Source organism: Shinella sp. SUS2 (assembly GCF_001262505.1).
Taxonomy (GTDB): Bacteria; Pseudomonadota; Alphaproteobacteria; order Rhizobiales; family Rhizobiaceae; genus Shinella.
The window spans coordinates 278,229-360,356 of the sequence record NZ_KQ410726.1 but is presented as its reverse complement, the minus strand read 5'-3'; the positions used below and the strand labels follow the sequence as shown (position 1 = coordinate 360,356).

Genomic DNA, 82,128 nt, shown 5'->3' with positions numbered 1-82,128 from the left:
GACAGTTTCGGCACCGACTGGTAGCCGCCCTCGGTGATGGCGCGCGCGCCATAGGAAAGCCGCTTGCCGCCCTCGAAGGTGCCGCGGATCGCCGGATGCGTCTTGAAGCGCTGGAACTCCTCGAAGGGGAAGAGATAGGGGTTCTTGTAGTTGAGATGCACCACGAAGCCGACGGCGACCATGTTGTCCTCCAGATGATAGAGGAACGAACCGCCGCCGGTCTTCATGCCGAGCGGCCAGCCGAAGGAGTGCTGCACGAGACCGGGCTTGTGGTTCTCCGGCTTGACCTGCCAGAGTTCCTTCAGGCCGATGCCGAACTTCTGGGGCTCGCGATCCTTCTGGAGGTCAAACTTCGAAATCAGCTGCTTGGCGAGCGAACCGCGCACGCCCTCGGAAATGAGCGTGTACTTGCCGAGAAGGGCCATGCCGCGGGTGTAGTTCGGGCCGGGCTCGCCGGTGCGCTCGATGCCCATGTCGCCGGTGGCGACGCCGATGACGGCACCCTCGTCATTGTAGAGCACCTCTGTGGCGGCAAAGCCGGGATAGATCTCGACGCCGAGCTCTTCCGCCTTGGTCGCCAGCCAGCGACAGACATTGCCGAGCGAGACGATGTAGTTGCCGTGGTTGTTCATCAGGGGCGGCATGGCAAAGTTCGGCAGGCGCACCGAGCCGGCCGGGCCGAGCAGCAGGAAATGGTCGTCCGTCACCGCGGTCTTGAAGGGATGGTCGGCGTCCTCGCGCCAATCGGGCAGGAGGCGGTCGATGCCGATGGGATCGACGACGGCGCCGGAGAGGATATGCGCGCCGACTTCCGAGCCCTTTTCGAGCACGACGACGGTGAGATCCGGATTGACCTGCTTCAGCCGGATCGCCGCAGACAGCCCCGCAGGACCAGCCCCCACGATCACAACGTCGAATTCCATGCTCTCGCGTTCGGGGAGTTCCATTTCTTCGCTCATTCGTCTCTCCACCCCGCAACCCCTCAAAAGCCGCGGCAATTCCCTCGGGTCGGCCTGTCATGACAAATGCCGAAAGCCTTGTCGAGCCGTTCTGCGACAGACTTTCCCTGCATTTGCGCATGACATCATGACAGGGTCGAAAGTTTATTGACTTTCACGTAAACGTCAATCGAATGCTGCCCGTATCATCCGTTGTCCGCTTGATTCCGCCTCTCCGCCGCACTACGCATTCCAGCCGGCCCATCGGCAGAGGAAACGGGAACATGTCCGAGATTATCCGATCGCTCGAACGCGACTTGAACGATTTCGGCGATGATCTCCACCTTGTCGGAAGCGACCGGCTGGCGAACCGGCACCCCGGTGAACATGCCGGCAATTTCGGCGCGGGCGCCATGGCCGAGCCGGCGACGCCCGAGGCCGCGGCCGCCGTGGTGCGCTGGTGCTCCGAAAACGACGTGCCCGTCGTGCCGCAGGGCGGACGCACCGGCCTTGTCGGCGGCGGCATCAGCCGGCCGGGCGAGCTCATCCTTTCCACCGCCCGTCTCAACCGGATCGAGGCGATCGATCCCCTCGCCCGCACCGTCACCGTCGGCGCCGGCGTCACGCTACAGGCCCTGCAGGAGGCAACCGCCGAAGTCGGCCTCATTCCCGGCATCGACCTTGCCGCCCGCGGCAGCGCCACCATCGGCGGCATGATCGCGACCAATGCCGGCGGCATCCTCGCCTTCCGCAACGGCGTGATGCGCCACCAGGTACTCGGCATCGAGGCGGTGATGCCGGACGGCAGCCTCGTCAGCGACCTGACGCGTGTGTTGAAAGTCAGCGCCGGGCCCGACATCAAGCAGCTTCTCATCGGCTCGGAAGGCGCTTACGGCTTCGTCACCCGTGCCGTGCTGAAACTCGAAAGCTTCAACCCGATGCGCGCCACCGCGCTTGTCGGCGTGCCCGACGCCACGGCCGCCCTCTCGCTGATCGCCCATTTCCGCAGCCAGCCGGCCCTGCAGCTGGAAGGCGCGGAACTGATGTGGCAGCGTTGTCTGCGCGACAGCGCTGCGGACAAGGGCTTCGACCTCGGCTGGCTGGAGACCGATACCCCCGCGATCCTCCTGATGGAAGTGTCCGCCGGCAGCGAGGCGGAGGCGCGCGAGGCGCTGGAAGAGGGTCTTGCCGCCCTCTGGGAGGAACACGGGCTGACCAGCGGCATCGTCGCCGCCTCGCTCGACCAGGCCCGGCGCTTCTGGGCACTGCGCGAGGACGGCGACTTCATGTACCGGCATTTCCCGGCCGCCCCCTCCTTCGACGTCTCCGTGCCGCCGGGCGCGCTCGACGGATATGTCGATGGCCTACGGCAGCGGCTGAGGGCGATCGATCCGGGTTTCGACGCCTATGTCTACGGCCACATTGCGGACGGCAACCTGCATATCTCCGTCATCGGCAACGGCGTAGCGGCCCCGGGCGCGAAAGAGCCGATCGAGGATGCCGTCTATACCGGCGTCGCCGAACTCGGCGGCAGCTTTTCCGCCGAGCACGGGGTGGGAACGGAGAAGCGCCGCGCCTATCTCAGCTATGGCAATGCATCGCGCCGCGCTGTGGCGCAGGCGATCAAGGCCGCGCTCGACCCGAAAAACCTCTTCAATCCGGGCAAGGTGCCCTACCGCACCGACACGTCCCGCGCATAGGACACATCACGATGGATCTCGGAATTGCCGGCAAACGCGCCCTCGTCCTCGCCTCCTCCCGCGGCCTCGGCAAAGGCATTGCCGAAGCGCTCGCCCGCGAGGGCGCGCATGTCCTCCTGTGTGGGCGCAGCGCCGAGACACTGGCGGCCAATTGCGAGGCCATCAATGCGGAAGGCACCGGCCGGGCCGACTGGGTGCAGGCGGATCTCGGCGACGAGGACGTCGTCGAGACGCTTGTGAAGGCGACCCGGGAAAAGCTCGGCGGCGTGGATATTCTCGTCAACAATTCCGGCGGGCCGACGCCCGGCTCCACCGAGGACATGAGCGCGGAAAAGCTGGCGACCTACTTCCAGTCCATGGTGCTGCGGATCATCACCCTGACCAACCAGCTGCTGCCGGTCATGAAGGAGCAGCGCTGGGGCCGCATCCTGACGGTCGCATCCTCCGGCGTCATCGAGCCGATTCCCGGCCTGGCGCTGTCCAACACGCTGCGCCCGGCACTGGCCGGCTGGTCGAAGACGCTGGCAAGCGAGGTCGCCGAGTACGGCGTGACCAGCAACATGCTGCTGCCCGGCAGCATCATGACGGACCGGCTGAAGAGCCTCGACACCGCTGCCGCCGAGCGCAGCGGCAAGAGCGTCGCCGAGGTGCGCGCCGCCTCGGAACGGGCCATCCCGGCCCGGCGCTACGGCGCCGTAGAGGAGTTCGCGGCGACCGCCGCCTTCCTGTGCAGCGCACCGGCAAGTTACGTTACCGGCAGCCTCATCCGCTGCGACGGCGGGGCGGCGCGGTCGGTCTGAGGCACAGGGGATAGCCCCTCATTCGCCTGCCGGCACCTTCTCCCCGTAAACGGGGAGAAGGAAATATGCCGCGCCAATTTCTCCAACCAACACCCGTTCGTGTGGCAGGTCCCCTCTCCCTGCCTGCGGGGAGAGGGTTAGGGTGAGGGGCAATCATACCTTCCCCCTTGCCTTCCCCGCCCGCCTGTGCGATCTGGCGCGCTCTCCAATTTCCGGGCGCGCCGATGCGCCTTTCGCGCGGGGCTTTCGCTCCGCTTCAACACATTTTTGACGATCGAAGGGGCACGGCGATGGCACGGGCACTCGGGCTTGATTTTGGCACGACGAACACGGTTCTGGCGCTTTCCGAAGACGCCGGGGCGACACAGTCCATGACCTTCACCAGCAGCGTCGGCGTCACCGACACGATGCGCACGGCGCTCTCCTTCATGAAGGATCCGGTCGTCGGCGCGCAGGCGCTGAAGGTGGAGGCCGGACAGGCGGCGATCCGCCAGTTCATCGACAATCCCGGCGACTGCCGTTTCCTGCAGTCGATCAAGACCTTTGCTGCGAGCGCCCTTTTCCAGGGTACTCTGGTCTTTGCCCGCCGCCATGCCTTCGACGACCTGATGGAGGTGTTCCTGCGCCGGTTGAAGGCCTATGCGGGCGATGGGTGGCCGGCGGACGTCTCACGCGTCATCACCGGCCGGCCGGTGCAGTTCGCCGGTGCAAGCCCCGACCCGGCGCTCGCCCTCGAACGCTACAACGCGGCGCTGACGCGGCTCGGTTTCCCGGAAATCCACTATGTCTACGAGCCCGTTGCGGCGGCCTACTACTTCGCCCAGACGCTGAAGAGCGACGCCACCGTGCTGGTCGCCGATTTCGGCGGCGGCACGACGGACTATTCGCTGATCCGCTTCGAACGGCAGGCCGGCCGGCTGACGGCAAAGCCGATCGGCCATTCGGGCGTCGGCATCGCGGGGGACCATTTCGATTCCCGCATGATCGAGCGCCTCGTCGCGCCGGAAATCGGCAAGGGCAGCTTCTTCAAGAGCTTCGACAAGGTCCTGGAGGTGCCGTCGGGCTACTATGCGAACTTCGCCCGCTGGAACCAGCTGTCGATCTTCAAGACGACGCGCGAATTTTCCGACCTCAAGTCGCTGGTGCGTGCCTCGCTCGAGCCGGAAAAGCTCGAGCTCTTCATCGATCTCGTCGAGCACGACGAGGGTTACCCGCTCTACCAGGCGATCTCGGCCACCAAGATGGCGCTGTCGGCGGCAGACGAGGCGGAGTTCCATTTCGCCCCGCTCGGCGCGGCCGGCCGCAAGACGGTCAAGCGCAGTGATTTCGAGGACTGGATCGCGCCGGACCTCGCCCGCATCGAGGGCGCGCTGGACGAGGTGCTGGAGAAGACCGGCACCGCGCCTGGCGCCATCGACAAGGTGTTCCTGACCGGCGGCACCTCCTTCGTGCCGGCCGTCCGGCGCATCTTCACCCGTCGCTTCGACGCCGACCGCATCGAGAGCGGCGGCGAACTGCTCTCGATCGCCCACGGCCTTGCGTTGATCGGCGAAAGCGACGACGTGGCGCAATGGGCGGCATGAAGATGGTGGCGGCGCTTTCCTCCGCGAAGCCGCTTCGCTAAGGTGCAGCCATGAACGCCGCGAACGACCTCGACCCCGCACAGCTTCGATCGCTTCTGCATTTCTATGCGGATGCCGGCGTCGAATGGCTGCTGGAGGAAGAGGCCGTCGACCGTATCGCTGAGTTCGAGGCGATGCGCGCGGCGCGCGGCGTGCAGGCGCCGCGGGAGACTGCCCCCTCCCCGCAGCAGGCCGCCCGGCCGGCGCCGGCCCGGCAGGAGCCATCACGCGCGGCGGCCTCTGCGCCTCAGCAGAATATCCTGCCCAATGTCGCGATACCGGACAGCCAGGCGGTTGCGGAAGCCGAGCTTGCGGCAAGCGGCGCCCGCACGCTGGACGAACTGCGCGCAGCGATGGAGGCCTTCAATGGCTGCAACCTGAAGACCAGCGCCCGCTGCCTCGTCTTTGCCGAAGGCAATGCGAAGCCCGACGTCATGGTGATCGGCGCCATGCCGAATGCCGACGACGATCGGGACGGCCAGCCCTTTTCCGGCCGGCAGGGCGCGATGCTCGATCGCATGCTCGCCGGCATCGGGCTCGACCGGGCCGGTATCCTCTTGAGCAATGTCGTGCCTTGGCGCCCGCCGGGCAACCGCCCGCCCTCACAGCGCGAAGCCGATATCTGCCGACCCTTCATCGAGCGGCAGATCGCGCTTGCCGAGCCGGGCCACCTGCTGATTCTCGGCAATTTTGCCGCCCGATTCCTGCTGCGCTCCAACGACACGATCCACCAGTTGCGAGGAGAATGGCGGGATATTGCGATTTCCGGCCGCACCATCCCGACTTTTGCGACGCTTCATCCGCAGGATCTGGTAACGGCGCCGGTCAGCAAGCGTCTCGCCTGGCAGGATCTGCTTGCTTTTCGTGCAGGGCTCAAAGGCTGATCGGCAGGACCACTTTCATATTTTTCAATGACTTGCCGTTGGAGGCCTGTGGCTCATCTGCAGAGGCTGCCGAAAATCTGCCGCAAGCATGAACAAAATGTTTCGCCAGTCATGCGATTTGCACATACCTGCCGGGCAGAATGTCGCATTGCAAAATCGATGCTGCGGCGCAATATATCACCACGGGAGGGACAGGATTTAAGGAATCGACCCATGACCGCCCGCTTTCGGCCCATCCATTCGAGCTTCGAGACGCTCCGCCATTCCGGTCTGCGCACCGGTCGCGGCTTCGGCGGCATCGCTGCCCCGGCCAACGAGCAGCTCACCGCCTCCGGCTTTGCCCGCATCAACCGCCCGGTCCAGCTCTTCGCCGAGTTCATCCAGCGCTAAGCCGATGCAAGGCGCCGACCGACGCCTTCCGATACAGACCCGACCCCAGGAGCACGCCATGGCCGCCCTTCGTAAGCTGATGTCCGATATCGCCGATATCCGCGCCGCCGTGAACGCTGCCCGGGAATATTCCGTGCTGGCCTCTCTGCCGCGCGATGCCGCGCAGCGCCGCGACCCGCTCAAGGCCTTCCTGCCGAACTGAGCCCGGCCGCGGCTTTGAAGCCGGCCGGCGCTGTGCTATTGTCTTCATCGTGAGGAGGTGAGACGCCTTTTCCTCCGGTGGAGACCGGGCCGAAGCCCGATCCCCGTTTTCTTAGCTGATCGTCAGGGTGAACCGCCAAGTCCTGAACCTGATCGTCAGCGTAAGCCGGAATTTCAAACGTCTCACCTCCTTTCGTTTTGCCGGTCATTCGCCCGGCACGCAACCATAACACAACCCATCCGGGAATTCCTTCCATTCACCGGGAGCGCTTCGGAAATCGGATTGCTTTACGCCAGCCACTGTCGCAGTGGACAGCGCGCGACCGTCGCAATAGAGCGACACTCCGAAACAGATCATGCCTTCTCCCGGAGCCCCCATGCTGGCGAGCCTCGTCTCCATTCTCAGCCTGATGCTGTCCACCCTCCTGATGATGGTGGCCTTCGGGCTGCAGAGTTATGTCGTGCCGGTGCGGGCGGTGGCAGAAGGCTGGTCGACGCAGACGATCTCGATGATCGCGACGGGCTATACGATCGGTTTCACGCTCTCCTGCATCATCACGCCGAAATTCGTGCTGCTGGTCGGGCATGTGCGCGTTTTCGTGGCGCTGATCACGCTGCTCGCCATCGGCATCCTGCTCTGCGCGCTCGTCGTCGACTGGCGCGCCTGGATGCTGTTTCGCGCGATGTCCGGTTTTGCCATTTCCGGCAGCTACCTCATCATCGAAAGCTGGCTGAACGAGCGCGTGACCAACGAGAACCGCGGCTCGATCTTCTCCGTCTACCTGATCACCACCATGGTGGGCACGATCGGCGGGCAATATCTCGTGCCGCTCGGCGACCCGTCCAATACATCGCTCTTCATTCTCTGCGGCATCATCTTCTCCGTCGCCCTCCTGCCGACGGCCCTCACCTCCTCGCCGCTGCCGGCTCCGCCGACGCAGGCGCGCTTCGATGTCGCCAAACTCTACCGCCGCTCGCCGGTCGCCGTCGTCGGCGCCTTCCTCGCCGGGGCGATGTCCGGCGCCTGGCTCAATCTCGGCGGCGTGTTCACGCAGCGCAGCGGGCTTTCCACGGCGGAAGGCGCGACGCTGCTGGCCTGCGTGCTCCTCGGCAGTGCGCTCTCGCAGATTCCAATCGGCCGCGCCTCCGACCGGATGGACCGCCGCCTCGTCATGGTGGCCTGCGGTATCGTCGGCACGATCTCCTGCCTTGCCATGGCGGCAGTCGCCGGCGGGCCGCCGGTGCTGCTCTATATCGCCGCAGCCTTCGTCGGCTCGGTCATCTTCCCGATCTATGCGCTGAACGTCGCCCATGCCAACGACCGGGCGCAGCCCGACGAATATGTCGAGGTCTCCTCGGGCATGATGATCGTCTACGGCGTCGGCACCATTTCCGGCCCCATCGTGGTCGGCCCGATCATGGACCGGTTCGGGCCGGGTTCGCTCTTCGTCGTGCTGGCCGCCTATTTCGTGCTCTACGGCGCCTATGCCGCCTGGCGCATCAGCCGGCGCGAGGAAAATGACGGCCTCGTGGTCAAGACCGACTATCAGGCAATGGCGGTGCAGCCGCTGGGCGCGGATGTTGCCGCGGCTGCGCTTCAACCGGACATGGCGACCGATGACCGCATCGAGGATACGACGACACCGGAATGGCGGTAGCGCCGGCCCTGCCCGTCCGCACTGCTTGCGGGCACAAAGTCGCTCCGCATGCCTGCTGGTGCCGACCTACCCCTGAAGGGCCTGGTGGCGCAGGGCCGCCCGACGTTTCAATTCGAGCTGATGCTCGCGCAGGATGACGAAGATGCCCGCGGCGACGACAATGGCCGTTCCGACGAGCATGGTCTCCGTCGGCACCTCGCCGAACACGAAATAGCCGATGATGAGGCCGAGCACGATCGAGATATATTCGAACGGCGCGATGGTGGAGACGTCGGCATATCGATAGCTCGCCGTCAGCAGCAGCTGCGCGATGCCGCCGCAGAAGCCGGCAAGCGCCATCAGGCCAAGCGACCGCCAGCCAAGCTCGATCCAGCCGAAGGGCAGCGTACCCAGCGAGAAGACCGAGGCGAACAGCGAGAAATAGAGCACGATGGTCGGCGTGCGCTCGGTCTGTACCAGCTTGCGCACCAGCACCATGGCAACGGAGCCGAGCACGGCAAAGGCCAGCATGGCAAGCGCCCCTTTTGCTTCCAACGAGCCGAAACCGCCTTCGCGGAACAGGGTCAGCCGCGGCCAGCTGATGATAGCGACACCGAGAAGCCCCACCAGCACCGCCGTCCAGCGATAGATGCCGACCTTCTCCTTTAGGAAGACCGCGGCGACGACCACGGTGACGAGCGGCAGCGCATAACCGAGCGCGATCGTTTCCGGCAATGGCAGGTGCACGAGGCCGTAGAAGCCGAAGCCCATCGACAGGATGCCGACGAAGCCGCGCTTGAAATGACCGAAGATGTCATTGGTGCGGAAGGCATCGCGCAGCTGGCCCTGCACGGCAAGGAAAACGATGATCGGCACCATGGCGAAAGCGGACCGCAGGAAGGTGATCTGCCCTGCCGGAATTTCTTTGCCCGCCGCCTTGATAAGAGCGGACATGCACAGGAAGATCACCACGGAAATGACCTTGAGCGAAATGCCCCGCATGGGGTTGGGGTACGTCATGTCCATGGAGAACTCTGCACGGCCGGCGGGCCATGGCATCAGGCGTTGAAGAGAGACCGGAGAACCGATTCAGGCTGGTGCCGAGTTTACCCGGATCGGTTGCCGGATGGGATCAATTCTGGTGATGCGTCACGGATAATTTTGATCGGATCCGCGATGGGATAGACTGTGCCGGGAAAGCACAAAATCGCAATTGGGGGTCCCGTGGAAATGAGATGTTAAGCCAATAAGCTTATCAATCCATGGAATTTGGGGGCAGACTGTCCGCGTTTCCCGTAGCGTTGTACGAAAACGATACGGCCCGGACGGCAACGAGCAGGACATATCCATGCGGACAGAGAACGGCCGGATCATTCATCTGGCAGATTATCGCCAGACCGACTTTGTTCTCGAGCGCGTCGATTTGACCTTCGAACTGGATCCGACGGAAACCAAGGTCGAGGCAAGGCTGATCTTCCATCGCCGCGAAGGCGCCGATCCCGCGGCACCACTGGTCCTCGACGGCGACGAGCTGGTGATGACCGGCCTGCTGTTCGACCAGATGGAGCTGGATGCCGCACGCTACGACGCCACGCCCGACAGCCTGACGATCCGCGACCTGCCGGCGACGGAACCCTTCGAAATCACCGTCACCACAATGATCAATCCGGAGGCCAACACCCAGCTGATGGGCCTCTACCGCACGAACGGCGTCTATTGCACCCAGTGCGAGGCGGAAGGTTTCCGCCGCATCACCTATTTCCCCGACCGGCCGGATGTGCTGGCCGTCTATACGGTCAACATCATCGCCGACAAGGCGAGCTGCCCGCTGCTCTTGTCCAACGGCAATTTCCTCGGCGGCGCCGGCTACGGCGAAGGCAAGCATTTCGCCGCCTGGTTCGACCCGCACCCCAAGCCCTCCTATCTCTTCGCGCTGGTCGCCGGCGATCTCGGCGTCGTCGAGGACACGTTCACCACGCTGTCCGGCCGCGAGGTGACGCTGAAGATCTATGTCGAGCACGGCAAGGAGCCGCGTGCGGCCTATGCCATGGACGCGCTGAAGCGCTCGATGAAATGGGACGAAGAGGTGTTCGGCCGCGAATACGACCTCGACATCTTCATGATCGTCGCCGTCTCCGACTTCAACATGGGCGCCATGGAGAACAAGGGGCTCAACGTCTTCAACGACAAATACGTGCTCGCCGATCCCGAGATCGCCACCGACCAGGATTATGCGAATATCGAGGCGATCATCGCCCACGAATATTTCCACAACTGGACCGGCAACCGCGTCACCTGCCGCGACTGGTTCCAGCTCTGCCTCAAGGAAGGTCTGACGGTCTACCGCGACCACGAATTCTCCGCCGACCAGCGCTCGCGCGCCGTCAAGCGCATCGCCGAGGTGCGGCACCTGAAGTCGGAACAGTTCCCGGAGGATGCCGGTCCCCTCGCCCATCCGGTGCGCCCGACGAAATACCGCGAGATCAACAACTTCTACACGACGACCGTCTACGAAAAGGGCTCCGAGGTGACGCGCATGATCGCGACCATTGTTGGGCGCGACGGCTTCAAGAAAGGCATGGATCTCTACTTCGAGCGCCATGACGGCGATGCCGCGACGATCGAGGACTTCGTCAAATGCTTCGAGGAGGCGAACGGCGTCGATCTCACGCAGTTCTCGCTCTGGTATCATCAGGCCGGCACCCCGCTCGTCAGCGTCTCGTCGAGCTACGACCAGGCGAAGGGCGAGTTCACGCTGTCGCTGGAGCAGATGATCCCGCCGACGCCCGGCCAGGGCACCAAGGAGCCGATGCACATTCCGCTGCGCTTCGGCCTCCTCTCCGCCGATGGCTCAGAGGCGCTCCCCAGCGCCGTCAGCGGCGCCGACGTGACCGGCGATGTGCTGCACCTGAAGGAACGCCGCCAGACGGTGAGCTTCTCCGGCATCGCCTCGCGCCCGGTCGTCTCGCTCAACCGCAGCTTCTCCGCACCGATCAACCTGCATTTCGAGCAGCCCCCCGCCGATCTCGCCCATATCGCACGCCACGACAGCGATCTCTTTGCCCGCTGGCAGGCGTTGAACGACCTTGCGCTGCCGAACCTCGTCGAGGCCGCCCGCAAGGCACGGGCCGGCGAAGCCATCGAAACGAACCCGGTCCTCACCGATACGCTGATCGCCATCGCAGGCGACGCGGCGCTGGAGCCGGCCTTCCGGGCGCAGGCGCTGGCGCTTCCCTCCGAATCCGACATTGCCCGCGAACTCGGCAGCAACAACGATCCGGACGCCATCCGCGCCGGCCGCGAGGCGGTGCTCGCCTTCGTGGCAAACCACGATCCCGCCGTCTTCACGACGCTCTTCGAAAGCCACCGCACCAGCGGCGCCTTCACGCCGGATGCGGCAAGCGCCGGCCAGCGGGCGCTGCGCAATGCCGCACTCGCTTATCTCGCCGTCTCCGACGGCACACCGGCCCGCGCCGCGGAAGCCTTCGCCGCGGCCGACAACATGACCGACCTCAGCGCCGCGCTCACTGTGCTCGCCCACCGCTTCCCGGACGCGCCGGAGACGACGGCGGCACTCGAAACCTTCCGCGCCCGCTTTGCCGACAATGCCCTCGTCATCGACAAGTGGTTCTCCATCCAGTCCACCATCCCCGGCGACGGTGCACTCGAACGCGTCAAGGCGCTGATGGAAAGCCCGCACTTCAACAAGGCGAACCCGAACCGCGTGCGCGCGCTCGTCGGCACCTTCGCCTTCTCGAACCCGACCGGCTTCAACCGGGCGGACGGCTCGGGCTACCGCTTCCTCGCAGAGCAGATCCTCGAGATCGACCCGAAGAACCCGCAGCTCGCCGCCCGCATCCTTACCTCCATGCGCTCCTGGCGAGCGCTTGAGGACGGCCGCTCGGACCATGCGCGCAACGCGCTGCGTACGATTGCGGCGGGCGAAAAGCTCTCCTCAGACGTTTCGGACATCGTGGAGCGCATGCTGAAGGGTTGAGTAGATAGCGTTTCCTCTCCGGCCGGCGGGCCGGAGGGGACGCGCATCCCGCGAACCGCCTCTCTGGCCACCGCAACCCCAATTTCCCAACCGTAATAATTGGTTAACAGTCCGTTACCTTTTCCTCTGGACAAGCCGAATCACAATTGATTCATTAGGGCAGATTCGGGCGAGCGGCGCGCCGAATCACGAGAGGGTACAAGGTTTAAGACTATGACGGACGCGCAACGAGGACGCGCAGCCGGCGGGTGGACTCACCTCAAATTTCCGGGAATGGCGGCCTGGGAAGATGAGTTGACGGGACAGGCGAAGATTTTCGCCGGGCCTGCCGCACGGCATTTGACACGGGCCGAGCCCGTGCTGAAGCGGTCGATACCGATCCTGATTATCGCCTTCCTGTTCGTGGTGGCCATCTCGCGTATGGCCGGCATCCTGGTCGAGCACGACCGGATGGAAACCAGCGTCAAGGACACGACCTCGCTGACGGCGATGGCCGTCGAGGCGGCGTTTTCCGGTCCGATGGCGGAAAGCCTTGCAAAGTCCGACCGCATGGCGGTCGAGGCGGCGCTGTCCCTGCATCTGCCGCAGGACCGCATGCAGGCGGGCGGGCTTGTCCTCTTCGTCGCGGAAAAGGGCCAGGTCTTCGGCGCCTCGCTGGGCGCGGCCCGCTATGTCGGCCTGTCGCTGGCGCGCTTTGCGCCGGAGCTCGCGGCAACCCAGTATTTCGGCGATCCGGCCGGCGTCTTCCGCGCCCGCATCGGCGATGAGGACTATTACGCCTCGCTCGTGCAGATGCCCAAGAAGGGCGGCTTCATCATCGTCGCCAATCCGCTCGGGCAGCTCGCGACGTTCTGGCGCGACGAGGTGGCGTTGAACGTCACGCTCTTCGCCGGCATTTCGGCGATCCTGCTCGTCATCCTCTATGCCTATTACATCCAGGCGAAGCGCGCGCGCGATGCGGATGCGATCTTCGCGGAATCGAACCTGCGCGTCGAGACGGCGCTCGCCCGCGGTCGCTGCGGCCTCTGGGATTTCGACCTGTCGAGCCGGCGGCTGTTCTGGTCGCGCTCCATGTACGAAATGCTCGGCATGCCGGCGCGGGACAGCGTGCTGTCCTTCGGCGATGCGGCGCGCCTGATGCATCCCGACGACGACGGCATCTACCAGGTGGCGCGCGCTGTGGCGCGCGGCGAGGCCAAGCAGGTGGACCAGGTGTTCCGCATGCGCCACGCCGAAGGCCACTATGTGTGGCTGCGTGCCCGCGCCCAGCTCATCCGCATGGCCTCCGGCCGCATGCACATGATCGGCATCGCCATGGATGTCACCGAGCAGCACCGGCTTGCCCAGCGCTATCAGGAGGCCGACCAGCGGCTTGCCGACGCCATCGAATGCACGTCCGAAGCCTTCGTCCTCTGGGACAAGAGCGACCGGCTCGTCATGTGCAATGCGCACTACCAGCAGGCCTACGGGCTTCCGGACGACGTGCTCGTTCCCGGCACGGAGCGGGCGACGGTGCACGCCGCCGCGGCCCGCCCGGTCATCGAGCGGCGCATCGCCGATGCCGACGGCACGGGTGCCTCGCAGACCAGCGAAGTGCAGCTTGCCGACGAGCGCTGGCTGCAGATCAACGAGCGGCGCACCCGCGACGGCGGCCTCGTCTCGGTCGGCACCGACATCACCATGATGAAGCGCCACCAGGTGCGGCTGCGCGAATCCGAACGCCGCCTGATGGCGACCATCGGCGACCTCTCGGCCTCCCGCGCCAAGCTGGAGCGGCAGAAGGCCGAGCTTTCCGTCGCCAATGCCAATTACCAGGCGGAAAAGGACCGCGCGGAGGCGGCCAACCGGGCGAAGTCCGAATTCCTTGCCAACATGTCGCACGAGCTGCGCACGCCGCTCAACGCCATCCTCGGTTTCTCCGAGATCCTGCAGAACCAGATGTTCGGTCCGCTCGGCTCGGACAAGTACCGCGAGTATTCCCGCGACATCCACGAAAGCGGCAAGCACCTGCTCAACGTCATCAGCGACATTCTCGACATGTCGAAGATCGAGGCCGGCCATATGCGCATCAGCTGCGAGACGGTCGACCTGTCGCCGCTGATCGAGGAGACGCTGCGCCTCACCATGCTGCAGGCGGAGAAGAAGCATATCGAAGTCCAGCAAACCTGCCCCGGCCATCTCCTGACCGTCGCCGACCGCCGCGCGATGAAGCAGATCCTGCTGAACCTCCTGTCGAACGCCATGAAGTTCACCAATGCAGACGGTAAGGTGAAGGTGCGGGCGCGCCGGGTGGACGGGGCCGTCACGCTGACGATCGCCGATACCGGCATCGGCATCCCGAAATCCGCGCTGCAGAAGATCGGCCAGCCTTTCGAGCAGGTGCAGAGCCAGTATGCCAAGAGCAAGGGCGGATCGGGCCTTGGCCTTGCCATCTCCCGCTCGCTCGCCCACCTGCATGGTGGCGCCATGCGCATCTATTCCGTCGAGGGCAAGGGCACGATCATCTCCGTGCGCATCCCCGACCGGGAACGGCTGGCGGCACTGCATCTCGCAGCGGCCTGAGGGTAAGGTCAGGGGGTGGCTACCCCTTGACCGTCGCCTGAAAGATCTTCCGCACCGCCTTGGAGACCCGGCGGATATCCGCCTCCAGCGTGCGCATATCGGGGCAGTCGCCGGCGCGGCAAACGAGGTCGACGAGGCCGGCGGGCGCCTCCTTCGGGTCGAAGCCGCCATCGACGCAGAGACGCACGATCTGGGAGATCTCGGTGTAGAGGGTGAGCGCCCGCTGCACCGTGTCGAGGTCGTTGGGGTCCATCATGCTCTGTCCGAGCAGAGCCAGCGCATCGCCGGTCGGCAGCGCCCCTTCCGGCGATGCCGCGCCCCGCACTGGCGCCACGAGCGCGAGGAACTGCGCGATGAACTCGATATCGATCAGCCCACCGGCGATGAGCTTCAGGTCCCAGATGTCCTTCGGCGGCTTCTCCTGATCGATCAGCGTTCGCATCTCGGCCACATCCTTGGCGACCTTGCCGGTATCGCGCTTGCGGCCGAGCACGGTGCGGAAGATCTCTTCCGCCTGCCGCATCAGGCTCTCGTCGCCGCACAGCACGCGGGCACGGGTCAAAGCCATGTGCTCCCAGGTCCAGGCCTCCTCCGCCTGATACTTTGCGAAGGAGGTGATACGGGTGGCGACCGGCCCCTTGTTGCCGGAAGGGCGCAGCCGCATGTCGACCTCGTAGAGCACGCCTTCGGCGGTCGGCGCGGAGAGCGCCGCGATCAACCGCTGCGTGATGCGGGTGAAATACTTCATGTTGTCGAGCGGCTTGGCACCGTCCGATTCGAAGGCGTCGCTGTCATGGTCGTAAAGCAGGATCAGGTCGATATCCGAGCCTGCCGTCAGCTCGAAACTGCCGAGCTTGCCCATGCCGACCAGCGCGACGCGCCCGCCCGGGAACTTGCCGTGCGCCGTCTCCACTTCCTCCAGCACCGCCTTGAAGGCCGCCTGGACGATGAGATCGGCCACATGGGTGAAGGCGCGGGCGGCCTGCTTTCCCGTGATCGCGCCGGTTAGAAGGCGGATGCCGATAAGGAAGCGCTGCTCGGCGGCGATGATGCGCAGGCGGTCGAGGATTTCCTCGTAGTGCCGTGCGCCGGAGACGAAGCCGTCGATGCGCTCGGAAAGATAGGTGCGGGTCGGCAGTTCGGCGAGAAGCCCCGGATCGAGCATGCCGTCGAAGACATGGGGCTTTGCCGCAATCACTTCGGCAAGCCGCGGCGCCGACGACATGATGTTGACGATGAGGGAGAGCAGTGCCGGGTTGTTGCCGAGCAGCGAGAAGAGCTGGATACCCGCAGGCAGGCCGGAAATGAAATTGTCGAAGCGCAGCAGCGCCTCGTCCGCCCGTTTGCTCTCGCCGAAGACGCGCAGCAGCTCCGGCGTCAGTTCCGTCAGCCGCTCGCGCGCCTCGACGGACTGCGTGGCGCGGTAGCGACCATAGTGCCACGTGCGGATGGTGCGGGAAATATCGGCGGGGCGCTCGAAGCCGAGGCGCTTCAGCGTCTCCAGCGTGTCCGGATCGTCCTTCTGGCCGGTGAAGACGAGGTTGCCGGTCTCCGAGGAGAGTTTTGCCTCCTGCTCGAAGAGCGCCGCATACCGCCGCTCCACGGTCTTCAGCACCTCGACCAGCCGCGCGGAAAACGCCGCCGTATCCGCAAAGCCCAGCATATAGGCGATGCGCTTCAGTTCGGCCTCGGTTTCCGGCAGCACATGGGTCTGCTCGTCGCGCACCATCTGGATGCGGTGCTCGACATCGCGAAGGAACCAGTAGGCCTCCGTCAGCTCCGCCGCCGTCGCGTCGTCGATCCAGCTCGCCCTCGCAAGTTCCGCCAGCATCGGCTCGGTGGCGCGCAGGCGCAGCGCCGGAACGCGCCCCCCGGCGATCAGTTGCTGGGTCTGTACGAAGAATTCGATCTCGCGAATGCCGCCGCGGCCGAGCTTGACGTTGTGGCCCTTCACCGCGATCTCGCCATGCCCCTTGTGCACATGGATCTGCCGCTTGATCGAATGGATGTCGGCGATCGCCGCATAGTCGAGATACTTGCGGAAGACGAAGGGGGTGAGCTCCTTGAGGAAGGCCTCGCCGGCCTTGAGGTCGCCGGCAATCGGCTTTGCCTTGATGAAGGCGGCGCGCTCCCAGTTCTGCCCCCTGCCCTCGTAGTAGAGCATCGCCGAATCGACAGAAATGGCGAGCGGCGTCGCGCCCGGATCCGGCCGCAGGCGCAGATCCGTGCGGAAGACATAACCGTCCGCCGTGCGCTCCTGCATGATGCGGATCAGGCGGCGAACGAGGCGGGAAAAAGTCTCGACAGCCTCGCTCGGATCGACCGCGATCCCGGCCATCGGATCGAAGAAGACGACGAGGTCGATGTCGGAGGAATAGTTGAGCTCCGCTGCACCCAGCTTGCCCATGCCGAGCACGATGAGGCCCGATCCTTCGCTCGGTCGGGCGGGATCGGGCAGCTTCAGCTTGCCGCTCTCATGCGCCGAGAGCAGAAGGTAGTCGATGGCGGCTGACGTCGTCGCCTCGGCAAGCTCCGTCAGCAGCGCCGTGGTGCGCCGCGCGTCGAAAATGCGGGCAAGATCGGCAAGGGCGGTGAAGAAGGCGACCTCGCGCTTGGCGCGGCGCAGCCGCGTCATCAGCACCGCCTCCGTCACCTCGCCGCCCTCGGCCTGCCAGGCACTGCGGGCGCGGTCGATGGCAGTGCTCACGGCAGGCAGGATCGGCTCTTCGAGCGCGCGGGCGAGCAGGCCGGGATCGATGCGGGCCGTGTCGCGCAGATAGGGCGACAGTGACAGGGTCGCAACGATGAAGTCCTTGAGCGGCCCCTCTTCGCCGAGAAGCCGTGCGATGGCTGCGTGCTCCTTGCCCCAGTCCTTGAGATCGGACAGGACCGACTTGACCTCCGTCTGGCTGAGAGCCCGCACTGGGCTGGCCGAAAGATCGGAAAACCGCGTCGTTTCCGCTGCGCTCATGATGCCTCCTCACCGCATCCGACCGGAAAGGCCGGCGCGAAGAGGTGTATCAGTCCGCAACGACGGGGAAAACCATCCTGACCGTCAGCCCCCGATTGTTTTCCCGTTCCGGATGGGTCGCGTCGAGTTCAAGGCGGCCATGGTGCATTTCCATGACCGCGCCGGCCAGCGAAAGGCCAAGGCCCGTGCCGGGCTTGGAGCGGCTGGCATCGAGCCGCACGAAACGCTTCACGACATCCTCGCGCTTGTCGTCGGGCACGCCCGGGCCGCTGTCGGCGACCGAGAGCACGACATCACCCTGCCGCCGCTCGAGGAAAATGCGGATCTCGGGCTCGCCGCCGCTGCCCTCGGCATATTTGATCGCATTGTCGATGAGATTGCCGAGCGCCTGGCCGACGAGCTCCCGATTGCCCTTGACCTCGATACCGTCGGCAATGTCCGTCACCAGCTTCAGGCCGCTGTCCTCGGCCACCGGCTCGTAGAGTTCCGCGCTGTCCTGGGCGATGCCGCTGATGTCGATCGCGCTCATCTCCGCCGGCGCCTGGCCCGCCTCGACGCGGGAAATCATCAAGAGCGCGTTGAAGGTGCGGATGAGCTGATCGGATTCCCCGATCATTTCCTCCAGCGCCGCGCGGTAGTCGGCCCGCTCGCCGCCGGCAAGCGCCGCCTCCGCCTTGTTGCGCAGCCGGGTCAGCGGCGTCTTCAGGTCGTGCGCGATGTTGTCGGAGACCTGCTTGAGGCCTTCGCCGAGTTTCTCGATACGGCCGAGCATGGTGTTGAGCGATTCCGACAGGCGGTCGAACTCGTCGCCCGAGCCGCTGGTCGGCAGCCGCTGAGAGAGGTCGCCCGCCATGATGCGCTGGCTCGCGCCAGACATGCGGTCCATGCGCTTCAGCGCATTGCGCCCGATCAGGTACCAGATGGCGAGCGCCCCGAAGCCCATGACGCCGAGCGCCACCATCAGCGCCTGGCGCACGAGATAGCGGAAATTCTCCGGCTCGCCGAGGTCGCGGCCGACGAGCACACGCAGGCCGTTGGAGAGCACGATGACCTGCGCATAGGCCATCGGCCGGTTGCTGCCGCGCGCCTCTTCCTGGTAACGCTGGTAGCGGAAGGGCGTCTCCGTCCAGCCCTCCGTGTCGAGCACGCCGGGCTGGAGCGAGGCGACGTTGCCAGCCAGAACCTCGCCCGTCGGGCTCGCGATGATATAGAGGTTGGCGCCCGGCTGGCGGGCCCGCCGCTCGAGCGTACGCAACAGGCCGTTCATGCCGTTGCTGTCGAAGATTCGCTCGATCTGCTCGACTTCCTGTGCCACCGCCTCGCGCATCTGCTGGCGCAGGAGCCGTTCCGACATGGAGGAGACGTAGAAGACGAGAAAGGCCGCACAGATGGCGAACAGCAGCAGATAGACCGCGGAAAGCCGGACCGCGGTCGTGCGATAAAGGGCGGTCAGCCTGCCGAGCAGTCGATGCATGGGGTCAGCCCGCCGCCTCGTCCTTCATCATGTATCCCGCGCCGCGCACGGTGCGCAGCAGCGGCTGGTCGAAGTCCTTCTCGATCTTCGAGCGCAACCGCGAGACATGGACGTCGATGACGTTGGTCTGCGGGTCGAAATGGTAGTCCCAGACATTTTCCAGCAGCATGGTGCGCGTTACGACCTGACCGGCATTCTTCATCAGATACTCGAGCAGGCGGAACTCGCGCGGCTGGAGCAGGATCTCCTTGCCGCCACGCTTGACCGTGTGGGACAGCCGGTCGAGTTCCAGATCGCCGACGCGGTAGACCATGTCCTGCTCCGGCGTACCCTTGCGGCGCCCGAGCACTTCCACACGGGCCAGGAGCTCGCTGAAGGCATAGGGTTTCGGCAGATAGTCGTCGCCGCCGGCACGCAGCCCCGTCACACGGTCGTCGACCTGGCCGAGTGCGGAGAGGATGAGCACGGGCGTATGGATGTTGCGGCGGCGCAGCTCCGAGATCAGCGACAGGCCGTCGCGGCGCGGCAGCATGCGGTCGATGACAAGGACGTCATAGCTGTTCTCGGTGGCGAGGAAGAGACCGCTTTCACCGTCGCTCGCGTGGTCGAGCACGATGCCCGCCTCGCGAAAGGCCTTCGAGAGATAGGCGGCCGCCTCCAGATCGTCTTCCACAATCAATATCTTCATCGTCAGGACCTTACAGCATGTTCGGCAGGACTTGGCCAGAGCGCCATCGTCCGGATACGGCAGCGCCGCGAAACCTTGCGATTTCGCGGCGCCGTCAAGCGGGATTGCGGAACCGCTCAGCCCTGGTCGATCGGCAGGGCCAGGAAGCGGCTGCCGTCATTGGTCTCGATCTGGAACAGCGCCTTGGAGCGGCCGTCCTTGCGGGCGCCATCGAGAACCTTCACCACGTCATCGGCCGATTTGACCGGCTGGTTGTTGACCGAGGTGATGCGGTCGCCCTGCTTCAGGCCGCGGTCGCTGGCGTCGGAGTCCGGATCGACGGAGGAAACCGTCAGGCCCTTGTCGTCAGGGGTGACCGAAATGCCGAGATCGGCAAGCGCCTGCTCGGCAGCCGGGGCTTCCGGTTCGGCTTCCTCGGCGCCCGTTGCTGCCTGGATCTGTTCGCCGGCCAGCGTGCCGATCTCGACCGGGATCGTCTCGGACTTGCCGTCACGCCAGACCGAAAGGTCGACCTTCTTGCCGGGCGCGATGTCGGCGACGCGGCGGGCAAGGTCACGCGGATCCTTGATCGGCTCGCCGTCGAGCGCCGTGATCACGTCACCCTTCTTGATGCCGGCCTTGGCGCCGGGCGAATCGGCCTGCGGCTCGACGACCAGCGCACCGGCGGCGTCCGCAAGGCCGAGCGAGTCGGCAATGTCGCGGCTCACCGGCTGGATCTGCACGCCGAGCCAGCCGCGGTCGACCTTGCCGTCCTTCATCAGGTCGGCGACGACGCCCTTGGCGACGGATGCCGGAATGGCGAAGGCGATGCCGACATTGCCGCCCGACGGCGAGAAGATCGCGGTGTTGATACCGACGACCTGGCCGTTGAGGTTGAAGGTCGGGCCGCCTGAATTGCCGCGGTTCACGGCGGCGTCCACCTGCAGGTAGTCGTCATAGGGGCCGGAGCCGATGTCGCGGCCGCGGGCCGAGATGATGCCGGCCGTCACCGTGCCGCCGAGGCCGAACGGGTTGCCGACGGCAACGACCCAGTCGCCGACACGGATCTGGCTGTCATCGGCGAAGCTCACATAGGTGAACTTGCGCTTGTCCTTCTCCTCGACCTTCAGCACGGCAAGGTCCGTACGGCTGTCCTTGCCGACGAGCTTGGCATTGAGCTCCGTGCCGTCGTTCATCACGACGGTGAAAGCGCTGCCGTCATTGACGACATGGTTGTTGGTGACGATGTAGCCGTCTTCGGAGATGAAGAAGCCGGAACCCTGCGAGGTCGGGCGCAGGTGTGGCTTGCGGTCACGGCCGCGACGGTCGCCGCGTTCTCCGAAGCGACGATCCGGCCCACGGTCGCCCTGGAACTGGTCGGGGCCGCCGAATTCACGGAAGAAACGCTTCAGCGGGTGATCGTCGGGAAGCTCGTCGAGGCCCCGGCCACCGAAGTTGAAGCTGAAATTGCTCTCGTCATTGGCCGGCTTGATGTCGGACTGGACGCGAACGGAAACGACGGCCGGCGAGACGGCCTCCACGACATCGGCGAAGCTCGCAACCTGCGGACCCTGCACCGACACGGCTTGTGCAAAACTCTCGGTGACGCGCGCGGGAATGCCGGTGGCAAGCATGACGGCCGCAAGCCCGGCGACGGTGGTCGTCCTCAGGACGGTCTTGAGACCCGGACGGAATGCGGAAATCTTGGACATTCTTTGCACCTTTTCTCTCACTTCATGGCTGCGTTTGGCAGCGGATGAGCAAGAGATAGGCGCCTGCACATTACAGCACACTATCCGCCGCATGAATTTTTGGTAATGTTGGACAATTCCGGGCGCGGACGCCTATTCCCCCTTGAGGGCGCGTTCCAGTTCTGCTTTTTCCGCCTCGGAAAGCGGCGTTCCCGTCGGCTTTCCGCCGCGCTTGCGCACGAAGAGCACCATCGCTGCCGCGCCCGCGAGGAAGAGTACGATCGGCGCGCCCCACAGGAGCAGCGTCTCGCCGCGCAGCCGCGGGTTCAGCAGTACGAACTCGCCATAACGCGAGACGACGTATTCGATCACCGCCTCGTCGCTGTCGCCGTTCTTCAGCCGCTCGCGCACGAGAAGCCTTAGGTCGCGGGCAAGCTCCGCATTGGAATCGTCGATCGACTGGTTCTGGCAGACCATGCACCGCAGTTCGGCCGAAAGCGCCCGCGCGCGCGCCTCCAGCGCCGGATCGGCCAGCACCTCGTCCGGATTGACCGCAAAGGCGGGAGCCGAGGCGAGCAGGAAGGCCGAGGCGAGGAGCAGGCGGCGCATCATTCCGCCGCCTCCAGCACGGGCTTGACCTTGCGCACCTTCTGCGGCGCGCCGACGCGCAGTCGCCGGTCGCACAGGGAGACGATGCCACCCGCCATCATGATCAGCGTGCCGATCCAGATGCAGAGGATCATCGGCTTCCACCAGACGCGCACGACGATGCCGCCGTCGGCCATCGCATCGCCGAGCGAAACATAGAGCTGGCTGAGCCCGAAGGTGCGGATGCCCGCTTCCGTCGTCGGCATGCGGCGAGCGGTATAGAGCCGCTTGGACGACCAGACGTCGGTAACGACGACACCGCCGCGCGCCACCGTGAAATGGCCCGATTCCTCGGAATAGTTCGGCCCCTGCCCGCGGCGCATGCCGTCGAAAGTCAGCGTATAACCGCCAGCCTCGATCTGCATGCCGGGTTTCATCTCGACGACATGCTCCGTCTCGAAGGCCGTCACCGCGATGACGCCGACGACCGTCACGCCGACACCGATATGCGCGAGCGCCGTGCCGAAGGCCGAGCCCGGCAGGCCGATGAAGCGGCGGAAGGCGACATTGCGCGCCACCTTGCCGACGCCGGCGCGCAGCCACAGGTCGGTAATCGCACCGGCGATCATGTAAAAACCGATGGCAAGGCCGAAATAGGCAAGCACCGGCCCGCCGTTCTGGATGTAGAGGACCACCGCCGCGAAGACGAGGCCGATTCCCGCCGCCGCAAAGAGGCGCTGGCCGGCGGCAAACACGTCGCCCCGCTTCCAGGCGAGCAGCGGACCGAACGGCACCGCCAGCAACAGCGGCAGCATCAGGAGGCCGAAGGTGAGGTTGAAGAAGGGCGGGCCGACGGAGATTTTTTCGCCCGTAAGCGCCTCAAGCACCAGCGGATAGAGCGTGCCTGTCAGCACCGTCGCCGCCGCGGTCGTCAGGATCAGGTTGTTGAGAACGAGCGCGCCTTCGCGCGAGATCGGCGCGAAAAGTCCGCCGGCCTTCAGCGTCGCCGCCCGGAAGGCGAAGAGCGACAGCGCGCCCCCGATGAAGAAGACGAGGATGGCGAGGATGAAGACGCCGCGCGTCGGATCTGTCGCGAAGGCATGCACCGAGGTGAGCACGCCGGATCGCACCAGGAAGGTGCCGAGCAGCGACATGGAGAAGGTGAGGATCGCCAGCAGCACCGTCCAGATCTTCAGCGCCTCGCGCTTTTCCATGACGAGAGCCGAATGCAGCAGCGCCGTGCCGGCGAGCCAGGGAATGAAGGAGGCGTTCTCCACCGGGTCCCAGAACCACCAGCCGCCCCAGCCGAGTTCGTAATAGGCCCAGTAGGAGCCCATCGCGATGCCGGCGGTGAGGAAGCTCCAGGCTGCCAGCGTCCACGGCCGCACCCAGCGCGCCCAGGCCGCATCGATCCGCCCGTCGATCAGCGCCGCGATGGCGAAGGAGAAGCTGACGGAGAAGCCGACGTAACCGAGATAGAGCAGCGGCGGGTGGATGGCGAGGCCGATATCCTGCAGCACCGGATTGAGGTCCTGCCCCTCGGCAGGCGCCGGCTGGAGACGCAGGAACGGGTTGGAGGTAAGCAGGATGAACAGCGCGAAGGCCGTCGAGATGAGGCCCTGCACGGCCAGCACGTTGGCGCGCAGCCGCTCCGGCAGATTGGCGCCGAAGGTGGCGACGAGCGCGCTGAAGAAGACGAGGATGAGGAGCCAGAGCAGCATCGAGCCCTCATGGTTTCCCCAGACCCCGGTGATCTTGTAGATCATCGGCTTCAGCGAGTGCGAATTCTCCCAGACATTGCCGACCGAGAAATCCGAGACGACATAGGCGAAGGTCAGCACCGAGAAGGAGAAGAGCACAAGGAGGAAGCCGGCCATGGCCGCGGCGGGCGCCACGGCCATCAGCGCGCGGTCATTGCGGATCGTGCCGACCAGCGGCAGGATCGACTGGACGATGACGGTCGCCAGCGCGAGGATGAGGGCATAGTGTCCAAGCTCGATGATCATTTGATCGTTTCCTTGCCGGAAAGTTCGACGCCCTGCGCCTTCAGGCGGTCCGCGACGTCCTTGGGCATGTAGGTCTCGTCATGCTTGGCGAGCACCGTGTCGGCGATAAAGAGCCCGTCCGTACCGAAGGCGCCTTCCGCCACCACGCCCTGCCCCTCCCGGAAGAGGTCCGGCAGGATGCCCGTATAGGTCACCGGCACCGTCGAGAGCGTATCCGTCACCGTAAAGGTGATGGTGGAGCCCTCGCCGCGCTTGACCGTGCCGGCCTCCACGAGCCCGCCAAGGCGGATGCGCGTTCCCGGCGGGACATTGGCCTTGGCGAGATCGCCGGGCACATAGAAGTAGGCGATGGACTGGCTGAAGGCGAACATGACGAGCAGCACCGCCGCCACCAGGAAGGCGATACCGCCGCTTATCACTGCCAGACGTTTCTGCTTGCGAGTCATGGTCCGCTGCCCTCAGCCGAAATCGATAGGTCCCGGGCAAGCGCCAGAAGCTGTTTGCCGTTGTCGCTGTCGGCCGGGAAGGTCTTCAGCGCCGTCTGTAACGCGGCTTCGGCCTTCGGCCTTTGATCCAGCACAACATAGGAACGGATGATGCGCGTCCATCCTTCGATATTATCAGGGTTCTCCTGAAGTTTCGCCGCAAGGCTCTCCACCATGCCGGCGATCATCTGCTGGCGGTCGCCCGCCGACAGATCCTGCGCCGCCGCCACGTCGTCGGCGGTCGGATTGCCGAGGGCGCCGGCAACCGCCCCGCCCTCTCCCCCGGCAAGCCCGGCTATATGCCGGTTGACGAGCGGCAGCCAGGGCGCATCGGCCGGCGCTTCCTTCACCATTGCCTCGAAGGCGGCGCGCGCCTCGGCGCGCTTGCCCTCCTGCTCCAGCGCCAGCGCCAGATAATATTCGGCACGCGGATTGTCCGCCTTCAGCGCCAGCGACTGCTCCAGCCGGGCACGCGCCTCGGCGGTCACGATGCCGTTCGACTGGGCGATCAGCGTTTCCGCATAGCCGTCCAGCCGTTCCGGCGTCGGCCCGAGCAGGCGGATCGCCTGGGAGAAGGCATTTGCCGCATCCTCCACCCGGCCGCTGCGATAGTAGATCGGCGCCAGAAGATCCCAGCCCGCGCCGTCGTCCGGATTGCGCGCCAGGTGGTTCTCCGCCTTGGCGATCAGGACGGAAATGTCGTTGCCGGGATTGGCAAGGCGCTCTGCGAGCGGCTGGGCCGGAAGATCCGGCCGGCCGGTCGCGATGTAAAGACAGAGCCCGATGGCGGGCAGAAGGAGAATCACGAAAGCCTGCGCCAGCCGGTTTCTGCGCTCGGCGGGGCTTACCCTGCCCTTCGCCTCGGCCTTGCTGGCGGCGATCAGCCGGCGCGCGACCTCCGCGCGGGCAAGCTCGGCCTCGGTCGCGCCGATAAGCCCGGTCGCCTCGTCGCGCCTCAGTTCTTCAAGCTGGTCGCGATAGACCTCGACGTCATGGCCGGCATCGTCCGCGGCCACCACGGGGCGGCGCAGCAAGGGGAGAAGGAGGACGGCGGCCACGGCGGCCGTCATGATGGCGACGAGAATCCAGAAAAACATGACCGTTCAAATACTGGAACGCGCGAACGTTTCCAATTCCCCAGGGAACGATGACGTGAATTTGAGGCGTTTCGCCGCAACCGTCGAACGATCAGGCTTGCGTTTACGCATTTCCAGCCGAAGCGGCGCCGATCAGGGCGAAAGGCCTCGCATCCTTCCGGCAACGGGAGGCCGCCGGAAACAGGAGGCTATGACAGCGGCGCCCAGGCCCCGTCCGCATTGCGGCAGGCCGCGCCGCGCGTCGCGGTGTCCCGGCCCTCTACGGTCACCGTATGGCTGTACTGCCGGCAGTTCTGCGAGCCGACCTGATAGGGCGCAGCCGCGACCACCGATCCGCCGACGCCCTTGCCCCGCCAGACGACGGGCTGGCCGCCGGGCGCCGCTTCCAGCGCGCGGTATTCGGCTTCCAGCGCCCGCTGCATATCCGCCTTGGAGAGCTGGGCGCCACCGGCATTGCGGCTGACGAGCCCACCCTGCAGCGCCGTGATGTAAACACCCGCACCGGCTGCAACAGGCTTACCACCGGTGCCGGCCGCGCCGCCCGATGTGGTCGTGCATCCCGAAACCGTCGCTGTTGCCAGAAGGAAGGGGAAAAAGGCGCCGCGCAAACCCGTCTTCATCCGCTGGGACCGTCTCTCTTCATGAGAGAGCGCCTTCACCCGCCGGCGAAAACGCTCTAGCTTTCCGTTTCCACGCAAACGCGGTTGCAAAACCGCCGCGCGCTCCTGTTGGTCTGGTCCCGGAAGCGACACGCCCTCCCGGCACTTCGTCCACGTCGCGATCCTCATATTCGCGAGCCCCTCCCTTGTTGCATTGTCCGCCGCCTCAGGCAACATCCTTTGTGACGGCCGGCAGCACGAGCCGCGCCAGCAACCCGCCGCGCGGTCCGCGCGAAAGCCCGAAGGTTCCCTGGTACTCCGAGGCGATCTCGCTGACGATGGAGAGGCCGAGCCCGGTGCCCGGCTTGCTCTCGTCGAGCCGCTTGCCGCGTTTCATCGCCTCGCGAATCTCGTCCGGCTCCAGCCCCGGCCCGTCGTCCTCCACCTCGATGACGATCCAGTTCTTGCGCGCATCGTCGTTGCCGCGCACCTCGGCAGGCGCCATGGAGGCGCGCACGGCCACCGTCGTGCGGGCGTACCGCGCGGCATTCTCCAGGAGGTTGCCGACGGTTTCCTCGACATCCTGCTGTTCCATCGCCAGAACCAGCCCGGGCGGGTCGACGGTCAGCGGAAACTGCCTCTCGGCATTGAGCCGCCGCATCACGCGCACCAGCCGCTCCAGAACGGCCTGCGTCTCGGTGCGCGCCAGCACGGATTCGCGCTGGGCGGCGATGCGGGCGCGGTTGAGATAGGATTGCACCTGGCTCTGCATGGCTTCGGCCTGCGTGCGGACGAGATCGCCCTGCGGGGCGGCGAGCAGCCGCGCCTCATTGAGGAGAACCGCAATCGGCGTCTTCAGGGAGTGCGCAAGGTTGCCGACCTGCATGCGCGCCCGCTCGACGATGCGCCGGTTGCTGTCGATCAGCGCATTCACCTCGCTCGCGAGCGGCAGGATTTCCCGCGGGAAATCGCCGTCGAGCTGCTCGCTCTCCCCCGCGCGGATCTTCTCCAGTGCCTTGCGCGCCCGGTCGAGCGGCTTCAGGCCGATAAGGATCGCCGCCGCGTTGAGAAGCAGACTGCCCACGCCGAAGCCGGCCAGCGCCAGATAGAGGCTCCCGGAGAAGTCATCAATATCGCCCTCCAGCACATCGCGGTTGCCGATGACGCGGAAGCGTGCCGTGCGCCCCTCATCGTCGAGCACCACTTCCGTCTCGCCCACCTCCACCTCGTTACCGAAGGAGTCGATGGTCGTATAGAAGCGCTCGTAGCGCGTATCGAAGGGGATGCTGTCGGTATCGGGAATGGGGATGCTCCCCGTTCCGAGCGAGGAAGAGGTCAGCGTCTCGCTCGCCAATGCCCCGCCGATCGGCTCGACCACCCAGTACCAGCCCGATTGCGGCTGGAAGAAGCGCAGGTCCCCGAGCTGCGGCGTGCCGGTCAGCCGCGTCTCCTCGTCCGCCGAAACGGAATTGATGACGTTGTAGAGCTGCGCGCGCAAAAGATCGCGAAAACTCTTCTCCGCGCTCTGGCGGTAGAGCGTCGAGATGACGACGGCGATGACGATGAGCGCGACCGCTGCCCAAAGCGAGGCGAGAAGAAGAACGCGGAAAGTGAGCGAGCGGGAGCGCCTGGCCTTATTTGCCATTGGCGGGGGCTTGCATCCGGTAGCCGAGGCCGCGCACAGTCTCGATCAGGTCGACGCCGATCTTCTTGCGCAGGCGCCCGACGAAAACCTCGATCGTATTGGAATCACGGTCGAAATCCTGATCGTACATGTGCTCGACCAGTTCCGTGCGCGACACCACCTCGCCCATATGGTGCATGAGGTAGGAAAGCAGCCGGTATTCATGCGAGGTCAGCTTCAGCGTCTCGCCATTGACGGTTGCCTTGGAGCCCTTCGTGTCGAGCCGCACCGGCCCGCAAACGATGTCAGGGCTCGCATGGCCCGCTGCGCGGCGGATCAGCGCGCGGATGCGGGCCAGCACCTCCTCGACATGGAAGGGCTTGGCGACATAGTCGTCGGCGCCGGCATCGATGCCGGCCACCTTGTCGCTCCAGCGGTCGCGGGCGGTGAGGATGAGGACAGGCATCGTCTTGCCGTCGGCACGCCATTTTTCAAGAACGGTGATCCCGTCCATTTCCGGCAGGCCGATATCGAGGATGATGGCATCATAGGGTTCGGTATCGCCGAGATAGTGGCCTTCCTCGCCATCGAAGGCCTGGTCCACCACATAGCCTGATTCCTTCAAGGCCTCGCTGAGCTGCCGGCTCAGGTTGACATCGTCCTCGACCACCAGGATGCGCATTCGCCCTCTTTCCTATCTCACTCATTCCATCACGAAGGCCGAAGGCCTTACATCGGCACGCGCACGGTCACCTTGCGCGGCCGGGCATTGCCCTTGCCGGGCACGAGCACCGTCACCACGCAGGTATCGCCCTTCGGCTGCGCCGAGAGCAGTTCGCCCCCCGTCTGGGAAACCACCTGCGCAGCCGCGTCGCTGCAATCGCCGGCGACCTCGACGACATCCCGTATGGTGCCCGTCTCGACGGGACCCGGGAGGATCATGCTGGCCGCAAGGGCGGTTATGAGAAGTGGCGAGGCCATGAATGTACTTTCGGGTGTGGATCAGTGTGATGCAAGCAATAAACGATCCACGCTGAATGGCAAATGAATGCCTTGTGGATCGTCAAGCCGCCTCACCGCACGCGCCGGCGCGCCAAAATCCGCCCGTAGAGCGCCACAAGCCCGCCCAGCGTGCCCACCGCCGCCACGAGGAGATCGGCCAGTTCCCCCTCGTCCCCGGCCGTCACCTCGACACCCGCTGCATTGGCAAGCGAAGCGAGGATCGCGACCAGCGCCCCCCAGACGGTGCGCGACTGATACCAGGCTTTCGCGTCGTCATTCATCGGAGTTCCTTTCCGTCAAAGGGTGATCGTCGCGCGTGCCGGCAGGCCAAGCGGGATGGCCCGGCCGAGCTGGCGCACGCGGATGGAGAGCGCCGCCTGCGGCGCCCCGAAATCGGCAAGCTCCTGGACAACGGGATAGGTGAAGGCCGGCGCCGAGGTCTCGACGCTTCGCACCGCGGTCTCGCCCGAGAGGATATCGAGACGGTAGGCCTCCACCGGCTCGTTGAGCGGGATCTCGGCAGCCAGCCAGCTGTCCGAATCGATCCGCCCGCGCCGGATCCACGAGAGGCGCACGGCACCGTCGAGGTTCCGCTGGCCGCGCAGATGCACCGGCGCCAGGGGCGTCAGCGCCCGCTCCCCGCCGGCAAAGACGAACGGTCCCGCCTGCCCCGGCGTCATGCCGACAGGCTCGACCAGCCAGTTCGATGGCCGCCCCACCTCCTCCACGTCGAGGCCGAGCGGCACGACGGCATCGTCCAGCACCACCGCCCGCGCGCCCACTGCATGGCCGGACGCCATGGCGTCCTCCGTGCCATGGAGGGCACGCAGCAGCCCGGTGAGCCGCCACCGCCCCGGCGCGATCTCGCTCGCCCCGGCAAAGCCGATGATTTCCCAAGGCCCATTGCCGGCCCTGATCGCAAGCCGGTTGGCACCGTTCAGCATGGCAAGCGTCTCCACCGCGGAAAGCCCGCCGAAGGGCAGGTCGAGCACGACCGCCCGCCCCGGATCGAATCGCCCGACGACGCCCGCCGCCAGCGGTGCGACCAACGTGCCGATCCGCGCCGGCCGGTCCAGCCGCACGCGGCTGCGGTAGCCCTCGCTGCCTCCGGAACTCGACACGATCATCGATCGCCACGGCTGCGCATAGGCTGCGACACGCGCAAAGTCCTGCGCCCCGCCCGACCCGAGGACCGGCAGATCGAGAAAAACGACGTCCGGCGCAAAGCCATCGCCCGGCCCCGGTCCCGCGCCGCCGACCGGCCGCCCGCGGCCGTCCAGCAGCAATGGCGCCGGGCTTTCCCCGGCCGCGATCGCCCGCGCCTCCACCTCGCGCACCAGCCCGTCGGTGATGCCGGTGACGAGGAAGCGCCCTTCCGGCCCGTCAGCCAGCCGCACGATGTCGCCCGGCGTCACGCCCATCGCCGTCGGCGGCAGGCGGAAGGTGAGGCGCCGCTGCCCGGCCCGCTGGTCACGGAGCGCCGCCTCGACGCTTGCCGCGGCCGCCCCCGCATGCAGCACCGCCGGCAGCGCCAGCCGCAACACGCGATCGTTCTCCCCCGCCATGCGGCGCGAACGCGCCGTCACGCGCGCATAGGTACCCGAATCGTCGAAATGATCGAGGATCGCCTCGCCCGCAAAATCGCTGAGATGCCCGCGGCTCTCCTCGAACAGCGCCTCCTCCGGCCGTTCGGCAAGCACGCTGATCTCCGCCGGTGGCAATGCAGATTTCAGCCGCGAGCGGAAGACGAGCCTGCCGTTCGCCTCCAGCGCATCGATCTGGAACGCCTCCATCAGCGGCTCGATCAGGGCGCGCGCCGAGGTCTGGTCGGCCTGTACGAAACCGGAAAGATCCCCCGCGACGCCCGAGACGTCGAAATCGTGAAAACCATGATCCTTCAGGATCGCCGCGATCACATCCGCCACCGTCCCGGCCCCGAGCCGCGCGTTCAGCCAGTGCCCGCGCTGCCAGTTGAGCCCGTCCGACCAGAGCGCCGTATCCTCGGGAAAGGCGGGATAGGGCCGCGCATCCCAGGTCCAGACGAAGACATGGCCCGGATCGACCATGCCCGCCTCCGGCCCGTCGCCCTGCCACCAGCCGTGATGCACATCGAGAAAGCGCCGCTGAATGCTGTCATTGCGCGCGCCACCGGAATGATAGGGCAGCGCGTTTTCCGAACTCTTCGGATCGACGAAGACGTTCGGCTGGTTCGGTCCCTTGTCGACCGCCGGGCAGCCGAGTTCGGTGAACCAGATCGGCTTGGAACGCGGCACCCAGGCCGTGTGGCCAGAGAGTTCCGCTCCGCCCGGTCCCCGCTCGTAGTGGCGGTTGCCCCCCCAGCTCTCGAGGTCCTTGTAGCGGAACACCCAGGGCTTTCCCGCCACGCCGTCGGTGATAAGCACACGCTCGCGCGCCACCCGCGCCGCCGCGTCGGGGTAATACCAGTCGAAACCTTCCCCGCCCGCGATCATGGCGCGCATGGCCGCCATGTCCTCGCAGTGGCGGAACCCGTCCGGATTGCCGGCCAGCGTATCGGCATTCTGCCAGTCGGACAGCGGCATGTAGTTGTCGATGCCGACGGCGTCGATCGCCGGGGACGCCCAGAGCGGGTCGAGATGGTAGCGCACTTCGCCGCTGCCGTCCGGCGGCTGGTAGCCGAAATATTCGCTCCAGTCCGCGCCGTAGGTGATCTTCGTACCCGGTCTGAGGATCGCCCGCACGTCGCCCGCAAGTGTGCCAAGCGCGTCGACGAAGGGAAAGGCCCCGCTCCCGTCGCGCAGCCATGTCAGCCCGCGCATTTCCGAGCCGATCAGGAACCCGTCCACCCCGCCGGCGGCCTCCGCCAGCAGCGCATAATGCAGGATCAGCCGTCGGAACCCCTCGTCGCCGGTCGGCCCGGTGATCGTCTCGCCGGAAACGGCAAAACTCCCCGCCCCGGCCGCGCCGACGAATGCGTTCACCTGGTCGCGCGCCAAAACTGTCCCGTCGGCCGATGGCGGATGGCAGGTGACGCGCCCGCGCCAGGGATAGGGCGCCTGCCGCGCGCCGCCATAGGGATCCGGCAGCGTGTTGTCGATCGGTACGTCCATCATCAGGAACGGGTAGAGATAGACCTCGATCCCCCGCGCCTTCAGGTCGCGGATGGCCGCAATCACGCTCGCATCCGAGGGCGTGCCGCCATAGGCCGGCCGACCCTCGACCCGGCTCACCACATAGGCGTCTTCGCGTGCGATGCCGGAAACCGTCCATGGCTTGCTCTCCTCCTGCCGGGCGGATACCTCCACCCCCGGCAGGATGCGGCACTGGCCAGCCCGAAGGTCCGTGCCGAACCAGGCAACCACCAGACCGACTCGTTCGAGGCCGGGGCACAGCGCCTGCAACTCGTCGATCGAGGCCACCCAGTCCGTCGCCGCCACCAGCGTGTTGCGGTTCATGTTGCGCGCCTTGCCGGCCGCGATCTTCTCCGTCACCAGTTGCGGATCGTAGCCGTGTTCGCTCGAACCCGGAATGAGCGTCACCGCCCGCACCTTGCCCTCCAGCGAGCCGACCGGCCTCAGCACCTCGAACTGCAGGATGGGAATGCGGTTGCCGAACGTGTCGAGCGGCAGCCGTTCGAAGACGACATAGGCAAGTCCGCGATAGGCCGGCGCATTGCCCGCCCCCTGCTTGGCGAGAATCAGCGGATCGGGCGCCTGGTCGGCGGTGCCGCGATGGACGCGCATCTCGATGCCTGTCAGGTCGATCTCCCGCCCGTCCGCGAAGACGCGCCTTATGCCGGCGATCGGCCCCTCGCACACGCCGACGGCGAAATTGGCGAAGTAGCTGAAGGTCTCGACCCGCGGCCCGCTCGCCTTGCCGCCCGCGCGCTCGACAGAGACGTCCTCCTCGAAGCGCGTCGCCCAGATCAGCGTGCCGCCGACACGCGCCGTGCCGTAGACGCGGCTCATCGCCGTGCCTTCCTCGGCCCCCGGAACGCGCCCGTCGTTCAGCCGCGCGCCCGGGATCTTCGTCATGCCGCCCAGCAGCGAGCGGTCGACCGCCGAGCCCGCCAGTGCCCCGACGGCCCGGCCCAGCATGGCGCCAAACGGCCCGAAGAGGCCGCCGAGCGTCGCGCCCGCGGCCTGGAAGAGAAGTGTCGCCATGGATCAGGAAATCTCCGGAAAGCGGAAGACGCCGGCGATCCGCCGCCGCCATGCGGGCACGAGCGGCGATTCGATCACCGCCGCCTGCTCATAAGCATGGATGAAATGCGCGTCGGGCGCCGCGATGCCGGCATGTTTGGCCGCCACCCCTGCCCGCCAGCGAAAGATCAGGATATCGCCCGGCCGCAGCGCCGCCGCAGGCAGCGCCGCCCCGCAATGCCGTGCCGCCGCTTCCAGCAGCCGCTCCGCGCCCGCCCGCTCCGCCCAGTCCGCGGCATAGGCGCCTGGCATTTCCGGCTCCGCCCCGTAAAGCTCCCGCCAGACCCCGCGTACCAGCCCGAGGCAATCGCAACCGACCCCCTTCAGCGCGCCCTGATGCCGGTAGGGCGTGCCGATGAAGCTGCGGGCGATGGTGACGACGCGCGCGCCGGTATCCTGCCCCTGCCCCTCATCCCCCAGCATCTCACGCATAGAGCGGCCTCCCGTCATGCACCGTCTCGCCATCGGCATAGCCATAGGTGAAATCACTACCCGGCATGTGCGGAAAACCGCGAAAATTCAGCCCGTTGGAGAATTTCGCCTTGCAGGTGGCAAAGCGCTTGTCGCATCCCGCCGTCACCTGCATCGCGTCGCCCGCGACCACCCCGGCCGGCACCGGCAACCAGAAGGTCAGTTCGTCACCACCCGAAACCTTGCGCTGGTCCTCGATATCAGCCGTCAGCCCCGCCGCAGCGCCGCTCGTGAAGGTGAGCACGCCGTAGCGGAAGAACCGCTCGGCAAAGCCGGACAGCCCGCTCACCCGCAGCCGCATGTCGTCGAGCACCGCGCCCACTGTCGCCGTCGCCCGGAAGGCCGGCGCCGCCACGTTCACACCGCACCGGCCGTCACCCAGCACCGCGTCGCAGCGATGCCCGTAGATGCGCCCGCGCACCTGGTCCAGCCGGTGCGTCAGCCGCCGCAGCTCCGCACGAAAAAGCCCGCCCTCGCGCCGCACCTCGCCGAGTTCGGCGGTGCGCAACAGCAGCCTTTGCGCCGGGTCCTGCCAGTTGACCATATAGACCTCAACCTTCGCCCCGTCATAACGCCCGGCCGAAAGGTCCTCGGCGCGGATCGCCTCCGCCGAAAAGCCGCCCGAGAGATCGCCGCCCTCGGCCGAAAGCCCGTTGCCGTCCTCCGCCTCGCTCGCCTCGAAGCCACTTGCAGCGAGATAGGAAAGCCCGCCGAAGGAGAGGTCGCGGTCATGATCGGTAAAGCCCATCACCACGCCGTCGCGCCGCGTCACCCGCCAGGCATGACAAAGCGTCGTCGCCTCACCGTCGAGATGCGCCTGCAACCCGTCCGGGATCGTCCTCATGGCCTTATCTCCACCAGCGGAATCGACGGGATGCGCCCCGCATCGAACTGCGCGAGGTCGATATCGATGCGGTCCGTGTCGAAACGCACCGGCACGTCGAACGCGTAGCCGGCCCGGATGGCGCCCGAGGCCGGAATCTTGCCCGGCTTGAAGGTGACGACACCCGTCGCGTGGTTCACCGTATAGTCCGCCGCCGGCCGCAGGCTGCCCGCCACGGAGACGACCACCGTGCCCATGACCGGCTTGTCGATGGTCCGCACCGTCTCCCCGCCGGCATCCGCATAGCGCTTGACGAGCTGGAAGGCCGCCGTCGTGCTGTCCCCCGTGCCGATCTGCTGGTCCATGGCGCTCACCGTCCCGCCCGGCGCACAGGATTTGTGGTCCACCGGGTCATGGAAGCGGAAACCGTTGAACTGCCCCGCCCGTGCCTCGAAGAAGGCGAGCACCGCATAGAGATCCGCGACCGAGCGCACGCCCGAGCCCGCATCGTAACGCCGCCGCGCATCGTGCCAGCGGCGGTTGCGGTTCTCGCGCCCGTTGGAAAGGCTGACGATATCCGTCCGCCGCACCGGCCCGCCGCTGGTGCCGAGCGCGACACGCAGCGGAAACCGCACCTCATGAAACCCTGCCATGCCTTCTCTCCGTAAATTCCCCAGCCCCTCGCCCTCACAAACTGCGCTGCCCGCGCCCCACGGCGCGTGTCAGCATGGCCGAGATCTGCCCCTCGGATTTGCGGAAACTCGCCGCATCCTGCGCCGTCACGTTGAAGACGATGCGCGCCCCGCCGCCATCGCTCGCGACGCCCAGCGCCCCGTCCGGCCCGCGCTTCAAGGGCAGGATCGCCTCCGCCCCCGCCTCGCCCATCAGTCCGAGCCCGCCGCCCGTTCCGAAATAGGTCGGCGAGGCGACGACCCCACCCTTGGCGAAGGGCGTGGCGCCGCCGAGCAGCCCGGAAAGACCCGACGACAAAAACCCTTCCAGCGGCTTCAGCCCCACCGAAAGCGCAATGTCGCTCATGCGCAGCGCCAGCCCGCGCAGCACGCCCTCCAGCCCCTTGCCGTCGACGACCGCACCCCTCAGCGCATTGGTCAGCGCCGAGCCGAAGGAGCGTGAACGCGCCTCCAGGTCGTCGAAGACCGCCGAAAGCTGTCCGGCATCGTCGAGCGTGCCGGAAAGAGGTCTGTCATCCGCATCCGCCATGGTTCACTCCTTGTGGTCGGGAAAGGCGCGCATCAGCGCGGCAAGCGCATTGCGTCCGGGCGCCGACGGCACAGGCCGCAGCACACCGAGCGCGAAGGCCAGCTCGCGCGGCGTCATCGCCCAGAAATCCTTTGCAGAAAGCCGCATCCGGCAGAGCCCGGCATGGAGCGCCGCCTCCCAGGGAAAGGCCGCCCTCTCGCCGTTCAGCCCGGATGCGGCCCCGGAGGGTTTTCCGGCCGCGCCTCCACGCCCGGCCCGAATGTCGCCTGCAGCAGTTCGGCCGCGATACGCGCAAAACCGGAGAGCCCGTCCGCCACCGCCATCGCGGAAACCTCCTCGTCGGAATAAAGGTTGCCGCCACCCCGCAGTCCCGCGCCAAGAATGCGGATGAGATCGTCGGCCTTCAGCCGCCCGGAGGAGAAGCGTTCCGCCAGCCCCATTAGGCTGTCGGCGGCAAAGGCCGTCTCCAGCTCCGCCAGCGCACCGAGCGTCAGGCACAGCACGCGCCGCTCGCCGTCGAAGGCAGCCTCGATCTCGCCGCGATGCCGGTTCGCCCGCGCGCCCATCAGAGCGCCCCGAAGGTGAGGAGCCCGGCCGATTCCAGCGCGATCTCGAAGACCACTTCGCCGTCATGCGCGCCGGAATAGTCCAGCGCGGCGATCTGGAACGGCCCCGCGACCGTGCCGAAATCCGGGATCACGATCTGCCAGGCGACGATCGTGCCGGCAAAGAACAGCGCGCGCACCAGCGCGTCCGAAGCCTGGTCCTTGAAGATACCGGCGCCGGACAGGGCCGCGCGCTGCACGCCCGCCCCACCCAGCAGTTCGCGCCAGCGCCCCGCCGATTCCGCATCCGTCACATCGACAAGCTGCGCATTGAACGACAGCCGCTTCGAGCGCAGCCCCGCAACGGTGACGAAACCCGCCCCGTTGTCGATCTTGATGAGGAGCTCGCGCCCCTTCTGTGCCACCATGGCAAGGTCCTTTCCGAAAATGAGGTGTCAGGCATGCGGCTCCGTCACCGCCCGGAAGCGCATTTCCGCGCGGTGGAAGCGGGACTTGCCGTCACGGCGCAGCCGCGTATCGCGGTGGAAGAGCAGGACGAGATGGTGCCCGGCGATGACCAGCGCCGCGTCGTCGAGCGCCGCGCGCACCGCCGCGGCAATCGCCTGCGCCTGCCGGTGCCCCGCCGCCTCGGACCAGGCCTCCAGCGTCACGATATGTTCCTCGCCCGCCTCGCTCGCCGTCGAATGGTCGGTGCTGTCGATGCCCGCGATGACAAGGAGCGGCGGCGTCGGCCCGTCGGGCCTGCGGTCGGTGATGCCGTTCGCCCCGACCAGTGCCGTCAGCGCCGCATCGCCGGAGAGCCTGGCGAAGATCGCCCTCTGCAGGGCCGATGCCGCGCTCATGGCCGGATCTCCTCGCAGTCGCAGAGCATGTAGCGCCCCGTCTCGTCCGGATCCCGGAACGCATGGATGGCGAAGATCCGCGCCCCCTTCCGCAGCCGCATGCCGCCGGTAAGGTCGCCCCGGTGCCGTAGCCAGATGCGGTGCGTCACCGTCACCGACAGCGTGCCCGCCGCCTCGTCCGCCCGCGCCGCCACCGGCTCGATCGCCGCCCAGAGGGTCGCCAGCGCCGCAAAGCCGCGTTCGGCGCCGCCCTGCCCGTCCGGCGTCTCGACCGGCCCTTCCAGCGTCAGCCGCGCCGAGAGCGCGCCGGGATCGATGATCCTTACCTTCGCCATCACAGCCTCCGCAGCCGGTAGGGCGCCACCAGCCGGTCGTAACCCGCCGGCACCGTGCCCGGCTGATCCACCGGCGAAAGCACGCCGCGCAGCTCGAACATCGCCGCCACATGCATGAGCAGCGCCCGCTTCAGCCCGTCCGGTACGTTCGCGCCGCTTTCGCCAAAGCCGGCGGTGAAATCGATCTCGATGCCGTTGAGCGCGCGGTCCGTATCCGGGCGCGCCGGCAGCAGCAGCCGCGCCGGGCGCGCCGCACCGTCGAGCCGGTAGCCGGTCACATCGGCAGCGACCGGCAGCCCGGTCGCATCATAAACCGTCACCATCTCAATGGTTTGCACCGGCCCTCTGGCAATCTGAATCACCCGCGTCTCGGGCCAGTCGTCGAGATAGAGCCGCAAGGATCGCGTAATCAGGCAAAGCCCCGTCGTGGCCTCCAGATATTCGCGTGCCGCGCGGATCAGCGCGGATACGAGCGCATCCTCGTCGGCGGCGTCGAGGCGCAGATGCGCCTTCGCCTCGGCAAGCGTCACCGGCTCCACGGTCGGCGGCAGCAGTTCGGCAATGGTCATGATCGTCCTTCGCGATGGAGAAAGGGATGCGGGCGCGGCCGGGAGGAAACCGCGCCCGCCGGCACCGGCAGCAGGAAACGCCCGCCGGCGCGAGAAAGAGGAAAACAGTGCGGCACCACCCTTCGCCCCGCCTGCGGGGAGAAGGTGCCGGCAGGCGGACAAGGGGCAGCCGCACCGCGGCATCGGTTCGTGCGATCACCGCTCACCCCGCTCCCCTCCCGCAAGCGAGGAGAGAGGAGACCGTCAGCTTGCCGCGAACTTCACCAGCTTGATCGCCTCGAAATTCTGCACCCCGCCGCCGACGCGCTTGGTCGTGTAGAACAGCACATAGGGCTTGGCCGAGTAGGGATCGCGCAGCACGCGCACACCGGTGCGGTCGACGACGAGGTAACCGGCGCGGAAGTCGCCGAAAGCGATGGAGAGGCTGTCGGCCGCGATGTCAGGCATGTCCTCGGCCTCGGCGATGGCAAAGCCGAGCAGCGAGGCCGCCTGCCCCGCCGAAGCCGGCGGACGCCAGAGATAGTTGCCGTCCGCATCCTTGAACTTGCGGATCTGGCCCTGCGTCTTGCGATTCATTACGAAGGTGCCGTTCTGCCGGTGCCCCGCCTTCAGCGAATAGACCGTGTCGAACAGCGTGTCGGAGGGGTTCGAGGCCTTGAAGGCCCCGGCCGCGCCCGTCGCGATGTAGCCGATATTGCCCCAGCTCCAGCCCGCGTCGGCGACAGCCGTGTAGCCGAGGAACCCCTTCGGCTTGTTGGTGCCGTCGCCGGAAACGAAGGCGGTGCCCTCCTGCTCGGCGAAGACCATGTCGATCTCCGAGGCGATCCACCCCTCGACGTCCACCGCCGCATCGTCGAGCAGCGCGGCCGTCGCCGCCGGCATGGCGTAGAGTTCCATGGTCGGGAAGGAGAGTTCGGCAAGCTGCGCATTGCCCGTCTGCGGCCGCGCGGCGGTTTCCGCCACCCAGCCCGCCGCCATGCCGCCCGTCGCGAACGGCTTCTTCAGTACCGTGCCGGAGACCTGGCGCACGGTCGCGAGCGACCGGATCGGCGAGACGGCGGAAAGCCGGCGGCCGATCTCCGTGTCGGTCTCCGGTGGCACGAGATACCCGCCGTCCGCCGCCGAGCCGACCGACATGGCCTTGCCCTCCAGCGCCCTGAGCGCGCTCTCGTCGCCGCGCCGCATATAGGCGGAAAAGGCCGCCTTGTGCTCGCCCGCCTCGAAGCTCCCCTCGCCGCCGAGCGCCGGGCGCGCCTTCTTCAGCGCCAGCTGGTCGATGACGCGCTTGTGCTCGTCCATCGCGCGGTTGATGCGATCCACCTTGTCGCGCGTCACCACGTCGGCGGTCAGTTTCTGCTCGATCTCGCCGAGCCGGCGGTCGTTCGTCGCCTTGAAGGCCTCGAAGGCCTCCATGAAGTCGTCGAAGGCGGCGGTCATCGTTTCCGGCACGGCCTTGATTTCCGGCGCGGTCTTCTGGGTCTCCATGCTGTCTTCCTTTCGGGTTGGAATTTCCAGCCGACGCGAAACCGCTTCGGCGTCGGACACTGCGGTAAAACAAACGCCTAGCGTTTCATCATCCGGGCCGCCCGGCGCATGATGCGCACCAGCTCGGTCTCCCGGTCGCGGAACCACCGCGCATTCTTCACGTTCGACACCCGCGCCGAGGGCAGCATGGGAAAGGTGACGATCGAGATCTCCCAGAGGTCGGCCTCCAGGATGCGGCGCACCCCGCTCGCCCGGTCGGTCTTCGAGCGCACGGTCTGGAAACCGATGGAAAGCCCGTCGAGCGCGCCCGACTTCATGAGGTTCAGCACCTCGCGGGCCCGCGCCACGCCGGGCGAAAGCACGCCCTCGACATAGAGCCCGCGGCCGTCCTCGCGGATCGTCCGCCAGCGCCCGAGCGGTTCGGCCGGGTCGTGCTGGAACAGCATGCGCACGCCCGATGGCCCGCGCTTTTCCAGCGAACGGGCAAAGGCACCCGGCGCGATCGCATCCTTGCTGAGGTCGACCTCGCCGAAGAGGCTCGCATAGCCGGAAAACACCCCGTCGCCGGAAACGCCGGCAAGCGTCAGATCGGCATATTTCTTCGTCCGCCAGACCGGCAGGTCGTCGGTGATCATGGTCGTCTCCGATGATGTGAAGGGGGCGAATGGCGAATTGGGAACAGCGCGCGGGAAAATGAATTCCCGGCCCACATCGACCTCCATTCGCTATTCCAAATTCCCTACTCGCTGTTCGCGGCTCGCTAACGCCGCATCCGCTCCGCCAACCGCGCCAGCACGCCCAGCCCCCACCAGGCCGAAAGGCTGGCCGCCGCCGAGCCGGTCAGCAGCACCTCCACCGGCCCGAGATAGCCGGCAATGCCGAGCCGCACGGCGATCCACAGCCCGGTGGGCCCGCCGAAGACGAGGCCGCAGGCAAGCCCGGTGAAGAACCGGCACGCCGCCTCACGGCGGCTCTTGGGCAGGAGATAGATGAGCGAAACGGCCGCGCCCGCGGACGCGCCGATCAGCCGGGCCGTCCAAAGCCCGCCGTCGTTTCCGAAGTCAGCCATTGTTAAGCCTTTCAGATTATTATCGAAATCCAAGCCATCAGACCGCACGCCGCCAAAACCGCCGGCTTTCCGAGAAGGAAGGCCGGGCCGATCAGCGAGTCTTTTGAATCCCTTGCCGCGCTTTGCTGGAAAACCGATTCAAGGTTTTCACAAGGCGGGTGCGGCACTCCGCAAAGTGATTCACATGCGCAGTGCAACCAATTAATTTCCCTGGAGAAAGCAGCTATCCCGGCCCCTCTCCCCGCAAGCGGGGAGAGGGGACTTGCCTCACGAACGGTCATTGACCGCGGAAGCCGGCGCGGCATATCCCCTTCGCCCCGCTTGCGGGGAGAAGGGGGCCGGCTGACCGGATGAGGGGCAGGCATCCCCGCCTCCCTCAATACCCCACCGCCCCCCGCTTCTCCTCGTCCGTCAAAAACCCCGCCGCGCCCACCCGGGCCCAGAGTTCCGAGCGCTCGTCCGCCAGCCCGCTCACCTGATCGAGATCCGGCACCAGCCGCAACGCGTCGCGCTCGGCAAACCACCCCGTAAAAGCCGCCGCCGTGCGCTGCACCAGCGGCAGCACGGTGAGCCGCCAGAAGGCGCGGTTGGCCTCCTGGTAATTGGCATAGGTCGCATCGCCGGGAATACCGATCAGCATGGGCGGCACGCCGAAGGCAAGCGCGATGTCGCGCGCCGCGCCGTTCTTCGCCTCGACGAAATCCATCTCGCGCGGGGAAAGCCCCATCGCCTTCCAGTCGAGCCCGCCTTCCAGCAACATCGGCCGTCCGGCCCGCGCCGGCCCGGAATAGCCCTCCTCCAGCTCCGACTTCAGCCGGCCATACTGGTCGGGCGTCAGGTTGCCGCCCTCTTTCGGCTGGTAGACCAGCGCGCCGGAGGGCCGCGCCGAATTGTCGAGCAGCGCCTTGTTCCAGATCGCCGCCGCATTGGAGAGGTCGAGCGCCATGGACGCCGCCTCCAGCGGCGCGAAGCCGAGCTGGTCGTCGAGCGGATGGAACAGGCGCAGATGCAGGATCGCCTGCCCCTCGCCCACAGGGTGCCGACGCACATGCCCGCCTGCGCGGTATTCATAGGCCTCCGCCCAGCCGTCCCGCCCCTCGATGATGCGCACTCTGTCGGGCCTCAGCAGATGAAGTTCGCGCAGGCCCTCGCCCACCCGAACGCCCTCCACGAAGGCATTGCCGGACAGCAGAAGATGGCCGTAGAGCGTCTCGAAGAAATCCGCACCCGCCTGGCGCCCGTTCGGCCGCGACAACAGCAAGAGCAAGGGCTCGTCCGGCCGCTCCGCCTCGCCCTGATAGGCAAGCCAGGGCACCGAGGCCGCCGCCTCCGCGATCATGCGCACGGCACGGTGCGCCACCGGGTTCTTCATGAACCCCTCGCGCGACAGCGAGGCATAGGAGCGGGACGACCAGTGCGCCCGGCCTTCGGCCGTCAGCGCGAAAAAGCCCGACGCCTTGGTCTCGGCCGGCCCTGTCCGTCGCCACGAAAAAAAGGATGGTAGCTTCATGATGTCCTCGGTTGTTTGCGAGGCCCAGTGAACGGCCGCCCCTTCATCCGGCTGCCACCACCTTTTCCCCGCAAGTGGGAAGAAGGGCCATGTGGAAAGGTTCGTTGCCCCTGAAAGGCCAATCGTCGAAGAAAAGCTTGCCTCACCCCCTTCGCCCCGCTTGCGGGGAGAAGGGGCGGCAGCCGGATGAGGGATCAGCCGCTGAGATCTACCCGCCCAGCGCCGAAAAAAACGCCCGCCCGTAGCCCGCCACCTTCTCCGCCCGGTCGCGCCCGTTGACGATCCGCCGCGCGCCGGTCCAGTCGGCCCGCGCGCCGGTAAAATGATCGTCGAGCCGCTGCCCGGTAAACACCCCGCGCAGCATGCCGACGAAGAGGATCTCGACGGAGACCGCCATCTCCATCGCCCGTTCCGGCCGCGCAAGAAGATCGATGCCGGTCAGTTCCGCCAGCCGCGCATAGTTGCGCCGGTGGGTGATCTGCACGAGCCCGCGCCCGAGCCAGCTCCTCCCCAAAGCATCGCGCCGCCAGTAGGGCGCGGAAACCTGCGGCAGCCGCCCGGCGGCAAAGGCCCGGTCCAGCCTGTCGATCGCCTCCCCGTCCGTCGCCGCGAAGGTCTCGCGCACCGGCTGCAGGCGCCCGCCCGTCTCGTGATGGGCCGTCGCCAGCATATAGGCGAGGAAGCGCAGGTCCTCCGTCTCGCGGCCCTGCTCGAACCGGTCGAGCAGCGCCGTCAGCCCCGCCACCTGTTTCCTTGCCAGCCGGCCGCCGTACAGCGTCCCGCGCACCGCATCGAAAAAGGCCTTGCGATCGATCGCCATCTCAAATCCCCCGCACCCGCGGCTCGCCTGCCCGCTCCAGCACCAGCGCCGTCAGCGCCCAGACCAGCGCGTCGAGCCGGTCCGGCGAGCGCCCGGAGGACAGCCCGTCCGGCCCGAAATCGCACATCTGGTCCTCCAGCTCGGCAAAGGCGGCCGCATGGACCACCCGCCCCTGCTCGTAGAGCGCCGCCACCGGCTCGGCGCGCAGGAATTTTCCGCGCGTCGCCCGCACGCTCGTCACCGGCAGGTTGACATCGATGCTTCTCAGCATCGCGCTCACCATGTCGCCGCCCTGGTTCACCTCGGCGACCACCCGGTCCGCGTCGAAGCGACGGAAGGCACGCACCACGGCGCCCGCCCAGCCGGCCGGGCTCGCGCCCGTCACCGAGCAGTCGGCGAGCACCACGGCCCGTCCTGCCTCGTCCAGCCCCGCAACGACGATGCCGCAGACGGAGGCCGCCGAGGCCGTCGCCGGCGGGTCGACCGCCACGACGATGCGCGACAGTGGCCCGGGATTGCGCTGGAGGAGTGCCTCCAGCCGCGCCCGGTTCCACAGCGCGTCCTCGCGGTCGGCAATCAGCTCGCCGTCCAGCTCCTGCCGCCCCAGCCGCGTGCCGCCATAGCGCTCGGCCATCGCAACAAGAAAGCCTGGCGAGAGATTGCCGGCATTGTCGTCGGTGCGGATGCGCCGCACCGCGGTCTTCGGATCGCCCGCCAGCGCCCGCAGCAGCGGCACCGGTCGCGGTGTCGTCGTCACCAGCACGCGCGGATCGTCCCCGAGGCGCAGGCCGAATTGCAGCATGTCCCAGGTCTCCTGCGCATGTTTCCATTTGCCGAGCTCGTCGCACCAGGCGAAGTGGAACTGCGGCCCGCGCAGGCTCTCCGGATCCTCGGAGGAGAAGATCTGCGCGATCGAGCCGTTCGGCCAGACGAGCCGCCGCCGCGAGGCCTCGAATTCCGGTCGCGCCCGCCCGGCGATCCGGCAGATGCCCGATACGCCGTCGATCATCACCTCGCGCGCGTCGCCCAGCGTCTCGGCCACCAGCGCGATGCGCAGGTCCGCCGTCCCGCTGGCGATCGCCTGCACCCATTCGGCGCCCGCCCGCGTCTTGCCCGAGCCGCGCCCGCCCATCAGCAGCCACACCCGCCAGTCGCCGTCCGGCGGCATCTGGGCGAGGCGGTAGCGAAGGTGCCAGGCCTGCAACTGGTGCAGGCTCGTCGGCACGATCGGTGCCCCGCGGACAGGCTCCATTCCTTTGGCCGTGCCCCTCATCCCCCTGCCGGGACCTTCTCCCCGCAAGCGGGGAGAAGGGGATGGGGCCAGGGTTTCCTCCCCATCAGGAGCAAGAGGAATGGAACAATCGAGCGCCTGTTCCCCCTTCTCCCCGCCTGCGGGGAGAAGGTTCCGGCAGGGGGATGAGGGGCAGGCCTCAGATGGGGGGCAAGCCTCGCCGCCCGTCCGCCCCAAAATCCCCGCCTCCAGCGCATCGGCCTCGATCGAAAACGCCGTCCGCCCGCGCTTGTCCTCGATCATCCTCAAACCCGCCGCCGCCGTCCGCATATCCGCGTCGAATTTTTTCCCGATACTCCGGCAGGCGCGCCGTGCCCTACGGTTCGCTTTCCGCACGCGCGGCAGCATCGCCGCCAATCCCGGGCTTTGGCCCGAGCCCACGCATCCAGTCTTCCTTCGCCGCATTCAACCGTTCCTTCACGCGGTCTTCGACAAGCCGGTCGAACTCCGCCGCCAGCGCCGCCGCGTCCTCGTCACCGTCGGCGGCAGCGTCCGCCTCCGCCCGCGCCGTGAGCAGCGTGCGCTGCAGGCTGTCGATCTTCTCCAGCGTGCGCACGATCAGCGAGACCGCCTCGATCGCGGCCTTGGCGTCCGCCTGCGCTTGCTTGCGGAACGCCTCGTCCTGCGGCGCATCCGCATCCGCCTCGGCCAGCACCTTCTGGCTCTGGAAGCGCTGGAAACGCTCGCGCAGCTCCTTGGTCATCTCGAAGAGCATGGCCTGCATGTCGAGAAACGGATCGAGCGGCGCCTCGGCCTTGATGTCGAGCATCAGTGCCGCCCCGCCCTCGAGGCCGGCCCGTTGCTCCACCAGCCCGTCATAGACCGCCGGCACCGGAGAGACGCCGAAGAGATCGAGATCGATCGCCAGATCCGTTTCCATGCCCATCCCCCAAATGAAAAGGCGCCCGGTCCGAAGGGAACGAGCGCCTGTCAATAAATTCCTGCGTCCGGATGCAGCAAGCCGGCCGCGGGCGAAGATCGCCGCTCTCCCAGCCTCCGGGAAAACCGGGCCGGATCTCTCCGCCCGCACCTTTCCGACTATGCCACAACCCTACCAGACGACCGTGACGCCGTCAAGGACTATTTTCCTATTTCCGGCAAAATCTTTTCGGCCGGCCGAAAGGGTGGTACCCTTCCACCATGATATCCGACGATCTCGTGGTCATGGCCCTCGGCATGCCGGGGGCGCGGGAAAGTGCTCATTTCGGCAAGCGCGACTTCCGGGTGGGCGAGAAGGTGTTCATGACCCTGCCGGAGGCCGGCCGGGCGGTTCTGAAGTTCACGCCGGACCAGCAGGCGCTGGTCATGGAGACGGATCCCGGCCTCTGCGCGCCGGTGCCGGGCGGCTGGGGCCTCAAGGGCTGGACCTCGCTCTATTTCGACGGCGCGGACGGCGCGCGGGTGCGTGAACTGATCGACACCGCCTGGCGCAACGTGGCGCCGAAGAAGCTCGTGGCGGCCCGGCTGCACTGAACCGTCGTTACTTCCCCTCGCCCACTTCCAGCGGCCAGGTCACGAGATAGTCCTCGTAGTCGTCGACATCGATGCCCTCCTCGCTCACCGTGCGCCCGCGGGCGGAAATGCCGGCCTGGTGCACGGTGTCGGGATCGCCGGAAACCAGCGGGTGCCACCAGTAGAGGTCCTCGCCGTCGCGGATGAGCCGATAGCCGCAGGTCGGCGGCAGCCAGGAGATCTTCGCCACGCTCTCCACCGTCAGCCGGATGCAGTCGGGCACGGTCGCCTGCCGGTTCTCGTAGTCCGAGCATCGACAGCTTTCCCCGTCGAGCAGCACGCAGCGGATCGAGGTCCAGGCGATCTCGCCCGTATCCCAGTCCTCCAGCTTGTTGAGGCAACAGAGCCCGCAGCCGTCGCACAGGCTTTCCCATTCCGGATCGGTCATCTCGGCAAGGGTCTTTGTCTTCCAGAACGGCTGACCGTCCGGCTTTTCGGCACTGGTGATCGTCATGCCCGACCCCTGAACCCCTTGGCGGCAAAGGTCAAGGGCCCCGCCGCCAGGACCAATCGACATTCAGTTCAGGCCGCGCCGAAAATGGTGCTTTTCCAAGACCCGGAGCGCAGCGTACTTTCGGTAGGTGAGCACCGGAAGCTGGAAAAGCGCCATTTGCAGGCCGGCATGGGCTGAAGAGCGATTGGTCCTAACCGTTCCGCGCGAAATCCGTTCTGTTGCCTTCAAAAGACTGATATCCTCACCGAATAAACCCGTGGTGAGAGGACGTTAACCCAACGCAGGCAGGCTGCGACCCGCCCCCGCCAAAGGTATGCGAACCGTGGAAGACGACAGCCAGACGCCCAAAAGACCCCGCCGCCGCAAGCGGCATATCTTCCTGCGCATCGATTCCTGGATCGATTCCACGGTCTGGAATGCCGGCTTTCGCTTGGGCGAGATCTGGGAGGAGATCACCATCTTCTCCCGCCGCTTCCACGTCAAAGGCTGGAAGAAGGCCGTCTTCGAGGTCGCCGGCGAAGGGATGAATCTCGGCACGGCCGGCTTCATCCTGCTGCTCGCACTCGCCCTTCCCGCCTTCGAGGAGACCAAGGGCAACTGGCGCGCCCAGAGCGACTTCGCCGTCACCTTCCTCGATCGCTACGGCAACGAGATCGGCCACCGCGGCATCATCCATGAAGATTCCGTGCCGATCGACGAACTGCCCGACCACCTGATCAAGGCGGTGCTGGCAACGGAGGACCGCCGCTTCTTCAGCCATTTCGGCATCGACTTCCTCGGCCTTGCCCGCGCCATGAACGAGAATGCGCGCGCCGGCGGCGTCGTGCAGGGCGGCTCGACGCTCACCCAGCAGCTCGCCAAAAACCTGTTCCTTTCCAACGAGCGCACCATCGAACGCAAGATCAAGGAGGCCTTCCTCGCCCTTTGGCTGGAGGCCAACCTTTCCAAGAAGGAGATCCTGCGCCTCTATCTCGACCGCGCCTATATGGGCGGCGGCACCTTTGGCGCGGCCGCGGCGGCACAATTCTACTTCGGCAAGAACGTCACCGACGTGAACCTTGCCGAATCCGCCATGCTCGCCGGCCTGTTCAAGGCCCCCGCCCGCTACGCCCCGCATGTCAACCTGCCCGCCGCCCGCGCCCGCGCCAACGAGGTTTTGACCAATCTCGTGCAGGGCGGCCTGATGACCGAGGGCCAGGTCATCGCCGCACGGCGCAACCCCGCCACCGTCATCGACCGCAACGAGAAGACGGCGCCGGACTTCTTCCTCGACTGGGCCTTCGACGAGGTGCAGCGCATCGCCAAACCCTTCGCCCAGCATTCCCTTGTCGTGCGCACGACCATCGACATGGGCCTGCAGGCCGCCGCCGATGAGGCGGTGGAAAGCGGCCTTCGCCAGTATGGCGAGAGCTACCGCGTCAAGCAGGGCGCGCTGGTCATGGTGGAAAACGGCGGCGCGGTGCGCGCCATGGTCGGCGGGCGCGACTACGGCGAAAGCCAGTTCAACCGCGCCACACGGGCGCTGCGCCAGCCGGGCTCGTCCTTCAAGGCCTATACCTACGCTGCCGCCATGGAATCGGGCATGACGCCGGAGACGACCATCGTCGATGCGCCGATCAGCTGGGGCGGCTGGTCGCCGCAGAACTACGGCCGCAGCTATGCCGGCCGCATGACGCTGATGACGGCGCTCGCCAAATCCATCAACACCGTGCCCGTGCGCCTTGCCAAGGACAAGCTCGGCACCAAGCGTATCGCCGAAATGGCAAAAGCCATGGGCGTCGAGACGCCGATCCGCACCGACAAGACCATGCCGCTCGGCACCTCCGAGGTCACCGTGCTCGACCAGGCGACCGGCTATGCGGTCTTCCCCGCCGGCGGTTTCCAGTCGCGCCGCCACGGCATCAGCCAGATCCTCAACTACGACGGCGACATCCTCTACGATTTCGGCCGCGACGAGCCAGCGGCAAAGGAAGTCTTGTCCGAACAGGCCGTGTCGTCGATGAACCGCATCCTCGTCACCATCCCGGTGAGCGGCACGGCGCGGCGCGGCGCGCTCGACCGCGGCATCGTCTCGGGCGGCAAGACGGGCACCACCCAGGCCTATCGCGACGCCTGGTATGTCGGCTTCACCGGCAACTACACGACCGCCGTCTGGTTCGGCAACGACGACTATACCTCGACGAACAACATGACTGGCGGCTCGCTGCCCGCCATGACCTTCAAGCGCCTGATGGATTATGCCCACCAGGGCATCGAGCTGCGTCCCATTCCGGGCATCGAGAACCCCCTGCCGGACGGCAAGGCGGCAAGCGAGGTGGCGGCGACATCGAGCGACGAGAACGCGCTGCCCGCGCTCGTGCGCCCGCGTTCGCTCTCCACCGACGTGACGAAGCTGCTGAAAGACGTCGCCCGCGAACTCGGTGCGGCGAAGGCGCTGAAGGCCGATGGCCGGGTCGCCGCGCTCGACGGAGCGCTTGACCTTGCTCCGGCGAACCGCACAGAGTGACGGCAACCTGATTCCAACGGTCGATCGCCTTGTTCCGCACGCCCCTCGTCATCGCCACAGCGCTCGCCGTCGCCTTCGGCCTCGGCATATTGAGCTCGATCTACGCGCTGCGCGCTACGGTCGGCTTCGGTGCCATCGCGCTCGGGCCCTGGACCGCCTTCCCCGCCGCCCAGACGGTCGATGCCGACCCCTATGCAAAAGCCCACCGGGCGCGCGACGGCAAGCTGCTGCTCGGCGGCGCCGAAGGCCTGACCTTCACCGCCGCCACCGACAGCGAGAGCCGCACGCTGGTGGAAAACTGCCGTTACGAGATCCGCGGCATCACCCCGCCGGCGCGCCTCTGGACGCTGCATGCGGCGGACCGCAACGGCAACCCGCTTGAGGACGCCCGGCCCGGCCTTCCGACCGGCCTCAACGCCTGGTCGGTGCTGCGCGCCGCCGACAGCAATTTCTCCATCCGCATCGCCTCCTCGGCAACGCCGGGCAACTGGCTGGCCGTGCCGCAGGGCAAGGCGCCGTTCCTGCTGGTCATGACGCTGCTCGACACGCCGACCGCCGGCAGTTCCGGGGTCATCGACCTTGCGATGCCCGGCATAACACGGCTGGACTGCGCCGATGCGTAGCTTCCTCTATGCCATCGCCGTCGGCCTCGTCGGCGCGGCGCTGCTGCACATCGTCATCATCCTCTCGCTGCCGAGCTTCACCGGCCGCGACGCCTATACCCGCGTGCAGGCCTTCGGCGAGGCGAACCGCTTTTTCCCGCTGGCGGGAAGCAGCGATTCCCTCGCCCCGATCAACGACGACCCGGCGATGAAGACGGCGGTCTGCGCCTTTTCCGTGGAGACCGGGCCGATCCGGCTGTTTGCCGAGGGCGATGTGCCCTTCTGGTCGCTCGCCGTCTATGACAGCGCCTCCAACGAGGTGTTCAGCATGAACGACCGCACCTCGGTCAGCGGCGCACTCGATACGCTGATCGCAACGCCCATCCAGCTCATCGGCATCCGAAAGGCCGTGCCGGCCGAGCTGGAGCAGTCTATCCTCGTCGAGATGCGCGGCGAGGAAGGCTATGCCGTGCTGCGCACCTTCGTGCCGACACAAAGCCGCGAGGAAGCGGCGACCGCCTTCCTGGCGGATGCCAGCTGCGAGCCGTTTGCGGCGGAACAATAGGAAGGATCGCTCCGAAGGGAGCCTTGTGACGCGGGGCCTTTGCCCGCGAAGGCCGTTCAGGCCCGTTCAAGCCATGCGCGGCGGCCGCACGCGCATGCTCCAGCGCTGCACCGGGCAGCGACCGGAAGAGGATCAGGGCCGGCGGGCGGTGTCCTGAACACCCTGCTTTGCCGCCTTGCCGCGGGCCGCCAGCATGGCGGGCGTCAGGCGTTCGTATCTTACGCCGGTGAAGAGAAGAACCTGGGCCGGAGCCGCACGGCGAATGGTGTCGCGACGCGGCGTTCGCGCGAGCCATTCCTTCAATCGTACCACGTCTGCCATTCTCGCCTCCAAAAGAAGAATCGAGACGGATGAAGCACTCCTACAAATCTCACCCTGCCCGTTTCAACGGGCCGGTGCATCCGGTTCCGTCACCCCCGGACGCGACATGAGATCGATGTCTCCCCAGTCGCATACGGGTGGAAAACGGCGATACGGGACCAGAAGTTTCCCATTCACGGGAATGTGTCTGGCGACCGTCCGGTATCCGGAACATCGCACCTTTCCCTCGCGGAACGGCGGGCGCCTGCCGGCGGATCCACCGTTCACATGATCGAATCATAACACGTCCATCGCAATAGACGAGCCGATCCATGTCCCTAAAACTAGCGACTATCGGGTTAACATGCTGTTAACACTAGCGTGAAGCGGGCGTGTTCGCTGTTCCCTGCGGCACAGGGCAGGCCTGCGGACGAGGAAAGCGGGGCCTGTCCCGATGCGGCACGCGGCCGGTCTGCAACCCCGGCGGCACCACCTTGTAAACATTGCGGTTTCCGCGCGAGCAAGGTTAACGCCTTGCTAACGCTTTTCCTCTACTTTTCATGAACGATTGAGAAGCGGCAAGGGGCTGCCGTTCCGGGGAATAACGGGTGTTTCGTGGCGGACAGGTTTCGCGAACTGGAGAGACCGCAGGCGGGGCGGCCGAAGGACATCGTGCTGATGGCCACGGTCTCCAGCTTCGAGAGCCTGCGTTTTCCATCCCGCTCGGACCTGCGCCAGTTCGGTGAACTCTTCGAACCGCTCTACAGCGCCTCCAGCGAGGAAGCCCGCCGGCAATCCGTCGCCGCGCTCTCCCGCTGCCCGCAGGTGCCGGACGAAACCGCCCTCTTCATCGCCACGCAGCCGATCGGCGTCGCCGCCATTTTCCTCATGGGCTCAAAGGCCATCGCCGATCGCACGCTGATGCATGTGCTGCGCGCCGCCAGCCCCGAACATGCCCGCGCCATCGGCCGGCGGGACGACCTTTCCCCCGCCATGGTCGAGGCGCTGGTCGCAAGCCACCAGGATCATGCCAGCCGCAGGGCCGGCGAGGATCGCGAGGCGTCGCTGAAGGAAGCGGCAAGGCTGGAGCGGGAAGAACAGATCCGCGAGGAGTTGCGGGCCCTGGTGCGCGCCGCGACGCCTGCGGTCGAAGCACCGCCGACGCTAGAGCCGGCGACGGAGGTCCATCACGCGCTGTTCGTGCGGTTTGCCCGCGCGGGCGAGGCCGGCATGCTGGCCGTCACGCTCGCCGACGCGCTCGGCGCCAGCCAGTGGCTGTCCGAGCGTATCCTTCTCGATGTGTCCGGAAGGCAGCTCGCCGAGACGCTGCTGGCGCTCGACGTGCCGGAGGAAGACAGCCTGTACGTGCTGGCGAAAATCTACCCTCACCTCGCCGAAGGCGGTGCGGCGGCCCTGCTTTCGGCGCTAGACCCGGCCGAGGCGATCGACCGTGTCGAAAGCTGGCAGCGGGCGGACAGCTACACGAATGGCAATGGCCTGCCGAAGGCGGCCAACGGCGGCGACGCGAAGTCGAATGGGCAGGATAACCACGACAGGTCCTCCGAAGCCGCACGGCACCGCGCCGCCGGCTAATTTCCTCTATTAGAAAATCCGGCGCCGCGCCGGTACGCGAATCGTCGCGCCTTCGTTGCGCTCGGCCGAGAGCGCGGCCAGCATGGTGACGACGAACATTCCCGAAATCAGCAGTGCAAGAGCGGGCAGCACGATAAACATGGCGTTTCTCCGAGGGTTCGACACAGGCCATCGCCTGTGTGGCTCCCTTTTCCCACGCGCCGCGCCGCTGCGATGTTCCCGCGGGAACAGGCCCTCAGAACAGGAAGTCGCCCTTGTCGAGCGCGCGCAGCGCAACGTGCTCCAGAGTCAGCATGTCGTTGCCGGCGCGGATCACCACGTCGTCGCCGCGCTGAACGGCATGGTTCGTCATCAGGTCGTCAAAGCCGGTGATTTCGGCATGGCCGGAAAAATCCACCCGGTCCGTGCCCGGCGTGAAATCCGCCACCCTGTCACGCCCGGTCCCCTTGGCGAACAGGAAGACATCCTTCCCGCTGCCGCCGATGAGCGTGTCGTTGCCCTTGCCGCCGTCGAGAATGTCGTTTCCGCCGCCACCCGAGAGCGTGTTTGCGCCGCTGTTGCCGATGAGCACATTGGCAAGCCCGTTGCCCGTGCCGCTCATGCCGGCCTTGCCGAGCAGGATGAGCTTTTCGAGATTGGCACCGAGCGTGTAGCTGACGGTGGACTGCACCGTATCGGTGCCACCGCCCGCCTTCTCGACGAGCTTCAGCCGGGCATCCCCGACGATATAGGTGTCGTTCCCCTTGCCGCCCGCCACCGTGCCGGTCACCTTGCCGCCGCGCGTGTCGAACGTGTCGTTGCCCGCCCCGAGATCCACCGAACCGCGGATCGTACCGTTATTGGTGACGATCTCGCTGCCGTTGCCGCCCTTCAGCGCCAGGCCCTCCGCCTTCAGCGATCCATTGTTGGCGAAGGTGTTGAGCCCCTTGCCGAGGAGGGCGACCGCAATGCCCTTCGTCGCCGTGATCGCGCCGTTGTTCGCCACCGTCGCGCCGGCCCCGTCGCTGAAGATGCCGGCTGCGCCCTTCAGCGTGCCGTTGTTCATCACCTGCGCGTGCGCGCCGCCGATATCGACAGCCTCGCCGGCCGTTGTCGTTATCGCCTTGTGATTGGCGAAATTGACCTTTGCCCCGTCGAGCCGGATGCCGCCCTTCGCCGCGGAAATCGTACCGTTGTTCGCCACCACCGCATTGGCGCCAGTGATCACCACGCCCTCGTCGGCACGCGAAAGGACCTTGCCGTTGTTGGTGACGACGGCGCCCGCGCCCGACACCGTCAGCCCGTCGCGGTAGGCGTCCAGCGTGCCGCTGTTGGTCACGATCGCCGCAAGGCCGGCGCTGCGAATGCCGTCATCGGCCGTCGACTGGATGAACCCGTAATTGGTGATGATCGCCTTGGCGCCCGAGACCGTGACGGCATCGCCTGCGCTTTTCACGGTGCCGTGGTTGGTGACCAGCGCCTCGCCGCCCGCCACCTTCAGCCCGGTCCCACCGGAGGACAGCACGGAGCCCCGATTGGTGATGCTGGCGCCCGCTCCGCTGAAATGGCCGGCCGCCGCATCGCCTGAAAGCGTGCCCTGGTTGGAAAAGACAAGCCCGCCGCCGCTCGCGGAAAGGCCGGTCAGCGCCGCGGAAACCACCCCGTTCGCCTTGATCGCGACGGTCCCGGCGTCGCTCCCCAGCGTGCCAGCCCCGAGCACGACGGCATGTCCCGCCGTGGAGCGGACCGTTCCGTCGACGACGAGCATGCGTCCGGCGAAAGCCCCGCCCGCGTCGACGGCAAGGCCGGCCGTGGTTATGGAAATGCCGGGCGCGACGATCCACTGGCTGCCCGCCTCGCGTGCGACGAGGGTCGATGTCCGATCCTCGAGAATGTCGTATTTGCTCATGTCTTTCCGGCGCCCGTCATCGGCATGGCCACGTCCTGCGGCAGCCCCGCCGCCTGTCGAACGGCGGGATGCGTCTCGTTTTCGGGAGGGTTCCAACGCATGCGAGGGGCCTGCCCGCCGGAACCGCCATACCGCACTTCCTGCAAAAAATCCGTTTCACCCGGATCGGCACGGCCGGTTTCCGCCCGCAGGCTTAACGTCGGAAGAACCCGTCGTCCTTCGGCTCGGCTCCTGCGAATTCGATGAGGTCATCGAGCGCGTCCGCCTCGATCGACACGACCCAGAGATCGCCGTCAAAGCGCCGCTCCCGCGCCAGCGCATCGGCAACGGCCGCCGCCTCGACCCGCTCCAACCGCGCCTCGAAGCGCCGGAGCCCGCTCTCCTCGGCCTCGAAGACACTCTGCGGCGCCGGCCCATACAGGCTCTCCGTCCCGTCGCGGAACACCTGCCGCACGAACACCGCCCCCGCCTCCTCCGCGCCCTTCACCTCGACAGCCGCAAAATCGCCGCGGGCGAAGACGCGGCGCATCAGGGCGGACACGAAGATATCGGAGCGAAGGCGCATGGCCGCGGCATACACGGCACGGCGCGGCGGGGCAATGGCGAAGGCTGGCGAGCCCCGCATCAGGGCCGCCGGGAAAAGCCCCGCCTCACACGCGGATCGCCAGCCGCAGCCCGCCCCAGTGGCGACCGTTGACGGTTATGGGGGCGGAGATGTCCTTCATCAGCACGAACTGGCCGCCGCCCATGTCGCGGCGATAGGTCTGCACGAGGAAGGGTTCGGTGCTGCGCCCGGCGGCGAGCCCCACCCGGTCGTTGAAGATCCGGCGATTGCGGCAGTTGGCGGTGTTCCAGGCCGGATCGCCCGGCCGTTGCGCTTCGGAGAATTTTCGGTTGTGCGTCGGCAGGTATCCCTGGTCGTCGATCGCCGCGCAGAAGGCGATGCGGCCGTCCGCGGCCACCGCCGGCTCCTGGATATCGGGCAGAACGCGGTCGGTGAAATCGGTGAAGCGCGTCGTCATCTGCACCGGGTCGGTGCCAGGGATCGGCCGGTACTGCCGGTCGAACAGGGCCTCAATGCCCATCTCGCCGCTGCGGATGGCGGCCGAAAAGCGCGCCGAGACCTTGTCGGCCAGTTGCTGCACGAGGCGGATGTAGGGGCTGTCCGGCGTCTCGATCCCCGCGCTCGCCGTCGCCTGGATGATGCGCTCGGAAATCGCCACCACCTCGCCGACCTTGCCGGACGCGCCCTGCAGCGTCCCGTTGGAGCGGATGATCTCGGCCGAGGCCGCACCGATCGAGCGGGCGAAATCGCTGCATTCCCGGTCCACCGCACCCGTCGTCGCGGCAAGCGCCGAGGCGCTGTCGAGGATCTTCGACATGACCTGTTCGACGCCGGCAAAGGAACCCTGGACCTCGGACGCCGTCACCTTGACGCCCTCGGCGGAAACACGCGCGCCCTCGCCCGCCGCCTCCAGCCGGTCGATGCGGGCGCGCAGTTCCTGCAGCGTCTTCTGGATGGAGGCCGTCGTGCTGGAGGTCTCGAGCGACAGCGCCCGCACCTCCGCCGCCACGACCGCAAAACCCTTGCCCGCCTCACCCGCACGCGCCGCCTCGATGGCCGCGTTCAGCGCCAGGAGGTTCGTCTGCCGGGCGATGGTGCCGATGGCGTCGGCCAGCCGGCCGACATCGGCAAGCGCGCCGGAAAAGGCCGAGATTTCCGTGCCGATCTCGTTGGAGGCCGTCACCATGTGGTCGATGGCGGCGATCGAGCCGTCGAGCTGCACCGCCTGCTCGCCCAGCACGCGGCGGGCGCTCGCGGCCAGCTGGTCCGTCTCGCCGAGCGAGCGGGCAATGTCGCCATTGGCGCTGGCGATCGCCGTCGCCGACTGGGTCAGCCGGGTGAAGAGTGCCGCGTGCTCGCGCGACTGGGCGGCGGTGTCCTGGATGGAGCCGGCGATATCGACGAGATGCAGGCCGAGGTCCGAGGCTTCGGCGGCCAGCGACCCGACGACCCGCCGCAGCGCAGCCCCATCGGCTGGCGCCGGCTTCTCGTCCTCTTCCCAGATATGCGCAGTCTCACGCAAGGCAGCGTTGGACATGGTTCGACAATCCTCCCGGTGATCGACGGATCATCGGGCGGACATGGTTAACGCATCCTTTAAAAACAACCGGTAGATGTATCAGTCAAGGCATACGACTTTGGTCGCATGCACGACGCGGCTCAGAGCGCACCGATGTCCTTCAGCTTGGCCAGAACCTGCTCGTTCGGTTCGCCGGTGACCGGCAGGCGGTAGTGCTTTTCGAAGTGGCGGATCGCGGTGCGGGTCTTCTCGCCGATCAGCCCGTCCACGGCGATATCCGTATAGGCGATGTTGCTGAGGCCCTTCTGGATCTTCATCACCAGATCGCTCGGCGCAGGCCGTGCGACGGCGGAGGTCACGGCCGGATCGGCTTCGGCCTCGGCCCGCATGATGGCCGCCGCGACCGGGTCCTCCTCGACTTCCGCCTGCGTCTGCGTCCTGGCGGGTTTGCTCTCGATGACCTTGGCCACCTCGTCGAAGGGCCGCTCGGCCGGGGTCACGTCGGTGACCTCGGGCAAGGGCTGGCCCTCCTCGGCGCGCTCGATGACGAAGGTCGTCACGTCCAGCGGCTCCGGCTGCGTGGCGGTGAAGCCGAGGGAATTGTCGGCCGAGCGCATCTTGAGGAACGGCGCCGGGTGCCCGCCCGGCTGATACCACAGCGCGTTGGCGGCAACGAAGGAGAAGACCACGACGAAGGCGCAGGTGCCGCCGACCACGGTCGGGTGGCGCGCGGCAAGGCCGCCGAGCGCCACGAGCCCGGTGATGACGATATTCGGCCGGCGCGGCTCCACGCGTGTGCCGGACCGGCCCTTGCGGGCCTGGCCCTGGGGCCGCCGCTCAGGCTGTCTTCTGACGTGCGCGTTCATCGTTCGTGTCCTTGCCATCTCGCGACGGCTCGTAAACCGTCTCGATTACAGCCGCAAGGCGCGGCGGAAATTCGACGGTGGATGCAGTTCCGGTGCGCGGCTCGCCATCCGGCGCGACGCCCGAGCCGTCCGCCGGCACGCGTACGGTGATGACCGTGCCCTCGCCCGGCCGGCTCTGGATGACGAAGCTGCCGCCATGCAGCGCCACGAGACCCTTGACCAGCGACAGGCCGAGGCCGGTGCCTTCGTATTTGCGGGTATATTCGTTCTGCACCTGCATGAAGGGCTGGCCGATCAGCGCCAGCTTGTCGGCGGGAATGCCAATGCCGGTATCGCTGACGGTCAGGACGAGGTCCCTGCCCTCGCGTGCTGCATCGATGGTGACGATGCCGCCGCGGTCGGTGAACTTGATCGCGTTGCCGACGAGGTTGATGAGCACCTGCTGGATCGCCCGCTGGTCGGCGATGGCCTCGCCGATGGCGCGCGGCACCCGGCTCGTCAGCTTGATGCCCTTCTCGCGCGCCTGGAGGCCGAGCATCTGCTCGCAGGCCCGGACGCTGTCGGCGACGAGGAAGGGCTCGGTCAGGAGCTCGTAGCGGCCCGCCTCGATCTTCGAGACGTCGAGCATCGTGTTGACGACCGACAGGAGATGCGAGCCCGACTGATGGATCAGCGTGACGTACTCGCGCTGCCGGTCGTTCTGCAGCTTGCCGAAATATTCGCCGGCGAGGATGTCGGAAAAGCCGAGGATGGCGTTCAGCGGCGTACGCAGCTCGTGGCTGACGGCCGCAAGGAACCGCGTCTTGGCATCGTTGGCCGATTCGGCCTCGGCGGCCTTGCGGGCGCTCTCGCCGCGAAGCTTCGCCTCGTCGGAAATGTCGCGCGACTGGGCGACGACGGCGGCAAGCGCGCCGTCCGCGCCGGCAAGCGCCGTCATTTCCACGCGCATATGGGTGAACTGCTCGGCATCGGCCTCGATGCGCGCGCGGTCGATGCGCACGTCCACCGTTTCGCGCGTGCCGCCCTGGCGCAGACGGTCGATCGCCGCGAGGAAGCCGATCCGGTCGGAGACATGGATCTGGTCGAGATAGCCGCGGCCGGCAGGGTCGCGCATCCAGGCGAGCATGTCGGCGCGGTCGCGGCCATGCACCGCCGTGACAAAGCCACGCGCATCGTGCAGCGTCACGAGGCCGGCGAAGAGATCATAAGGAGAGGCGGCCGGCGGCGCGGCGGCGGCCAGCTCCTCGGCGAAGGTTTTCTGCAGTGCCGGCTTTTCCTTGAAGGTCGAGGCGGCCGCGGCCGTCAGCAGCGCGCCGGCACCGGCCAGCGCCACACCGGCGGGCAGCGCGGCGGAGGCGGGCATGACGGCGGAGAGGGCAAGCGGCAGGCCGGGAACGGCCGCCAGCAGCGCCAGCGTGGTGGCGCGCAGCGACGCGGACGGACGCTGACCGGCAGCAGGTGCGCCAGCAACGCCAGCAACGGCGCCCAGGCGGGCTGCCATTCTGTCAGCGATGGTGGTCAATTGGCGCAACGCAAAACCCTGCCGTTTATGTTCTTTTGGTGAGCCCAAAATCGCATCGGCGACTTAAGGAAAGAATAAACGACGGGGCCGGAAAGCGGGGCAAAAAGGCCCAAAAGTCCCATTTCGGGGCAATCCAACGGCCATTCGTCCGGCGTGGTTAACGGGGCGTAAGCGCCTCATTTTGCGGCATTTTTCTGTTCATATTAACTTCTGGGGCAAAGGGCGGGAAAGGCCCCTCCCGGCATTCCGGCGCCTTGCTGCCGCGCTGCCCGCCACGATCCTTAACGGCGATCGCTAAAATCTGCCTCAAATGCGTTTAAAGTGCCGGGAAAGGCGAGATAGATCGCATTTTAATCAAAACTGGGCAAAACCCGAATGATTCTTTCAAAGGGGAATTTCCTTCCCGCCCCTATTCTCGCATCAACGGTTCGCCAAGGACCAAACAAGCCGAAGGCCGCAAAGAGCCGAGGCGATAACGAGGATGGCAAGCGATGTGGTTTCTGATCAAGGGAACGTTCTGGTTCTCAATGGTTCTCGTCCTGCTCCCCTTCCTGGACGCGGAATCCTCCGCCAAGCTGGAAAAGGGCCCGACGGTCGAGATCGGCGACACGTTCACTGCCGCCAGCGAAGCGCTGCATTATGTAACGGCGATGTGCCTCGAAAAGCCGGACGTCTGCGAAAAGGGCGCCGAGACCTTCGTCGCCCTCGGCCACCGGGCCCGTGAAGGCGCCCGCATCGCCTATCAGTTCCTCGACACCCAGTTCGCCGAAGAAGGCACCGCCGTCGCCAAGGCCGATCCGGCCGCCGAAGAAGCGCTCGACCAGCCGCTTCCGGCCGTTGCCACGATCGATGCCGACGACGAGGTCATCACCGGCACCGTTGCCATCCCGACCCGCCGCCCCGACCACAAGGGCTGATACCGCCACCCATTTCCCGCATGTCCGGAACAGGCCGTCTTTTCCCGCCCGGACCTCGCGTGACCGTTTTTCTGCCTGCCTCACTCGTTGCCCTGCAACCGCCGTATGGACCCGTTCCCTACGGCGTTTCTTTTTGTCCGCACGCTTTCCGGTTCAAATTCCGGGCCGGCTCGCCTATATGAAGGCAGTCCCCGCATACGGAAGAACCATGGCCACGCTGCAAGAGATCATCGACGACTTCGCCTTCCTCGAGGAGTGGGAGGACCGCTACCGCTATGTGATCGAGCTGGGCAAGGCGCTGCCGGACCTGCCGGAGGAACAGCGCACCGCCACCAACAAGGTGCAGGGCTGCGCCAGCCAGGTCTGGCTCGTCAGCAAGGCCGATGCGGGCGCCGATCCTATGATGACCTTCGAAGGCGATTCGGACGCCCATATCGTGCGCGGCCTCGTCGCCATCGTGCTCGCCATCTATTCCGGCAAGCGCGCCTCCGAGATCGCCGCGCTCGATGCGATCGACACCTTCAACGCCATCGGCCTCGTCGAGCACCTCTCCTCCCAGCGCGCCAACGGTCTGCGCTCGATGGTGCGGCGCATACGGGAAGAAGCCGCCGTACGGGTGGCGGCCTAGAGCATTTCCGGCTCACCGGAAATGCTCTGGATTCTTGTTTTTACCGCATTATCCGACGCCGAAGCGATTTCGCTTCGGCTGGAAATGCACTAGGCACCGCGCGGCCCGCCAACACGCCGCGGCGGGCGGCCCTCATCCCGGCAGTTCCGGCCGATAGCCTTGCGCACCCCAGGCATGCGACCGCCGCCCGGCCGGGACCGGCGGGGCATAATGGCGGGCGAGCGCCATCAGGGCGGCGCGCAGCATGAGTTTGGCGGAGCGGGCGGGCCATTGCCGCTCGCGCTCCACGGTCTCCAGTCCCTTCATGAAGCAGCAGACATCGAGCGCGACGCCGGACAGCTCCGGGCCGATCGCCGCAATGGCGTGCGCGACCCGCAGGCGCGCGGCAAGCGCGGTATCGGTGAGCTCGCGCGCCGTGCCCGCCTCGCCTTTCTGGCGGCCCGCGATGCGCGGCTCCCACGCCATGGTCAACCGCGGCTGCAGGCCGCCGCGGGTGAAATCCGCATGCAGCCTTTCCCCGGCGGCAAAGGCCGTCTCCGGCAGGAAGGCCTCGCCCGTCTTCTCCTTCAGCCGTGTCAGGCTCGCAAGCGGCGATTCCAGCCGGTTGGCGCGCGCCCGCTCCCGCATCCCGTCACGCAGCACCGTCACCTCGGTCATGTCGCGGTGCTGTTCGGCAAAGGGTGTTCCGGCCGTGCAGAGCCGGCGCCTGAGATAGGCGCGCGCCTCCCCCGCCGCAAAGGCACGGTCGCCCTCGCGCCGCACCAGCCCGCGGCGCACCGCCTCGGCCAGAAGCGTCGGGGCAAGCGGCTGCCGGCGCCCGTCGGCGGCAAGCGCTTCGTCCTCCGTCACCTTTGCCCCACCGGCCACCAGCAGAAAGCGCAGGAGCCTTGCAAGCGCGGCATCGTCCACCACCGCCCCCTCACCCATGGCTGCCGATCCCCGCCGGGCCGAAGACCGACTGCACGACGCGCTCGACCGCCGAGACGAAGGCATCGAAGGCGGCATTGTCGCGGCGGTCTTCCACCACGTTGCAGGCATGGCCGACCGTCGTCCGGTCGCGCCCGAAGGCGGCGCCGATATCGGCCTGGGGCAGCCGCAGCACGACGTGGCAGACATACATGGCGATCTGGCGCACATGGCAGGCGGAGCGCCGGCTGTCCCGCCGCCAGAGCGCCCGGTCGCCCGCCATGGCCATCATTTCCAGGACGAGCTGGCGCACGATGCGGCAGGCAATGCCGGCCGGCACGACCGGTGCTGGCGCGTCGGGCACGACGCATTTGATCTCCGGCGCAGGACCGGATGCGGTCTTGAGGGATGCCCGCCGGTGGGGAACGATGAACTGGTGCATGACTGGCCACTCCGTTTATAGGAATTTATTCATACACCCTAGAGGATGACCGAGGACGAATGAAGCATAATCGCCCAACCATCCATTGAATTTCTTTAATAACCTGTGCTTCATATCCCCATATAGGCATTTTTTCCTTTTCATTCGATCCGATGCGCGCCCAGACGGGCCATAAACGCAGAAAGCCGGCCCCTTTCGGGACCGGCTTTCGATTCGCATAGATAGATGCGAGACTTACTTGCCCTTGCGGCGCTGGCCGAGGCCCATTTCCTTGGCGAGGCGCGAACGGGCCTCGGCATAGGCGGGCGCGACCATCGGGTAATCTGCCGGCAGGTCCCACTTCTCGCGGTACTCTTCCGGGGTCATGCCGTAATGGGTCATCAGGTGGCGCTTCAGCGACTTGAACTTCTGGCCGTCCTCCAGGCAGATGATGTAATCGTTCTGCACGGACTTCTTCACCGGAACCGGCGGCTTCGGCTTTTCGGCGACGACGGGCACTTCCACGGCGGCAGCGGGCTGCGTCGTGTTGTTGAGTGCGGCATGCACGTCGGCGATCAGGCCCGGCAGTTCTGCAACCGGAACGACATGGTTGCCGACATAGGCAGCGACGATATCGGCAGTCAGTTCCACAAGCAGATTGGAGCCGGCGCCAAGGGTTGTTTCGGTCATTTCTTTCTCCTGTCGGACAACACGAAGGTCGATGGCCCTATCCACCGGCCTGAACAATGAATTCGGCGTAAAGCGTCTTTGTCGGGCGATCCTGTGGCAGAATAATGCTCGCCGGCGGAAATGCAGACATTTCTGTCGATATAACTTCCACTACAGCGGTCGCCGCGTCACATGCCGGCTCTTTCCGAGACATATACCCCGCGGGCATAAATACGGTCCGAACTCAACTTAAACAGGAAAACCGCACGCAAGCTAAATCAACCCGAATGCTTTACTTCACTTGGAATATCATTCCGCAATTCGTTGTCCAGTATTATTTTAGAGAAATAACATTGGAATCTTTGAGGTGAAATAGAAACCACTAAAAATTGGTGGATAGTACAATTTCTCGGGGTTTGCTTCTCAACCCTTTATCAACGCTTCTTGTTGCCGCGTTCGCGCGCGTCGCGCATCTCGTCGAGCACCGCATGGCGCGAGAAGCGATATCCCGCCTCGTGCGCCGCCCTGGCGATGAGGTGGGCGGCGATCGGCGCGGTCAGCACGAAGAAGATGAAGCCGGCGAGCGCGCGCGTGAAGATCGCCGCGTCGAGGGAATGGATGCCGGCGGCAAAGAGCATCAGGCCGGAGCCCACCGTGCCCGCCTTCGAGGCGGCGTGCATGCGGGTATAGACATCCGGCAGGCGCACGATGCCGAGGGCCGCCAGGAAGGTGAAGATGCCGCCGGCGACCAGCATGACGGCGACGACGATGGAAAGAACGAGATCCAGCATCAGCGCCGCCTCCTTGCCCTGGTTGCCTTGCCCTGCCGTACGCCCTTGCGGGCGGGGCTCTCGCCGCCCGCCGCCGGTTCGTCCGCCTCCATGCCCTGGCGCAGCACGAAGCGCGCGAAGGCCACGGTGGCGAGGAACCCGACGAGGCCAAGCGCGATGGCGATGTCGATATAGAGGTTGAAGCCGGTCTTGATGGCGAGGACGGCGATGAAGCCGATGGCGATGGCCACCAGCATGTCGAGCGCGACGATGCGGTCCGGCAATGTCGGTCCCTTGACGACCCGGTAGGCCGTCAGGAAGAAGGCCGCGCACATCAGGAAGAGCGCGATGGTCGCGGCGGCGGAGATGACGGTTTCGGCGCCCATCAGCGGAAGGCCTCCAGGATCTTCTTCTCAAATCCATCGGCGATGTCCCGCCGGGTGCCGACGGGATCGGAGCAGTCGAGCGCGTGCACATAGAGCACCTTGCGGTCGGCGGAAACGTCGACGGAAAGCGTGCCCGGCGTCAGCGTGATGAGGTTGGCAAGCAGCGTGATCTCGAAATCCCGGTCGACCGTCAGCTGAAAGGCGAAGATGCCGGGTTTCAACGCCATTTTCGGGCTCGCCACCAGCACCGCCACTTTCCAGGCCGAGAGCGCCAGCTCCTTGATGAACAGGAGGACGAGCGACAGCAGCTTGAGCGGCCGGATGCGCCGTCCGTCCGGCTGGATGTGGTCGCGGATCAGCGCGAGCGACAGCGCACCGGCGACAAGGCCGAGCAGGAGATTGGGAAGGGTGAAGCTGCCGGAGACGGCGAGCCATAACAGTGCCAGGAGGGCGACGGTGAAGGCGGGCCGCATGTCAGTTCCCCCCCGGAAAGACCGAGCCGATATAGGCCCGCGGATCGGCCAGCCCCTGCGCGGCCAGCTGGATGGTGGAGAGCAGCGTCTCGGGAAAGAGGCCGAAGACCACCGTCAGCGCGGTGAGCGCGGCAAGCGGCAGCAGCGCGCTTGCCGGAATGGCCTCATCCGCCAGCGCGCCGCCCGCCGGCCGCCAGTAGGCCAGAAGGAAGACGCGGCCGACTGCGATGGTCGTCAGGAAACCGGTGAGGAAGACCACCGCCGCCAGCCACCAGGCGCCGATATCCATCGCCGCCTTCGCCACCATGACCTTCGGCCAGAAGCCGGAGAACGGCGGCAGGCCGGACACCGCGAAGAACAGCACCAGCGACAGGGCGGCAAACAGCGCCGAGCGCGTGTAGAGCCCGCCGAGACGGGCGAGATCGAACGAGCCGGCAAGCCGCCCGGCAAGGCCCGCAGCCATGTAGAGCGCCGTCATCACGACCATGGAGTGCAGCGCATAGAAGATCGCCCCGCCCGTGCCGCCGGGGCTGCCGAGCGACAGGCCGGCCAGCATGACGCCGATACCCGAGATGACGAGATAGCCGAGCAGCCGGCGGATGTCGCTCTGCCCGAGCGCGCCGAGCGCCCCGAGGATCATGGTGGCGGCGCCCGCCAGCGCGATGACGAAGCTCAGTTCCTCCCGCTCGACGGGAAAGAGCATGATCAGCGTGCGCAGCAGCGCATAGATGCCGACCTTGGTGAGCAGGCCGGCGAACAGCGCCGACACCACGACGCGCGGCGTGTGGTAGGAGGCCGGCAGCCAGAAATTCACCGGAAAGGCCGCGGCCTTCATGCCGAAGGCCGTGAGATAGAGCATGGCGAGCGTCATCAGCGGCAGCTCGGCGCGGCCCGCCGCCGCCTTCGTGGCAATGTCGGCCATGTTGAGCGTGCCGAAGATACCATAGAGATAGCCCGTGGTGACGAGGAACAGCGTCGTCGCGATGAGGTTCAGGAAGGCGTATTTGATCGCGCCGTCGATCTGCCGCGGCTCCGAGCCGAGCGTGAGGAGACCGAAGGACGAGATCAGCAGCACCTCGAACCAGACATAGAGGTTGAAGATGTCGCCGGTCAGAAACGCGCCGGAAACGCCGGCCATCAGCAAGAGCAGGAAGGGATAGAAGCCGTAGCGCAGGCCGCTGCCGTCGATATCGCCGAGTGCGTGCACGGCGCCCGCAAGCGCCACGACGGCGCCCACGAGGGCAAAGAGCACGCCCGTCAGGTCCGCCGTGAACGCGATGCCGAACGGCGGCAGCCAGCGGCCCATCACCATCGTCACGGGGCCGTTCGCCAGGACATGGCCGAGCAGCAGCGCATCGAGCAGCACCAGGACGGCCAGTGCGGGAACGGCAAGGAAGCCCTGCAGGTGCAGCGACTTGCGGGCCATCAGCAGCACCGCGCCGGCCAGAATGCACCAGACGGGCGGCAGGACGACCAGCCAGTCGAGGGTTGGGACCGGGGTCATGACGAGGGCTGCGGAGAGATCGGTAGGCGTAGCGGCCATTGGCGGGGCGGTTCCTGTCAGTAGCCGGTCGGCGGGAGGGGATCGTTCTCCGGCTCCGCCAGGCGCATCTCGTTACCGTTGTCGGTGCCGAGGTCCTGGTAGGCGCGGTAGACGAGCACCAGCAGGAAGGCGAAGAAGGAAAAGGAAATGACGATCGCCGTCAGGATGAGGGCCTGCGGCAGCGGATTGGCGGTGAGCGTCTGCGGCACGTCGTGGCCGGCGGGAATGATCGGAGGCACCTCGCGCAGAATGCGGCCATTGGTGAAGAGCAGCAGGTTCACCGCATTGCCGAGCAACACGACGCCGAGCAGCACGCGCACCAGAAACTTCGACAGCATCAGATAGACGGCGGCGGCGAAGAACAGGCCGATGAGGAGGACGAAGGGCACTTCCATCACACGTCCTCCGTCTCGAGCGCCAGCGCGATGGAGGTGATTGCCCCCACCACCACGAGATAGACGCCGGTATCGAACAGCATGACGCTGGAGAGCGGGATCTCGACGCCGAGGATGACGGGATAGACCCAGAGCCCGGTCATGAAGGGGACGGCAAAGAAGATCGACATAAGGCCGGCGACCGCCGCGATGAAGAGGCCGAAGGCCGAGATCGCCATCGGGTGGAACCACAGGGCCTTGCGCACGGCGGCAATGCCGTTGGCGATGCCGAAGATCGCAAGCGCGGAGACCGCGATCAGCCCGCCCGTGAAGCCGCCGCCGGGTTCGTTGTGGCCGCGCAGCAAGACGAAGATCGAGAACAGCACCATCAGCGCGGTGAGGAACGGCGCGACGGTGCGGAAGATGAGCGTGTTCATGCCTTGCCTCCCGCCTTGCCACCCTTGCGGATGCGGATGATCGACAGGATCGCCAGGCCCGTCACCATGACGACGGCGATCTCGCCCAGCGTGTCCGTGCCGCGGAAATCGACGATGATGACGTTCACCACATTGGCACCGTGGGCGATCGTCTTGGAATAGAGGTTGAAGAAATCGGTGAGCGCCGTGTCGAAGCGGCCCTGCGTGACCTTGAGGAGATAGAGCGAGAAGCCGAGCCCGCAGGCGATGGCGATCACGGCATCCGGGATCTTCTCCCTCAGCGGCCGGTGGTCGCGCGGTGTCAGCTTCAATCGTGTCATGACAAGGGCGAGGATGACGACCGACAGCGTCTCGATCATGAACTGCACGAAGGCGAGATCCGGCGCGCCGAAGAGCAGGAAGAGCATGGCGACGCAAAAGCCCTGGATGCCGAGCGCGACGATGGCCGTCAGGCGATTGCTCGCCGTCAAGACGGCGCAGAGGCCGACGACGGCGAGCACCATGACCGCCAGTTCGTGGAACGGCATGTCGGCCGGCCAGACCGGCAGGCGCGGCCATTCGCCATAGACCGCCGGCGGCACGAGCAGCGCGAGCGCGATCACGGCGAAGGTCGCCGTCATGTAGATTTCCATGCGGCCGGGCTGGACGAGCCGGGTGACCGTCGTGGCGGCGCGCACGAGGCCGGTCATCGCCTGGTCGAAGCCGCGGTCCGGTCCCCAGCCGATGTCCTCGACCAGCCGGTTCGCCATCGCGCGCGCCTTCTCGAGGAAGAGGAAGACGGCAATGCCGAAGGCAACGGTGACGGCGGACAGCGCCAGTGCGAGGCTGAGATGCGGCACGGCCGAGATGGTGACCGTCTCCTGCTTTCCGGCAATGGCAGAGGCAAGCGGCGAGGTCAGCACGGCATGGGTGATCGCGGAGAAGACACCGACGACCAGCCCCATGACGGCGAGCAGCATGGGACCGATCCAAAGGAGGGCCGGTCCTTCATGCGCATGTTTCGGCGTCTCGACCGGCGCGCCGAGGAACGGCTTCAGCGCCACGGCGAAGGCGACGGCGAACATCAGGCCGTTGCCGATGATGGCCGCGGCGGTGAAGGCGATCTGGCGCAGGTTGCCGCCGGCGAGCGCCACATAGATCTCTTCCTTGGCAAGGAAGCCGAAAAAGGGCGGCAGGCCGGCCATGGAGAGCGCGGCAAGCAGCGCGGCGAGGAAGGTGACGGGCATCGCCCGCTTGAGCCCGCCCAGTTTCGTGATGTCGCGCGTGCCCGTCTCGTGGTCGATGAGCCCGGCGACCATGAAGAGCGCGCCCTTGAAGAGCGAATGGGCGACGAGATAAAGTGCAGCGGCGGCCACCGCATGGTCCGAGCCGAAGCCGGTCAGCATCACGAGAAGGCCAAGCGAGGCGACCGTCGTATAGGCCAGCATCAGCTTGAGATCCGTCTGGCGGATGGCGAGCACCGCGCCGACGAGCAGCGTCAGCCCGCCGAAGGCCGGCAGGATCGTCTCCCAGGCGACCGTGTCGCCCATCACGGGATTGAGCCGCATCAGGAGATAGACGCCGGCCTTCACCATGGTCGCGGAGTGCAGATAGGCCGAGACGGGCGTCGGCGCTTCCATGGCGTTCGGCAGCCAGAAATGGAACGGGAACTGCGCCGACTTGGTGAATGCGCCGCCGAGAATGAGGAAAAGCAGCGGCAGGTAGAACGGGCTCGTCCGCACCTCCGCGCCAAAGGACATCAGCAGCGACAGCTGCGTGACGTCCGTGACGTTCCACAGGAGCAGCAGTCCCGCCAGAAGGAAAAGCCCGCCCCCGCCGGTGACGACCAGCGCCTGCAGCGCGGCGCGGCGCGAGGCTTCCCGCGCATGGTCGAAGCCGATCAGGAGGAAGGAGGTGATCGAGGTCAGCTCCCAGAAGACGAATAGCATCAGGAAGCTGTCGGAGGCGACGAGGCCGAGCATCGCACCCATGAACATCAGGATGAAGGAGAAGAATCGCCCCTGATGCGGATGTCCCTTCAGGTAACCGCCCGCATAGAGCACGATCAGCGTGCCGATGCCGGAAATCAGCAGCAGGAAGGCGAGCGACAGGCCGTCGATCAGCCAGGAGAAGCTGACATTGTAGGACGGCACCCAGGCATAGCCGCCCGTGACGATCTCGCCGCGCGACACTTCCGCGTTGAAGCCGAGAAAATGGAGGAAGACGGCGGCCGGCACCAGCGCCAGGGGCCAGGCGGCATGGTGTCCGAGAAGCCGCGTGAGCGCCGGCGCGATGAGCGCGCCGAGAAACGGCAGACAGAAGGCGAGGAAGGTCAAGCCCATCGTGTCTGGAATCATTCCGTCTCCCTCATCCGCGGGCTCCACCCGTCTTGCCGTGTTTTTCAGATCGCCGGTTCTACGTCGGTATGACGAAAATCACCACCCTTGAACGGCAAACCTGCGACGTTTTACCCACCTTCAGGCGGATCAGGCGTATGCAAGGCAAGGCTCGGGAAGTAAGTCCGGTATCGCCCGGCGTCCCGTGTGATCAAGGTCAGGCCGGCAACCGCGGCATGGGCGCCGATGAAGAAGTCCGGCAGCACGCTCACGCGGTTGCCGCCGGTCCGGCGATAGGCCTGGAAGGCCTTTCCCGCAAGGAAAAGGGCCTGCCGCGGCATGGGCAAGGGCTCCAGCTCCGCCAGCGCGACCATCGCATCGAGATCGGCAATATCCCGGTAGCGCACGGAAAGCTCGGCATAGACGACATCGTTGATCGCGAGGGGACCAAGCAATGCGGCGGCCTCAAGCTCGGCCTGCGACCACGCAGCCCAGACCGGATCTTCCGTCACGAGGTCGAGCAGGACATTCGTGTCGACCAGGAACATGCTCAATCGTCGCCGCGCGTCAGTGCCATGATCTCGTCCGTCGTCATTCCCTGACCGGCCTGGCCGCGCAGGCGCGCAAACCGGCTTTTCGGCCGGGCATCGTCCAGGGGCACGACGACGATGCTGCCATCCCCGACCCGGCGGAACTCGACCCGGCTGCCGGGGCCGATGCCAAGGAAGTCCCGCACGGCCTTCGGGATCGTCACCTGCCCCTTGCTCGTCACCGTCGTGCTCATGAACCCTCGGTAATACCGTCGTGAAAGTGCGTATTACTTTACGCCGCAAACGATGTGTTTGCCAGCTCTCCATCAGGATACCGCCAAAGATTGTCTTGCCGCCCCCGGCACCCTATCTATGGTTCCGACAGGAGGACGCGATGAGCGACACGAAGACACTGAAGGTCAACAAGACGAAGGACGAGTGGCGGGAGATCCTCACACCGGAACAGTTCCGCATCACGCGCGAACACGGCACGGAGCGTGCCTTTTCCAGCCCCGACTTCGACCTTTCCAAGAAAGGCACCTATCACTGCATCTGCTGCGACAGGCCACTCTACCGCTCGGAGGCGAAGTTCAATTCCGGCACCGGCTGGCCGAGCTTCTACCAGCCGATCGAGCCCGGCGCCGTGGCGGACCATTCCGACTATTCCTACGGCATGACGCGCACGGAAATCCGGTGTTCGGACTGCGACGCGCATCTCGGCCACGTCTTCCCGGACGGTCCGCCGCCGACGGGCCTGCGCTTCTGCATGAACGGCGTGGCCCTCAGCTTCGATCCGGACTGAGGCGCATGGAAAGGCGGCCGCGGGCCGGGCCTACCGCTTGGGAACCTTGAGTTCCATGCAGGTCAGGTCCAGCCAGCGGCCGAACTTGATGCCGACCTCGCTGAACCGGCCGACCACGCGGAAGCCGAGCTTTTCGTGCAGCTTGATCGAGGCGGCGTTCTCCGCCTCGATGCCGGCGATCATCACATGGATGCCGTTGAAACTCGCCCGGTCGATCAGCGCCTTGAGCAGGCGCTTGCCCGTGCCGGTGCCGCGGGAATCGCCGCGCACATAGACGGAATGCTCGACCGTGTGGCGATAACCGTCGAAGGCCCGCCAGTCGCCATAGGAGGCGTAACCGATCACCTGCTTGCCCCGCATGGCGACGAGCACCGGGAACCCGCGCTCGCGGCGGGCGGAGAACCAGGCCTTGCGGTTTTCGAGGTCAACGGTGGCCTCGTTCCAGATCGCCGTCGTGTTGGCGACGGCATCGTTGTAGATGTCCATGATGCCGGGAAGATCCGCCTCCACGGCGTCGCGTATCGTGATGTCCATGGTTCCCCCCGGTTTTGCCTCCTGCCATACAGGAGGAGCGGGAAAGCTGTCCAGCCTGCTTTGTGGCGCGGCGCCGCAAACTTGACGCGCGAAGGATGCTGTAACAGTTTAAAAGCGCTGCACAATTCCTTGAAACGGAATCGCTTCGCGGATTTCAGCAGCGCTTGAAGGGTGAAGAAACGCCCGCCTTTGTCCGTTCCCCAGGGGACGCCATCAACGAGTAGCCCATCGTGCAACGTTTTCTCTTCCTTCTTTTCTTCACCCTCCCCGCCGCCGCCTTCGCCCAGGGCTGGGAGCCCTATGCCAACGCCCGCTTCGGTTTTGCGGTGGACGTCCCGCCCGGCTTCACGCTCGTGCAGGAGGCCGACAATGGCGACGGGCGGACCTATGCCAATGGCGAGGCCAAGCTCTCCGTCTGGGCGAACCATCTGGTGATCGGGTCGTTCGCGGACGAGGTCGCCAGCCGGCGCATGGCCTATCTGCGCGAGGGCTGGGATCTCAGCTATGAACGGCAGGCGGCCGGCTGGGCAAGCCTTTCCGGCACGCTTGTCGATTCCATCCTCTATCACCGGATCATCGCGCTGTGCGACGAGGCGGCCGCCTCCTTCGTGCTGGAATATCCGCAATCGATGAAGGCGGAGATGTCGCCGCTCATCGGCAAGCTGGTGAAATCGCTGCGGCCGGCCGAGGGCTGCACGAGCGCACAGGGCACCGCCCCGCCGGCGCAATAGCGGCGAAACACGCCGTCAGACACCCGAAACGACGCTGGTCAGCACTGCCGAATAATGCACGGCGGCCGCGGCGACGACGAAGCCGTGCCAGATGGCGTTCTGGAAGCGCAGCTTCTCCCAGACATGGAAGATGACACCCACCGAATAGAGCACGCCGCCGGCAACGATGAGCGTCAGCGTGGCGGTGGAGAGGTGTGTCGTCAGCGGCCCGGCGGCAAGCACACCGCTCCAGCCCATGGCGAGATAGATGAGGATCGCCAGCCGGTCGTAGCGGCCTGGCAGGAGGAATTTCAGCGCCACGCCCGCCGCCGCCATCAGCCAGATGCCGACGAGCATGCCGGCGAGCAGCGGCTCGTCGATGCCGCGCTGCAGGAAGGGCGTATAGGTGGCGGCGATCAGCACGAAGATCGCGGCATGGTCGAAGCGGCGCAGGTGCCATTTGACCGTCGAGACCGGCCAGAGATTGTAGGCGAAGGAGGTGGCGAGCGCAGCGACGAGCCCGACGCCGTAAACCCAGGCGGCCGCCAGTTGCCCGCTCGTCGCCCAGACGGTGGCATAGAAGATCAGCGCCGTCACGCCGATCAGCGCGAGCACGACGCCGACACCATGCACGATGCCGTCGGCGATCACCTCGCCCCGATCATAGTTCCATTTGACGCCCTTGATCTCCATCACGGCCGATCCTGCCTTGTCTATGAAGACAAGGTGGCGCGTTTGGAAGCGAGGGGCAAGAGTGTGGCCGGATCACAAAAGTTTGCCGCGTGAGACGAATGCTCGACCCAAACCCGAGACCCCTCCCGCGGCAAGCGCTATTGCTGCGCGATGCACTCCTCGCAGAGCGCGGCATGGGGCACGGCGGCGAGGCGGGCCGCGGAGATCGGCGCACCGCACTTGGCACACCGTCCGAAGGTGCCGGCGGCGATGCGGTCGAGCGCGGCGTCGATGGCGCCCAGTTCCTTGAGACCGGTCGTGCCGAATTCCTCCAGCACCTCGTCGTTCTCCCGCTCGATGGCTCGGTCGGCGCTGTCGCCGCTCTTCAGCGTGTCGAGATCCTTCTCGATCCTGTTCAGGCGGCTGTAGAGCTCGCGCTTGCGGGCCTCCAGAATGTCCTTGTACTGCGCCAGGTCCGTCACGGTACCGATCTCCTTTCATCTGCGATCATGCACTGAAAATGGCATCGCGCCTGAGAAACGACATTGATCGGAATCAAGTTCCCGAACCGGCACCGTCAACGCTGCATTGACAGTAAATCGCCGAAACACCACCTTTCGTGAACGCCGCCGCTCCGCCATATTCCCCCACGACAGAACGGTTTCCAGGGGAAACCGAAACAGGGATAAAACCATGACGGACCTCGACAGACGGACATTCCTCGGCGCCGCCGCCGCGGGCATCGCCGCCACCAGGGCCGGCCCCAGCCGCGCGGAGACCGCCCCGATGAACGATACGAACAGCCACGCCATCGACATGCCGGCCTTCGTCGATCATTCGCACCTGACGGTGATCGACCTGCCGATGCTCTCGGCCTTCTACCAGAAGGTGATGGGGCTTTCGGTGCTGGACACATCGGCTTCTGGCGAAACGCTCGGCGTTGCCGGCCGGCCGCTCCTGACGCTGACGACGGGCAGCAACGCCGCGCGCGCGCCGCGCAATGCGCCGGGCCTCTTCCACACCGCCTTCCTGGTGCCCAACCGCCGGGAACTCGGCCGCTGGCTCGCCCATGCGGCGCACAACAACGTGCCGCTCACCGGCGCTTCCGACCATCTCGTCAGCGAGGCGATCTATCTCGACGATCCGGAAGGCAACGGCATCGAGATCTATCGCGACCGCGACCGCGCCGAATGGACCTATGTGCCCGACGGCAAGGTCAAGATGGCGACGAACCGGCTCGACCTGCAGGCTCTTTATGACGAAGCGCCGAAGGACGGCTGGACGGGCCAGGAAAACGGCACGGCGATCGGCCACATCCATCTCCAGGTCTCCGACATCCCGGAGGCGGATGCCTTCTTCCGCGATGTGCTCGGCCTCGACATCATGGCGAGCTATCCCGGCGCCAGCTTCTTCGCGACGGGCAAGTACCACCACCATGTCGCCGCCAATGTGTGGAACTCCCGTGGCCAGCCGAAGCGCCAGACGGGCATGACGGGCCTTTCCGACTACACGATCCGCTTCAACGATCCGGCGAAGCTGGAAACGGCACTGAAAAAGCTGGAGGAATTGTCGATCGCGACGACGCGCGAGGGCGACACAGTCTCGCTCGTCGATCCCTGGGGCATTGGCCTCAAGCTCTCGGCCTGAGCCGACGCGCGCCAAGGTGGAGGGTTGGAGCATCCACCCTCTGCCCTGCTGGGCGGAGGGTGGTATCGGGCGTCGCTATAAGACGCCCCACGGCCTCAATCGTAGAGATAATGCGCGGCCCAGTCCTCGTGCGGCACCACGTCGCCGATGCGGTACTTGAAGGCATTGACCTCCAGCCGGTCGGCGCTCGCCTCGCATTTGTAGGACAGGCGATACCATTCGCCACCGCTGCGGAAGACGGCGCCCTTCGTCTTGATCGTGGTACCGTCGAGCTTGGGATCGCCGAAGGCATAGGCGATCACCTTGTCCGGGCGAAAGCCGCCCTTGTCGCCGCTGATCTTGTCCATCGCCTCGATGTCGCAGCGCTGCTCCAGCCGCTCTTCCGGCGTCAGCTTCTGAAGCTGGCTGCGCACGCGGGCATCGATCGCCAGCGCGGGGGATGAACAGAGCGGCGCGAGCGCCAGAGTGCAAAGGGCGATAAAAAGCCCGCCTGCCTGCCGTTTCAACTGTCGGCCTCCTCTTCGTGGCGTCATTACCGACACCTTAATTCGGGGTTAACGGGCAATATGTCGATTTCGCGGCGCTGGCAACCCACCGCAGGTTTCAGGCCACAAGCGGCGGAACTTCCGCACGCTTCGCGCGTTTTTGGCGCCAAAGAGAGGCTATGCCATGCACGACATTTCGGGAAAACCGGCGGAACGGCGGCTCCTGCGGGGCAGCCTCGACATGGAAATGGACCTTTCGCAGGATGCGCCACACCGCTACGGGCTGGACATCGCCGCGGCCTGGGCAGCCATCGGCATCTTCGTCATCATGGCCATGGCCGTCGTCTATCTCATGGCGCCGATCCTCATTCCGCTGTCGCTGGCGGTCGTCACCGGCCTGATCTTCGGCGTGGCCGCGGAAAAGCTGACCGATCTCGGCATTCCGCCGCTCCCGACCGCGCTGCTGCTGGCCGGCGCCTTCGGGGTGGGCGTCTTCTTCATCGCCGGCATGCTTGCCGATCCGATCACGCAGCTTGCCGCAAACGCCCCCGATCTGGTGCGCGGGGCCTATGACCGCATCACACCGCTGTTCTCCCGCCTCGGCTGGCTGAACATCAGCCCGCAGACCTTCGAGAGCGGCCAGATGTCGATGGAAAAGGTGCTGGAAAACACCGGCAGCATCCTCGGCATCCTCTCGGCCAGCCTCACCCCCGCCCTCCTGCAGGGCATGATCTTCTTCGCCGCGCTGGTGCTCTTCCTCTCGGCCCGGCTGAAACTGCGCCAGATGCTGATCATGGCCTTCCCGCGCCGCGGCCAGCGGCTTGCCGCCATCCGCGTAATGAACGCAATCGACAGCGCGCTCGGCTATTATTTCGCCACCGCCGCGCTGGTCTACGGCGCGCTCGGCGTCGTCACCGCGCTCATCACCTGGGGCGGCGGGCTCGCCATGCCCGTGCTCTGGGGGCTCTTTGCCTTCCTCTCCTCCTTCGTGCCCTTCCTCGGCGTGACGCTGATGACCATCGCGCTCGCCACCGCCGGCCTGCTCACCCACGAGACGCTGATGATGGGCCTCCTGCCGGCGCTCGCCTTCTTCGTCGTGCACCTTGCCATGGAAAACCTCATCATGCCGGCCGTGATGGGCAAGCGGCTGGAGGTCAACGCTTTCATCATCTTCACCGCCATCATCTTCTGGACCTGGATGTGGGGCGCGGCCGGCGCCATGCTGGCGCTGCCTCTGTCCATCATCGGCATGACTATCGCCGACGAGCTGCGCCCCGCCAAGCGCAAGGCCCGGCGCAGCCTGCCCGGCTGACAAACCGTCGCACCGTCACAGTCCCGCTTGCCAATAAACATTATACATTATATGAAAGTGTATAATGTTGAAAGCAACGGCTGGAAGGACGTGCCCCTTGAGCGTGACGACACCGCCCGGCGGCAAGGCGACAATGCCGCCGCAGGCCATGGAGGCGCGGGCGGCCGAGGTCGCCGGCCTCCTGAAGACGCTCGCCCATCCGGCCCGGCTGATGCTGGTCTGCACCCTCGCCGAGGGCGAATTCTCCGTCGGCGGCCTCGAACGCCGGATCGGCATCCACCAGCCGACGCTCTCCCAACAGCTCAACGTCCTGCGTGAGGCCGGCATCGTCGAGACCCGCCGGGAAGGCAAGCAGATCTTCTACCGCCTCACCGCCGAAAAGGCCGCAAGGCTCGTCGGCGCGCTCTACACGATCTTCTGTACGGACGAGGACAATCCATGATCGACTACCTCCCCTCCCTTCTCGGCGGCATGCTGATCGGCCTTGCCGCCGCGCTGCTGCTCGCCCTCAACGGCCGGGTCGCCGGCATCAGCGGCATCCTCGGCCGGCTCACCCAGGGGAGCAACGTCGCGGTCAACGCCGCCTTCGTCGCCGGCCTCCTCCTCGGCCCCATCCTCTATCGCGGCTTTGCCGGCGGCTGGCCGGCCGTTACCATCGCCGCCCCGTTGCCGCTCATCGCCGCGGCGGGCCTCCTTGTCGGCTTCGGCACGCGCATGGGCTCCGGCTGCACCAGCGGTCATGGCGTCGTCGGCCTTGCCCGGCTTTCGCCGCGCTCCTTCGCCGCCGTCGCCAGCTTCCTCGTTGCCGGCGTTTTCGCCGTCGCGCTCCTGCGGAGTTTCGGCCTGTGACCCGCCCCGTCCCGCAAATCCTGTCGGCGCTCGCCTGCGGCGCGCTCTTCGGCCTCGGCCTTGCCCTGTCCGGCATGCTGGACCCGGCGCGCGTGCAGGGCTTCCTCGACCTTGCTGGCGACTGGGATCCGAGCCTTGCCTTCGTGCTCGGCGGCGCCGTCGCCGTCATGGCGCTCGGCCTCGCCCTCATCCGCCGCCTGCCGCGCCCGGCCTTCTCGGACGGCCTCCACCTGCCCGATACCCACCCCGTCGACCGGAGGCTCATCCTCGGCTCGGCGCTGTTCGGCCTCGGCTGGGGGCTCGGCGGCTTCTGCCCCGGCCCGGCGCTGGCCGCCCTTTCGCTCGGCCGGCCGGAACCTCTCCTCTTCGTTGCCTGCATGGTGGCCGGCATGGTGTTGCACGACCGGCTTTTCGCCCGTCGGGCGGGCTGAACGCTTGATGCAGGCCGCAGGGCTCTCTATCTCTCTGATCCCGCCTACCGATTTGCCGGAGTGAAATCTTGCCCGTCTTCAAAAATCTGCCCGCCGCCCCCGTCGCCGCCAAGAAGCCGGTCTCCGATACCCGCCACGGCATCACCCGCACCGACGACTACGCCTGGTTCCGCGACGAGAACTGGCAGGCGATGTTCAAGGACCCCTCGATCCTCCAGCCGGAGATCCGCACGCATCTGGAGGCGGAGAACGCCTATATGACGGCTGCGATGGCCGACACCGAGGCGCTGCAGAAGACCCTGTTTGCCGAGATGCGCGGCCGTATCAAGGAGGACGACAGCTCGGTGCCCGTCAAGGACGGCCCCTTCGCCTATGGCACCGCCTATGTCACCGGCGGCGAGCAGCCGCGTTACTTCCGCGAACCGCGCGACGGCGGCGAACGCACCATCCTGCTCGACGGTGACAAGGAGGCGGCGGGCAAGCAGTACTTCCGCCTTGCCGGCATCGGCCATTCCACCGACCACTCGCTCGGCATCTGGGGCTATGACGACAAGGGCTCGGAATACTTCACGCTGAAGGTGCGCGACCTTGCGACCGGCGAGGACCGCGGCGACGACCTCGTCAATACCGGCGGCGACGGCGTCTGGGCGCCGGATGCGAAGAGCTTCTTCTACACCGCGCTCGACGAGAACCACCGTCCGTCGAAAATCTTCCACCACATCCTCGGGGAGCGGCAGGAAAACGACCGCCTCGTCTATGAGGAGAAGGATGCCGGCTTCTTCATGTCGGTCGGCGGCTCGCTGATCGACGACTTCATCTACATCGACATCCACGACCACGAGACGAGCGAATACCGCCTGCTCTCCACCAAGGACCTACTTGCGACCCCGGTCCTCGTCGCTCCGCGCCAAGTGGGCCTTGAATATTCGATGACGGAAGGCGGCGACGTCTTCTACATCCTTACCAATGCCGACGGCGCCAAGGACTTCAAGATCTGCCAAACGCCGGTGACGGCGCCGGGCCGCGAGAACTGGACGGAGGTCGTGCCGCATCGCCCGGGCACGCTGATCCTCAACCACATGGCCTTTGCCCGCCACCTCGTCTGGCTGGAGCGCCATGAAGGCCTGCCGCGCATCGTCGTGCGCGACCGCGCGACGGGCGAGGAACACGCCATCGCCTTCGCGGAAGAAGCCTATTCGCTCGGCCTTTCGGGCGCGGCGGAATACGACACCGACGTCATCCGCTTCTCCTATTCCTCGATGACGACGCCCTCGCAGCTCTTCGACTACAACATGGCGACGCGCGAGCGCACGCTTCTGAAGACGCAGGAAGTGCCCTCCGGCCACACGATCGACGACTATGTCACCCGCCGCGTCTTCGCCCCCGCCTGGGATGGCGAGACGGTGCCGGTCACCCTGCTCTACCGCAAGGACACGCCCCTCGACGGTTCCGCACCCTGCCTGCTCTACGGCTACGGCGCCTACGGCATCACCATCCCGGCGTCCTTCAACACCAATTGCCTGTCGCTGGTCGACCGTGGCTTCGTCTATGCCATCGCCCATATCCGCGGCGGCAAGGACAAGGGTTTCGCCTGGTACGAAAACGGCAAGATGGACAAGAAGACCAACACCTTCAAAGACTTCGTCGCCGCAGCCGACTATCTGAATCAGGAGAAGTTCACGTCCTACGCGAACATCGTCGCCGAGGGCGGCTCGGCCGGCGGCATGCTGATGGGCGCGATCGCCAACATGGCGCCGGAAAAGTTCGGCGGCATCATCGCCGCCGTGCCCTTCGTCGACGTGCTCAACACCATGCTGGACGACACCTTGCCGCTCACCCCGCCGGAATGGCCCGAATGGGGCAACCCGATCGAGAGCAAGGACTTCTACCAGTTGATGGCCAGCTACTCGCCCTACGACAACGTGGAGGCCAAGGCCTACCCCGCCATCCTCGCGCTCTCCGGCCTCACCGACCCGCGCGTCACCTATTGGGAGCCGACCAAATGGGTCGCCCGGCTGCGCGAAAAGACCACCGGCGGCGAACCGATCCTCCTCAAGACCAATATGGGCGCCGGCCACGGCGGCGCCTCGGGCCGCTTCCAGCGCCTGGAGGAAATCGCCTTCGAATATGCCTTCGCGATCAAGGTGGCGGGGAAGATGTGACGGCGACCCGCAGGCGGAGGTTTAGCCCCTCATCCCGCTGCCGCGACCTTCTCCCCGCAGGCGGGGAGAAGGAAGCAAGCCGTGAGGCTTTCCTGCATTCGACCATCTCCTCCTGGTGGGAAACCAGTGCAGCAAATCCCTTCTCCCCGCTTGTGGGGATAAGGGGCCGGCAGGCGGATGAGAGGCAGCCACTGCGGCGCCCTACCGGAACGCCGCCACACATGCCTTGAGGTCGTCCAGCATCGCGCTCGAGCCTTTCAGGCTCGTCCGCACGTCGCCGATACGGATGGTGTTCCCCCGCTTCAGTGCGTCGATCACCCCGCCGTCGCGACCGAGGTCGTAGGCGATCTCCTGGCCACCATAGGCCTTGCCCTTGACGTCGTAACCAGCACCGTCGTCGATCCAGTATGTCGCGTCGTTCGTGTAGTCGTCGCGGTAGTCGTAGGCCGTGTCCTGGAAGCCGAAGGTGACATGGCCGTCGTCGTACCAGCGGAAGGCGGCGTGGCGGCCGCCCTCGCCGCTGCGGGTGGCGCGGCAGTTCAGGAAGCGGCGGTCGCCGGAGAAATCCGCGGCGATCTCCCAACCGCCGACCGTGCGCGCGGCGCGGTAGGGATCGGCGTCCTTGCCGTAGCCGTCGTCGTGGCCGGCGGCAGCGGTTTCGCCATAGGCATCCGTCTTCGTCTCTTGGCTGGCCTCCGCGGCATAGCCGTCCGTCTTCGTGTCGTGGCCGGCCGTGTCGCTTGACGCGTGCTGCTCGTCCGGGAAATCGCGCAGCGCGGCGCGGTACTTGTCGTAGAGCCCGAGGCGGCGCACGTCGACGAAGTCGAACTCGTAGTCCTCCAGCGCGCGCACGCTGTTGTCGCGGAAACGCACGAGGCCGCGCACGCGCAGGCACCCGTCGCCGCATTCCACCTCGTCGACATATTCGCGGGCATTGTCATCCGGCGTCTTGAGGGCGACGCCAAGGCTGTGGCGGCGCTCCTCGTTGATCGCGCGGAACATCAGGGACTGCGCGTAACCACGGCGGTCCTCGTCGAAATAGTCGTAGATCGCGCGCTCCTCGCTGGGGCTGAGATCGTCCCGGCTCGCGACATAGATGCGCCGCTCGGGAATGCTGGCCGCGGTGATGACGTTGCGCAGCCGCTCATGCGAATAGACCGTGGTGAAGTAGGAGAGATAGTCGCAGCCTTCCGGCGGATACCAGAAGCGGACGTCGATCAGCACCAGCTGACCGTCCTTGTAGACATCGGAAAGACGACGATCCTGCGCATAGTCGCCGAAGGTGATGCGCCCGCAGGGATCGCCCCGGTCGTTGGATACCGTGAGATAGGGCATCTCGTCGCTCACCTCGCGGTCGCCGGAAAAGCGCCGGGCGAGAAGGTCGATCTTGCGCTTGGCAACAGAAGCGAAGATGCCCTCGGGATAGCGGCCGAGATAGCGGTCATAGGCCTCGCGGTTGTCGGCGAGCGAGGCGAATTCGTAGAAGGCGATCTCGGCCTCGTCGACCTTGTCGTCCTTCGGGCTCAGGGCGAACTTTCCGTAGTCTGCATCGCTCTGCCAGGTCTCCTGCTTGCCCTTGCTGCGCTCCTTGACGATCTCGCCGGTCTTGCGGAAGGCATCCTCCAGCACGATGCCGGGAATGCTGATCGCATCGACGAAGGCCGAAGCGAAGGCGCTGATCGGCGTTCCCTCGTAGTCATAGGCGATGCCGGGCGCGGCGGCATAGGCATAGTGCACGCCCGCGGCGTCCTTCGGCTCGGCGAGCCCTTCCGGGATGTCGCGCAGCGTCAGGAACGGGTTTTCGTGTGCGGCGTCGAACAGCACGACCTTCAGGCCCTTGCCGAGCCCGCGCAGCGTCTTCGTGATTTCCGAGACGGGCAGCGAACGGTTGCGCAGGCCCGTGACGGTGCGGCCGGAGGCATCGACCGGCAGCAGGAAATTGTCGCCGTCGATCTGCACCGCATAGCCGGAGAAATAGACGAAGAGCACCGGGTCCTCAGCCTTCTCCGCCAGCCGCGTGAAGTTGTTGAGCGCCGAAAGCATGCCGAGATGGTCGGCATCGGTGACGCGCGTCACGTCGAACTCCACCCGCTCCAGCGCCTCGCCGACGAGGTCGATGTCGTTCAGCGGATTTTCCAGCGGCTCGGCATCCTCGTATTCGGCATTGCCGATGAGGAGCGCGTAGCGTTCGGCGGCAAAGGCCGCAGGCGCGACGAGAAGAACAAGACAGGCGGCAAGCGCCGCGACCCACCGATGGACATTCCGCTGCACGATACCCTCCCCGAGGCATGATCGCGGTCCGCCGGCACGCCGGCAACCGGACATTCGCTCACCCAATGCATGCTTGAAAAGGGGACGGACGGCGCCGCCCGCTTATTCAGAAGGTCATGAAATTCCACACGGCGGCACGGCGCGGCGTCAGGAGCCGGTGCAGGCGGCCACCAGCTTGTCGATCGCCGCCTTCGAGCCCGTCAGCGGAAGGGCGAGCGGCTTGAATGCCGTTTCGGGATAGGCGACGGTGAGCGCCTTGCCCGCCTTCAGCCGATCGACCAGCGGGCCCGCGAGCGGGACCTCGCTGACCATCGCGCCGTCCATCGCCTCGTAATGCGCCGGCCGGTCGAATGCTTCGCCGTCGACGGAAAGACGCAGCGGGCTGGAAAAATCCCCGCCGTCGCCCGGCGGAAAATCCAGCGCCGCAGCGGGAAGGAACCGCAGGTTCAACTGACCTTCCGGGCCGCATTTCAGGAAGAGGTTGCTTTCCGTCGTCCCGGCGCCGACACAGACTGCGGCCAGCATGACAGGCCCTTCCTCCTCCTCGGAGACGGCGGCGCTCCAGGCGCCGCAGGTTTGCGCGCAGGCGATGGACGGGAACAGCAAAAAGACCGCGAGCGCACGCATCTGGCAGGACCCCGACATGTTGAACCGGCATGGCTTGTCACCGAACGCTAGCACCGCGCCTGAGGGACGGCAAGCGAGCCTCCTTGCACCGGCCCTTTCATTCCGGCCGCGCATCGCTACCTATAGGCAAACGAGACGAGAACGCCGCAAGAGGACGCCATGAGCAACGCCACCAACCCGCAGCGCAGCGACGACGGCCGCCCCGTCGACTTCGACAACAGCTATGCGCGCCTGCCGGACCTCTTCTTCGCGCCGGTCGATCCGAGCCCGGTGGAAGCGCCGCGGCTGATCGCGTTCAACCGCACGCTTGCCGGGGAACTCGGCCTTGATGCGGATGCGCTGGAGCGGCACGGCGCGGGCTATTTTTCCGGCAACGTGCCGCTGCCCGGCTCGCTGCCGCTTGCCATGGCCTATGCCGGCCACCAGTTCGGCCAGTTCGTGCCGCAGCTCGGCGACGGACGGGCGATCCTCCTCGGCGAGGTGATCGACCGCGACGGCCGTCGGCGCGACATCCAGTTGAAGGGCGCCGGCCAGACGCCCTATTCGCGCCGCGGCGACGGGCGGGCGGCGCTCGGGCCGGTGCTGCGCGAATATATCGTCAGCGAGGCCATGCATGCACTCGGCATACCGACGACGCGGGCGCTGGCGGCGGTCGCCACCGGCCAGCCGGTCTATCGCGACCGGGTGCTGCCCGGCGCGGTCTTCACCCGCGTCGCCGCAAGCCATATCCGCGTCGGCACCTTCCAGTTCTTCGCCGCCCGCGGCGACACGGAGAATGAGCGCGTGCTCGCCGACCATGTCATCGACAGGCACTATCCGGCGCTGAAGGGCGCGGAAAACCCCTATCTCGCGCTGCTCGACGCCGTCGCCGACCGGCAGGCGTCGCTGATCGCGAAATGGCTCGGCGTCGGCTTCATCCACGGCGTGATGAACACCGACAACATGACGGTATCGGGCGAGACGATCGATTTCGGTCCCTGCGCCTTCATGGATCACTACGATCCGCGCACCGTCTATTCCTCCATCGACCGCAACGGGCGCTATGCCTTCGGCAACCAGCCCGCCATCGGCCAGTGGAACATCGCCCGGCTTGCCGAGGCGCTGCTTGCCCTTCTCGACGACGACCAGGACAAGGCGGTGGCGATGGCGAACGCAGCCGTTGGCCGCTTCATGGATCGCTTCCAGGATCACTGGAAGGCGGTGATCCGGGCGAAGATCGGCCTTGGCGCCGAGGAAGACGACGACGA

The 82,128-nt window shown here is 66.4% G+C and carries 84 protein-coding genes (1 of these 84 cut by a window edge); 25 read left to right on the top strand and 59 right to left on the bottom strand.

Going from position 1 to position 82,128, the window contains the following annotated elements; all coding sequences use genetic code 11:
• The coding region (locus AKG11_RS08665) for an NAD(P)/FAD-dependent oxidoreductase (RefSeq protein ID WP_156334073.1) at positions 1-959 on the bottom strand (959 nt) is incomplete at its 3' end.
• A 263-nt stretch (positions 960-1,222) separates the two neighbouring features.
• On the opposite strand from AKG11_RS08665, the gene AKG11_RS08660 reads away from it, so the two are divergent.
• The 7 genes from AKG11_RS08660 (at position 1,223) to AKG11_RS08640 (ending at position 8,193) form a co-directional block, all read left to right on the top strand.
• Complete coding sequence (locus AKG11_RS08660; protein WP_050743573.1) at positions 1,223-2,638, top strand: FAD-binding oxidoreductase; 1,416 nt, start codon at positions 1,223-1,225, stop codon at positions 2,636-2,638.
• A gap of 11 nt (positions 2,639-2,649) precedes the next feature.
• Positions 2,650-3,438: an SDR family oxidoreductase gene (locus tag AKG11_RS08655; RefSeq protein WP_050743572.1), complete on the top strand. Its 789-nt coding sequence runs from the start codon at positions 2,650-2,652 to the stop codon at positions 3,436-3,438.
• Positions 3,439-3,728: 290 nt separating this feature from the next.
• Complete coding sequence (locus AKG11_RS08650) at positions 3,729-5,021, top strand: Hsp70 family protein (protein WP_050743571.1); 1,293 nt, start codon at positions 3,729-3,731, stop codon at positions 5,019-5,021.
• Positions 5,022-5,071: 50 nt separating this feature from the next.
• The gene (locus AKG11_RS08645) at positions 5,072-5,944 is read left to right on the top strand and encodes a uracil-DNA glycosylase (protein WP_050743570.1); all 873 of its coding nucleotides are present in this window, start codon (positions 5,072-5,074) and stop codon (positions 5,942-5,944) included.
• Between the two features lie 213 nt (positions 5,945-6,157).
• Positions 6,158-6,334 (top strand): hypothetical protein, encoded by a 177-nt coding sequence (locus AKG11_RS35105; RefSeq protein WP_023517454.1) that lies wholly within the window; start codon positions 6,158-6,160, stop codon positions 6,332-6,334.
• 58 nt (positions 6,335-6,392) lie between these two features.
• Positions 6,393-6,536: a hypothetical protein gene (locus AKG11_RS34495; RefSeq protein ID WP_023517455.1), complete on the top strand. Its 144-nt coding sequence runs from the start codon at positions 6,393-6,395 to the stop codon at positions 6,534-6,536.
• A gap of 376 nt (positions 6,537-6,912) precedes the next feature.
• Positions 6,913-8,193: an MFS transporter gene (locus tag AKG11_RS08640; protein ID WP_050743569.1), complete on the top strand. Its 1,281-nt coding sequence runs from the start codon at positions 6,913-6,915 to the stop codon at positions 8,191-8,193.
• Between the two features lie 66 nt (positions 8,194-8,259).
• Here AKG11_RS08640 and AKG11_RS08635 read toward each other — a convergent pair whose 3' ends face one another.
• Entirely contained in the window at positions 8,260-9,198 is a 939-nt protein-coding gene (locus tag AKG11_RS08635; RefSeq protein WP_050743568.1) for a DMT family transporter, read from the bottom strand.
• Positions 9,199-9,520: 322 nt separating this feature from the next.
• On the opposite strand from AKG11_RS08635, the gene pepN reads away from it, so the two are divergent.
• Positions 9,521-12,169, top strand: a complete 2,649-nt coding sequence (pepN, locus tag AKG11_RS08630; protein ID WP_050743567.1) for an aminopeptidase N — start codon at positions 9,521-9,523, stop codon at positions 12,167-12,169.
• Between the two features lie 213 nt (positions 12,170-12,382).
• On the top strand, positions 12,383-14,731 hold the full coding sequence (locus AKG11_RS08625) for a PAS domain-containing sensor histidine kinase (protein WP_023514085.1): 2,349 nt from the start codon (positions 12,383-12,385) through the stop codon (positions 14,729-14,731).
• Between the two features lie 19 nt (positions 14,732-14,750).
• Here AKG11_RS08625 and AKG11_RS08620 read toward each other — a convergent pair whose 3' ends face one another.
• The 31 genes from AKG11_RS08620 to AKG11_RS08470 all read right to left on the bottom strand — a co-directional run bounded on the left by AKG11_RS08620 (position 14,751) and on the right by AKG11_RS08470 (position 44,998).
• Positions 14,751-17,702: a bifunctional [glutamine synthetase] adenylyltransferase/[glutamine synthetase]-adenylyl-L-tyrosine phosphorylase gene (locus AKG11_RS08620; protein ID WP_050743566.1), complete on the bottom strand. Its 2,952-nt coding sequence runs from the start codon at positions 17,700-17,702 to the stop codon at positions 14,751-14,753.
• Positions 17,703-17,751: 49 nt separating this feature from the next.
• On the bottom strand, positions 17,752-19,176 hold the full coding sequence (locus AKG11_RS08615; RefSeq protein WP_050743565.1) for an ATP-binding protein: 1,425 nt from the start codon (positions 19,174-19,176) through the stop codon (positions 17,752-17,754).
• Between the two features lie 4 nt (positions 19,177-19,180).
• A complete protein-coding gene (locus AKG11_RS08610; RefSeq protein ID WP_023514088.1) occupies positions 19,181-19,864 on the bottom strand; it encodes a response regulator transcription factor in 684 nt (227 codons plus the stop codon).
• A gap of 116 nt (positions 19,865-19,980) precedes the next feature.
• Positions 19,981-21,555: a Do family serine endopeptidase gene (locus AKG11_RS08605; RefSeq protein ID WP_050743563.1), complete on the bottom strand. Its 1,575-nt coding sequence runs from the start codon at positions 21,553-21,555 to the stop codon at positions 19,981-19,983.
• A 132-nt stretch (positions 21,556-21,687) separates the two neighbouring features.
• Positions 21,688-22,146, bottom strand: a complete 459-nt coding sequence (locus AKG11_RS08600; RefSeq protein ID WP_023514090.1) for a cytochrome c-type biogenesis protein — start codon at positions 22,144-22,146, stop codon at positions 21,688-21,690.
• Positions 22,143-24,128, bottom strand: coding sequence for a heme lyase CcmF/NrfE family subunit (locus tag AKG11_RS08595; protein ID WP_050743562.1), 1,986 nt, complete (start codon positions 24,126-24,128; stop codon positions 22,143-22,145). Before AKG11_RS08595 ends, AKG11_RS08600 begins: the two co-directional genes overlap by 4 nt.
• Positions 24,125-24,574: a cytochrome c maturation protein CcmE gene (ccmE, locus tag AKG11_RS08590; RefSeq protein WP_023514092.1), complete on the bottom strand. Its 450-nt coding sequence runs from the start codon at positions 24,572-24,574 to the stop codon at positions 24,125-24,127. The genes AKG11_RS08595 and ccmE overlap by 4 nt, the downstream gene beginning before the upstream one ends.
• Positions 24,571-25,710, bottom strand: a complete 1,140-nt coding sequence (gene ccmI / locus AKG11_RS08585) for a c-type cytochrome biogenesis protein CcmI (RefSeq protein WP_050743561.1) — start codon at positions 25,708-25,710, stop codon at positions 24,571-24,573. Before ccmI ends, ccmE begins: the two co-directional genes overlap by 4 nt.
• 188 nt (positions 25,711-25,898) lie before the next feature.
• On the bottom strand, positions 25,899-26,330 hold the full coding sequence (locus tag AKG11_RS08580; RefSeq protein ID WP_050743560.1) for a hypothetical protein: 432 nt from the start codon (positions 26,328-26,330) through the stop codon (positions 25,899-25,901).
• A 205-nt stretch (positions 26,331-26,535) separates the two neighbouring features.
• Positions 26,536-27,954 carry an ATP-binding protein gene (locus AKG11_RS08575; RefSeq protein WP_023514095.1) on the bottom strand — a complete coding sequence of 473 codons (1,419 nt, stop codon included), beginning with the start codon at positions 27,952-27,954 and terminating at the stop codon, positions 26,536-26,538.
• Positions 27,944-28,615, bottom strand: coding sequence for a response regulator transcription factor (locus AKG11_RS08570; protein WP_023514096.1), 672 nt, complete (start codon positions 28,613-28,615; stop codon positions 27,944-27,946). Before AKG11_RS08570 ends, AKG11_RS08575 begins: the two co-directional genes overlap by 11 nt.
• A 47-nt stretch (positions 28,616-28,662) precedes the next feature.
• Complete coding sequence (locus AKG11_RS08565; protein WP_050743559.1) at positions 28,663-28,914, bottom strand: hypothetical protein; 252 nt, start codon at positions 28,912-28,914, stop codon at positions 28,663-28,665.
• Positions 28,915-29,006: 92 nt separating this feature from the next.
• Positions 29,007-29,216, bottom strand: coding sequence for a hypothetical protein (locus tag AKG11_RS08560; protein ID WP_023514098.1), 210 nt, complete (start codon positions 29,214-29,216; stop codon positions 29,007-29,009).
• A 15-nt stretch (positions 29,217-29,231) separates the two neighbouring features.
• On the bottom strand, positions 29,232-33,077 hold the full coding sequence (locus AKG11_RS08555; RefSeq protein ID WP_050743558.1) for a baseplate multidomain protein megatron: 3,846 nt from the start codon (positions 33,075-33,077) through the stop codon (positions 29,232-29,234).
• Positions 33,078-33,080: 3 nt separating this feature from the next.
• The gene (locus AKG11_RS08550; RefSeq protein WP_050743603.1) at positions 33,081-33,539 is read right to left on the bottom strand and encodes an NlpC/P60 family protein; all 459 of its coding nucleotides are present in this window, start codon (positions 33,537-33,539) and stop codon (positions 33,081-33,083) included.
• Between the two features lies 1 nt (position 33,540).
• Positions 33,541-34,431: a DUF2163 domain-containing protein gene (locus tag AKG11_RS08545; RefSeq protein WP_050743557.1), complete on the bottom strand. Its 891-nt coding sequence runs from the start codon at positions 34,429-34,431 to the stop codon at positions 33,541-33,543.
• Entirely contained in the window at positions 34,428-35,063 is a 636-nt protein-coding gene (locus tag AKG11_RS08540; RefSeq protein WP_050743556.1) for a DUF2460 domain-containing protein, read from the bottom strand. Before AKG11_RS08540 ends, AKG11_RS08545 begins: the two co-directional genes overlap by 4 nt.
• Positions 35,064-35,097: 34 nt before the next feature.
• Complete coding sequence (locus tag AKG11_RS08535; protein WP_050743555.1) at positions 35,098-35,631, bottom strand: phage tail tape measure protein; 534 nt, start codon at positions 35,629-35,631, stop codon at positions 35,098-35,100.
• 3 nt (positions 35,632-35,634) lie between these two features.
• Positions 35,635-35,838 (bottom strand): rcc01693 family protein, encoded by a 204-nt coding sequence (locus AKG11_RS34490; protein WP_050743602.1) that lies wholly within the window; start codon positions 35,836-35,838, stop codon positions 35,635-35,637.
• The gene (locus tag AKG11_RS34485) at positions 35,835-36,197 is read right to left on the bottom strand and encodes a gene transfer agent family protein (RefSeq protein WP_050743554.1); all 363 of its coding nucleotides are present in this window, start codon (positions 36,195-36,197) and stop codon (positions 35,835-35,837) included. Before AKG11_RS34485 ends, AKG11_RS34490 begins: the two co-directional genes overlap by 4 nt.
• Positions 36,197-36,604, bottom strand: a complete 408-nt coding sequence (locus AKG11_RS08520; RefSeq protein WP_023517496.1) for a phage major tail protein, TP901-1 family — start codon at positions 36,602-36,604, stop codon at positions 36,197-36,199. The genes AKG11_RS34485 and AKG11_RS08520 overlap by 1 nt, the downstream gene beginning before the upstream one ends.
• Positions 36,605-36,631: 27 nt before the next feature.
• Positions 36,632-37,039 (bottom strand): DUF3168 domain-containing protein, encoded by a 408-nt coding sequence (locus AKG11_RS08515; protein ID WP_050743553.1) that lies wholly within the window; start codon positions 37,037-37,039, stop codon positions 36,632-36,634.
• A complete protein-coding gene (locus AKG11_RS08510) occupies positions 37,036-37,374 on the bottom strand; it encodes a phage head closure protein (protein ID WP_050743552.1) in 339 nt (112 codons plus the stop codon). The genes AKG11_RS08515 and AKG11_RS08510 overlap by 4 nt, the downstream gene beginning before the upstream one ends.
• Positions 37,374-37,943, bottom strand: a complete 570-nt coding sequence (locus AKG11_RS08505; RefSeq protein ID WP_050743551.1) for a head-tail connector protein — start codon at positions 37,941-37,943, stop codon at positions 37,374-37,376. Before AKG11_RS08505 ends, AKG11_RS08510 begins: the two co-directional genes overlap by 1 nt.
• A gap of 243 nt (positions 37,944-38,186) precedes the next feature.
• Complete coding sequence (locus tag AKG11_RS08500) at positions 38,187-39,428, bottom strand: phage major capsid protein (protein WP_050743550.1); 1,242 nt, start codon at positions 39,426-39,428, stop codon at positions 38,187-38,189.
• Between the two features lie 77 nt (positions 39,429-39,505).
• The gene (locus AKG11_RS08495; protein WP_023517458.1) at positions 39,506-40,063 is read right to left on the bottom strand and encodes an HK97 family phage prohead protease; all 558 of its coding nucleotides are present in this window, start codon (positions 40,061-40,063) and stop codon (positions 39,506-39,508) included.
• Positions 40,064-40,188: 125 nt separating this feature from the next.
• Positions 40,189-40,497 (bottom strand): DUF6107 family protein, encoded by a 309-nt coding sequence (locus tag AKG11_RS08490; RefSeq protein ID WP_023517457.1) that lies wholly within the window; start codon positions 40,495-40,497, stop codon positions 40,189-40,191.
• A 376-nt stretch (positions 40,498-40,873) separates the two neighbouring features.
• Positions 40,874-42,007: a phage portal protein gene (locus AKG11_RS08485; RefSeq protein ID WP_050743549.1), complete on the bottom strand. Its 1,134-nt coding sequence runs from the start codon at positions 42,005-42,007 to the stop codon at positions 40,874-40,876.
• A gap of 208 nt (positions 42,008-42,215) precedes the next feature.
• A complete protein-coding gene (locus AKG11_RS08480; RefSeq protein WP_050743548.1) occupies positions 42,216-42,827 on the bottom strand; it encodes a lysozyme family protein in 612 nt (203 codons plus the stop codon).
• Position 42,828: 1 nt separating this feature from the next.
• Positions 42,829-43,995: a DNA-packaging protein gene (locus AKG11_RS08475; RefSeq protein ID WP_088016487.1), complete on the bottom strand. Its 1,167-nt coding sequence runs from the start codon at positions 43,993-43,995 to the stop codon at positions 42,829-42,831.
• A 439-nt stretch (positions 43,996-44,434) separates the two neighbouring features.
• On the bottom strand, positions 44,435-44,998 hold the full coding sequence (locus tag AKG11_RS08470; protein ID WP_050743547.1) for a hypothetical protein: 564 nt from the start codon (positions 44,996-44,998) through the stop codon (positions 44,435-44,437).
• Positions 44,999-45,258: 260 nt separating this feature from the next.
• Between AKG11_RS08470 and AKG11_RS08465 the strand changes: the two genes are divergently transcribed.
• Complete coding sequence (locus tag AKG11_RS08465) at positions 45,259-45,591, top strand: MmcQ/YjbR family DNA-binding protein (protein WP_023514008.1); 333 nt, start codon at positions 45,259-45,261, stop codon at positions 45,589-45,591.
• Positions 45,592-45,598: 7 nt separating this feature from the next.
• Here the strand turns inward: AKG11_RS08465 and AKG11_RS08460 are convergent, their stop codons facing one another.
• The gene (locus AKG11_RS08460; RefSeq protein WP_023514007.1) at positions 45,599-46,084 is read right to left on the bottom strand and encodes a YcgN family cysteine cluster protein; all 486 of its coding nucleotides are present in this window, start codon (positions 46,082-46,084) and stop codon (positions 45,599-45,601) included.
• A 322-nt stretch (positions 46,085-46,406) separates the two neighbouring features.
• On the opposite strand from AKG11_RS08460, the gene AKG11_RS08455 reads away from it, so the two are divergent.
• Genes AKG11_RS08455 through AKG11_RS08445 form a run of 3 tightly spaced genes read left to right on the top strand, consistent with a single transcriptional unit; the run spans position 46,407 to position 49,757 of the window.
• On the top strand, positions 46,407-48,590 hold the full coding sequence (locus AKG11_RS08455; protein ID WP_024270253.1) for a transglycosylase domain-containing protein: 2,184 nt from the start codon (positions 46,407-46,409) through the stop codon (positions 48,588-48,590).
• 29 nt (positions 48,591-48,619) lie between these two features.
• The gene (locus AKG11_RS08450; protein WP_023514005.1) at positions 48,620-49,213 is read left to right on the top strand and encodes a DUF1214 domain-containing protein; all 594 of its coding nucleotides are present in this window, start codon (positions 48,620-48,622) and stop codon (positions 49,211-49,213) included.
• Positions 49,206-49,757 carry a DUF1254 domain-containing protein gene (locus AKG11_RS08445; protein WP_023514004.1) on the top strand — a complete coding sequence of 184 codons (552 nt, stop codon included), beginning with the start codon at positions 49,206-49,208 and terminating at the stop codon, positions 49,755-49,757. The genes AKG11_RS08450 and AKG11_RS08445 overlap by 8 nt, the downstream gene beginning before the upstream one ends.
• A gap of 132 nt (positions 49,758-49,889) precedes the next feature.
• On the opposite strand, the gene AKG11_RS33655 is transcribed toward AKG11_RS08445, so the two are convergent.
• A complete protein-coding gene (locus tag AKG11_RS33655) occupies positions 49,890-50,078 on the bottom strand; it encodes a hypothetical protein (RefSeq protein ID WP_023514003.1) in 189 nt (62 codons plus the stop codon).
• Between the two features lie 594 nt (positions 50,079-50,672).
• Between AKG11_RS33655 and AKG11_RS08440 the strand changes: the two genes are divergently transcribed.
• Positions 50,673-51,650 (top strand): DUF2336 domain-containing protein, encoded by a 978-nt coding sequence (locus AKG11_RS08440; RefSeq protein ID WP_050743546.1) that lies wholly within the window; start codon positions 50,673-50,675, stop codon positions 51,648-51,650.
• Positions 51,651-51,659: 9 nt separating this feature from the next.
• On the opposite strand, the gene AKG11_RS35690 is transcribed toward AKG11_RS08440, so the two are convergent.
• From AKG11_RS35690 to AKG11_RS08415, 6 genes are all read right to left on the bottom strand, one after another.
• Positions 51,660-51,791 carry a hypothetical protein gene (locus tag AKG11_RS35690; RefSeq protein WP_023514001.1) on the bottom strand — a complete coding sequence of 44 codons (132 nt, stop codon included), beginning with the start codon at positions 51,789-51,791 and terminating at the stop codon, positions 51,660-51,662.
• A 94-nt stretch (positions 51,792-51,885) separates the two neighbouring features.
• Positions 51,886-53,538, bottom strand: a complete 1,653-nt coding sequence (locus AKG11_RS08435; protein WP_050743545.1) for a calcium-binding protein — start codon at positions 53,536-53,538, stop codon at positions 51,886-51,888.
• A gap of 193 nt (positions 53,539-53,731) precedes the next feature.
• Positions 53,732-54,103 (bottom strand): DUF1491 family protein, encoded by a 372-nt coding sequence (locus tag AKG11_RS08430; RefSeq protein ID WP_037406084.1) that lies wholly within the window; start codon positions 54,101-54,103, stop codon positions 53,732-53,734.
• An 85-nt stretch (positions 54,104-54,188) separates the two neighbouring features.
• Positions 54,189-55,640 carry a methyl-accepting chemotaxis protein gene (locus AKG11_RS08425; RefSeq protein WP_050743544.1) on the bottom strand — a complete coding sequence of 484 codons (1,452 nt, stop codon included), beginning with the start codon at positions 55,638-55,640 and terminating at the stop codon, positions 54,189-54,191.
• Positions 55,641-55,762: 122 nt separating this feature from the next.
• A complete protein-coding gene (locus tag AKG11_RS08420) occupies positions 55,763-56,488 on the bottom strand; it encodes a peptidoglycan-binding domain-containing protein (protein WP_023515332.1) in 726 nt (241 codons plus the stop codon).
• The gene (locus AKG11_RS08415; RefSeq protein ID WP_023515333.1) at positions 56,460-57,989 is read right to left on the bottom strand and encodes a sensor histidine kinase; all 1,530 of its coding nucleotides are present in this window, start codon (positions 57,987-57,989) and stop codon (positions 56,460-56,462) included. The genes AKG11_RS08420 and AKG11_RS08415 overlap by 29 nt, the downstream gene beginning before the upstream one ends.
• A 512-nt stretch (positions 57,990-58,501) precedes the next feature.
• Between AKG11_RS08415 and AKG11_RS08410 the strand changes: the two genes are divergently transcribed.
• The gene (locus AKG11_RS08410; protein ID WP_024270257.1) at positions 58,502-58,927 is read left to right on the top strand and encodes a DUF5330 domain-containing protein; all 426 of its coding nucleotides are present in this window, start codon (positions 58,502-58,504) and stop codon (positions 58,925-58,927) included.
• Positions 58,928-59,135: 208 nt separating this feature from the next.
• Positions 59,136-59,555, top strand: coding sequence for a SufE family protein (locus AKG11_RS08405; protein ID WP_050743542.1), 420 nt, complete (start codon positions 59,136-59,138; stop codon positions 59,553-59,555).
• A gap of 132 nt (positions 59,556-59,687) precedes the next feature.
• On the opposite strand, the gene AKG11_RS08400 is transcribed toward AKG11_RS08405, so the two are convergent.
• The 12 genes from AKG11_RS08400 to AKG11_RS08345 all read right to left on the bottom strand — a co-directional run bounded on the left by AKG11_RS08400 (position 59,688) and on the right by AKG11_RS08345 (position 68,633).
• Positions 59,688-60,482 carry a DUF6456 domain-containing protein gene (locus tag AKG11_RS08400; protein WP_050743541.1) on the bottom strand — a complete coding sequence of 265 codons (795 nt, stop codon included), beginning with the start codon at positions 60,480-60,482 and terminating at the stop codon, positions 59,688-59,690.
• Positions 60,475-60,903, bottom strand: a complete 429-nt coding sequence (locus AKG11_RS08395) for a helix-turn-helix domain-containing protein (protein WP_050743540.1) — start codon at positions 60,901-60,903, stop codon at positions 60,475-60,477. Before AKG11_RS08395 ends, AKG11_RS08400 begins: the two co-directional genes overlap by 8 nt.
• Positions 60,904-61,137: 234 nt before the next feature.
• A complete protein-coding gene (locus AKG11_RS08390; RefSeq protein WP_024270260.1) occupies positions 61,138-61,572 on the bottom strand; it encodes a Ros/MucR family transcriptional regulator in 435 nt (144 codons plus the stop codon).
• 413 nt (positions 61,573-61,985) lie between these two features.
• Positions 61,986-62,342 carry a monovalent cation/H(+) antiporter subunit G gene (gene mnhG, locus AKG11_RS08385; RefSeq protein WP_023516530.1) on the bottom strand — a complete coding sequence of 119 codons (357 nt, stop codon included), beginning with the start codon at positions 62,340-62,342 and terminating at the stop codon, positions 61,986-61,988.
• Positions 62,342-62,707, bottom strand: a complete 366-nt coding sequence (locus tag AKG11_RS08380; RefSeq protein WP_023516529.1) for a cation:proton antiporter — start codon at positions 62,705-62,707, stop codon at positions 62,342-62,344. The genes mnhG and AKG11_RS08380 overlap by 1 nt, the downstream gene beginning before the upstream one ends.
• Positions 62,707-63,180, bottom strand: a complete 474-nt coding sequence (locus AKG11_RS08375; protein ID WP_050743539.1) for a Na+/H+ antiporter subunit E — start codon at positions 63,178-63,180, stop codon at positions 62,707-62,709. Before AKG11_RS08375 ends, AKG11_RS08380 begins: the two co-directional genes overlap by 1 nt.
• Before the next feature lies 1 nt (position 63,181).
• Positions 63,182-64,723 (bottom strand): Na+/H+ antiporter subunit D, encoded by a 1,542-nt coding sequence (locus tag AKG11_RS08370; RefSeq protein WP_050743538.1) that lies wholly within the window; start codon positions 64,721-64,723, stop codon positions 63,182-63,184.
• 17 nt (positions 64,724-64,740) lie between these two features.
• A complete protein-coding gene (locus AKG11_RS08365) occupies positions 64,741-65,118 on the bottom strand; it encodes a Na+/H+ antiporter subunit C (protein WP_050743537.1) in 378 nt (125 codons plus the stop codon).
• Positions 65,118-65,534 carry a Na(+)/H(+) antiporter subunit B gene (locus AKG11_RS08360; protein WP_023516525.1) on the bottom strand — a complete coding sequence of 139 codons (417 nt, stop codon included), beginning with the start codon at positions 65,532-65,534 and terminating at the stop codon, positions 65,118-65,120. Before AKG11_RS08360 ends, AKG11_RS08365 begins: the two co-directional genes overlap by 1 nt.
• Positions 65,531-67,870, bottom strand: coding sequence for a putative monovalent cation/H+ antiporter subunit A (locus AKG11_RS08355; protein ID WP_050743536.1), 2,340 nt, complete (start codon positions 67,868-67,870; stop codon positions 65,531-65,533). The genes AKG11_RS08360 and AKG11_RS08355 overlap by 4 nt, the downstream gene beginning before the upstream one ends.
• 110 nt (positions 67,871-67,980) lie before the next feature.
• The gene (locus AKG11_RS08350) at positions 67,981-68,397 is read right to left on the bottom strand and encodes a type II toxin-antitoxin system VapC family toxin (protein WP_023512955.1); all 417 of its coding nucleotides are present in this window, start codon (positions 68,395-68,397) and stop codon (positions 67,981-67,983) included.
• A gap of 2 nt (positions 68,398-68,399) precedes the next feature.
• Positions 68,400-68,633 carry an AbrB/MazE/SpoVT family DNA-binding domain-containing protein gene (locus AKG11_RS08345; protein ID WP_023512956.1) on the bottom strand — a complete coding sequence of 78 codons (234 nt, stop codon included), beginning with the start codon at positions 68,631-68,633 and terminating at the stop codon, positions 68,400-68,402.
• A 140-nt stretch (positions 68,634-68,773) separates the two neighbouring features.
• Here AKG11_RS08345 and msrB point away from each other — a divergent pair, with 140 nt between their 5' ends.
• A complete protein-coding gene (gene msrB, locus AKG11_RS08340; protein WP_023512957.1) occupies positions 68,774-69,181 on the top strand; it encodes a peptide-methionine (R)-S-oxide reductase MsrB in 408 nt (135 codons plus the stop codon).
• 30 nt (positions 69,182-69,211) lie between these two features.
• Here msrB and AKG11_RS08335 read toward each other — a convergent pair whose 3' ends face one another.
• Entirely contained in the window at positions 69,212-69,715 is a 504-nt protein-coding gene (locus AKG11_RS08335) for a GNAT family N-acetyltransferase (RefSeq protein WP_023512958.1), read from the bottom strand.
• Positions 69,716-69,945: 230 nt separating this feature from the next.
• Here AKG11_RS08335 and AKG11_RS08330 point away from each other — a divergent pair, with 230 nt between their 5' ends.
• Entirely contained in the window at positions 69,946-70,446 is a 501-nt protein-coding gene (locus AKG11_RS08330; protein ID WP_050743535.1) for a hypothetical protein, read from the top strand.
• A 15-nt stretch (positions 70,447-70,461) separates the two neighbouring features.
• Here AKG11_RS08330 and AKG11_RS08325 read toward each other — a convergent pair whose 3' ends face one another.
• Together AKG11_RS08325 and AKG11_RS08320 are read right to left on the bottom strand one after the other, a co-directional pair.
• Complete coding sequence (locus tag AKG11_RS08325) at positions 70,462-71,118, bottom strand: PAQR family membrane homeostasis protein TrhA (protein WP_088016481.1); 657 nt, start codon at positions 71,116-71,118, stop codon at positions 70,462-70,464.
• 137 nt (positions 71,119-71,255) lie between these two features.
• Complete coding sequence (locus tag AKG11_RS08320; RefSeq protein ID WP_050743533.1) at positions 71,256-71,579, bottom strand: TraR/DksA family transcriptional regulator; 324 nt, start codon at positions 71,577-71,579, stop codon at positions 71,256-71,258.
• A gap of 304 nt (positions 71,580-71,883) precedes the next feature.
• Between AKG11_RS08320 and AKG11_RS08315 the strand changes: the two genes are divergently transcribed.
• The gene (locus tag AKG11_RS08315; RefSeq protein ID WP_050743600.1) at positions 71,884-72,744 is read left to right on the top strand and encodes a VOC family protein; all 861 of its coding nucleotides are present in this window, start codon (positions 71,884-71,886) and stop codon (positions 72,742-72,744) included.
• Positions 72,745-72,839: 95 nt separating this feature from the next.
• Here the strand turns inward: AKG11_RS08315 and AKG11_RS08310 are convergent, their stop codons facing one another.
• On the bottom strand, positions 72,840-73,250 hold the full coding sequence (locus tag AKG11_RS08310) for a DUF930 domain-containing protein (protein ID WP_023516334.1): 411 nt from the start codon (positions 73,248-73,250) through the stop codon (positions 72,840-72,842).
• Positions 73,251-73,413: 163 nt separating this feature from the next.
• On the opposite strand from AKG11_RS08310, the gene AKG11_RS08305 reads away from it, so the two are divergent.
• From AKG11_RS08305 to AKG11_RS08285, 5 genes are all read left to right on the top strand, one after another.
• Entirely contained in the window at positions 73,414-74,541 is a 1,128-nt protein-coding gene (locus AKG11_RS08305) for an AI-2E family transporter (RefSeq protein ID WP_082342374.1), read from the top strand.
• A gap of 133 nt (positions 74,542-74,674) precedes the next feature.
• Positions 74,675-74,983: a sulfite-sensing transcriptional repressor BigR gene (gene bigR, locus AKG11_RS08300; protein WP_050743598.1), complete on the top strand. Its 309-nt coding sequence runs from the start codon at positions 74,675-74,677 to the stop codon at positions 74,981-74,983.
• Entirely contained in the window at positions 74,980-75,390 is a 411-nt protein-coding gene (locus AKG11_RS08295; protein ID WP_050743532.1) for a YeeE/YedE family protein, read from the top strand. The genes bigR and AKG11_RS08295 overlap by 4 nt, the downstream gene beginning before the upstream one ends.
• Positions 75,387-75,821: a DUF6691 family protein gene (locus tag AKG11_RS08290; protein ID WP_050743531.1), complete on the top strand. Its 435-nt coding sequence runs from the start codon at positions 75,387-75,389 to the stop codon at positions 75,819-75,821. The genes AKG11_RS08295 and AKG11_RS08290 overlap by 4 nt, the downstream gene beginning before the upstream one ends.
• Positions 75,822-75,889: 68 nt before the next feature.
• Positions 75,890-77,983, top strand: a complete 2,094-nt coding sequence (locus AKG11_RS08285; RefSeq protein ID WP_050743530.1) for a S9 family peptidase — start codon at positions 75,890-75,892, stop codon at positions 77,981-77,983.
• Between the two features lie 201 nt (positions 77,984-78,184).
• Here the strand turns inward: AKG11_RS08285 and AKG11_RS08280 are convergent, their stop codons facing one another.
• Positions 78,185-80,254: a caspase family protein gene (locus tag AKG11_RS08280; RefSeq protein WP_050743529.1), complete on the bottom strand. Its 2,070-nt coding sequence runs from the start codon at positions 80,252-80,254 to the stop codon at positions 78,185-78,187.
• A 147-nt stretch (positions 80,255-80,401) separates the two neighbouring features.
• Positions 80,402-80,881 carry an invasion associated locus B family protein gene (locus tag AKG11_RS08275; RefSeq protein ID WP_050743528.1) on the bottom strand — a complete coding sequence of 160 codons (480 nt, stop codon included), beginning with the start codon at positions 80,879-80,881 and terminating at the stop codon, positions 80,402-80,404.
• A gap of 159 nt (positions 80,882-81,040) precedes the next feature.
• Here AKG11_RS08275 and AKG11_RS08270 point away from each other — a divergent pair, with 159 nt between their 5' ends.
• A protein-coding gene (locus AKG11_RS08270) for a protein adenylyltransferase SelO (protein ID WP_050743527.1) crosses the window boundary here: on the top strand, positions 81,041-82,128 show its 5' portion. The gene runs 424 nt beyond the window's last position; only the first 1,088 of its 1,512 coding nucleotides appear in the window; it begins with the start codon at positions 81,041-81,043; its stop codon lies off the right edge, out of view.

Bases quoted from the DNA above. Each gene is read 5' to 3' on its own strand.
- AKG11_RS08660 (WP_050743573.1), top strand. From the start codon at position 1,223: ATGTCCGAGATTATCCGATCGCTCGAACGCGACTTGAACGATTTCGGC.
- AKG11_RS08655 (WP_050743572.1), top strand. From the start codon at position 2,650: ATGGATCTCGGAATTGCCGGCAAACGCGCCCTCGTCCTCGCCTCCTCC.
- AKG11_RS08650 (WP_050743571.1), top strand. From the start codon at position 3,729: ATGGCACGGGCACTCGGGCTTGATTTTGGCACGACGAACACGGTTCTG.
- AKG11_RS08645 (WP_050743570.1), top strand. From the start codon at position 5,072: ATGAACGCCGCGAACGACCTCGACCCCGCACAGCTTCGATCGCTTCTG.
- AKG11_RS35105 (WP_023517454.1), top strand. From the start codon at position 6,158: ATGACCGCCCGCTTTCGGCCCATCCATTCGAGCTTCGAGACGCTCCGC.
- AKG11_RS34495 (WP_023517455.1), top strand. From the start codon at position 6,393: ATGGCCGCCCTTCGTAAGCTGATGTCCGATATCGCCGATATCCGCGCC.
- AKG11_RS08640 (WP_050743569.1), top strand. From the start codon at position 6,913: ATGCTGGCGAGCCTCGTCTCCATTCTCAGCCTGATGCTGTCCACCCTC.
- AKG11_RS08635 (WP_050743568.1), bottom strand. From the start codon at position 9,198: ATGGACATGACGTACCCCAACCCCATGCGGGGCATTTCGCTCAAGGTC.
- pepN (WP_050743567.1), top strand. From the start codon at position 9,521: ATGCGGACAGAGAACGGCCGGATCATTCATCTGGCAGATTATCGCCAG.
- AKG11_RS08625 (WP_023514085.1), top strand. From the start codon at position 12,383: ATGACGGACGCGCAACGAGGACGCGCAGCCGGCGGGTGGACTCACCTC.
- AKG11_RS08620 (WP_050743566.1), bottom strand. From the start codon at position 17,702: ATGAGCGCAGCGGAAACGACGCGGTTTTCCGATCTTTCGGCCAGCCCA.
- AKG11_RS08615 (WP_050743565.1), bottom strand. From the start codon at position 19,176: ATGCATCGACTGCTCGGCAGGCTGACCGCCCTTTATCGCACGACCGCG.
- AKG11_RS08610 (WP_023514088.1), bottom strand. From the start codon at position 19,864: ATGAAGATATTGATTGTGGAAGACGATCTGGAGGCGGCCGCCTATCTC.
- AKG11_RS08605 (WP_050743563.1), bottom strand. From the start codon at position 21,555: ATGTCCAAGATTTCCGCATTCCGTCCGGGTCTCAAGACCGTCCTGAGG.
- AKG11_RS08600 (WP_023514090.1), bottom strand. From the start codon at position 22,146: ATGATGCGCCGCCTGCTCCTCGCCTCGGCCTTCCTGCTCGCCTCGGCT.
- AKG11_RS08595 (WP_050743562.1), bottom strand. From the start codon at position 24,128: ATGATCATCGAGCTTGGACACTATGCCCTCATCCTCGCGCTGGCGACC.
- ccmE (WP_023514092.1), bottom strand. From the start codon at position 24,574: ATGACTCGCAAGCAGAAACGTCTGGCAGTGATAAGCGGCGGTATCGCC.
- ccmI (WP_050743561.1), bottom strand. From the start codon at position 25,710: ATGTTTTTCTGGATTCTCGTCGCCATCATGACGGCCGCCGTGGCCGCC.
- AKG11_RS08580 (WP_050743560.1), bottom strand. From the start codon at position 26,330: ATGAAGACGGGTTTGCGCGGCGCCTTTTTCCCCTTCCTTCTGGCAACA.
- AKG11_RS08575 (WP_023514095.1), bottom strand. From the start codon at position 27,954: ATGGCAAATAAGGCCAGGCGCTCCCGCTCGCTCACTTTCCGCGTTCTT.
- AKG11_RS08570 (WP_023514096.1), bottom strand. From the start codon at position 28,615: ATGCGCATCCTGGTGGTCGAGGACGATGTCAACCTGAGCCGGCAGCTC.
- AKG11_RS08565 (WP_050743559.1), bottom strand. From the start codon at position 28,914: ATGGCCTCGCCACTTCTCATAACCGCCCTTGCGGCCAGCATGATCCTC.
- AKG11_RS08560 (WP_023514098.1), bottom strand. From the start codon at position 29,216: ATGAATGACGACGCGAAAGCCTGGTATCAGTCGCGCACCGTCTGGGGG.
- AKG11_RS08555 (WP_050743558.1), bottom strand. From the start codon at position 33,077: ATGGCGACACTTCTCTTCCAGGCCGCGGGCGCGACGCTCGGCGGCCTC.
- AKG11_RS08550 (WP_050743603.1), bottom strand. From the start codon at position 33,539: ATGCTGGGGGATGAGGGGCAGGGGCAGGATACCGGCGCGCGCGTCGTC.
- AKG11_RS08545 (WP_050743557.1), bottom strand. From the start codon at position 34,431: ATGAGGACGATCCCGGACGGGTTGCAGGCGCATCTCGACGGTGAGGCG.
- AKG11_RS08540 (WP_050743556.1), bottom strand. From the start codon at position 35,063: ATGGCAGGGTTTCATGAGGTGCGGTTTCCGCTGCGTGTCGCGCTCGGC.
- AKG11_RS08535 (WP_050743555.1), bottom strand. From the start codon at position 35,631: ATGGCGGATGCGGATGACAGACCTCTTTCCGGCACGCTCGACGATGCC.
- AKG11_RS34485 (WP_050743554.1), bottom strand. From the start codon at position 36,197: ATGGGCGCGCGGGCGAACCGGCATCGCGGCGAGATCGAGGCTGCCTTC.
- AKG11_RS08520 (WP_023517496.1), bottom strand. From the start codon at position 36,604: ATGGTGGCACAGAAGGGGCGCGAGCTCCTCATCAAGATCGACAACGGG.
- AKG11_RS08515 (WP_050743553.1), bottom strand. From the start codon at position 37,039: ATGAGCGCGGCATCGGCCCTGCAGAGGGCGATCTTCGCCAGGCTCTCC.
- AKG11_RS08510 (WP_050743552.1), bottom strand. From the start codon at position 37,374: ATGGCGAAGGTAAGGATCATCGATCCCGGCGCGCTCTCGGCGCGGCTG.
- AKG11_RS08505 (WP_050743551.1), bottom strand. From the start codon at position 37,943: ATGACCATTGCCGAACTGCTGCCGCCGACCGTGGAGCCGGTGACGCTT.
- AKG11_RS08500 (WP_050743550.1), bottom strand. From the start codon at position 39,428: ATGGAGACCCAGAAGACCGCGCCGGAAATCAAGGCCGTGCCGGAAACG.
- AKG11_RS08495 (WP_023517458.1), bottom strand. From the start codon at position 40,063: ATGATCACCGACGACCTGCCGGTCTGGCGGACGAAGAAATATGCCGAT.
- AKG11_RS08490 (WP_023517457.1), bottom strand. From the start codon at position 40,497: ATGGCTGACTTCGGAAACGACGGCGGGCTTTGGACGGCCCGGCTGATC.
- AKG11_RS08485 (WP_050743549.1), bottom strand. From the start codon at position 42,007: ATGAAGCTACCATCCTTTTTTTCGTGGCGACGGACAGGGCCGGCCGAG.
- AKG11_RS08480 (WP_050743548.1), bottom strand. From the start codon at position 42,827: ATGGCGATCGATCGCAAGGCCTTTTTCGATGCGGTGCGCGGGACGCTG.
- AKG11_RS08475 (WP_088016487.1), bottom strand. From the start codon at position 43,995: ATGCCGCCGGACGGCGACTGGCGGGTGTGGCTGCTGATGGGCGGGCGC.
- AKG11_RS08470 (WP_050743547.1), bottom strand. From the start codon at position 44,998: ATGGAAACGGATCTGGCGATCGATCTCGATCTCTTCGGCGTCTCTCCG.
- AKG11_RS08465 (WP_023514008.1), top strand. From the start codon at position 45,259: ATGATATCCGACGATCTCGTGGTCATGGCCCTCGGCATGCCGGGGGCG.
- AKG11_RS08460 (WP_023514007.1), bottom strand. From the start codon at position 46,084: ATGACGATCACCAGTGCCGAAAAGCCGGACGGTCAGCCGTTCTGGAAG.
- AKG11_RS08445 (WP_023514004.1), top strand. From the start codon at position 49,206: ATGCGTAGCTTCCTCTATGCCATCGCCGTCGGCCTCGTCGGCGCGGCG.
- AKG11_RS33655 (WP_023514003.1), bottom strand. From the start codon at position 50,078: ATGGCAGACGTGGTACGATTGAAGGAATGGCTCGCGCGAACGCCGCGT.
- AKG11_RS35690 (WP_023514001.1), bottom strand. From the start codon at position 51,791: ATGTTTATCGTGCTGCCCGCTCTTGCACTGCTGATTTCGGGAATGTTC.
- AKG11_RS08435 (WP_050743545.1), bottom strand. From the start codon at position 53,538: ATGAGCAAATACGACATTCTCGAGGATCGGACATCGACCCTCGTCGCA.
- AKG11_RS08430 (WP_037406084.1), bottom strand. From the start codon at position 54,103: ATGCGCCTTCGCTCCGATATCTTCGTGTCCGCCCTGATGCGCCGCGTC.
- AKG11_RS08425 (WP_050743544.1), bottom strand. From the start codon at position 55,640: ATGTCCAACGCTGCCTTGCGTGAGACTGCGCATATCTGGGAAGAGGAC.
- AKG11_RS08420 (WP_023515332.1), bottom strand. From the start codon at position 56,488: ATGAACGCGCACGTCAGAAGACAGCCTGAGCGGCGGCCCCAGGGCCAG.
- AKG11_RS08415 (WP_023515333.1), bottom strand. From the start codon at position 57,989: ATGGCAGCCCGCCTGGGCGCCGTTGCTGGCGTTGCTGGCGCACCTGCT.
- AKG11_RS08410 (WP_024270257.1), top strand. From the start codon at position 58,502: ATGTGGTTTCTGATCAAGGGAACGTTCTGGTTCTCAATGGTTCTCGTC.
- AKG11_RS08405 (WP_050743542.1), top strand. From the start codon at position 59,136: ATGGCCACGCTGCAAGAGATCATCGACGACTTCGCCTTCCTCGAGGAG.
- AKG11_RS08400 (WP_050743541.1), bottom strand. From the start codon at position 60,482: ATGGGTGAGGGGGCGGTGGTGGACGATGCCGCGCTTGCAAGGCTCCTG.
- AKG11_RS08395 (WP_050743540.1), bottom strand. From the start codon at position 60,903: ATGCACCAGTTCATCGTTCCCCACCGGCGGGCATCCCTCAAGACCGCA.
- AKG11_RS08390 (WP_024270260.1), bottom strand. From the start codon at position 61,572: ATGACCGAAACAACCCTTGGCGCCGGCTCCAATCTGCTTGTGGAACTG.
- mnhG (WP_023516530.1), bottom strand. From the start codon at position 62,342: ATGCTGGATCTCGTTCTTTCCATCGTCGTCGCCGTCATGCTGGTCGCC.
- AKG11_RS08380 (WP_023516529.1), bottom strand. From the start codon at position 62,707: ATGGGCGCCGAAACCGTCATCTCCGCCGCCGCGACCATCGCGCTCTTC.
- AKG11_RS08375 (WP_050743539.1), bottom strand. From the start codon at position 63,180: ATGCGGCCCGCCTTCACCGTCGCCCTCCTGGCACTGTTATGGCTCGCC.
- AKG11_RS08370 (WP_050743538.1), bottom strand. From the start codon at position 64,723: ATGGCCGCTACGCCTACCGATCTCTCCGCAGCCCTCGTCATGACCCCG.
- AKG11_RS08365 (WP_050743537.1), bottom strand. From the start codon at position 65,118: ATGGAAGTGCCCTTCGTCCTCCTCATCGGCCTGTTCTTCGCCGCCGCC.
- AKG11_RS08360 (WP_023516525.1), bottom strand. From the start codon at position 65,534: ATGAACACGCTCATCTTCCGCACCGTCGCGCCGTTCCTCACCGCGCTG.
- AKG11_RS08355 (WP_050743536.1), bottom strand. From the start codon at position 67,870: ATGATTCCAGACACGATGGGCTTGACCTTCCTCGCCTTCTGTCTGCCG.
- AKG11_RS08350 (WP_023512955.1), bottom strand. From the start codon at position 68,397: ATGTTCCTGGTCGACACGAATGTCCTGCTCGACCTCGTGACGGAAGAT.
- AKG11_RS08345 (WP_023512956.1), bottom strand. From the start codon at position 68,633: ATGAGCACGACGGTGACGAGCAAGGGGCAGGTGACGATCCCGAAGGCC.
- msrB (WP_023512957.1), top strand. From the start codon at position 68,774: ATGAGCGACACGAAGACACTGAAGGTCAACAAGACGAAGGACGAGTGG.
- AKG11_RS08335 (WP_023512958.1), bottom strand. From the start codon at position 69,715: ATGGACATCACGATACGCGACGCCGTGGAGGCGGATCTTCCCGGCATC.
- AKG11_RS08325 (WP_088016481.1), bottom strand. From the start codon at position 71,118: ATGGAGATCAAGGGCGTCAAATGGAACTATGATCGGGGCGAGGTGATC.
- AKG11_RS08315 (WP_050743600.1), top strand. From the start codon at position 71,884: ATGAACGATACGAACAGCCACGCCATCGACATGCCGGCCTTCGTCGAT.
- AKG11_RS08305 (WP_082342374.1), top strand. From the start codon at position 73,414: ATGCACGACATTTCGGGAAAACCGGCGGAACGGCGGCTCCTGCGGGGC.
- bigR (WP_050743598.1), top strand. From the start codon at position 74,675: ATGCCGCCGCAGGCCATGGAGGCGCGGGCGGCCGAGGTCGCCGGCCTC.
- AKG11_RS08295 (WP_050743532.1), top strand. From the start codon at position 74,980: ATGATCGACTACCTCCCCTCCCTTCTCGGCGGCATGCTGATCGGCCTT.
- AKG11_RS08275 (WP_050743528.1), bottom strand. From the start codon at position 80,881: ATGCGTGCGCTCGCGGTCTTTTTGCTGTTCCCGTCCATCGCCTGCGCG.